The sequence below is a fragment of the Halorubrum rubrum genome, from assembly GCF_024494685.1.
Taxonomy (GTDB): Archaea; Halobacteriota; Halobacteria; order Halobacteriales; family Haloferacaceae; genus Halorubrum; species Halorubrum rubrum.
Map to the genome: position 1 here is coordinate 1 of NZ_JANHDM010000009.1, position 112,694 is coordinate 112,694.

Here is a 112,694-nt window from a genome sequence, read left to right on the forward strand (position 1 = left end):
AGCCCACCCGCGTGCCGGGAAGTACTGGAGTGAGCGATCCTCTGGGAACCGCGGTTCGCCGCCTCGCCATTCATACTGTAGTCGTATTCGGGCCCACGGTCGTCGCGGCCGTGGGCTTTTTTCATACGTGTCGACGAGCCGAACGGCCGTCGATCGGCGAGTCCGAGGTCCCGTGACGTCAGGATTTGAGGGAATTCGGTGGTGATCGACACACGCACGGCGTTTCCTTCGAGTTCCGACCGCACGGATCGGCGGCGGCGCACCGGTTCCTGGAGGGTATCGGACGGTAGAGATCTCAGTATTGATTGTTTCACCAATAAGTTTATGGTATTTCTGTTTGAAGACAACACGTTCATGACCGTCCCGACGACACGCGAGGTCGACGTCACGATCCGGGTCGATTCTATCGGATCGCCGTCCGTTCGGGACGGGGTATCGGGGGGGTCCGTCGTCTCGGTGTTGTTCGAGACGGGTCTCGAGGCGTGGCGACGGGCGTGGAACGATCGAGCGGGGGAGTCACCGCGGCGGGAGGCCGTCGTCGTGGCGAGCGATATCGCTCGTGGCGCGGCCGCGACGGCGACCACGCAGGTCCTTCCGGAGCGGCGTCTCGCGTACACGATACTCGGACCTGACGCCGACGCCGATCGTCTCGAGGACCCGATCGGCGACGCGCTCGCGGAGTTCGAGGGTTCCGAACCACGAGTGCTACTCGACGATCTCGCGCCGTTCGCTGCCGCGCGCGGTTCCGCGGAGGCCGTCGGTGTGATCGAGACGGTCGCGACGGAGCCCGCCGTCGACTCGGTCACGATCGGGTGGTCGCTCACGGCGGACTCGGCGTCCGCGCTGTCGCCGATTCTCGAACACGTTGACGAGATCGAGGGGATCGATTCGGAAGCGATGGCGGCGATCGACCGACTCCAGCGGGAGGACCCGACCACCTTCGGATACGTGCGGCGGCATTGGGCCGAGGCTCAGCGGGGTATCGAGTCCTGCTCGCGGAACTACCCGCAGTCGAAGCAGATACACGCCGCGCTCTCGGACCCCGAGACGACGCCGCGAACGCTCGGAGCGACGCTGTCCGGGCTCGTCTCGCTCGGCGTGCTCGACACGTGGGCGGAGACCGTCGGGTCGACGCGATACGACCTCACGGCGTACGACCCCGTCCGAATGGCGGCGATCGGCGTCGCGTTCGCGGCCGTCTCCGACGACGATCCGGACCGGGTCCTCGAAGAGTGACGCACGTGACGGTCATCGTTCGTCGTCGCCGGAGCGACGGGGAATCGTCAGATCGCAATCGACGACCGATCCGTCGGGATCAAGGGTGACCGTCCCCAGCGTCACCGTGTCTCCGGTGTCGTATTCGGTCGCGATCGTCTCGAGGACGGATCGTCTGTCGAGTCGCTCCCAGACGACCTCCGCGACGAGCGACTGGAACGTCTCCGGGTCGGTCCATCCCGAGTCGATGTCCGTCGGGACGTGGACGAGGAACCGAAGCTCCTCCTCGGTGAGGCGCACGCCGACTCCGAAGGTGTCCGGGCACATGTCCTCTCTTTCGACTCCGCGATTCAAACCTCCGTCGACCTCCCGAAAGCGGTAACCGGGTCCGCCGGAAAGCGACCGTGTGACCTCAAGCAGAACCGCTCCGCGCGTGTCCCCGGAGCTGGGACTCGTGACCGCGGTTCTCGCGGTCAGCACGGGGGCGATCCTCGTCAGGTGGAGCGATGCGCCGAGCTCGGTCGCCGCCTTCTATCGGGTACTTTTCACCACCCTTCCGCTCCTTCCGGTCGCCGCGTGGCGGTATCGCGAGGGGTTCGCCCGGATCGATCGACGCGATCTCGGCTTCGCGACGTTGTCGGGGGTCGCGTTGGCGGTCCACTTCGCCTCGTGGTTCGAGAGCCTCGAGTGGACGAGCGTCGCCGCGAGCGTCACCCTCGTTCAGGCACAGCCGGTGTTCGTCGCGCTCGGTGCGTGGCTGCTGCTTCGTGAGCGGGTCACTCGCCGGATCGCCGTCGGGATCGGGATCGCCGTGGGCGGGATCGTGGCCATGTCGCTCGGCGACTTCCTCGGCGGCGTCCTCGTCGGCCCGGCGCCGCTTTACGGCAACGCGTTGGCACTGATCGGAGCGGTGACGGCCGCAGGCTACGTCCTCGCCGGCCGGTCGCTACGACAGCGGCTCGCGTTGGTTCCGTACGTGGTCGTCGTCTACGGCGTCTGTACGGTCTCGCTTTTGGTGCTCGTGCTCGCACAGGGACACCCGCTCTCCGGCTATCCGCCCCGCGAGTGGGCGGTCTTCCTCGGTCTGGCGATCGGGCCGGGGCTGTTCGGACACACCGTGGTCAACTGGGCGCTCGGGTATCTCGAGTCGAGCGTCGTCTCGGTGTCGCTGCTCGGGGAGCCCGTGGGCGCGACGATCCTCGCGTTACTGCTCCTCGGCGAGGCTCCGACTCGCTTCACGGTCGTCGGCGGCGTGATCGTTCTCGCGGGGATCTATCTCACGACCACGGGAACCGACGGATGACTGGCGGGTGACCGACGGATCCGCCGGCACTGGCAGATGATCCCCGGTCAGGCCCCGCCGAACCGCGCCTTCGTTCGTCGGTGTCGGTCCCGAAACATTCCCTCGAACCCGACCTTCGCGAACGGCCCCGCGGCGTCGCCGAGCGCGCCGAGGGGGAGCCGGTACTCGACGGCGTCCACGAGCACCGTCTCGTCTCCGTCGGCGTAGAAGGCGTGGGTGTGCTCCCAGGTCCGGAACGGGCCGTCGACCATGTCGTCGACGAAGTACGCGCTTCCCTCGACCGGCGCGTCGCCGTCGGGTTCGCGTTCGACGATCCGCGAGATCCACCGCTGGCGGGGGACGACGCCGAACGGCCGGATCGACATCCGGATCTGCGAACCCGCCCTCAACACGTCGGGGTCGCGTTCGCCGTCCGGTCCCTCGACGGCCTCGATCCGCATGTTCATCCAGTCGGGCGTCAACTCGAGAAGTCCATCGACCGTCGAGTGGAACGCCCACACCTCGTCGATGGGGGTGGCGATCCGGGTTCTCCGGCGGTACGTCGGCATACCGGATCTACGGCGTCGACGGGGAAAAGCCCCCCTCCAACGCGTCCGGATGTCGCCGCCCACGACCGGACGTCGCTGTTCCGTCCGGACGTCGACTTCCGGTTCGGCGCTCGTCGACGATCCGGGGTACCGAAACCCCGATACGTTCGCGTCACCTCCCCGGATCCGATGGAACGAGGAGCGATCGACGTCGCCGACCTCTCGGGACCCTTCGACCTCCAGGCGACCGTCGAGAGCGGACAGAGCTACCTGTGGAACCGCGCTGACGGCCGAACCTACGAGGACCTTCACGCCCACGGCGGCGACGAGTGGTACGAGACCGTCGTCTCCCCGATCCCGGACCTCACGGACGAGCGAGTTCCCCTGCGGGTCCGACAGGTCGGCGGCGTCCGCGACGGAACGCTCGAGTGGGAGGCGTCGACGGACGCGGTGCCGCTTCTCACCCATCTGCTCCGACTCGACGACGACCTCGACGCGATACGTGACGCGACGCCCGACCTCCCGCTGCTTGAGCGGGCCTACGACAGGTACGAGGGAATGCGGTTGGTCCGGGACCCGGCGTTCCCCTGTCTCGTCTCGTTCATCTGCTCGGCACAGATGCGCGTCGCCCGGATCCACGGGATGCAACGCAGGCTCCGGGAGACGTACGGAGAAGCCGTCGACCTCGACGGGGAGACGTATCGCGCGTTCCCGAGGCCGGCACGGCTCGCGGCACGGAGCGAATCCGAGCTTCGTGACCTCTCGCTCGGATACCGAGCGCCCTACGTTCGGCGGACCGCGGAGATGGTCGCGTCCGGGGAGGCGGATCCGCGAGAGGCGGTCGGTCTCCCGTACGAGGAGGCGCGGGAGTCGCTGACCCGGTTCGTCGGCGTCGGCGACAAGGTGGCCGACTGTGTCGCGCTCTTCTCTCTGGGATTTCTCGAGGCGGTGCCCCTCGACACGTGGATCACCACGACCATCGAGGAGTACTACCCCGACTGCGACCGCGGATCCTACGCGGAGACGTCCCGTGCCATTCGCGAGCGATTCGGCGACGAGTACGCCGGATACGCCCAGACGTACGTGTTCTATCACCTCCGCGCCGGCGGGGAGTGACGCGCCGGCCGAAGCTTCATACTCGTTCGCACGGTACCCCTTCACGTGATGGACTGTCGAGTCGTCGTGGAGGCTGCCGTCCCCGTTTACGACGTGGAGACTGCCGACGAGGCAGTCCGGATAGCGGTCTCGAAGACGGGAGAGATGTTGAATCCCGACCTCAACTACGTCGAGATCGACATGGGGAGTCGCACCTCCCCGTCAGGAGAGGAGCTCCCTCCCGCGTTCATCGCCGCCGACGAGGCGCTCGTCGCGCTCGAACTCCGGATGGACGTGTTCAACGTCGACCGCGACGAACACGCCAGGCGGATCGCCAGAAAGGAGATCGGCCAACGGCTCCGAAACATCCCGCTCAAGGTCCTCTCCGTCGAGGCGATCGACGGGGGGGAAGCGACGGAACGCTCGTCGGCCGACGAGGACGAGTGACCCTCCGCTCGCCGACGTGGTCGTCACTCGGGACGTAACGAACGACGGTAGCTACTCGACGAGTCTCAGTCCGCGGTGGGGGCCAGCGGCTCCGATTCCGCCTCCTCCATCGGCTCCGTGATCCCTTCGGTCAGTTTGAAAACGGCCGCCTTGTGATCCGTCTTCGATTTGTGTATCGATGTCGGCTTGACGCCGAGTTCTTCGTACGCGTCGAGGTCGAGGTCGTCATTCCAGAACTCGCACTGTTTTCGTACCTCGGCCAGGAGGCCGTGAAGGTGGATGAGCTCCTGTTTCTTCATGAGTAACGGTCCTTTGCTACCGGAGGCTTATATTACTATCCTGAGTCTAGTTACCACACCACCCGTCTATATAGTTCTCGGACCTCCGAACGCCGCTGGAATCCTCGGTTATCACTGGAACTGTCGGACCGTCTCGAGGTCCCGTTCGGTCAACATGAACTCCGTGAGCCGTCGGGTCGCGTGACAACTGGAACAGCTGAAGTTCGTGCGCAATCCGGGCAGCCCGGCCGGATTTTCCTGCCACTCCTTGGCGCACTCCGGACACACGAGCCTGACGAACGCTTCGACCATGGGGGCACGTACAGCCCGTCGGATTAAAAATATATGTGACGAGATCACGTTTCACACGACTCGTTCGCCGACGGCAAGTCCCCTCCGCCGGGCTTACGCGGCCAGGTGATCGCTGGCCTCGAGCAGCTCCTTGTACCGGTTGCGGATCGTGACCTCGGAGATGTCGGCGACCTCGCTCACCTCGCTCTGGGTCACCTTCCGGTTCGACAGGAGGGCGGCGGCGTAGACGGCCGAGGCTGCGAGTCCGACCGGCGACTTCCCGCTCGTGATCCCCGCGTCCTTCGCGCTTCTCAGGAGCTCCCGTGCGAGGCGTTCGACCTCCTCGGGAAGGTCGAGCCGCGAGACGAACCGGGGCACGTAGCTCTCGGGATCGGCCGGCTGTACCTCCAGGCCGAGCTCCCGGACGACGTAGCGGTACGTCCGCGTGAGCTCCATCTTGTCGACGCGCGAGACCGCGGTGAACTCGTCGAGGCTCCGCGGGTTTCCGACCTGCCGGGCGGCGGCGTACAGCGCGGCGGTCGCGACCCCCTCGATGGAGCGGCCGGGAAGGAGGTTCTCGCTCAGCGCGCGGCGGTAGATGACCGAGGCGGTCTCACGGACGTTGTCCGGCAGCCCGAGCGCGGAGGCCATCCGGTCGATCTCGCCGAGCGCCTGCTTCAGGTTGCGCTCCTTCGAGTTTCGGGTGCGGAATCGCTCGTTCCAGGTGCGGAGCCGCTGCATCTGTCGCCGCTGGCGGCTCGAGAGCGACTTCCCGTACCCGTCCCGGTCCTGCCAGCCGATGTTGGTCGAGAGCCCCTTGTCGTGCATCATGTTCGTCGTGGGCGCGCCCACGCGAGACTTGCTGTCCCGCTCGGCCGAGTCGAACGCGCGCCACTCCGGCCCGCGGTCGACCGAGTCCTCCTCGACGACGAGCCCGCAGTCTTCACACACCGTCTCGCCGTGTTCGGTGTCCGTCACGAGGCGGCCCGTACACTCCGGACAGCTCGTCACTCGGCTGGTTTCTGATTTCTCGGCCTCTGTGCTCTCCTCGTTCGCTCGCTCCGAAGGGGCGGTTCCGTCGACCGCCTCGTCCCGCTCGTACCGTCGAATGCGTGTCTCTGTCATGGGTGTTCTCCGATCGAACTCCCGACGAAAATGCGGGGGCCGGGGGTGCCCGATTCGTTAACTATCAGTAATCGATATAGATATATAAACCTTTCGCTAACGAGTCCGGGTTGCTATCTCAGAAGACGCCGAAAACGCTCGATATCGGCGCTTAAAGTCTTTGATCGTCGATCGTCGAAACAGCATGTCACTCGGTAACTCACAGACAGGGATATATAAATCATTACGTCGTAGATCTCGGTGAATGCGTTCCGGATCGACTTCCTCGCGGGGTCGATCGATCACTCGGTTCTTCGCCGAGCGATATTCGCGCGGGTTAATCCCAGGTGATCCAGACGAGAAACACCAATCCGACGGTCTGGAGCAGGTGAAGCGCCATCATCGCACGCCACGCCACCGAGGGGACTGCCTCCGAGGCGAACCACGCCGACAACATCGGATCGACGAGGTAGATGTAGAGCGCCAGCGCGTTCTCTCCGAGCAGAAATCCCCCGAACATCACCAGGCCGAGGGTGTGCTTCGAGCGGAACTGGAGGTAGTTCCGTCCCCACACCCACATGAGTGCGAGGAGCAGGACCACGTTCAGCCCCGCGGAGAACCGTGCCACGTCGAACCAGAGACTCATCGTACGCCAGGTATCGGTGTGGGTGTATAATCGCTTTCCCAAATGGGTCCGGATTTCCGGGTCGTTCCCCGTTGGCGTCACCGTCGACTCCGGTTCGGGGTTCGGGCTACCGGTTCCGGCTCACCGGGAACGCGACCCGATCGGGGTTGTCGTTGAACCGGCCGAGTATCCGTTCGTACAGCGCGTTCTTCACCCGCTGGCCGCGTCGCGGGTGCGTGAGGTACCGCAGACGGAGCTCCACCCACGACTCACCCTGTGTCACGTTGACGGTCGGCCCGTCGTGGACCTCCAGCTCGACGGGCGTCTCCGAGAGCGCGTCCCGGTAAGCGGCGACCCCGGCGACCATCTCCTCGCCGACCAGGTCCGTGGCCTCCTCGCGCGTGATCTCGCGTGCGAACTCGAGGTCGGTCTCGTAAGCGACCTGTACCGCGACCTCGTTCCACACGTACGGCGACCCGCCGCCGAAGTTGACCACGTCCGAGGAGAGCACGACGCTGTTCGGGACGGTCACGACCCGCCCCGACGGCTGGTTCGTGCTGACGAGCTCGCCGTTGATCTCCCACAGCGTCGTCACGAGGAACTCCACCTCGATCACGTCGCCCTTGGCGTCGCCGATACGAACCCGGTCGCCGCCGCGCTCGCGGGAACGGCGGTCGGCCCTACTCGCCCGCGCCAGTGGTCAGCGCGACCGCCCCCGCGAGGACCTCCGTCGCGGCCGCACACTCCGCCCAATCGGTCCACTCGCGCGGGTTGTGCGAGATCCCGTCGCGAGAGGGCGCGAACAGCAGCGACGCGTCGGTGACCCGCGCGATCCGCATCGCGTCGTGGGCGGCACCCGAGTGGAGATCGATCGCGGACCGGCCCGCCGCGTCGGCCGACTCGTGGGCGGCCTGCCGAAGCCGGTCACTCATCGGCTCGGGCGGGACGTCGAACGGGCGCTCGAAGTCCGTCTCCACGCCCCGCTCGCGTTCTAAGCGATCGAGCGACTCGCGGGCCGCCTCGGCGATCGCGTCCATCGACTCCGCCTCCACGTCGCGGACGTCCACGCCGGCCTCGACGCGGCCCGGAACCACGTTCGTCGCGTTCGGCGAGACCGACAGCGATCCAACCGTGCCGACGGCGGTCTCGGAGGAGTCCGCGACCACGTCGTTGGCGGCGGCCTCGACGTCCAGCACGAACTCGCTCGCGGCCGCGAGCGCGTCGGTCCGCTCGTCCATCGCGGTCGCGCCCGCGTGGTTCGCCTCGCCGAGGATCGTCGCCTCGCAGTGGCTGATACCCGTGATCGTCGTGACGATCCCGGCGTCGACGGCCGCCTCCTCGAGGGTGGTGTCCTGCTCGATGTGGAGCTCGTAGAACGCGTCCCACCCCGCCGGATCGAGCGTTTCCGTCCCCTCTCCGCGGTAGCCGATCCCCTCGAGCGCCTCGCCGAGCGTCTCGCCGTCGTCGTTCTCGTAGCCGAGCGCCTCCTCGAGGTCGGTCACGCCGGTCGCGACGCTCGATCCCAGCAGCCCGTTCCCGTAGGTCGCGCCCTCCTCCTCGGTGAAGCTGACGACGACGACCGGTCGCTCGGGTTCGACTCCGGCGTCGCGCATCGCGCGTACTGATTCGAGTGCGGCGTACACCCCGAGCGGGCCGTCGAAGATCCCGCCCTCGGGGACGCTGTCGAGGTGGCTCCCGCACGCGACGGGCGCGGCGTCGGGGTCCGCGGAGTCCGGCACCCACTCGCCGGCGACGTTGCCGATCGCGTCGACGGTCACGTCCATCCCGGCGTCCTCGAGCCGCTCGACGAGCCGGTCGCGCGCCCGGCGGTTCGCCTCGCTACCGGTGCGGTTCGTCCGGCCGTGTGACTCGGGGTCCTCGAGGTCGAGCCGGCCGAACGCCGCGTTCCCCTCGATGTCCGCTCTGAGCCGGTCCTCGTCGACTGGGAGTTCCATACGCCTAGGGTTCACCCACGGGATAAAAACGGTTCGTCGTCGTCGAGTCGCCGGGTCGTGGCGTCGCCACCGGCGGGTCGTCGCGGCGCTCGAGGGAAAAGCACTTGCCGTCGCGAGTCGACCGCGCTCGTATGGTACTAGCCGTCCCGCTGCAGGGTGGAGCCGTCGCGGCGTTCTCCCTGCTTTTCACCCTCCTGTTGTTCGCGGTGCACATCGCGATGATCGTCTGGACGTACAACGACGCGCAAAAGCGGAGCGGTCACCCGCCGGTCCTGTGGGCGATCGTGGTCTTCCTCGCGCCGCTGCTCGGGATCGTGTTGTACTTCATCATCGGTCGCGACGGCGGCTACTGAGGATCGCGGACGACGCGCTCCGAGCGCTCACCGCGTCTCTCGCGCGCGAAACGAGACGTAGCGAGTCGCGCGCGCCGACGGTGGAGTGATCCGGTCGCGGGTCACCGTCACCGCACGTGGAACTCGCCGAGTTCGCGGAGCCGCCCGGCGAGGTCGTCGCTCAGCGCGTCGCGCTCGACGCGCCACTCCCAGTTGCCGTCGACGGTTCCGGGCTCGTTGAACCGCGCGTCGCTGCCGAGCCCGAGCAGGTCCTGGACGGTCGTCATCGCGATGATCGCCTCCGACCCCCACACCTCCTCGAGTATCGCCCACTCGATCGGCCGGTCGCCGCCGTAGCCGAGGTTGTAGTGGAGCGCGTCGCGCTGTTCGGGACCCAAGTCCTCGTAGTAGCCGACCCAGGTGTCGGTGTCGTGCGTGGAGGTGTAGCCGACGACGGACTCCGGGAAGTGCATCGGCTGGTACGGGTTGCCCGACTCGGTCCAGTTCGCGTACTGGGGCACCCGCATGCCGGGGAAGCCGAACTCGGCCATCAGGTCGTCCATCCGCGCGTCCTCGAACCCGAGGTCCTCCGCGATGAAGGGGGCCTCGCCGAACTCCCGTTCGACCGCCTCGAAGAGCGCCCGTCCCGGCCCGTCGTGCCACTCGCCCGCGGCCGGGTCGTCGGCGTCGGCGGGGATCGCCCAGTAGCGCACGAACCCGAGGAAGTGGTCGAGCCGGGCGACGTCCGCCAGCTCGAACAGCCTGCGGAACCGGTCCATCCACCAGCCGTAGTCGTCCTCGGCGAGCCGCTCCCAGTCGTAGACGGGGTTCCCCCAGCGCTGCCCGTCGTCGCCGGCGTTCGGCGGCACTCCCGCCACCGCGGCCGGGCGGTTCCCCTCGTCGAGCCGGAAGGCCTCGGGGTTCGCCCACACGTCCGCGGAGTCGAGTGCGACGTAGATCGGCACGTCGCCGACGACCTCGACGCCCGCCTCGGCCGCGTGCTCGCGCAGGGCCGCCCACTGCCGGTCGAACGTCCACTGGCAGAACTCGTGGTACCGGATCTCCTCCGCGTGTTCCTCCCGCGCCGCCGCGAGCGCGTCCGGGTCGCGCGTGCGGAGCGGCTCCGGCCACTCGACCCAGGTGTCCTCCGGTCTGGCCGCCGAGAGCGCGCGGAACAGCGCGTACTCGCTAACCCACGGCTCCCGCTCGCGGAAGGCGTCGAACGCCTCCGTCGACGTCGGATCCGCCGCCGACTCGAACCGGTCGAACGCGGCCCGCAACAGCGGGAGCTTGTACTCGCGGACCGCCTCGTAGTCGACCCGGTCGGTCGGGAACGCCGGAACCGGATCCAGGTCGTCCGTCTTGAGCCAGCCGTCGTCGACGAGGCTCTCCAGGTCGATCAACAGCGGGTTTCCGGCGAACGCCGAGGGCGACTGGTACGGCGACTCCCCGGCGGCCCCGATGGTCGGTCCGAGCGGGCACACCTGCCAGTAGTCGACGCCGGCCTCGTCGAGAAACGAGAGGAACGCCGCCGCGCCGTCGCCGAGGTCGCCGATCCCGTGAGGCCCCGGCAGCGACGTGACGTGACAGAACACTCCGTCGGAGCGATCGAATCGCATGGCTACGCCTGCGACGGCCACCGACTCAAGCGTTGCGTCCGCGCGTGTCGGGTCCCCGGCTCGAACCGATCTCCCCCGCCGGCGCGACGATCGTTGCCTCCCCACGCTACGTCCCCGTGGCGCGACGCTACGTCCCCACCGACACGACCGCCACGTCGTCGACGCGGATCCGTTCTTCTCCCCCGGCGTCGGCCTCCACGCAGGGGTCGCCCGTGACGACGTCCAACCGCCCGTGGTCGGCGTCGACGGCGACGAGCGCCTCGCCCGGCGCGAAGTTGAGGACGACCACGAGCGCCTCCGACCCGTGCTCGCGGCGGAACGCCACCACGTCGTCGGGGTGGACCGCCGCGTCGTCGCCGGCGATCTGCCGCTCCCCCGACCCGCCGCCGGCGACGCGGTAGTCGACCCGCTCGAAATCCCCGGCCGGGCCGAGCGCCGGATGCGCGTCGTGAGCGGCCGACAGCCGCGCGTAGCGCTCGCGGACCTCCGGGCGAGCGTGCTCCCACGCGATCGCGTCGCGCCGGCCGCGCTGGCCGATCTCCTGGCCGGCGTACACCATCGGCACGCCCGGCAGGGTGAACGTCGCCGCGGCCGCCGCGGCCGCCGCGTCGTCGCCGCACTCCACGCGGTAGCGGGTCTCGTCGTGGTTCTCGACGTACTGAAGGAAGCCGGCGCGGTCCGGGAACCCCACGGCGGCGCGCTTCTCGACCGCGTCGATCACGGCGTCGGCCGGTTCGTGACCCCGACCGACCTGGCGGAGGGTGAAATACAGCGTCGCGTCGAAGTGGACGTCGAACATCCCCTCGTGGAACCGGGGGACGTACGGGATCGTCTCGTCCATCAACAGGAACTCCGGGTCGGCCGCCTTCACGCGGTCGCGGATCTCCCGCCAGAGCGAGTCGGGAACCGCCCACGCCATGTCACAGCGGAAGCCGTCGACGAGCGGGGCCCACTCGTCGACCACGTCGAGGAGGTACCGCCTGACCGTCAGGTTCGCGTGGTTCAGGTTCGCGATCAGCTCCCAGTCGAAGTAGGTGCCCGGCTCGCCCGACTCCTGCCACTCGTAGCGGTCGCGGTACGGCGAGTCGGGGTTTCCGTATGCGTCCCGGAACCACTCGTGATCGCGGGCGGTGTGGTTCAACACGAGGTCGAAGAGCACGCGCATCCCGCTGTCGTGGGCCGTCTCGACGAGCCGTTCGTAGTCCTCGCGGTCGCCGAGGTCGTCGGCGATGGAGAAGAAGTCCGTGATGTTGTAGCCGTGCGGCTTCCCGTCGTTCTCGAGCACCGGCGTGAGCCACAGCGTGTCGACGCCCAACTCGGCGATCTCGGGGACCCGCGCTTCGATCGCGGCGAGCGTCTCCCCGTGCTCGGCGTCGGCGAAGGTCCGGACGTACACCTCGTAGACGCTCGCGTCCGCGGTCCACGCGGGCGGCCGGTTCTGCGGCGTCACCGCGAAGGACTCCCCCGCCGTCGGGTCGCCGAGAGCGTCGCCCCCGGCGAACGGGTCGGATCCGCCGGCGTCGACGCGGTCGACCGAGACGGCGTCGGCGACGCTGACGCGGGCGTCCTCGTCGGGTTCGCGGGCGACCGCGACCGCGTGGACTCGGAGCCGGTCGGGGACCGATCCGGTCGGCAGCCGGAGGGTCGCTCCCCCCTCCGTTTCGGTCTCGGTCACCGCGTCGCGCGGGTTCGTCCGCCCGGCCGCGATCGCCGCGGCGACGTCGCGGTCGTCGATCACGAACTGTACGGCGAGCTCGTCGACCGCGAGCGACGAGGCCGGGTTCGGCGTCGCGGTCGCGCGCACGACGACCTCCGCGTCTTCGACCTCGGCGTCGAGCCGGATCCGCGGCGGGCCGCCGTCGTCGGCGAGCCGGCCGGCCGCGTAGTCGATCCCGTCGCGGTCGGCCTCGCGGTCGCGGATCGCCTCGCCGCTGCCGCCGGCGACGTCGATCCCCTCGTAGGCCGCGGAGAACGCCAGCACGGTCAACAGGTGGTCGCCGTCCGGGGCCTCGAGTCCGAGCTGGTATCGACCCGGCACGTCCGGGGTGAACTCGGTCACGGGATCGGACCCGACGGTCGAGTCGCTCGTCGGCGGCGCGTCCGCGACCCGCCAGGCGTAGCGTCCGGTCGGGTCCGGGTCCCGCGGCGCGAGCTGTACCGTCTCGCCGGTCGAGACGAACCGTGGAGGTCCGGGATGGTGCATGCCGGCCCATCGACGCCGAGGGTCTTCGGTGTTGCTCTCGACGCCAAACTGGCGCGTCGCCCCCGGCGGCCCGTGGCCCTCGCGCGAGCGCCCCTCGATCGGCGTCGGGAATTCCCGCGTTCGGCGTCGAGACGCTCCGAGGCAGCCGCCGCGACGTCAGCCGCGGACCGGCGAGCAGCTTCGCCCGGTCCGTCAAGGCTTTTGCTCCCGCGGCCGGCAGGACTCGCATGCGACTGCGAACCGCGATCTCGGAACACAAACGTCGCCGCGGCGAACGCTACTCGACGGAGCGGCCCACCACCGTCGGGGCGTTCACCGGCGACGGCGGTCGGCTGGTCCACGTCGGACCGGACGGCGACGCTCACGACTGCTCGTACGCGCTCTCGGGCGTGGGCGGGACCGACCGGATCCGGATCGGGATCGCCGGCAGCGGCGGGGTCCGGTGGCTCGCCGACCTCGAGACCACCCGCCAGCACTACGACGGCGACACCCCGCTCGTCGAGACGGAGTACGACGCCGGCCGGTACACGGTCCACCAGTTCGACCTCGTCGTCGGCGACGCCCACCTCACGCACGTCGTCCTCCGCGGGTCGCCGCCGGCGAACGCCGACCTCGTCGCGAGCTGCGCGTTCGCGCCCGACATGGTCGAGGGCCGCGTCGGCAACCTCGTCCACGAGGGGGCCGGACCCGAGGGCGGAGACGTGATCGAGGTGTTCCACCGTCGCGAACACGACTTCCTCACCGCCTCCACCGGCCTCACGGCGGCGCACGGCCAGCGCCAGGAGACGATCCCGCAACTGCTCGGCGAGGACGACGGCCGGACGCCACATCGCGGGGAGATCGACGAGCGCGAGGACACGAGTCTCACGCCCGACGTCGTCGTCCGTGCCCCCTTCGAGCGCGACGGCCGGATCGAGCGCGTCACCCTCGTCAGCCGCCCCGTCCTCGACGGGAACGGGACGTCCCCGGACGCGCCTCGGGACGGAACGCGGCTCGCCGAGGACGTCGACCGCGCCGACCGGCTCGAGGCGGTCTCGCGGGTCGCGACCGCCCACGCCGACACCGACAGCGTCCGCGAGGCGGCCGAGGCGCGCGCGCCGACGGTTCCCGACTCGGTGCCGCGGGGTCCGACGGTCGCGAGCGACCTCCGCGCGCTCGACCTCCTCGAGTCGCCCTCCGGCGGCCGGATCGCCGGGCCGGAGTTCGACCACTTCTACGCGACCTCCGGCGGGTACGGCTACACCTGGTTCCGCGACGAGGCGGAGGCCTCGAGCGCCCTGCTCGCCGCGAGCGAGGAGCTCGGACTGGACGCGCGAGAGGGGCTCCTCGCGTCGGCGGCGTTCCTCTGTCGCACTCAGGACGCCGACGGGAGCTGGCCCCACCGCGTCTGGGCCGACTCCGGCAAGGTCGCGCCGGGGTGGGCGAACGCCCGGATCGAGTCGAGCGACGGGGCGACGCCCAACGACCAGCTCGACCAGCCGGCGTCGGCCGTCGCGTTCCTCGCGGAGCTCCGGCGGACGACGGAGGTCCCGGAGCCCCTCCGCGGCCGGATCGACGAGGCGATCGCCGACGCGGTCGCGTTCCTCCGGGAGACGACGCTCGTCGACGGGCTCCCCCGCCGCTGTCAGAACTGCTGGGAGAACGCCATCGGGCGGTTCACGCACACGGGCGCGGTCTACCTCCGCGCCTTCGCGTCGGTGGCGCGCGCGCCGCTCGGGGCGGACCTGCGGGCCGCGGCCGCGACCGCCGCCGACGACGCGGCCGCCGGACTCCAGGACCGCTGGATCCCCGAACTCGAGCGGTTCCCGCAGCGCGCCAGCAACGGGGACGGCGACGAGCGCGCCGACGCCAGCACCTTCGCGCTCGCGGACGCGCTCGCCGAGTACGACGCGCTCGCTGCGGAGCGGCCGACCGTCGCCGGCGGCGACGGAGCCGCCGCCGACTCCCCGCTCGGTCCCGTCCCGGACGCGGTCGACCTCGACGCGCTCGTCTCGCAGGTGTCGACGCACGTCCGAACGTCGATCGACGCGCTCGGTCGCGAGACGGAGCACGTCGAGGGGCTGGTCCGGTTCGTCGGCGACGACTGGCGGACTGCGGAGCAGGGCGGCGCGAAGGTGTGGTCGATCGCGACGCTGTGGGGCGCGGTCGCCGCCGGCACCGTCGGCGGGATCCTCCTGTCGCGCGACGAGCGGGCGGAGCCGCTCTTCTCCGCGGCCCGCCGGCTGTACGCGCTGTGTGAGCCCGACGGCCCCTTCGCGAACGAGTCCGGGCTGCTCGCGGAGCAGGTCTTCGACGACGGCGACCTCGACAGCGCGACGCCCATCGCCTGGGCGCACGCCCTCCGGCTCGACGCGACGGCGACGCTCGCGCGACACGGGTCGCTGCCGGTGCCGCACGACCGTCCGAGCGGCCCGGAGGTCCCGCGGTGGACCACCGGCCGGAAGTTCGGCGTCGGGACGCCCGCCGATCACGCCGCGGACGACCCGGTCCCGGTCTGGTTCACGCTGACCGAGGGGGCGTTGACGGAGGCGCGGTTCCCCCGGATCGACGTGATGAACCTCCGGACGTTCGACTTCCTGATCGCCGACCCCGAGACGGGACACACGGTCCGGACGTTCGACGAGACGGGGCACGTGACGACGACCGAGACGATCACCCGGACCACGGAGCCGAGCGCCGAGGACGCGCTCGCGTACAGACAGACGATCCGCGAGTCCGGAGACGGTCACGGCCACAGCTGGACGCTCACCGTGGAGTACGCGGTCGACACCGCGGGCGACGCGATCCTCGCGGACGTCGAGTTCGAGGGGGTCCGCGCGTACGACGTGTACGCGGTCGCCGACACCGCGCTCGCGAACGTCGGCACGGACGACCGGGGGGCCCGCGTCGGCGACGGTCCGTACCACCTGCTCGCCCACGACGAGAACGGGAACCGCCCGCCGGGGAAGCTGGTCGACGACGAGGGCGAGCCGTTCGAGGTCGCCGCCGCGCTCACGAGTACCGACGGCTTCGACTGGGCGGGCGCATTCGCCGCGGGCGACGACGGGCTCGAGTCGCTGTTCGGCGACGGCGAGCGGGCGTCGGCCGACGAGGCCGGCGAGGCCGCGAACGGTAACGTCGTGCTCGCCGGCCTCGTCGGCGGCGGGACGACCGTCTCCGAGACGGTCGCGATCGGGTTCGCCGAGCGGGGCGACACCGCGGCGGCGCTCGGCGAGGCGGAGGGAGCGCTCTCGCGCGGCTTCGAGGCCGTCGAGTCGGCGTACGTCGACACCTGGCGGGAGTGGCTCGCCGGGCGAGAGTACCCGGACGCCGTGACGGCCGACCCCGACCTCGAGGCGCAGTACCGGTTCGCGCTCATGACGCTCGCGGGCGTCGAGGACAAGCGTCACGACGGGGCCGGGATCGCCAGTCCCTCGGTCCCGTGGGGCGAGACGGAGTACGCCGAGGAGAACCGCGGGTACGGCTACAACTTCGTCTGGTCGCGCGACCTCTATCAGGTGTTCACCGCGCTGATCGAGGTGGGCGAGATCGAGCGCGGCGCGGACGCGCTCGCGTACCTGTACAACACCCAACAGGACGAGTCCGGGTTCCTCCCACAGAACACCTACATCGACGGGCGCACCCGCTGGGGCGGCGAGCAGATGGACAACATCGCGTTCCCCTCCGTGATGGCGTGGCAGCTGTACGAACGCGGGGTGACGCTTTCCGACGCCGACTACGACTACGAGCAGGTCCGCCGCTCGGTCGCGTACGTGGCTCGAAACGGCCCGCAGACCGCCCAGGAGCGCTGGGAGGAGGAGGCGGGCTACTCGCCGTCGAGCATCGCGGCCGAGATCGCGGGGCTGACGTGTGCGGCCGCGCTCGCGCTCGCCGAGGCCGACCGGATCGAGTCGGCCGGCGACGGCGCCGGCGAGAGTGACGCCGCGTCCGGCGCGGACGACGCGAACACCCCCGAATCCCTCCGCGCGGACGCGCTCGCGTGGCTCGCGCTCGCCGACGACTGGGCCGACCGCGTCGAGGAGTGGTGTGCGACCGACACCGGAACGGACCGCCACGACGAGACGCCCTACTACCTCCGGATCACCGCCGACGGCGACCCGAACGCCGGCCGCCCGCGGACGATCGCCAACGACGGCCCGACCTACGACGAGCGCGAGATCGTCGACGGTGGCTTCCTCGAGCTCGTCCGACTCGGCGTGAAGCCCGCCGACGACCCGGTCGTTCGCAACTCCGTCGCCGTCGTCGACGACTCGATCCGGGTCGACACCCCGCACGGCCCCGCCTGGTACCGTTACGTCGGCGACGCCTACGGCGAGCTCGGCTACGGCGACCCCGGCGGTCCGTGGGCCGGCACCGGCGACGGGCGGGGGCGGCTCTGGCCCATCTTCACCGGCGAGCGCGGCGAGTACGAGCTTCGCGCCCGCGCCGACGGCCCCGACGACTTCGGCGGCACCGACGAGGCGGCGCTCGAGCCGGCCGCGCTGCTCGAGACGATGGCCGGCTTCGGCAACGACGGCCGGATGCTCCCCGAGCAGGTGTGGGACCGCGACCATCCGACCGACTACGGCTGGGAGTTCGGCGAGGGGACCGGGGGGGCGACACCGCTCGCCTGGTCGATGGCGGGGTTCATCCGGCTCGCCCACGGCGTCGACGCCGGCGAGCCCGTCGAGACGCCGACGGTCGTCCGCGACCGCTTCGTCGAGCGCGACCGGCCCGCGGGTCCGGAGCTGACCGCCGACGCCGAACTCGAAGACGACGCGGTCGTCGTCGCGGGCGAGACGACCGGCGAGCGGGTCGCGGTCGTCACCGCCGACGAGTCGGCGCTCGCGACGACGACGGACGGCGCGTTCGAGGTTCGGCTCGCGGAGGACACCCGGACCGTCGTGGTCGCTGCCGCCACGGACGAGGAGTTCGAGGCCGCGGGCACCGCGGTCGAGCGGATCTGGCTGTAGGCCGTTCGGCCCGGAGCGTGTCCGGCCGCGGACGCCCCGGTCGAGCGGATCTGGCTGTAGGCCGTTCGGCCCGGAGCGTGTCCGGCCGCGGACGCCCCGGTCGCCGTCGGCTCCGGCCGCGTTCGCTCACACCCAACGGTTATCATCGGCTCCCGTCTATACCGGCCACCCATGGAGATCCCCCCCTTCGAACTCGAACGCTGGCTCGACGAGTACGAACCGGACGCCGACCTGATGCTCGCCGAGAGCGGCGTTCGGAGCCTCCCGGTCGACCGGTTCGACCTCGACGTGGGCGAGCTCGGCTACGTCATTCCCACCGACGGGGAGCCCGCGTTCCGCGCGGAGATCGCCGATCGCTACGGCCGCGACGCGGAGGAGGTCGTCCTCACCTGCGGGACACAGGAGGCGGACTACCTCACGTTCATGTCGCTCTTGGACGAGGGGGACCACAGCGTCGTCGTCTCGCCGACCTACCAGTCGCTCGCGAGCGTGCCCGACTCGATCGGCGAGGTGACGGAGGTCCGGACGGAGCCGCCCGAGTGGGACCTCTCCGTCGACGCCGTCGCGGAAGCGATGCGACCCGACACCCGACTCGTCGTCCTCACGAACCCGAGCAACCCGACGGGGAAGTACCTCGACCCGGAGACGATGCGGGCGCTGTACGACCTCGTCGCGGACGAGGACGCGTACCTCCTCGTCGACGAGGTGTACCGGATGCTGGCCGACGACCCGCACGCGCCGGCCGCAGCGCTCGGGCCGCGGGCGATCTCGGCCGCCGGCGTCTCGAAGTCGTACGGGCTGGCGGGAGCACGCGTGGGGTGGGTCGTCGCTGACGCGGAGATCGCGGACGCGGTACGGAAGTGGAAGGACTACACGACGATCTCGCCGCCGCTCGTCGGGAGCCACGTCGCGAGACAGGCGCTCGGCGAGCAGGAGGCCGACATCCTCGAGGCGAACCGCGCGCACGCGAGGGCGAACCGGGAACGCGTCGCCGCGTTCCTCGATCGCCACGGTCTCGAGTGGTTCGAGCCGACCGGCGTGAACGGGTTCCCGACCGTCCCAGACGGGTTCGAGAACGGCAAGGAGTTCTGTCGGTCGGTGTTCGACGCCGAGAGCGTCGTTCTCGCGCCCGGCGAGGTCTTCGGGCATCCCGACCGCTTCCGGATCGGCTTCGGTCTCCACACCGAGGAACTCGAGGACGGGCTCGACCGGATCGGCCGCCACATCGAGGCCGAGCGCTGACGCGCCTCCGGTGGCGTCGTAGCGCGTGAACGGCGGTCGTCGGGCCGTCGATCGCCGGCCGCGGTCACCCGAGCGCGACCACGTCGACCTCGTGCGTTCGGCTCCCGTCCGTCCGCTCCGCCCCCGCCGCCCCTTCCGGCCCTTCCTCCGCCGCCGTCCCCGCGTCGACCGGGATCTCGACGGTCCCGCCGACCGCCTCTCTGACCGCCTCTCGCCAGTCGGCCACGGCCTCGGCGTGCCGTTCGCGGTGGGTTTCCACGTCCGCGTCGGGGTACTCCGCGGCCGTCTCGTCGACCTCGGGGTACGGCGGCGGGTCCGCGACGAGGTCGGCCGGGTCGACGTGGACCGGTCCGCCCGGACCGTCGACGTCGGCCTCGGGAACCCCCTCCACGCGGTGGAGCCGCGCGCGCATCCGCCCGGAGTACGGCGGCGTCACCCGGAGGACGACCCGGCGGTCGGTCCGGAGGTCGGCCTCGAGGGCGTTCGCCACGTCCTCGCGGTGAACCGCGATCGACCGCATCCGGGTCGGGTCCGCCCCTTCGCCGGAGCGTTCGGGATCACTCATCCGCCGATCGGCCGCCCTCCGGCGTCCAGCGCGCGTCCGAGAGGGTTCGTTGGACGGCCTCCTCGCCGACCGCGCTCGCGAGGTGTTCGAACCCCCCGCGGACCGCCCGGTCGGTCGCGTTCGCGACGAGCCGCGAGACGATGAACTCCGGGGTCGACTTACCGACCGTACCGAACCGCGGCTGGTAGTCGACGCGCAGCTCGAGGTCGTTCGTGAGCCCCTCGGCGAATATCCCGTCGATCCGCGCGGGCTCGGGCAGCGGGCTGAGATCGTCGGCGAGGTGGGTGACGTACACGCCGAGCGCGCCGCGGTCGACCGTGAGATCGACGAGGCCGTTGAGGAGGTCGGCGGCCCGCCCCGGCTCCGTGATCGCCTCGAACTCGTCGACGAGCATCAGGGTCCGTCCCTCCTCCACGAGCGGCGGGACGACGGACCGCAACGTCGACTCCAGCACGCCGGCGTTGAAGGAGGCGTGCCGGCGGTGGAAGACGATCCGGTCGAACGTCCCGACCTCCGCCTCCTCGGCGGGCACCGGGAGCCCCATCGACGCGAGCAGCGCCACCGCACACAGCGTCTCCAGGAGCGTCGTCTTCCCGCCGGAGTTCGCGCCCGTGAGGACGCTCACCCGGTCGCCCGTCGGCGGGGAGTCGGCGACCGAGACGCCCGCGCCGCCGGCGAGCGAGTGGTCCCCCACCGCGTACGAAACCGGCTGGACGTCGCCGTCGACGAAGGGACTCCGAGCGTTTCGGACCGCGAGGCCGTCCTCGACGAGGCGCGGCCGGACCAGGTCGTACTCGGCCGCGAACCGGCCGAGCGAGAGGTCGACGGCGACGTCGGAGACGACCTCCACGGCCCGAGCGACGTCGCCGCCGGCGTCGCCGATCCGATCGCGGAGGTCGGCCGCGACGGTCGCCTCGCGCTCGTCGGCCGCGTCGGACAGCTCCTCGACGAGTCCGCGGAGCGTGGCCGAGACGAAGTCGGCGGCGTCGAGCGCGTCGTCGGGGGCGGCCGCCCGGACCGTCGCGGGGTCGACGCCCGTCTCCGTCGCGACGTGGTCGACGGTCGCCGACTCCAACGCCTCGAAGTCGCGGAGCGACCCGTCCCGAACCACCTCGAGCACGTCGAACGCCGAGTCCGCGAGGTCCTCGGCCGCCGTGCGCCGCTCGCGGAGCCGGTCGAGTTCGTCGTCCGCGCCGGGGGCCACCGCGACGTCGTCGTCGTCGAGCGAGCCGCGCACGTCGCCGAGCGCCTCCGCGGCCTCCCGGAGCGCGTCGTCGTCGAGGTCGGCGAGCGCGTCGAAGGCCTCGCCCGTCAGCCCGACCTCACGGAGGGCGAGCGCGGTCTCGACGGCCGCGCGGTCGGTGCCGTCCGCCTCGTCGTAGGCCGCGAACGCGTCGATCACGCGGGCACGTTCCCCGTCGTCGAGGGCGCGCCAGGCGTCGCGGGCGGCGACCACCTCCGCGAGCCTCGTCTCGATCGCGTCGCGGTCCAGCGAGGGCGTGAGGACGCGGATCCGGTCGGCGGCGTGCTCGGTGAGGGCGTACCCCGCCGCGAGCGCCAGGAGGTCGTCGTACACCTCGCGCGTGTCGCCGGTCGCGAGGACGCCCATCCCGGCCTCCCCGTTCGCCCGACGGAGGATCCGCGTGGCGCGCCCGCGGTGGAGCCCGGCGTCGACGAGCGCGCGAACGTCGGCCGACTCGATCGCCTCGACGGCCCGCTCGACGCCGAGTTCGGCGGTCAGAAGCTCGCTCGTCTTCGGGCCGATCCCCCAGTAGTCCTCGAGTCGCATGGGTGGACGTCTCGGCGCGGCCGCTTGGTGTTTTCGTCCGGTCGCGTCGGGTCGCGCCTCCTCGACCGAGCCGCGACCCCCATCGGTCCGGTGCGCTCCTCGTCGCCTCGGCACGCGTCGCTCCGCCCGACTCGAGCTATCACGCGTGATACTCCGACGCTCGATTTTATCCGTGGAACGGCCCTTCGTATCCGCTATCGATGGGATTCGAACCGCTGTCTCGACTCCGAGCCAGTTACGGCGTGAAGCTCGCGTCGTCGCTGGTCGGGGTGATGGGCGTCTCGGTCGCGTACGGGGTCGTCGTTTACGGCCGTACGGGGGATATCGGTCCCGCGGGGGAGGAGATCCGCTCCGGGTTGGTCGGCATGACGTTGCTCACCGTGATAGGGCTCGCGCTGATCGGGGTGACCGTGGGGTCGAACACGGTCGTCTCGCTGCGACAGCTCACCCGGAAGGCCGAGCGGATGGCCGACGGCGACCTCGACGTCGCCCTCGAGACCGGACGGACGGACGAGATCGGTCGACTCTTCGCTGCCTTCGACGGGATGCGCGGCTCGCTCAAACGCGAGATCCGCGAGGCCGAGGAGGCGAGGGCGGACGCCGAAGCGGCGCGACGTGAGGCGGACGAACGGGCCGCGACGATAGAGCGCAAGGCGACCGCCTACGAGGAGGCGATGCGGGCGCTCGCCGACGGCGACCTCACCCGACGGGTCGACCCCGACTGCGAGAGCGACCCGATCCGTCGGGTCGGAACCGCGTTCAACGAGATGGCGGCGGAGCTCGAGGGGACGGTCGCGTCCGTCGCGTCGGTCGCCGAGGACACCGCGACCGTCGCCGGGACGGTCGACGACCGGACCGAGAACCTGCGGTCGACGACGGGGACGGTCTCCGGAGCCGTCTCCGAGATCGCGGACGGGGCGCGAACCCAGCGCGACGACCTGCGAGCGACGACCGACGAGGCCGAGTCGCTCGCCTCCTCTGCGGAGGAGGTCGCGGCGACGGTGAGCGAGGTCGCCGAGACGGCCGAACACGCCGCGGCGGTCGGCGAGGAGGGCCAGGAGGCGGCCGAGGCGGCGCTCGACCAGATGGACGCCGTCGAGGCGGTCACCTCCGAGACGACCGAGGACGTCGAGGCGCTCGCCGAGGAGATCGAGGAGATCGGCGAGGTCGTCGACACGATCGCCGAGATCGCGGAACAGACCAACATGCTCGCGCTCAACGCCTCGATCGAGGCGGCGCGCTCGGACGCCGACGGCGCGGGATTCGCGGTCGTCGCCGAGGAGGTCAAGAGCCTCGCGGAGCGGACCCAGGAGTCCGCCGCCGAGATCGAAGACCGGATCGGCGCGGTCCAGGCGCGCGCCGAGGCGAGCGTGGAGTCGATCGCGGAGACCGAAGATCGGATCGAGACCGGCGTCGAGACGGTCGAGACCTCGATCGACGCGCTCGAGCGGCTCGCGGACGCCTCCGAGCGGACCGACGAGAGCATGACCGAGATCACCCGTGCGACGGAGTCGCAGGCGGACACGGTCGACACCGTCGTCGGCCACGTCGAGGACGTCGCGGCAATCAGCGCGCAGACCGCGAGCGCCGCCGGCGACGTCACCGGCGCGGTCGACGAACAGGAGCGGACTCTCGCCGCCGTCGAGAACGCGGCAGAGGCCCTCTCGAGCCGCGCCGGCCGCCTCCGGCGCACCGTCGAGCGCTTCGAGTACGACGCCGACGAGGCGGACGAAGCCGGCGGCGTCGACGTCGACCTGGAGGGGACGCCCTCCGAGGGGGTGGCGACCTCCGACGGCGGCCGGGACCTCGCTCTCGGCGACGACTCCGGGGGCGACGGGGGACGCTCCGGCTTCGACTTCGCCGGCGACGGTCCGGGGGAGGTGAACTGAGATGCTCGCGAACGTGACCGTCTGGGCGTGGATCGGCGCGGTGGGGATGCTCGCCGGGACGGTTCCCTCGCTGTGGCTGTGGTACCGGCGGCCCTCGGAGGCGAGGTACTACGCGACGCTCGCCGGCGTCACGGGGATCGCGGCGGTCGCGTACGCCGCGATGGGACTCGGCGTCGGGACCGTCACAACGCTCGGCGGGACGTTGCCGGCCGCGCGGTACGCCGACTGGCTGCTCACGACGCCGCTTCTGATCGCCTACCTCGCGCTGCTCGTCCGGGCCGACCGGCGGACGATCGCGACGCTGATCGCCGTCGACGTGGTCGTCATCGCGGGCGGCGTCGTCGCGACGGCGACGACCGGTTCGGTCTCGTGGGCGGCGTTCGCCCTCGCCTCCGTCGCGTATCTCGGGCTCGTCTACGGGCTGCTCGTGAAGCTCCCGCGGTCGGCCGCGGCGCGGGCGGACCGCGTGCGCGCCGTCTTCTACACGCTCCGGAACATCACGGTCGTCCTCTGGACGCTGTACCCCGTCGTCTGGCTGCTCGCGCCGACCGGCTTCGACCTGCTCACGCCCGCGACGGAGATGCTCGTGTTCGTCTACCTCGATTTCGTCTCGAAGGTCGGGTTCGCGCTCGTGGCCGTCGGGGGCGCGGACGCGCTCGCGTACGTCGGAACCGACGCGAGTCGCGAGGTCGAGGACGGAGCCGAGCCGTCTCCGACGGGCGCGGAGTCGGCGGACTGAGGGGAGGAGCGACCGGGAGAGGGACGCCGGCAGAGGGTCGTTTTCGCCGTCCGCTTCACCGCGACTGCCGGTAGATGAGGTTGCGCTGGATGTCGTTCGCGCCCTCGTATATCACCGGTATCCGGGCGTCGCGGTGGACGCGGGCGATCCGTCGGTCCGCGAGGACCGAGCGCCCGCCGTGGAGCTTCATCCCCTTCTCGGCGCAGTCGACCGCGACCTCCGTGGACTTCGTCTTCGTCAGCGCCGCCCAGTAGCCGGCGTCCTCGCCGTTCGCGACCTTCTCGCAGGCGCGCCAGTTGAGCGCGCGGGCGGCCTCGAAGCCGATGCGCATGTCGGCGAGGGTGTGTTGGACCGCCTGGAACTCGTTGACGGTTCGGCCGAACGCGTTACGGTCGTGGACGAACGCCTCCGCCTCCTCGATGGCGGCGGCGGCGAGCCCGAGCCCGTGGCCACCGACGATCACCCGGCCGTGGTTGAAGAAGTCGGCGAGGACGTAGAAGCCGCCGCCCTCGCTGCCGATGACGTTCCGCTCGGGGACGAAACAGTCGTCGAGGACGATGTGGCCCTGCTTCGACGCGCGCATCCCCATCTTCTCGGGGATGTGCTCGGCCTCGTACCCCTCCGAATCGGTCTCGACGACGAAGAGCGTGTAGTTGGAGTAGCGGTCCTCGCCGTCGCCGGTCTTCGCGTAGACGGTGAGCCAGTCGGCCTCCACCGCGTTACCGACCCAGTACTTCTCGCCGGTGATCTCGTAGCCCCCTTCGACCTTCTCCGCCTCGGTGGTCATCCCCGCGAGATCGGAGCCGGTCTCCGGTTCCGAGACCGCGAGCCCCGAGATCTGGTCGTTCTCGGCGACCGGACGGAGGTACTCCTCCTTTTGTTCGTCGGTGCCGTACCGCTCGAGCATCTCACAGCCGAAGCTGGCGAGCTGGAGGGTGAGCGCGATGCCGGCGTCGGCGCGGTAGAACTCCTCCGCGATCGCGAGCACCTGCGCGAGGTCGAGCCCCCTCCCGCCGTACGCCTCGCCGATGTCCTGCGCGACGAGCCCCGCGTCCATCCCCGCCTCGAGGACGTCCCAGGGATACTCGCCCGACTCGTAGTACGCCTCCGCGTTCGGCGCGACGTGCTCGTCGGCGAACTCGCGGGCCTCGTGTTTGATCTCCCGTGCGCGTTCCGGCACGACGCTCTCGTCGAGTAGGTCCATGCCCGCAGTCCGACCCACCGTGATAAAACGTTCGTGGAACAACGAAAAACGTTGGGTTCGTTTATCCGTTCGAGCGAATCCGCTTACGCGTCGGACGCCGAGAACGGGTTCGAAAGCTCGATCGTCTCCTCGCGGTCCGGCCCGACGCCGATCGCGTACACCGCGGCGTCCATCTCGTCGGCGACGAACTCCGTGTAGGTCCGCGTCGCCTCGGGGAGCGCCCCGTACCCCTCCGCCGCGACCGCGGTCCAGTCGACTTCCGACCAGGTGTCGAACTCGCGGTACACCGGCTCACACCGCTCCCACTGTAGCGTCGTCGTGGGAACGGTGTCGAGCCGTTCGCCGTCGAGGTCGTAGCCGACGCAGACGTGAAGCTCCTCGAGGTCGGCGAGCACGTCGACGTGGTTGATCGCGACGCCCGTGAACCCCGAGACGCGCGAGGCGTGGCGCAACATCGGGAGGTCGAGCCAGCCGATCCGTCGCGGTCGGCCGGTGACCGTCCCGAACTCTCCGCCCTTCTCGCGGATGTCCTCGGCGAGGGACTCCTCGCGGTCGTCGCCGTCGAGCTCCGTGGGCATCGGTCCCGAGCCGACCCGCGAGAGGTACGCCTTCACGATGCCGACGACCTCGCCCGACCCGACGGTCGTGACGCCGAGCCCGGAGCCGACGGTCGCGCCGCCGGCGGTCGGGTTCGAGGAGGTGACGAAGGGGTAGTTGCCGTGGTCGACGTCGATGGAGGTCCCCTGTGCGCCCTCGAAGAGGATCCGGTCGCCCGCCTCTCGGCGACGGTGGAGGAAGTCGCTGCAGTTGACGGTCATCCCGTCGTCGGCGAGTCGGTCGCCGAACTCGACGAACTCCTCGAAGAGCGCGTCCACGTCGAAGGCGTCCGCGTGTTCGGAGGCGTCCACGTCGAGGCCGTACACGCCCTCGGCGACGGCGCGGTTGTGCGAGACGGCGTACTCGAGCCGCTCGCGGAGCACGTCCGGATCGAGCAGGTCGCCGATCCGGATCCCGCGTCGACCCGCCTTGTCCTCGTAGGTGGGGCCGATCCCGCGACCCGTGGTGCCCACCTCGTCTCCGGCGTCGTCGTCGGCTTTGACCGCCTCCTCGATGCCGTCGAGGACCCGGTGGTACGGGAGGATGACGTGCGCCCGGCGCGCGACCCGTACGTCGGGGTCGAGCCCGCGCTCGCGGAGCCCGTCGATCTCCGAGAAGAGCGTCCGCGGGTTGACCACGCAGCCGTTGCCCAACACGCCGATCGTGCCCCGAACGGCCCCGCTCGGCACCAGCGATAACTTGTACTCCTCGCCGCCTTCGACGACGGTGTGGCCGGCGTTGTCGCCGCCCTGATAACGGACTACGACGTCCGCGTCCCCTCCCCACCGGTCGACGAGCGCGCCCTTGCCCTCGTCTCCCAGTTGGGAGCCGACGATGGTGACTGTCATACCGCTACCCCCTTCCGACCGGGGGGTAAAACAGATTACGGTCCGTCGTCGCGATCATGGCACGAACGTGTATGAATCCCGCACACACTGTCGGAAGATATCGTCGTTCGTGCCATCCCACTGGTGGAGCGGTCTTCCGTCCGATCAACAAAACGGGTATCGAAGCGCGGAAGCTACTCGAAACGTGCCGTACCCGTCCGTATCGATCTCGTTTCTCAGTCTCCCGTGTTCCCTGAATATCCGTTGTCCCCGAAATCCAATTCATCTGATACATTCCGCGTTTCGAACTAGTATCGTGTCGGTTATCATAACGTTTAACATGGACCGGTAGCACCCACGGGTTATGTCGACGAACACGATCCCGCTGGAAGAGATCCGCGCTCAGGCGGCCGATCTCCCCGTCGATCTCTACGAGGGTGACGCCACTGCGTATGCCAGGTTCGATCAGGCGTTCTCGCTCGAATCCGTCGCGATCGCGTTGGGTGAGTCTGACTGTCTGTACGATGAGGCGACGTTTCCCGGTGTCGTGTATCAGCCGGACAATCTTCCGACGACGGTTGTCGTCTCCGGAGATGGGACCGTCCTTTCCATCGATGCGACGGAGGAAGCACACGCGAGGTCGGCAGTCTCGAACGTGATCGATACGTTAGACGACCTCGGGTTGATCGTGGACGCTCGCACCCCGGAGATCTCCACGAACGTACGAACCGTCCCGTTCTCGTTGACTCCTCCGTCCGTAGAGACGCTGGGCTACGACGATGACTCGTGACGTCTGCCACGCCCGGGTCTCGCCGATCCAGCATCGGCGGACGTGGTCGGAAACCAACTCACCTCGCCGCTGGATTCAGGTGATCGGAACATGAAACGAGAGCAAGCTGAGGGGGATGCTGGGGAACTGCTGTGGACCTTCGAAATCGGAAGCCCGATCGCTTCCTCGCCGACGGTGGTCGACGAGACCGTCTACGTTGGAAGTGACGACGGATTCCTGTACGCGATAGACACGAACACCGGCGCCCCACTGTGGCGTTTCGAAACTGACGCTCCAGTGGTGAGTTCGCCAACCGTGCGAGACGGGACGGTCTACGTCGGGAGCGTCGACGCGAGACTGTATGCTGTAGACGCAAGCACTGGCACCGAGCGGTGGCACTTCGAGGCTGAGTACCGAATCGACTCCTCGCCGGCGGTGGTCGATGGGACGGTCTATATCGGAAGCTGGGACGAACGTTTGTACGCAGTGGATGCGGCTACCGGGATCGAGACGTGGACGTTCGAGACCGGGGGAGAGATCTCAGCTTCGCCGGTGGTCGCCGACGGGACTGTCTACGTCGGGAGCTGGGACGAAAACTTGTACGCGGTACACGCTACTACTGGTGACGAGCAGTGGGCCTTCGAAACTGATGGCTACGTTACTTCGCCGACGGTGGCCGACGGGACTGTCTACGTCGGGACCAACTCTCCTACCGGGGTGTCGTATCTATATGCGGTGTACGCAACCATCGGGACCGAGCAGTGGCGCTTCGAAACCGGGGATGCGGTCGGTTCATCGCCAGCCGTAGGAACGGGCATCGTATACGTCGGGGACGATGGCGGTCACCTGTCTGCGGTGGCTACCGACGACGGTACCGTACACTGGACCTTCAAAACCGGGAGTTGGATCCATTCGTCGCCTGCGGTGGTCAGCGATACCGTTTACGTCGGAAGTGCCGACGAGAACCTGTATGCGGTGGATGCGGCCACTGGTACCGAACGGTGGACTGTCCACACCGACGGCGAGATCTCGTCCTCACCGACGGTGGTAGACGGGACGGTCTACGTCGGGAGCGAAGACGGATCCCTGTACGCGGTGAGGGCGTCACGGAACTGAGCCGCCGTCGGCGATCCCCTCTGCTGGCGACGATCTGATCTCGAACGCCCGGTATACCACGTACGTGAGTACGGCGGCCGGCCGGATCCGTGATCCGAACCGTTAACTACTCGCATGTCAAACCGTGAGCCGGAATTCGTTCGCCGTCCCTCGACAGCAACTTTTAAAAAGGGGCATGACGAGTTAACATATGGCATGATAGATCGACTCGAGAAAGAGGTAGATATGCTGGAGCGGCACCTCCAGGTGCTGCGGATGGTCATCGAGAACGAACCGATCGGGATCGTCAAGATGTCCAACGAGACGGGCTATCCCCACCACAAGGTCCGTTACTCGCTTCGGGTCCTCGAGGAGGAGAACCTCATCGAACCCTCCAGTCAGGGCGCGATCACGACCGAGCGCACTCACGAGTTCGTCGACGAACTCGACGAGAAGCTCGACGACACGGTCGAGAAGCTCGGCTCGATGCGGATCGACGACGCCGCCGAAGTCGAGAACTGATCGACTGACCCGTTTCGACACGCCGTCCGAACGACACGCCGGCCGAGTTTTCCCGACGACGGGAGTCGCGACTCCGTACGGTTCCGCTCTACAGGTCCGGGACTGTCAGGTGGAACCCGCCCTCGCGCGACTCCACCAGACACAGGTGGTAGCCGCGTTTCCGCGAGAGCTTCACGAAACTCTTCCGTTTCGACCGGTTGAACAGTCCGCCGCCGACCGCGTCGCTCGCGGCCTCCAGCGCGTCCGGTTCGAAGAAGCTCGCCGTCACCGCGAACGCCCCGGCGAACGCCTCGTTCGACTCCGCGATGACTCCGCCGTTCGCGACGAGCGACTCCAGGGTCGCGCCCGCCGTCGGCGCGCGCGAGTCGTTGAGCTCGGCGACGAAGAGCGGGTTGCCCATGCGGTCGCGCAACACCAGGTCGAACGATCGCTGCTCGCGAACCTCCTCGCCGTTCTCCTGGATGACGACGGAGACGGATCCCCCGATCTCGGCGCGGTCGATCTCGGGGAGCGCGTCGTAGAGGTCACGCAGCGCGCTCCCGTTGCCCGTCTCGCCGACCTCGAAGGGGAGCTCCTCGACGAGCCACCGGGTGAAGCCGTACTCCATCGTGCCCCGTAGGAACGACTCGAACGGATCGCCGTCGACGAGCAGCCCTTCGGTCTCGAAGCTCGTGTGGTGTTCGATCCGGAGGTTCTGTCGAAGCTCGTCGCGGCTCACGGTCCCGTCGTGAGCGTCCTCGAGCGTCGCGCCGCCCTTCGACTCGTACCTGATGAACAGGTTGGTTCCCTCGCGCGCCTCGGCGGTCGACAGACTTCGTTCGCCCTCGGGGAGCCGCGACTCGGCCCGATCGAGCTGGTCGCGGAGGCGCTCCGCCTCCGTGCGGAGCCGTTCGATCTCGCTCTCGAGCCGGTCACGCTCCGCCTCGAGTTCGTCCCGCTCCGCCGTCACCTCCTCCAGTGCCTCGCGGACATCGTCACGCTCCGCCTCGAGCTCGTCGCGCTCGGCTTCCATCCGCTCGCGGGCGGATTCGGCGGTCGAAAGCGCGGATTCGAGCTCCTCGATCCGTTCGCGGACCTCGCTCGGAACGCGCCCCGAGACGGCGGTCCGCCCCGATCCGGACCGCTCCGTCGACCGCGGGCTCGGCGACGACCGCTCGGCGGAACCGTCTCCGGCCGTCGATCCCCCCGAGGCGGTTCCGTCCGTCCGGGACTGCTCCGGGGGTCCCGCCGATCCGCCGGATCGGCCCGAGGGACTTCCACTCCGCCGATCCCCTCGTGACGGCGACCCGGCCGACGGGTCCTCGCCGCACTCGCTGGTTTCGGACGGGTCGAGCGCGGGGATCGATTTCGTTTCGCGCCACTGTGCCTCCTCGGAGAAGACGTCGTCCGAGGGATCCGTCGGCCTGGCCGACGCCTCGGCCCGCCGTCCGGGTTGCCCTCCCGTCGCGTTCCGGTCCGTCGCCGCAGCGTTCCGGTCCGCCGTGGCGTCGTCTCGGTCTTTCCTCGAGGCGGTCTCGGATCCCGTGGTCGAACGGGATCGACCGACGCGATCGTCGGACCCGGTCGCGGTCGACGACGACGTAGCGAGGCCCTCGTCGCCGTCCTCCGCGTCGTTCCCGTCGCGGTTCCGCTTCGTCTCCGTCGACGCGGAGCCGTCCGTCTCCATCGCGGTCGAGACGTCCCTCGATTCCCCTTGCTGACTGTCGGAGTCGACACTGTTGCCGTCGGACCGTTCGACTCGCCGGCGGTCGTCCTCGTCGGACGCGTGGTCGGCGTCGTCGGTCCCGCCGGAGACGTTCGCTCGGGTCGCGGGTTCGCCCCGGTCGTCCGCGTCTCCGCCTTGCTTAGCGTCCGCGTCTCCGCCTTGCTCGGCGTCCGCGTCTCTGCCTTGCTCGGCGTCCGCGTCTCCGCCTTGCTCGGCGTCCGCGTCTCCGCCGTCGTCCGCGGCCACATCGACCCCGGCACCCCGAGCGGCCTCCGGGATCTCTCGGACGTCGAGGTCGGCCTCGTAGACGGTGTATATCCCGATCTCGTCGTTCGCGAGATCGAACGCGTCCTCGCCGGTCTCGAGCCGGCGCGCGTTCCCGACGAAGGCGGCCGCCATCGACTCGCCGGCGGTGTAGGCGACGTAGTAGTCGCCGGAGAGCACGTTCTCGGAGAGTTCGACGTAGCCGGTAAAGCCCCCCTGGGAGAGCTTCCGGTCCGCCTCCGAGAGCGGCGTGTCCTTCGTGTAGTACTGCGCTCGCTGTTCGCCGCCCTCCTCTTGCATCGCGAAAAGCACCGGAAGCGCCTGGTGGGGCGCCTCGTAGACCGTTCCGGAGGCGTCGGCGAACGCGTCGAGATCCGCGTCGACGGTCCCGACGACGCGACCGTCGAGCATGAACAGCCACCCGGTACCGTCGGTCGCCGCCCCCGAGAAGCCGCGGTCGGCGAACCGGCGGAGGTCGTCGAATCCGTCGTCGAACCCTCGCGCGTCCCACCCGGTGATGTCCTCCCTTCGCTGTGCGTCCATCTTACCGGTATTCCCCGGCACCGACCCAAATACTTTCCGGACCGTGAGACGGCCGTCAGACAGCGGATCGACCGGATCCGCTCCCGTCGGTCGTGGCGGATCGTCCGCGGATCGCTTCGCCTCGTCCGCCGGTCGCTCCGCGTCGATGATCGATCACTCGTCGGGGGTCGATCGCTCCGCGTCGGCCACGGTCGCTATCGCCTCACAGCCGAGGGCTACCACGTCGGCGTCGAACTCGCCCGCCCGCAGCTCCGCGGGAGTGTACCACGACCACGCCTCGGCGTCCGCCTCGTCGTCGCCGCGGGGATCGATCTGACGGGTCGGAACCCGCGCGTAATAGAGGTGATCGATGTGCTGGTGGCTCACCGATCCATCGGGATGGACGTCGATGTCGTGAAGCATCTGGTGGGCCGGCTCCGGAAGCGGCCGCCCGTTCGGCGTCTCGACGTCCGCGCGGTCGGCGACGAGTTCCGCCTCGAGTCCGGTCTCCTCACGCACCTCACGGATCGCCGTCTCGTGTGGCAGCTCGTCGCGCTCGATGTGCCCGCCCGGAGGGAGGCGGATCCCCAGCCGCTCGTGTTCGTGAAGGGCCGTCGCGCCGTCGTTGACGACGTAGGTGGTCGCCGTGAAGTGGCGTGTCGTCTCCATACGGACCCCTCGACTCGCCGCGGCTTGTGCGTTCGGGACCCGGTCGACACGTCACCGCCCCGTCGACGCGTCTCGTCAGCTCAGGGATACGTCTCGTCGCTTCGTGGACGCGTTACACCGGGTTCTTTCACCGCCGTGGCCGATCGGCGGACCATGACGGATCTGGACGTCGTCGAAGCGGTCGCTCACGCGGCGGTCCTGGCCGGCGGCGCGGAGCTCCGCGATCGGTATCGGAACGGTGACGCCGCCGGCGAGTACGGCGCGACCGACGTGAAGGCGGCGGCCGACGCGGCGGCGGAGGCGCGGATGCTCCCGGTGGTCCGCCGGGCGTTCCCCGATCACCCGGTGTTCGCCGAGGAGGCCGGCCGCCTCGACGGAACCGGCCCCTATCGCTGGGTGATCGACCCGCTCGACGGCACCAACGACTTCGCGGCGGGGCTGCCGACCTTCGCCGCGTCGGTCGCGGTCCTCGAGGACGAGGAACCGGCGATCGCGGCCGTCAGGATCCCGGCGACCGAGGAGACGTACCTCGCGCGCCGGGACGCCGGCGTCACCTACGAGGGCGAGCGGGCGACGGCCGACAGCGACGTCGCCCTCGAGGCGAGCACGGTCGCGACGATCGTCGGACGCGACGTCCCGCGTGACCCCGACCTCTCCCGGCGGGCCGACGCGATCCGGGCGGCGCTGTCCGACGCGGTGAAGCGGGCCATCGACAGCTGGGCTCCGACGGTCCACTCCGGGCTCTTCGCCCGCGGGCGGATCCAGGGCCTCGTCCAGTTCCATCCCGACGAGGAGGAGCGCGCCGTCACCGAGCTGTTCGCGTCGGAGTCCGGCGCGGCGGTCCGCCGCGAGGGGTCGCTGTACGTCGCGGCGTGTGACGAAGCGCGGCTGGACGCGCTCTGGACGGCGATCGGCGACGTGCGGTGAGGCGGCGGTCGGGTTTCAGTCCATCGTGATGCCGTCCTCGGCCTCGAGCAGCTCGTGGTAGCGGTTCCGGATCGTGACCTCGGAGATGTTCGCCACCTCGCTCACCTCGCTCTGGGTCACCTTCTCGTTGGTGAGGAGGGCGGCGGCGTAGACGGCGGCGGCCGCGAGGCCGACCGGCGACTTCCCGGAGTGGATCCCCTGTGCCTTCGCGGTGTCGAGGAGCTGCCGTGCGCGACGCTCCGACTCGTCCGAGAGCCCGAGGTCGGAGGCGAACCGCGGCACGTAGCTCTCGGGGTCCGCGGGCTGGATCTCCAGTTTGAGCTCGCGGACGACGTAGCGGTACGTCCGGGCGATCTCGTCCTTCTCGACGCGGGAGACGCCGGCGATCTCGTCGAGGCTCCGGGGCGTCCCGGCCTGTCTGGCGGCGGCGTACAGCGACGCCGTGGAGACGCCCTCGATGGAGCGGCCGGGGAGGAGGTCCTCGTCGAGCGCGCGGCGGTAGATGACCGAGGCGGTCTCACGGACGTTGTCCGGCAGCCCGAGCGCGGAGGCCATCCGGTCGATCTCGCCGAGCGCCTGCTTCAGGTTGCGCTCCTTCGAGTCGCGCGTCCGGAACCGCTCGTTCCAGGTGCGGAGCCGCTGCATCTTCTCGCGCTGGCGGCTCGAGAGCGACTTCCCGTAGGCGTCCTTGTCCTGCCAGCCGATGTTGGTCGAGAGCCCCTTGTCGTGCATCATGTTCGTCGTGGGCGCGCCCACGCGGGACTTCTCGTCCTTCTCGCGGGAGTCGAACGCGCGCCACTCCGGCCCGCGGTCTATCTCGTCCTCCTCGACGACGAGCCCGCAGTCCGCACACACCGTCTCGCCGTGTTCGGTGTCCGTCGCGAGCTGGCCGCCGCACTCGGGGCAGCGCAGCTCCTCGTCCGCGGATGACTCGGTTTCCTGTTCCTCGTCGGCGTGTTCCGCCGTGTAGGTTCGAACGTTGTCGCTCATTGTGTTTGGATCGGAGGGACCGCGGAACCGAAAGATGGGTCTACGTTCGGTTTTCCTCACCTCTCGGTAAGGACGCGACTTATTTAAATCTTCGCTTCGATATCGAAGGTGAAAAGACGTCGAGAACTCGTTCCTGAGGCGCTCAAAATCCGATTTCACGATCGGACTTCCGTCACGATTCTTCGTGACCGACCGACGTGATCTGACGTCCGGATCCGATATATATCGGTTTCGTCCGCGTTCCGTCCTCGATCCTCCTCCGCTCGTGTCTCCTCCCCCGTTCTCGCCGTTTCCGTGAAGCCAATCGATTTACCGTTCGCCCCGCCAGAACCGCCATGAACCGGACGCGACTCGACCGCCTCCTCGGCGACCTCGACACCGACGGCTACCTGCTCGACGCCTCACAGAACGACGCGAACCAGCTGTACCTCTCGGGCTTTTCGGGCCCCGACCCCTTCCTCACCCTCTACGCCGACGGCGCGGTCCACCTGCTCGTCTCCGGGCTCGAGTACGGCCGCGCGCGGACGGAGGCGGCCGCCGACACGGTCGAACGCCACGCCGACTACGACTACGAGTACGGCGGGCGCGAGGAGCGCTACGACATGTACGCCCGGTTCGTGACGGACAAGGGCGTGAGGTCGGTCTCCGTGCCGCCGCGCGGTCCGGTCGGGACGGCCGACGCGCTCAGGGAGCGCGGGATCGACGTCGTCGTGGACGGCGACGACGCGCTCGGCGTGGTCCGGGCGGTCAAGACCGCCGAGGAGGTCGACGCGATACGGGAGGCCCAGCGCGCGAACGAGGCGGCGATGCGCGCCGCGGAATCGCTGCTCGCCGAGGCCGACGTCGCCGGCGACGGGAACGGAGGGGTACCCGGCGGGGAGGCGGGCGGCGACGCCGAGAACGCCGTCGAGCCGGGAACGCTCCTCCGCGACGGGGAGCCGCTCACCAGCGAGCGGGTCGCGGAGGAGATCGAGGTCACGCTGTTGCGGCACGGCTGCGCGCTCGACGAGACCATCGTCGCCGGCGGCGCGCAGGCCGCGGACCCCCACGACCGCGGGTCGGGACCCCTCCGGGCGAACGAGCCGATCATCGTCGACGTCTTCCCGCGGTCGAAGGCGACGAGGTACCACGCCGACATGACGCGGACGTTCTGCGTCGGCGAGCCCGACCCCGCGGCCCGCGAGTGGTACGACCTCACCGAGCGGGCGCTTGAGGCCGCCCTCGACGCCGTGGAGCCGGGCGCGACCGGCGAGGCGGTCCACGCCGCCGCCTGCGAGGTGTACGAGGCCGCGGGCGAGCCGACCTTCCGGACCGATCCCGAGACCGAGACGGGCTTCATCCACTCGACGGGCCACGGGATCGGCCTCGACGTCCACGAGTCGCCCCGGCTCGCGAGCGGTGCCGGCGAGCTGGAGCCGGGCCACGTCGTCACGGTCGAGCCCGGCCTCTACGACCCCGCGGTGGGCGGCGTCCGGCTCGAGGACCTCGTCGTCGTCACCGAGGACGGCCACGAGAACCTCACCGAGTACCCGATCGAGTTCGTGGTCTGAGCGGCTCCATCGGTCGGCCACGACCTCGGAACCGACGGGACGCCTCCTCGGAACCCACAAGACGTATGACGCCTCCCGCGAGAGGATCCGGGCGTGAACGCTGACGACACCCTCCTCAACGCGGTCATCGGCGCGGTCGCGACGATCGCCCTCTCGTTTACCGGGATCTCGCCCGTCCTCGGCGGCGCGCTCGCCGGCTACCTCGACGGCGGCGACTCCGGCGACGGGCTCCGGATCGGCGCGATCTCCGGCGCGATAGCGTCGATCCCGGTCGTCGGGTTCCTGCTTCTCGTGCTCCTCGTGCTCCCGTTTCTGGGAGTCTTCGGGTTCCCGCTCGAGGTCGGCATCGCCGCCGGAGGCGTCGTCGTCTTCGGGGTGATCGTCGTGGTCGGCGGGATCGCCTACACCGTGGCGCTGAGCGCGCTCGGCGGTCTCCTCGGCGTGTACCTGAAAGAGGAGCTGTGAAGCGGGCGGCGGCGTTCGGAGACTCCGGGCGATCTGTCCGGCATGAGAACCTCGAAGGTGGTTATATTCTCATTGAGGGGTTGATCTTACGGTCAAATCGATAACATTTCCGGTATAATCTGCGTGCTAGTGGTACGGGTGTTTCGGGGGAGCGTTGGATGGATAGAAGGGGATCGTTGCTGGGGCGGTGATGACCACCAAAGCCCCAGTCGCGAGGACTCGTGCGACTCGCTGTGCGCTTCGGTCGCTCGCGGTGCTCGCTCCCTCAGTGCGTGCTTCGTCGGACTTCGCCCTCGCGACTGCCCCTCTGAGTCCCGCCCGCACCTCACACCTCCCCAGCCTCGTCGCTCACTGCTCGCGGTTTCACCGCTCGCTGCCGAGGTGCTCACTTCGTTCGCACCTCGCACCGTTCGCGACGTCCCTCGCGGGCTCCTCGTGCCCCTCCGGGGCACTCGGAGGCGCGCCACTGCTCAGGCGATCGCTCGCACCTTCGCCTGTATCCAACGAACGCCCCTCACGACGCCGGCGAGCCGGCGTCGGCCGAAGCGAGCACGAGTCTCGGCCTCGCGTTTTATCCCGTCGCTGGCCGTCGTCCCGGTATGTCGAAACCGCAGCCGAGCTATCGGGTTCTGCGGCTCCTGTGTGCGAACCTGGCCGGGATGGTCGCGTTCCTCGCGGCGTACGTCGTCGCCCGCGACCCCGGCGTGGCAGTCGCCGCCGCCGCCGTGATCGCCGCCATCGGCTACGTCGCCTCGAGCGCCGTCGTCGACTACGCGGTCGGCGAGGGAGACGGCTGATCGGGTCGGGGTCGAAAAACGGGGTGTGATCGGGTGTCGACGATCGGCCGTCGGCGATCGGGCCTCGAAGGGTGGTCGTCGGGCCGTCTCAGAACGCGCCCGAGTGGACGGCGACGTCGGCCTGAAGCTCCTCGCGAACCGCCGAGTGGACGTGACAGATGTCCTCCGCGCGCTCGACGATCTCCGCGGCGGCCTCGTCGTCGAGGTCGGCCTCGACGTGGAGGTCGAAGGCGATCGATTCGAGGTCGTCGTCGTCGTCGAGCTCGGCACTCGCGTCGATCTGAACCTTGCCGAGGTCGTCCTCGCCGCGCTGGCCGCCGCCGACGCGGAACGCGGGGATGAAACAGGAGGCGTACGTCGCGACGAGCGCGGCGTTCGGGTTCGGGCCGGTCTCGTCGGTCGCGTCGATCTGAAGGTCGAAGTCGCCGACCTGGCTCGTACACGCGTACCCCTCCTCACAGACGGTCGTGGTCTCGATGTCGGACATGTCGTCTGCGAGATGGGCTCGCGCGCGCCTAAAACTTCCTATCGATTCCGATAGCGTCCGATACCCCGTTCAGGATTCGAGCACGTAGGTCTCGTCTCCCTCCAGGATCACGGGTTCCGCGGCCGCGCCGGCCGCCTTCACCTCGTTGACGAACTCCCGGGTGTCGATCTCGATCGGCGGGAACGTGTCGTAGTGCATCGGGAACACCACGTCCGCGCCCACCCAGTCGGCCGCGATGCCGGCCCCGGCCGGGCCCATCGTGAAGTGGTCGCCGACGGGCAGCGCCGCGGCGTCCGGCTCGAGGTACGGCGCGATCACGTCGACCATCTCGGACATGAGTCCCGTGTCGCCGGCGTGGTAGAACGTCGTACAGTCGGGGTCCGCCTCCTGGGTCGGCTTCTTGTCGCCGATCACGAAGCCGGCGGGCATCCCCGCGGAGGTACCGTATCCCGTGTCGATCCCGTTCGAGTGGTCCGCGCGCACCATCGTCACCCACGCGTCGCCGCACTCGACGGTGCCGCCGATGTTCATCCCCATGCCGCCGACGGCGTCCTCGTGGCCGAAGGTGTCCTGGACGTACCCCGTCAGCTCGGGGGTGGCGACCACCGTCGCGTCCTCGTACCGGTCGACGTCGCCGATGTGGTCGGCGTGTCCGTGCGTCAAGAGGAGGTAGTCCGGGTCGAGCTCTTCGGGGTCGACGTCAGTCTGCGGGTTGTCGAAGAAGGGGTCGATCAGTAGTTCGGTCTCGTCGACGACGACGTGCCACGTCGAGTGGCCGTGCCAAGTGAGCTCCATGGTCCGGTCGGTACGTCTCGGCGGAGACTAATAAACCTCGACGCCCCGGAAGACGGATCCGCGGGTCGGGCGGGTCACGAGTCCGACGGATCCGACGACCCGCGTTCGATCCGACGAAAGCGCTAACGGACGGGAGCGCGAACGTCGACCGGATGCCCTCCGAGCCCAGCACCTGCGGCGCGCCGTCCGCGTGTCCGGCGTGCGGCGAGTCGGTGCCCGCCGGGGCGAGCTTCTGTCCGGCTGCGGCGCCGACCTCGACGACGCTTCCCTCCCCGCCCGCTGTCCCGACTGCGACGAGCGATTCGCGGCCGACGACCGGTTCTGTTCGAACTGCGGCGCGGCGCGGTCGGGACGGCGGGCGGCGAACTCGACCGCGTCGGCGCCCCGCCGAGGGGCCGGCTCGGACCCGTCCGCCTCCCGTTCGGGTCGATCCACGTCTCCGGGCTCGCCCTCGGACGAGAGCCAGCGCGCCTTCCGTCGGCGGGTTCAAGAGCACCTCGACGCCGGCTGGGAGATCGAACGGGACGACGGCGACCGCGCCGTCCTCGTCGACAGGGGGATCGGCTCCACCGGCGTCCACGTCCTCCTGTTTCTGACCACCGGCGGCGTCGGAAATCTCCTGTACGGCTGGTGGCACTACTCCGAACTGGCCGAGCGGCTCCGGATCGTCCGGGGAGACTCGACGCCGCCTCGCCCCCCGTCGAACGCCGGCGGGGGTACGGTCGAGACCGTCTCCACGTATCTGCTCAGCGGGCTGCTGTTGCTGATCGGCGGCTGGATCGCGGCGGTCGCGGCCGTCGGCGGATCGCAGGGATTCGCGCTGATAGGGGTCGGATTCGCCCTGCTCGGTGCCGGGACGGCCCCGCCGGTCCGTCGGCGGCTGGGCCGCCGGCACGGCCTCACGGAGTTCGGCCGGCTCCGCACCGTCGACCACCGGGTGCTCCGGTCGACGGAGCGAGTCGAGGAGCCCTGCGTCGTCTGCGGGGAGGCGTTCGACCGCGGGCTCGTTCGCCGGCGGCGCGACGAGACGGTGGTGGCGGGCGTTCCCCTCGTGACTCACGACGAGCGATGCAACCACTACTGCGTCCGATGCGCTCGCGAGGAGCTGTTCGGGCTCGACGAGGACGCGGTCGACGACGCGACGGACGCCGACCGGGAGACCGCGGGATCGAAGCGAGCGGGGCCAGGACCGGCGCGGTCGAGGTCGGGATCGGAGGCAGGGCCGAGGTCGTCGGAAGCGGCGGAAGCGGAGGCCTCGGAAGCGGCGGAAGCGGAGGCCTCGGAAGCGGCGGAGGCATCGCCGGAGGCGGATACGGATCCGGCGCGGGAGCGGTGACGGCGGTCGGATCCGCGGACGCGGTCGGCCCCGCCGGCAACAACGGACCCATCCCGGAAGACTATAACCGTCACGGTCGATTCGGTGGTATGCACTACGCACGGTTCCGCGACCCGGCCGGATCGATTCGAAAGGGCCGCTACGATCCCGAGACCGAGACGGTCGCGTTCGGCGACGACGTGTACGACTTCGACGACCCCGACATCGACGTACTGCCGCCCGTCGACCCCTCGAAGATCGTCTGTATCGGCCGCAACTACGCGGAACACGCCGCCGAACTCGGCAACGAGGTGCCCGACCGACCGCTGCTCTTCTTGAAGGGACCGAACGCGCTCGCGGGCCACGGCGACACCGTCACCGCCCCCGAGGGGAAAGACCGGATCGACTGGGAGGCGGAGTTCGTCGTCGTGATCGGCGAGTCGTGTAAGGACGTCGCGGCCGAGGACGCGATGGACGTCGTCGAGGGGTTCACCTGTATGAACGACGTCTCGAACCGGGACGACCAGAACCGCGAGCAGAACTGGGTGCGCGGGAAGGCGTTCGACAACTCGGCCCCGCTCGGCCCCGTCGTCGCGACGCCCGACGAGGTGCCCGACGAGGCGAGCGTCGAGCTCCACGTGAACGGCGAGCAGAAACAGGACGGCCACCTCGGCCAGCTGATCTTCGACGTGCCGACGCTGATCGAGGAGATCACGACGTACCTGACCCTGGAGGAGGGCGACGTGATCGCCACGGGTACTCCCGACGGCGTCGGCCCGCTCTCCGACGGCGACACGGTCGAGGTGACCGTCGAGGGCGTCGGCACGCTCGAACACGACGTTCGGATCCCCTGAGATCGGAGTCGAACTGCTTCCGTCATCGCGGTTCTCGCCGACCGTACCTCGTCGCACGCCACGATACGGACCGGTCGCACACCACGTTTCCGGTGAATTGGTGGGGACGGTCGATCGGACACCACGACGGTCCTCGGCCCGCCACGTTCGATCACGCTTAAGGTCGGCCGTCGCCGACCAACGGGCATGCAACCACGGGATCTCTCGGATCACTCCCCGTACGTCCCCGGCAGGGGCGTCGAGGAGGTCGCCCGCGAGCTCGGGATCGACCGGTCGGAGCTGATCACGCTCTCCTCGAACGAGAACCCCCACGGCCCGAGTCCGGCGGCCGTCGAGGCGATCCGCGAGCACGCCGACCGGGTGAACACCTACCCGAAGTCCTCGCACGCGGACCTCACCGACCGGATCGCCGAGGAGTGGGACGTGGCCGCGGAGCAGGTGTGGGTCTCGCCGGGCGCGGACGGCTCGATCGACTACCTCTCGCGGGCGGCCCTGGAGCCCGACGACCGGGTGTTGGTGCCCGATCCCGGCTTCGCCTACTACGCGATGTCCGCCCGGTACCACCACGCGGGCGTCGAGACGTACCCGCTCTCGATCGACGACGGGTTCACGCAGACCGCAGAGCGCGTCCTGAGCGCCTACGGCGGCGAGCGGATCGTCTACCTCACCTCGCCGCACAACCCGTCGGGATCCGTGATCCCCCTGGCGGCGATCGAGACGATCGCGGACGCGACCGCCGAGGAGACCCTCGTCGTCGTCGACGAGGCGTACGGCGAGTTCGCGGACGTCGACAGCGCGATCCCGCTCGTGAACGACCGGGACGACGTCGCCGTCCTCCGGACGTTCTCGAAGGCGTACGGGCTCGCCGGCCTCCGGATCGGCTACAGCGTGGTGCCAGAAGCGTGGGGGGAGGCGTACGCCCGCGTCAACACCCCGTTCGCGGCGAGCGAGCTGGCGTGTCGGGCCGCGCTGGCCGCGCTCGACGATCCGGATCACGTCGCGGAGTCCGTCGAGACCGCGCGGTGGGCCCGCGAGCACGTCTCGAACGAGCTCGATGCCGAGACGTTCGAATCGGCCGGGAACTTCGTGCTCGCGCGGGTCGGCGACGGGAGCGCCGTCGCCGAGGCCGCCAGGGAGCGCGGCGTCATCGTCAGGGACTGTACCTCCTTCGGCCTCCCCGACTGCGTGCGGATCTCCACCGGCACCCGCGAGGACACGCGGGAGGCGGTCGAGCGCCTCAACGACGTGCTCGCGGACCTCGAACCCGAGGCGGAAGCGTGACTAGAAACGCGGGAGACACGCCGGATGCCGACCGCACCGGCGACCCTGATCGCGACGACGACCGCCCCGACCGCGTCGCCGTCACCGGCACGCCGGGGACCGGGAAGTCGACCGCGACGGACCTCCTCGCCGACGAGTACGACGTGATCCACCTCAACGAGCGGATCAAGGGGAACGACGACCTCTGGACCGAGCGCGACGCCGAGCGCGACACCCTCGTCGCCGACCTCGACGCGGTTGCCGAGCACCTCGGCGACTGGACCGGCGTGCTCGACTCGCATCTGGCCCATCACTTCGAAGTCGACCGGGTCGTCGTCCTGCGCTGTCGTCCCGAAACCGTCGAGGAACGGCTCCGCGGCCGCGGCGAACCGGCGGCGACCGCGGCGGAGAACGCCGAGTCGGAGGCGCTCGACGTGATCCTCTCGGAGGCCGTCGCGGCACACGGCGCGGAGAACGTCTACGAGGTGGACACGACCGACCGGAAACCCGAGGCGGTCGCCGACGCGGTCCGCGCCGCGATCGAGGGCCGGATCGAACCGAGCGCCGGAGCCGTCGACTTCACCGACTACTTATGAGCCGGCCGGGCGTTGCGGACGGTCGAACCATGTGTTCGTCGACGGGGGAGATCCGAGCGTGACGCTGGATCGGTTTCGGTCGGTCGCGGACCGTCTGCTCGGTCCGTGGGTACGAGCCGCCGACCGGCTTGGGCTCTCGCCCGATCAGGTGAGCGTGCTCGCGTTCGGCGCGGCCCTCCTCGCGGCCGGCGCGTTCGCGGTCGCGGACCCCGCGTTCTACGTTCTCGGATCGCTTCTCGTGTTGCTCAACGGCTGGTTGGACCTCGTCGACGGCGCGCTCGCCCGCGAGCAGGCGGTCGCCTCGGACGGCGGCGACCTGTTGGATCACGTGCTCGACCGCTACGCCGACATCGCCGTCATCGCGGGGTTCACCGCCGGGATCGACGCGTACGCGGTGGGCTTTCTCGCGGTGACCGGCGTGTTGATGACGTCGTACATGGGGACTCAGATCCAGGCGGTCGGGATCGGTCGCGAGTACGGCGGACTGCTCGGACGCGCCGACCGCCTGGCGCTGATGGGGATCGTGGGCGTCGTCGCCGCCGTCTACTCCGCCCCGATCGTCGCCGGGTTGAACGCGGTCGGCCTGTTGCTCGCCCTCTTCGCCGCCGTCGGCCACCTGACCGCACTCCAGCGCTTTCTCGGCGCGTGGAGCGATTTATAAAGAGGAGACCGGCGTACGCGGGGCGTGCTTAGCAGACGAGGTTATTCGCGAACAGATTTTCGTCGCCGTCGTCGACCAGCTGCTCGCCGTCGTTCCCGCAGATGCGGTTTCTCGAGAGCCCGCTGTCGTCGGCGTTGATAACGAGACCGTCGCCCCCGTTGCCATTGATGTTGTTCTTCCGGAACGGAAAGCTGCTTCCGGCGAGGACGACGCCGTCGCCGTCGTTGCCCGTCGCGCGATTGAACTTGACCTTGGCGCCTGTGGATGCGACGCGGAACCCGCCGCCGCCGTTCGAGACGGCGACGTTGCGGAGGCAGTCGCGATCGACTCCGACGTCGAATCCGACGCCGTCGTTCGACACCGCTGCGTTCTTCGTGAACGTTCCGACCGACGCGTTGACGCCGTCACCTCCGTTTCCGACGAACGTGTTTCCGCTCACGCTCGCGACGTCTCCGCTAGAAGAGAGCCCGTGACTTCCGTTCCCGACGATTACGTTGCCGCTGAGTGTCGGCGTCGGCGCGTCCTCCAAGTCGATTCCCGCGCCGTCGGCGTTCGCGACGTAGTTGTCCACGAACCGCACCCGGCCGTCGAACACGTTCGTCACTCCCACCGAAATCCCCGCCCCCCTCGCGGGACCCGTGACGAAGTTGTTCGATATTCTGTGAGAGCCCATCAGATCGTCATAGAACTGCATCGTCGCCGCAACGTTCCGGGCGAACACGTTGTCGGCTTGGTTCTCGAATATCTGCAGACCTCCCGCTATGGTGTTGTCCACCGCGCGCAGGCCGCCGACGGACTCGCTATTGAAACCCTGTATGACGTTGTTCCTGACAACTGAACCGGCCAAGTCGTCAATGCCAATACTCCCGTCCGGAAGGTGCAGATTCTGCAGCGTGAGATTCACGATACTCGGTCCGTCGTAGCTCCCTCCTCCGACGCCGCCGCCCGTGGTGGTGTAGCCGTTCCCGTCGATCGTCACGTCTTCGACGCCGGGTCTGATCCGGACTCGTCCGTCGAAGTCGGCGGTCTGGACGAACGTCGTCCCCGAATCATCCGGCGTGACGGTGATCGGCTCGCCGAACTCGACCGCACCGTCGGCGGCGCTCGCCGTCCCGACCAGTCCCATCGACGCGCCGACGCCCGCCGCGCTCGCTTTTAGTACGTCTCGCCTCGACGCGTCGTCCCTGAAGGATTCAAACACAATTCTATATGTCTTCTATACTATATTTTGTTAGTTTGTCCTTAGTGGATCGCTCAACGGACAGCACGGAGGCGAATCAACGTCGTTCAACCGTGCGAAAAGGGCGCACACGCATCCGATAATCAAATATTTACCTGAATTGAGGCGCTAAGGCCCCTTCCTCAACGAACGAGCGAAGCGAGTGAGTAGGGAGGGGATACAGCGTTCACAAGAGCAGAGCTCTTGTGCGCGGACGAGACGCTGCGCGTCTCGTCAACGCCGCACGGTTCTCAAACACGTTCGACGCTCGGCCTACAGGCCCACGCAATCGAAACAACTATGCGCACAGATACGCATAATGCGTATGTAGTGAGGCGGAAGAACATCACCATCCGCGAAGACCAAGCCGAGTGGGTCGAGGAAAACCACCTCAACCTCTCGTCGTTCGTTCGCGGACAACTTGACGAACTCATCGAAGAACGCTCGTGAACTACAACTACAGGTATCGACTTCGACCGTCCGACGCTCTCGAAGAACAGTTAGCGTGGACTGTCGATGTTCCACTCGCGGACGGTGACGGATCGTAGCGAACGGTCGAGCACGGTCACCCGCGAAGGAACTTTAAAAGCGTCCGGGCGGAGCTTCCCGGAGAGGAACTCCAAGAGCTTCCTGGCCCACGTCTCCGAGGAGACCACGAGGTGGTCGCCTGCGTACGTTCCCCGGTCGGTCCGCACGCGCACGCCGTCGCCGACGGGCTCCCAGTCGAGTACGCGTTCCCGAGCACGGACCGTTCCGCCGTGAGCCTGCGCGCGCCTGACGTGCGCCGTGCTCGCCCGCTCGATCGCGCACAGGATGTCGCCTCGGACGGGGGCGATCTGCTGGATCACGTGCTCGACCGCTACGCCGACATCGCCGTCATCGCGGGGTTCTCCGCCGGGATCGACGCGTACGCGGTGGGCTTTCTCGCGGTGACCGGCAGCTTCGCCGACGCGCGCTCGACTCACTCCGGGCCGGGCGTGAGCCGGTCGACCGTCGCCCCGCAGGCCGTACACGAGAGCACGTAGTCGTCGCCGTCGACCTCGTAGGTTCGGTCGACCTTCGCGCCGCAGGCGGGACACGGCTCCTCGATGACCGCGCCGTCGTCGTCTTTCGGCGCACCGACGGCGATGACGTGGGCGGGCGTCTCCCCGACCGCGCGCGCCAGGTTCGTCGTCTCCGGCGGAACGAAGACCGCCTCGCCGGCCGTCACCGAGACGACGCCGTCTGCCAGTTCGACCGCGAGTTCCCCCTCGAGGACGTAGAACAGCTCCTCGTGGTTCGGGTGTCGGTGAGTGCCCCACGGGAGCCGTTGGCCGGGGTCGGCGACGTAGTAGTTGAACCCGAACTCGGTCACGCCGAGGGCCTCGTCGACCTCCTTCTTGTGGCTGGTGGGGTTTGGCGCGTCCGGCAGCCCCTCGACGGCGACCTTCGTGACCTCGCCGTCGGTCGCGTCCGGGTCGCCGTCGATCGCGTCCGGATCATCGTCGGGTTCGTCGGAGTCCGTCATGATCGGGGATCGACGCTCGCCGGCTTAAGACTCCCGCGCCGTCGATCCGACCACGGAGTCGATCTCGGTCGCCGAGACCGAGTCCGCCCCGGCCATCGAGTTTAAAAGTATCCGCCCGAAAGGGTGAGCCATGCCGACCTTCGAACTGAACCTCTCGGACGACGTGTACGCCGATTTCCAGCAGCTCGCCGACTCCGAGTTCGTTACCGAAGAACAGGCCGCAGAGGAGCTGATCGCCTCCGGTATCGAGGCGTACAACGTCAGCGTCGTCGACGACGACCCCCGCGACGAGATGCTCGACGGCGCGGAGAACAACATGTTCGACACCGCGGAGGATCCGGGCAGCCTCGAGGACGACCGGCTGTAGGCCGGATCCCTGGAGCCCGCTCCCTTCTCTCAGTACCCCAGCTCGAGCAGCCGGTTCGCCAGCAGCGTGACGAGCGCGAGCGTCATCACCGCCGCGAGCAGGCCGAACGCGACGGCCCACCCCGCGACGTCGGAGACCGCCCCGACGACGACGCTGCCCGACGCGCCGAACACCATGTAGACGGTGCGCACGAGCCCGAACCCGGCCCCGCGCTCGGCGTCCGAGAGCAGGTCCATGAACCGCGACTGGAGCGGGGCTCCCCACGACATCGCCAGCCCGACGAGGAGGACGCCGGGAACGATGGGTGCGAGCCCGGACCCCTCGCGGGCCGCGACGACGAGGAGCGCGTACCCGACCACGCCGGACGCCATCGTGAGAATCACGGTCTCGTCCCGGCCGATCCGGTCGGAGAGCGACCCGGTCAGCGGCTGGCTGCCGCCGTGGACGAGGAAGTACAGCGAGAACAGAAGCGCCGACAGCGCACCGGAGAGTCCGCCGCCGACCTCGAGGAACGTCGGCAGGAAGGAGGCGGTGGCCTGCCAGGTGAACGCGCCGAGCGTCGCCAGCCCGGTCGTGTAGAGGATCGACGGCCGCGAGAGCAGTTCGACGAGCGGGCCGACCGCGAACCGCTCGCGCATGGGCTGGTCGGGCCGGCGCGGTTCCGTCGGCCGGATCCGCCACGCGAACAGCGCGAACACGGGGACCGCGACGGCGACGCCGAGCAGGACGCCCGCGCGCCAGCCGTGACGCGCCCCGACGAGCGCGGCCGCGGGCGGGGCGGCGAGCCCGGCGATCGGGCCGCCGGCGACGTGGACGCCGATCGCACGCCCGATGTCGTCGAACTGTCGGGTCAGGAAGGTGGTCGCGACCGAGTAGTGGAGGCCGGCACCCGCACCGAGGACGACGGTGAACAGCACGAACGCGAGGATGGACGGCGAGGCGGCGATGAGCAGCGAGGCGACCGCGGTCGAGCCGACGGCGACGAGGATCACCGTTCGCTCGCCGTAGCGGTCGCCGAGGATTCCCGAGGGGAACTGCGAGAGCGCGTACGCGAGCCACATTCCCGAGAGCGCGAGCCCGACGGTCGCGTTCGTGACCTCGAAGGCGGCGGTGATCTCCGGGACGAGCGGGCTGATGGCCAGCCGAGCGACCATCGTCGCGGTGAACGCGAGGGTACAGAGCCCGAGCGCCGTGTGTGCGTACCGCCAGTTCACGGCCGCCCTACCGGACCCGTATCAAAGCGGGTTCCGATCTCGGCGGCGGTCGCCGGGATCGGCCTCCCCCGGTGGGGACTTCCCTGTTGGGGGCGCGATCCCGCGAGCACCCGTCAGGGCGCGAGACGGAACGCGAGGCAGTTACGAGCGGCACGAGGGACGAACGGAGTGAGTCCCTCGATACGCGAGCGGCGAAGCCGCGAGCGCGAGCAACGAGGCCGGGGAGGCGTGAGCTGCGGGGCGGTCCCGTGAGCGGAGCGGGCTCGGGAACCTGCTACTCGTCGAACGTGGATCTACCCGTCATCGAATCCGTGGATACCCGCCGTCGTCACCTCGACCCCGTCCTCGGTGACGAGGATGGTGTGTTCCGCCTGGCTCACGAGCGCGTCGTCGGCCTCCTTGAGGACGGGGTAGCCCTTGACCACGTTCGCCTGTTTGAGCCGGCGTAGCGCCATCCCGGCGCGGTCGTCGGAGAGCCAGCGGGCGGCGAAGGGGAGCCCGTCGAACTCCCGGATCTCCTCGAGTACCTGTCGCGCCCTGCGGTCGCGGACGCTCCGCTCGCGTTCGAGTTCGAAGATCTCCTCGTCGGTTCCCTCGCCGACCTTGCCGCGGCCGTCGGTCGCGAACGGCTCGATGGCGACCGCCTGGCCGGGCTCCAGCTCGACGGAGCGGTCGACGCCGCGGTTGGGGACGTTCGGCCCCGTGTGGGCGTCGTACCGCTCGACGCCGTGTCCGGAGAGGTTCAACACCGGGGTGTAGCCGTACCCCCGGATCACGTCCTCGATCGCCCTCCCGACGACGCCCACCTCGACGCCGGGGCCCGCCTCGTCGATCGCGGCCTCCAGGGCCATCTCCGCGGCCTCAACGAGCTCGACGGTGCCGGTGTGGTCGACGGTGACTGCGGCGTCGGCGATGTAGCCGTCGACGTGGACGCCGACGTCGAGACACACCATCTCCTCGCCGAACTCCGTCTCGTCGTCGCGGGACGGGGTCGCGTGCGAGGCCTCGGGACCGACGCTGAGGTTGACGGGGAACGCCAGCCCCGCCCCCTCCTCGCGAACGAAGTCCTCCACCCACTCGGCGACCTCGAGCTGCGTTCGGCCCGGCTCGACCATCGACCTGGCCTCGTTCATCGCCTCGACCAGCACCGCGCCGGCCTCCCGGTAGCTCTCGACCGCGTCGTCGTCGAGGGGTCCGTGACTCATGGGTTCGGGTTCGTCGAGGGGCCGCAAAGAGGTTGCGGGAGCGGAACGGTCGGCGGGCGACGCTCGCCTCTCCGCTCACTCGTCGCGGTTCGCCTCCCGCGGGCTCCGTCGAACTCCCGTTCTTGGGGCGTCTCTCAGTCCGAAACGACCGGTCGCCGGAACCTGCTTGTGGTACGGGTGTTTCAGTAGTGATCGGGGTGAGTAGAACGGGACCCTTGCTGTCGCGGTGACGATCCCCAAAGCCCCAGTCGCGAGGACTCGCGCGGCTCGCTGTGGTCCTCGTCACTCGCTCCGCTCGTTCCTGCGGTCCTTGCTTCGCCGGGCTTCGTCCTCGCGACTGCCCCTTTGAGTCCCACCCACCCCGCACCGCACCGCACCTCACGCCTCCCCAACCTCGCTGCTCACTGCGTTCGCAGCGTCCCTCGCGGGCTCCTCGTGCCCTGTCGGGCACTCGGAGGCGCGCCACCGCGATCAGTCGGTGTTTTGTCTGTACTGAACGATCGGGAGAGAGACTCATCGGGGGGGAACCGACTCGCTCCGACGAACGAGTCCCTACCCGTCCAGCGACCGGACGGCCGAGACCGCCTCGTCGACGGGGGGTGCGTCGAACCAGTCGGTCCCGGTGTAGGCGTTCGCGCCGGCGGCGTACATCGCCGAGACCGTCTCGAGAACGTCGTCCGGTAGGTCGATCGGTCGCTCCTCGCAGAGTTCGCGCCAGTCGGCGAGGTCGCGGTCGGCGACCGCGGCCTTCGCCTCGCCGACCGCCGTGACCCACTCGGGGTCGACGCGTTTGTACCACTGGCGGACGACCTCCTTCGAGACCTGCTGGCCGTCGTAGGAGAACCGGTTCTCGTCGAAGGTGCCGACCACGTCGGCGACGCGGAGCTCCCCGTCGACGTAGAGACACTCGATCTTGCCGTCCTCGTGGACGAACCCGGCCGCCTCGGCGCGGTCGGTGACGACGCGGTTCACGTCGCGCGCGAGGTCGGCGAGCCGGTCGACGTCGGCCCGGCCGGCGATCCGGTCGGCCTCCTCGCGCGAGAGGTAGCGGTCCTGCTCCTCGTACTTCGTCGAGAACTCCACCACCGGCTCGGGGAGGTCCACGGACCCGTCCGGCCACTCCTCGAAGGGGAGGTCGAAGTCGGCGGGATCGCGTCGGCTCCGGAGGCTCGACCCCACGGGGACCGTGTTCCGGAAGACGACCTCCAGGGGGACGAGGTAGTTCTCCCCGCCCGCGGCGTGGAACGCGTCGTAGTCGTATCCCGCGTCGGGACCCGCGTACGGGAGGTCCGGCACCTGCGTCAACGCGATCGCCATCTCCGTCGGCGGCGCGTCGGCCTCGGCGAGCGGGACGACCGCGTCCTCGGGGTCGGTTCCCGACTCGACCGCGACGGGGTCGACGACGCCGCGGTAGTGAGTCGGGACGCCGGCGTCGGCCAGCCGCTCGAAGTTGAACGCGCCCATCGCGCAGAGGCTCGCGCCCTTGCGCGGGATCGCGTCGGGCATCCGTCCCCAGTCGAACACGGAATAGGCGTCGGTGAACGCGAACCGGCCGCGGCCGAGGCCGTCGGCGGTCGCGGGCTCGACGACGCGGAACTCCTTGACGCTCGTCATACCGGATCCGCGACCGCCTCCCAAATGAAGCTTTCAGTTACGTGGTCACCTCGACGGCCCGCCGAGCCTATCGATCCGCATTCGTGGATCGCCTCGACGGATGAGCCGCCGTCGGGCCGGCCGTCGGCATCGAAAGGCCCTCACGCCTCCCCGTCGCAGGTGGGCGTATGAACGAGACGCGCGAGACGGGCGCGGTCGTCGTCCTCCGGTACGGCCACCGACCTGGGCGGGACGACCGTATGACGACGCACGTGGGCCTGACCGCGCGGGCGCTCGGCGCGGACCGGGTGATCCTCCCGGACAACGCCGGCCAGTCCGCGGAGACGGTGCGGGGGGTCACGGACCGGTTCGGCGGCCCGTTCGCGGTCGAGTTGCGCGACGACCAGAAGGCGATCGTCCGGAACTGGGAGGGCGTCGTCGTCCACCTCACGATGTACGGCGAGCGGATCCAGGACGTCGAGGCGGCGATCCGCCGGGCGGTCCGCGGCGGCGACGAGGTCGTCGACGGCGACGGCGGCGACGGCCGCGACGAGGGAGGCCGGGACCTCCTCGTCGTCGTCGGCGGCGAGAAGGTGCCGTGGGCGCTCTACGAGCGGGCCGACTTCAACGTAGGCGTGACGAACCAGCCGCACTCGGAGGTCGCCGGCCTCGCCGTCTTCCTCGACAGGCTCTTCGAGGGCGAGGAACTCGACCGCGAGTGGGTCGACGCCGACCGCCGCGTGGTGCCCGAGGCGACCGGTAAGACGGTGGTCGACGCGGACGACGACGGGTAGTTCGGGCGGGCCGTCGGATCTCGACCGCCCGGCCCTTCGGGCGCGGATCTACCGGCCCTCACAGCCGTACTCGGTGCGTTCCCGGTCGATCAGCTCGGGCGTTCCCCGCAGGATGCCGCGCATGTTCGACATCGGCTCGCCGACCTTGATCCCGTGTTCCGTGATCTCGAACTCGCGGATCGTCCGCTCGAAGTCACTGGTCCGCTTCTTCAACACGCCGATCGCCTTGCGCATCTCCCCGTGTATCTCCAGGTGCCGTAAGAAGACGATGTTGTCGGCGAGGTAGCTGATGTTCTCCATCGTCGCCCGGAACTCCCCCGTGACGTTGCGCGTCTCGTCGACGAAGACGGCGGTCACGCCCATGTTCTTGAGGTAGCGGCCGAGCGCGTGCATATGCTGGAGCATCGTTGTCTCCTCGCCACGGAGGGTGAGCCGGTACCCCGAGATCCCGTCGATCATCACGATGTCGGCGTCGCGCTCCTCGACCTCCTCGCGAACCATTCGCGCGAACTCCTGGGGCGACCGTTCCAGCGCCTCCACTTCGGTCACGTCGAGGGTCCCCTTCTCGATCATCCGGTCGACGGGGATGTTGACCGCCCGCGACCGGTGAGGAACGTCTCCTTCGTCTCCTCGAAGAGGTAGATGGCCGACCGCTCCCCGCGGCCGGCGGCCTCCTTCATGAACTGCGTGGCGAGCGTCGTCTTGCCGACGCCGGTCGGACCGCTGACGATGCTCACGGTCCCGCGCTCGAGCCCGCCGGCGAGCAGCTCGTCCACCTCGGGGATGCCCGAGGAAATGGTCTCGAGTTCGTACTCACCGACGTGCTCGCCCGGCTGGAGCGCCGGATAGGCCGCGATCCCCCGGTCGGTGATCCGGTAGGCGTGGTCGCTGCCCTGCGTCGAGGAGCCGCGGAACTTCGGCACGCGGATCGACTTCCCGTGCGCCTCGGTACCCAACACGATCGTCCCGTCCGTGATGAACTCGAGGTCGTCGCTCGGCAGCGACGGCGTGTCCTGGACGGTGAACAGCACGGTCGCGTTCCGCCCCTTGAGAAAGCGCATGAATCGGACGACCTGCTTGCGGAACTGGTAGTCGTCGTCGGTCAGGAACCGCAGCTGTGTCAGGGAATCGACGACGACCCGGTCCGGATCGACCTCGGAGATCCCCTCGACGATCCGTTCGGTGAGCGCCTCCCGTTCGACCTCCGAGGGGGCGAACACTTCGTACGACTGGTCCTCGGTGAAGACGTCCGCGTTCGGGCTCAGATCGAGAAAGTCGATCGCCTCGGTGTCGAACCCCAGGGCCGCGGCGTTCGCCTTCAGGTCGCCGAGGTCCTCCTCGAGGTTGATGAAGAGCGCCGCCTCGCCTCGTTCGACGCCCTCGTCGAGGAAGCGGAGGCCGAGGATCGTCTTCCCGCTTCCCGCCCGTCGATCATGTAGCTCCGCTCCCGGATCAGCCCGCCGGACAGGATCTCGTCGAGCCCGGCGACGCCGGTCGAGGCCCGCTCGGGGAGTGATGGTGACATCCCGTCGGCGTTCGGCGAGTAGAGTTATAAAGGACGACGCCGCGGCGAGCGGCAATGTAGAGGGACAACCATTAGTGGACGTGTCCGGTTTTATTATGGGATATGGGCTCGGGTTCCGAGGAGGTCGACGGGGACGCCGTCCGCGACTCCGGCGACCGCGGGGAGAGACCCGGCCTGCTGCTTTTCATGCGACCGGGACGCGACCGCGACCTGCTCGTCGAGGCACTGAGCGGGCGGTATCGGGTCGAGACGGCGACGGACGCGGCCGCGCTCGAGTCGACCTTCGACTGCTGTCTCCTCGACGCGGCCGGGTTCGAGCGGGCGGCCGGAGCCATCGAGCCGCGGCGGGAGCGGGCGGCCCCCGCGTTCCTCCCGTTCGTCCTTCTGGTTCCCGAGGACGCGAGCGGCCCGGCCGCGGAGCGCGCGTGGGAGCGCGTCGACGACGTCGTCGACCTCCCGGTGAAACGCGCCGAGCTGGCCGCCCGAGTCGCGAACCTAGTCGAGCGCCGGGAGACCTCCTTGCGGCTCGCGGAGACGGTCGAGGAGCTGCGGCTGAAAGAGCGGGCGATGGACGAGGCTCCGGTCGGTATCACCCTCGCGGAGCCGGGGACGGAGGACAACCCGCTGACCTACGCGAACGCGGAGTTCGAGCGGCTGACCGGGTACGGCTCCGAGATGCTCGGCGAGGACTGTCGGTTCCTCCAGGGCGAGGAGACCGACGAGGAGACGACGGCGCGGGTCCGGGAGGCGATAGACGCCGAGGAGCCGGTCTCCGTGGACGTCCTGAACTACCGGGCGAACGGTCGGACGTTCTGGAACCGGCTCACGGTCGCGCCGATACGCGACGCGGAGGGGACCGTCACGGACTACGTCGGGTTCCAGACGGACATCACCGACCGGAAGATCCGCGAGCGCAGGCTGGAGGTGATGAACCGCGTGCTCGACCACAACCTCCGGAACAAGATGAACCCCATCGACGGCTACGCGGAGCTCCTCCGCGAGGAGGTCGACGACGAGCACGAGCGATCGATCGAGGTGATAGCGGAGACGACGGACGACCTCATGCGGATCGCGGAGGCGGTCCGGAAGATCGAACACACGCTGTCGTCGTCCGACGCCGCGGCGCCCGCGACCGCGTTGCGCGACCGGCTCTCGGAGCTCGTGAACACGTTCGAGGGGCGGTACCCGAACGCGACCTTCGAGCTGTCCGTCCCCGAGGACGACCCGCTCGAGGTCACCGTTCTCGGGTTGCTGACCGCGATCGAGGAGGGCGTCGAGAACGCGGTGAAACACAACGGTGCCCCGAACCCGTCCGTCGAGATCCGGGTCGACCGCCCGGAGCCGGGGTGGATCGCGGTCGAGATCGAGGACGACGGTCCGGGGATCCCGGACCACGAGACGCACGTGCTCAGACTCGGCGAGACGTCGCTGAAACACGCCGACCGGCTGGGCCTCTGGCTGATGTACTGGGTCGTGAGCAAGGCGGGCGGAGACTTCTCCGTGAGCACCGGCGGGGGGGCGGGCACGACCCTTCGACTGTCCGTCCCGACGGACCCGACCGAGTCGTGAGGGCCACCCGGAGCCGGTAGCGGGGGCGACGAGCGCCTACAGCGCCCGCTTCGACCGGAGCCGAGCGAGCCGAACTCGCGCCTCCTGTCGGCTCGTCCCGCGCACCCGACCGGTCTCGTCGTCCGCCATCGAGACGAACGAGAGTCGGTCGAAGAGCGGCGGCCAGTCGGCCGCGCCGGCGGCCTCGCCCGCGAACGCGACCGCGTTCGCGAGGCCGTCGCGTTCCGTCTCGCCGGCGCGGGCCACCGCGGCGTCGGCGGCGCGCCGGCGGTCGGCGACGAACAGCCGGTCGCCGACGACCGCCGGGATCCACGCCGGGAGCGCGACGATCCAGACGAGGAGGCCGGCGGCGGCGTACGCCGGTGCCGGGATCCGCTCGCGGTCGGGCTCGTACCCGTGGATCCGGTTGACGCGGCGGTCCGCCGGGCTGCGGTCGGACCGGCGACCGACGAGAAGCGTCGCGAGCAGCGTCACCCACTCCACGACGACGAGTCCGGGTAACAGCGCGGTCGTAAAGGCCGCCTCGCGGGTGCGAAGTCTGACCACCGCGTGGCGCAACGCGGCGTCGCGGTCCGCCGCCGGCAACGAGAGGAGCCGCGTGGAGACGACGAGCCGCGACCCCCGGTAGCCGTCGGCGACGGCGACGTTGGCCGCCTCGGCCCGGACGGCCGTCACCGGCGGCGGGTCGACGCCGACCGACTCCGCGACCGCGTCGACGCGCGACTCGATGAACGCGGCGGGACGGTCGTCGAGGTCGGCCGCGGGGAGCCGGGCGATCCGCCGGTCGACGAGGACCGGACCGAGCGCGGCCGAGGTCGCGAGCCCGACGAGGGCGGTCGCGAGCCCGACGACCCCGCCGCCGACATCGAGGCCGACGGCGACGCCGAGGAGCCACGCGAGGGGGACGACCGGGATCGTCGCGAGGACGACCGGAACGGTCGCGAGCGCGAGCGCGCCGACTGCCGTGGACGCCCGATCGATCGCACCGGAGTTCATACGAGGGAGGCGTGGCGCGGGCGGCGTATAGCTCTGCCGGAGGCCGTCGATCCCGTCGGAGGGCGACCGGCCGGAGGCGTCGGATCCGCCTTCCGGAGCTTTTAACCTCGCTCCGCCGCCAGATCACGGTAATGGCTTTTGAGGACCTGTTGAACGACCCCGTCATCCAGAAGTACCTCCACGAACTCGTGGGGCCGACGGGGATGCCGGTCGCGGCCGCACCCCCGGACGGCGAGGTGACCGACGAGGAGTTGGCCGAGGAGCTCGGCTTGGAGCTCAACGACGTCCGCCGCGCGCTCTTCATCCTCTACGAGAACGACCTCGCCACCTACCGGCGGGTCCGCGACGAGGACTCCGGCTGGCTCACGTACCTCTGGACGTTCCACTACGACAACATCCCGGAGAACCTCCAGGAGGAGATGTACCGGCTGCTCGACGCCCTGGAGGACCGCGAGGAGTACGAGCGCACCCACGAGTTCTACCTCTGTGAGGTGTGTTCGCTCCGGTTCGAGTTCGGCGAGGCGATGGACTTCGGTTTCGAGTGTCCCGAGTGCGGCTCGCCGCTCGACGCGATGGAGAACGATCGGCTCCAGGAGGCGCTGTCGGCGCGCCTCGACGAGCTTCGAGACGAGCTCAACGCGGACGTGACCGGCTGATGGTCGTTCTCGCGACCAAGTGCTACGTCGAGGGCGACGCCCGCGACCGCGCGCTCGACGGGATGTACTCGCTCGTCGACAACGACGTCGGCGAGCTCGCCGTCGAGTGGACGGTCGGCGTCCGCGAGGACGGGTTCGTCCAGGTCGACGTGACCGGCGAGGACGCCACGGTCGCCCGAAACGTCCTCGCGGAGACGTGGGGCGAGGTCGTCGCCCACGACGAGGGGTTCGTCCCCGGCGAGACGTACGTCGGCACCCTCGAGTCGTGGGACGCGGACGGCTTCGTCCTCGACGCGGGCGAGGAGGTTCACCTTCCGGCCGACGAGCTGGGGCTGGGCGTCGGTTCGCCCGAACAGGTCGTCGAGCGGTTCGGGCTCGTCCAGCACCTTCCCATGAAGTTCGTCCACGGCGGGGAGAGCGGCGGTCCGGACGCGGGGACGGACGCCGACGACGCGGGCGCACACCGGCTCGCCGACGCCGAGCGCGACCGCCTCTACGACTGGCAGCGAGGTCCGGGACGGCTGAACGTCAACTCCGCGACGCGCGGGGAGGTGCGCGCGACCGTGAACCGCGCGGGCCACGCGCGTGACATCGTCACCGTCGAGCGGCTCGGCCTCCTCGAGCAGAGCATCGTCTGTACCGAGAACACGGACCCGCCGGGACTGCTGGCCGCGATCGGCTCGTATCTCCCGGCGGAGATGCGCTGTGTCGTCTGAGGTGAGTTGAACACGTGAATCGACGCTTCGCGCTCGCGGTGGCGCTCGTCGCGCTGCTCGCCGCCAGTGCCGGCTGCCTCGACTACGCGACCGGCGGCGGCGAGGTCACCAACGAAACCCTCGACGCGGAACCGCCGCGCGGGTACGACTTCGACACCGACCGAGACGCCGCCTTCGAGCTCTCGACGGACGCGCGCTACACGGTCGTCTACGACCTCTCCGGCCGCGACGAGATCCGACTGTACCGACAGACCCCGTACGCCGGCGACCAGCCGCTGGAGTTCGAGGCGTTCCGGTACCGCTACCCCGACGGCGAGGTGGTGGCGGGAAGCGAGTTCCGCGCCCGCGGGGGCGAGGTCGAGCGGACCCCCGACGAGACGTGGATCCGCCTCGGCGACGACATGGAGGGCGGAAAGGTCGCCTTCTCGGGCGCCGGGTCGCCCCGGCGGTTCACGTCGCTAGCGTACGTCGAGGGCTCGTACGCCGTGACGCTCCCGGCCGGGTTCAGCACGGACTTCCCGCTCGTCGGGCACGTCTCGCCGCGAAGCTACGAGGTGGAGACGGTCGGCGACCGCGACCGGATCGTCTGGGAGGAGGTGACGGGGTCGATCGTCGTCCAGGCGTACCGCGAGACGGACCTCGTGATCTTCGGCGGGATCCTCGCCGTCGCGGTCCTCGTCGCGATCGTGGGAACGCTCCGGTTCAAACGCCAGCTCGAGGAGCTCCGCGAGCGCCGCCGCGAGATGGGCCTCGACGTGTACGACGACGAGGACGACGGGTTCCTCTAGGCGGGCGACGTCGACGCCGCCCCGCCCCGTCCCGCCACCGATGCGATCCGACCGCCGGCGGCCTTTTTTACTCGCCGCGCGTGGGTTCGCGCATGAACGCCGCGATCGTCACCGTCGGGGACGAGCTCCTCGTCGGAGACACCGAGAACACGAACGCGACGTGGCTCTGCGGCCGACTCGACGACCGGGGCGTCGCGGTCCGGCGGGTGACCGTCGTCCCGGACGAGGTCGGGGAGATAGCCCGCGTCGTCAACGAGTACCACGCGGAGTACGACGCCGTGATCGTCACCGGCGGACTCGGGCCGACTCACGACGACGTGACGATGGAGGCGGTCGCCGCCGCCTTCGGCCGGGAGGTCGTCGAGAACGAGGAGGCGGCCGCGTGGCTCGAAAAGCGGGGATACAGCGCCGACGACCTCGTCGCGGAGACGACGCACCTGCCCGCCGGCTGCCGGCCGCTCCCCAACGAGGCGGGGGTCGCGCCGGGCGCGGTCGTCGAGTCGGCCTACGTGCTTCCGGGCGTCCCGACCGAGATGAAGGCGATGTTCGAGCGCGTCGAGTCGGCGTTCGACGGCGTCCCGACCCACGCGGTCGTCGTCGCCGTCGACGAGCCGGAGAGCACGCTCATCGACCGATTCTCCGAACTCAGAGAGCGGTTCGACGTGCGCGTGGGGTCGTATCCCGGCGAGAGCGTCAGGGTGAAGATAACCGCGGACGACGCGGCGGAGGCCGAACGGGCCGCCGCGTGGCTGCGGGACCGGGCGGAACTGGTGGAGTGAGGAAGGGGACGAGCCGGGAGCGCCGGCGTCGGTCGTCGGGTTCAGCGCGCGAGATAGGCGACCCACACGGCGGTGACGATCAGGCTGACGGCGAGCACGGCGAGCGCGGTCGCCTCGATCGGGAGCGGCTCGGGCTGGACGGCGGACAGGATCATGTCCGGAGGTTGTCCGGGTTCCGGCTTAAAGGTTGATCTTCGGCCGTCGGACACCGGCCGGCGCGTTCAACCTGATCGCCCGCCGGAGCGGTCCGCGATCGGGTGATCTCACCGGAGATCCGTTAAGTGGTCGCCCCCGCAACGTCGGGTATGCACGTCGGCGTCGTGATGAACCCGATCGCCGGGATGGGCGGTCGCGTGGGACTGAAGGGGACCGACGGGAAGGTCGAGGAGGCCCGCGCGAGGGGCGCGGAGCCGCGCGCGCCGGACCGAGCGCGGCGGGCGATGGAGCGGCTCGCCGTGGTCGCGCCGGAGACGACCGTCTCGACGGTCGCCGACCCGATGGGCGAGCGGATCGTCCGCGAGGCGGGGTTCGACCCGGTTCGGGTCGTCGACCCGTTCGAGGACGACCAGGGGCGGAACGGGGCCGAGAGGGAAACCACCGCCGACCACACCCGCCGTGCGGTGGGGGCCTTTCTGGCGGAGGGCGTCGACCTCGTGTTGTTCGTCGGCGGCGACGGAACCGCGACGGACGTGTCGGCGGCACTGGAGGGCACGGATACGCCGATGCTCGGCGTCCCCGCGGGGGTGAAGGTGTACTCGTCGGTGTTCGCGGTCTCGCCGGAGGACGCCGCGGAGGTCGCGGCGACGTTCTCGCGGACCGAGCGCCGCGAGGTGATGGACATCGACGAGGACGCCTACCGCGAGGGCGAGGTCCACCCCGAGCTTCGCGGGGTCGCACACGTCCCGGTCGCCGAGGACCTCCAGTCGTCGAAACAGACCGCGAGCGGCACCGTCGAGTCGCTGGCGGAGGGGGTCGCCGAGGACGTCCGGGCGCGGGAGGGAGAGGGAGTCACCTACGTCCTCGGGCCCGGATCGACGGTGGGCGCGATCAAGGCCGAACTCGGCTTTTCTCCCTCCCCGATCGGCGTCGACGTCTGGCGCGACGGCGAGGTGGTCGCGCTCGACGCGACCGAGTCGGAGATCCTCGCGGAGCTCGGTGAGGAGAACGTCATCGTCGTCTCGCCGATCGGCGGGCAGGGGTTCGTCTTCGGCCGGGGGAATCCGCAGCTCTCGCCGGCGGTGATCCGCGAGTGCGACGTGACGATCGTCGCGTCCCGCGCGAAACTCGACGACGTCCGGGCGCTTCGCGTCGACACGGACGACCCGGAACTCGACGACGAACTCGCGGGGTGGGTTCGCGTCCGCGTCGGAAAGTTCGAGACGCGGATGATGAAGATCGTGTGAGACGGTCCGTCGTTCCCCTCGCCCACGCGATGCGGACCGGGCGGTAGCGGCACGCTCCGGCGGGGAGGATCCGGGATCCGGCCCGTTCGCGCCCTCCGTTCGATTTTTACCGTCAACACGCATCCCTCCGGTATCGATGGCCTGGCAGACGACGCCGTACACGGTGCCTCTGCTCGTGGCGGGGCTGGCGTCGTTCGCCATCGCGACGTACGTCTTCGCGCGTCGGTTCCAGGGACCGAAGCGGCTCGTGTGGCCCTTCCTCGGCGTCACCCTCGGTGGGGGCGTGTGGTCCACGGCGTACGCGGCACAGCTGTCTGCGACCACGCTCGAGGCGACGCTGTTTTGGAACCGGTTCGTCTGGCTCGGCGTCGGTACGCTGAGCGTCGCGTGGCCGACGTTCGTGCTGGCGTACACCGAGCGTTCGGCTTGGTTCCGCCCCGAGCGGCTGGCGGCGATCTGTCTGGTCCCGGCGACCGTCGTCGTCGCGGTGTGGTCCCTCGGCGCCGACCCCCTGTTCTATCGGTCCCCCTCGCTCGAGACCGTCGACGGCGGATATCTCGTGGTCCGGTTCGCCCCGACGGTCGCGTTCCTGGCGTTCCTCGCGTACAGTTACGTCGTGAACCTGATCACGTTTCTCGTGCTCGGGTACGCCGCGGCCGACCGGGACGGCGTCTACCGGCGGCAGGCGACGCTGTTGCTCGCGGCCGGCGTGATCCCGATGGCCGTCAGCGTTCTCAACGCGTGGTCGTCGCTGGGGCCCGCGTTCGTGGACCTCACGCCCATCGCCTTCGCCGTGACCGCGGGGATCGTCGCCTGGGTGGTGTTCCGATACCGGCTGCTCGATCTCTCGCCGGTCGCCCGGCGAGCCGTGTTCGAGGACCTCGATGACGGCGTGGTGGTCCTCGACGGTGACGACCGGGTCGTCGACGCGAACGGTCGGGCCCGCGGGCTGTTCGAGTCCCTCGAGTTCGGTCGGCCGGTCGAGACGGCGTTCGAGGACGGGGAGTCGGTCGTCGACGCCGTCGGCCGCGCCGAAACCGGCGGGGACGGCCGAGTGACCGTCGACACCGGGAACGGTCCCCGGTTTCTCACCGTCACGGAACACGCGCTCTCCACGACCGACCCCGGCGTCGGAAGCGGGGGGAGCGTCCTCCTGTTCCGCGACGTCACCGAACACGAGACGCTCCAGCGCCGGTATCGGGCGCTCATCGAGAAGTCTCCGAACGTCATCGCCGTCTGCGGAACCGACGGCCTGTTCCGGTACGTGAGCCCGTCGGTCGACCGTCTTCTCGGCCGCGAGGCGGCGACGATCGAGGGGCGACCGGTCCTCGATCTCGTCCACCCGGAGGACCGGCGCGAGAGCCAGCGCCGGTTCGAATCCGCGCTCGAAACGGGCGAATCGCAGGTGTTCGAACTTCGGATCGCCCACGCGAACGGCGACTGGCGTACCTTCGAGACGACCGTCGAGCCGCTCTTCGAGAACGCCGCGGACGAGGTGGTGATAACCGCGATGGACGTGACCGAGGGGCGGAGACACGAACAGCGGCTTCAGGTCCTCAACCGCGTTCTCAGACACGATCTGAAGAACGACGCGAACGTGATCGGCGGGTACGCCGACCTCCTCCGGGACCACGTCGACGCGGAGGGAGAAGAACACCTCGACGTGATCGACCGAAAGGTGGAGACGCTGACACACCTCAGCGACCAGGCTCGCGAGATCGACGTGGCGCTCCACGACGAGTTCGACCGGACGGAGATCGACCTCGCGTCGCTGCTTCCGCGGTTGTGCGACTCGCTCGAGACCGCGTTTCCCGAGACGTCGGTGTCGCTGTCGACGCCCGAGCGGGCCGTGGTGTCGGCCGACGAACTTCTCGGGTCCGCGGTGCGGAACGTGTTGGAGAACGCGGTGGTTCACCACGACGAACCCGTGGCGAACATCGAGGTGCGCGTCGAGCCGGACGACGACGGGTACCGCGTCGAGATCGGAGACGACGGTCCGGGAATCCCGCCGATCGAGCGGACGGTGTTCTCGGAGGGACGCGAGACGGCTCTCGAGCACGCGAGCGGGCTCGGCCTCTGGCTCGTCCACTGGATCGTCACGGGGTCGGGTGGCCGGTTGACCATCGAGACTCGCGATCCCACCGGAACGCTCGTCTCCATGTGGTTCCCGGCGGCCGATGGGAAGACCGGAGAGGTAGGCGGCAACACGTGACCAGGCGTTGGTGAACTCCACAGTTGGTGACACTCATACACCGTTCCGGTCCCACGAGAGACTGTGGGATCGTACAGTACAGGCGAAGGAATGAGCGATTCTGCCGTGCGGTGGCGCGCCCGGGAGCGGGCCGGAGGCCCGCGACCGGAACGCGAGGGACGCGGCGAACGAAGTGAGCCGCGAGGTTGGGGAGGCGTGAGGTGCGGTGCTGTGCGGGGCGGGGTGGGACTCAAAGGGGCAGCTACGAGGACGAAGCCCGGCGACGTAAGCAGCGTGGCGCTACGCGCCACGGGCAGCCGGCGGCGGAGCCGCCGGCGACACCGCAGCGAAGGAGCAAAGCGACTGAGCGAGGAGCGCAGCGAGCCGCGCGAGTCCTCGCGGCTGGGGCTTTGGACGTCGTCACCGCGCCAGCAACGATCCCGTTCTCATCACCCCGATCTCTACTGAAACACCCGTACTACAAGCAGACTGTATAGATCGGACGTTTCGGACGACGCTATGCGTAAGAAGGGACGGGAATCGACACGGCCGACCCGCCGAGATCACTCGCCCGGTCGTTCGAAGACGTCGTCGAGACGGTCCGCCGCGAGCCCGACGATCGTCCGGATCCGCGTCTTCTGGAGGTTCAGGTCGCTGTAGTAGCACCCGAGATCCTGAAGCGTCCGCTCGCTTCCGCGGAAGCCGTAGGTGTCCCGCGCGAGTCGACCCTCAGGACACCGCGTGGTCGCGACGATCGGGACGCCGTTTTCGGCGACGGACTCCAACTCGGGGATGATCGTCGGGGGGATGTGCCCGGCACCCGTCGCCGCGAGACAGAGCGCGTCGCTCTCGCGGGCGGGGGCGAGCTGTGCCGGCGGCACGTCCGCGGTCACGAAGGCGGCGTGTACGTCGTTCGTGAGATCGTCGTACTCGACGGCGAGGTCCGGATCGGGCGACGCGGGCGTCCGCCGCCACGTGACGCGCGACTCGTCGATGACTCCGAGCGGGCCGAACTCCGGCGACCGAAACGTGTCGAGGTTCATCGAGTTCGTCTTCGTCACTTCTCGAGCCGCGTGGATCCGGTCGTTGAACGCGACGAGCACGCGTCCGGACGCGCGGTCGCTCGTCGCCGTCCTCACGCTCGCGAGGAGGTTGGCGGGGCCGTCCGGGCTCGGTAGCGATGGGTTTCGCATCGCCCCCGTGAAGACGACCGGCGTCTCGCCGTCGTAACAGAGGTCGACGAAGTACGCCGACTCCTCGAGCACGTCCGTCCCCTGCGTGACGACGATCCCCTCGACGTCTCCGTCCCCGTCGAGTTCCGCGAGGAACCGCGCGAGGTCTCCCATCTGCTCGACCGTGAAGTGCGCGCTCGGAACGTTGGAGAACTCCCGCGTGTCGACGTCCGCGACGTCGGCCAGTTCGGGAACGGCGGAGACGAGGTCCTCGCCGGTGAGCTCCGGGCTCGCGTCCCCGCCGGAGTCCGGCGTCGAGGCGATCGTGCCGCCGGTAGAGACGACGGTTACCGTCATGCCCCCTCCTGTCCGGCGAACTCGCATAAGCGTTCTCCCCTCTACGGGGGCGTCCGTCGCAGATCGGTAAACGGTTTCCGTAGTTCTCGTACACGAAATATTTTACCTCCGCGCGAGAGAGGGGACCGGTAGAGCCCGGACCATGCCACACGATGTCTTTCCCCGATCGGAGTACGAATCGCGGGTCGACCGCACCAAGGAGCGCCTCCGCGAGCGCGATCTCGACGCCATCGTCGTCTCGGATCCGGCGAACATGAACTACCTCGCGGGCTACGACGGCTGGTCCTTCTACGTCCACCAGGCCGTCGTCGTCACGCGCGAGTATCCCGAGCCGGTGTGGGTCGGCCGCGACATGGACCGGAACGGCGCGCGCGCCACGACGTGGCTCGCCGAGGAGAACATGCGCGCGTACAGCGACGACCACGTCCACTCCCCGTACGACCTCCACCCGATGGACTACCTCGCGGACGTGCTCGAGGACCTGGGGGTCGACGCCGGCCGCATCGGCGTGGAGATGGACGCCTCCTACTTCACGGCGAAGTCGTACACTCGGCTCCAGTCGCAGCTGCCGAACGCGGAGTTCGTCGACGCCGACCTCCTCGTCAACTGGCTCCGGATACGCAAGTCCGACCGCGAGATCGCGTACATGGAGGAGGCCGCCCGCATCTCCGAGGAGGCGATGCTCGCGGGGCTCGACGCCATCGAGGCGGGCGTCCCGGAGTACGAGGCCGCCGCCGCGATCTACGACCGGCTGGTCCGCGGCACCGACGAGTACGGCGGCGACTACCCCGCGATCGTCCCGCTCATGCCCTCGGGCGACCACACGGGGACGCCCCACCTCACCTGGACCGACCGAGAGTTCGAGGAGGGCGACCCCGTCCTCATCGAGCTGTCGGGGTGTCGCCACCGCTACCACTCGCCGCTCGCGCGGACGACGTTCGTCGGCGACCCGCCGGACGCCATTCGGGAGACCGCCGACGTCGTCGTCGAGGGGATCGAGGCCGCGCTCGACGTCGTCGAGCCCGGCGTCACCTGCGAACGCGTCGAGCGCGAGTGGCGCGAGACGATAGCGCGGTACGGCGTCGAAAAGGAGGACCGGATCGGCTACTCGATGGGGCTCGGCTACCCGCCGGACTGGGGCGAACACACCGCCAGCATCCGCCCCGGCGACGAGACCGTCATGGAGGAGGGGATGACCTTCCACATGATCCCCGGACTGTGGGAGGACGAGTTCGGCGTCGAACTCAGCGAGACGTTCCGGGTCACCGCGACGGGCGCGGAGACGCTCGCGGACTTCCCTCGCCGGCTGTTCACGGCGTGAGACCGGCAGGGATCGACCGCGTCGCGCAGCTCACTCCTTGACGGTCGCGTAGGTTCGAGCGTACGAGCCCACGAGCGGCACCGAGTACTCCTCGCCGCTGTACGCCTTGTACAGCAGGAACGCCCACGCGAGGAACGCGACCGGCGTGAGGAGCAGACTCCCGAGTCCCAGCGCCGCGGCCGCGATCCAGCCGACGCCGGGTACGAACGATATCACGGTGAGGACGACCGAGAGCACGATCGAGGCGACGAACAGGCCGCCGAAGACCAGCGTGCTCTGAACGGCGTGGAACCGGACGAAGGCGTCCTCGGGCTCCAAGACGTAGAACAGCACGCCCGTGATCGGCCCCAGCAGGTAGCTGAGCGCGCCCGCGACGTTGGGTTCGAGCCCGGTACCCGTCGCCGTGTCGGCGGTCGGCGCGGTCGTCCCCGACTCGGTCGCCTCCGTCATCCCCGGCTCGGTCGCCTCCGAGTCCATCGATTTCTCTCTCGTGAGCGCGTCGTCAGTCGACTCCTCGACGACGGCGTCGACGGCGTCTCCGGCGGTTGACCGATCCGTTACCATTGATGATACACCACGTACACCCACGCTCGCTGAGGTATTAAAGACGGACGACGGTCGGCGGATCGCCCTCGGGGACCGAAACCGCTCAGTTGCCGTCGTCGGGCGCGGCGACGAGGTTCCGGAGGTCGGCGGGGTCGCCGCCGGCGTCGATCGCGGCGACGTTGTCCGCGACGATGTCGGCGAGCCGGTCCCAGTGTTTCGGGGTATGGCCGCCAGTGTGGGGCGTGATCAGGCAGTTCTCGAGGTCCCACAGCGGGTGGTCCGCGGGCAGCGGCTCGGGGTCGGTCACGTCGAGGGCGGCCCCGCGGAGCCCGCTGGAGCGGAGCGCGGAGACGAGGGCGTCGGTGTCGACGATCCCCCCGCGGGCGGCGTTGACGACGACCGCGTGCGGCGGCAGCGTCGCCAGCTCCGGCTCGCCGATCAGCCCGCGCGTGAGGTCGTTGAGCGGGCACGCGACGACGACGTAGTCGCTGCGTGCGAGCGCGTCGTGGATCGCGTCCGCCTCGAAGCCGACCACCTCGTCGGTCGGTCCGCCCTTCGAGGGGGTGTAGCGGACCCCGATCGTCTCCACGTCGAACCCCTCGAGGCGCTCGACGACGTGCCGGCCGATGGAGCCGAGCCCGATCACGGTGACGGTGCTGCCCGTGAACTCGAACGACTGGAAGTGTCGCCACTCCGCGTTCGACTTGCGTCGCCACCCCTCGTGGAGCCGACGAGCGAACACGAGCATGTTGGCGATCGACTGCTCCGCGATCCCCGGCGCGTGGATCCCGCCGGCGTTGGTGACGGCCACGCCGCGCTCCGTGAGCGCCTCGACGGGGACGTGGTCGGTGCCGGCGAAGGTACACGCGAACAGCTCCAGGCGGTCCGCGTCGGCGATCTGCGCCTCGTCGACCGTGATCCCGGTGACGACCCGCGCCCGCGGGACGAGTTCCCGCTCCTCCGCGGGCGTCCGCGCCAGCGCGACCTCGCGGTCGGGCAGGCGCTCGCGGAGCGTCTCGGCGTACGATCCCATCGACAGTCCCTCGGTCCCCTCGCGGAGGACGACGACGTCTGGCTGGTCGCTCATTGGTGGATTCGCCGCGCGATGGCGGTGACGTCCGGGAGTTCGCCGGACCGGTACTTACCTTTTTTGTAGTCTTCATACACGATCATCGTGTACGTTTAAGTACATCCGAGCGTCACGGACTCACATGACACGACCCGTGGCGGAGCGGCTCGTCGAGACGCGCCGAGGACTTCACGAACACCCCGAGCCCGGCTGGCGCGAGTTCTACACCACGAGCCGACTGGTCGAGGAGATAGAGCGGATCGGCGTCGACGAGCTCGCGGTCGGGCGGGAGGCGTACGACCCCGCCGACCGGATGGGCGTCCTCGAGGACGACGCCTACGAGGAGTGGGTCGACCGCGCCCGCGACCTCGGCGCGCGCGAGGACGTGCTCGAACGGACCGAGGGGGGCGTCACCGGCTGCGTGGCCGTCCTCGAGCGCGGCGAGGGGCCGACCGTCGGGTTGCGAGTCGACATCGACGGCCTGTTCATCGAGGAGTCGGCGGACGACGAGCACGCCCCCGCCCGCGAGGGGTTCCGGTCGGACACGGACGGCGTGATGCACGCTTGCGGCCACGACGCGCACATGACCATGGGGCTCGCGACGCTCGAGGCGGTGAAAGAGAGCGACTTCTCCGGGCGGCTCGTGGTCTTCTTCCAGCCCGCCGAGGAGCTCGGCGGCGGCGGCCACCCGATGGCGGAGAGCCGGTTCATCGAGGGGATCGACTACCTGTTCGCGGTCCACGTCGGCCTCGGCCACCCCACCGGCCGGGTCGTCGCCGGCATCGAGCGGGCGCTCGCGATCGCACACGTCGAGGCCGTCTTCCACGGGACCTCGGCGCACGCGGGCAAGTCCCCCGAGGAGGGCGACAACGCGATGCAGGCGCTCGGCACCGCCATCTCGAACGCGTACGGGATCCCCAGACACAGCGAGGGGATGACCCGCGTGAACGTGGGGTACGCGGAGGCCGGGAGCGCGAGCAACGTGATCGCCGACCGCGCGCGCGTCGAGGCGGAGGCCCGCGGCGAGACGACGGCGCTCAAAGAGTACGGGAAGTCGCGGCTGAAGCGGGCGTTCCGCGGCGCCGCCGAGTCGCACGGCTGCGAGCTCGAGTTCGAGGTTACGACCGAGTGTCCGCGGGCGGACAGCGACCCGGAGCTCGCGGACCACGTCGCGTCCGTCGCCGAGGGCGTCGAGGGCGTGACCGAGGTGCTGCCGATCGCGGACTTCGGCGCGAGCGAGGACGCGACGTACCTGATGGACCGCGTCCAGGGGAACGGCGGGCTCGCGACGTACATGATCGTCGGGACCGACCACCCCACCGGCCACCACTCCCCGACGTTCGACGTCGACGAGGAGAGCCTGCCGATCGGCGTCGGGGTGCTGACGGAGGCGATCCTCGGCGTCGGCGACGGCGACGTCGCGGCCGACAGTGACGTCACGGCGACCGACGGCGACGTCGCGGCCGACAGTGACGTCACGGCGACCGACGGCGACGTCGCGGCCGACAGTGACGTCACGGCGACCGACGGCGACGTTTCGGCCGGCGGCGGCGACGCCCCGGCGACGGACGGCGGTTCGACGGGTTCCGGCGCCGATCGATGACGGCCTCGGCGAGGTCGGCGTCGCTCGACGGGTAGTCGCCTCCCCGACGGGTTCGAACGGTGTCCGGCGACTCAGGCAGTCGTCGGCGTCGGTCCCGCGGCCGCGACCGCCTCGAGGAAGATCGAGACACCCAAGTCGATCTCGCGTTCCGTCGAGTCGAGCGGGGGGAGAAGCCGGATCGTCTTCTTGCCGCAGCCGAGCGTGAGCAGGCCGCGCTCCAACGCCTCCGCGACCACGTCGTCGCGGCGCTCCGGCGTGTCGAACTCGACGGCGAGCATGAGTCCCTTCCCGCGCACGTCGACGACGTGGTCGCCCGCGTCGTCCGCGAGCAGCTCCTTCGCCTGCCGGCCGCGCGTCCGCGCGTTCGCGAGCAGGTCGTGCTCCTCGATCGCCTCGATCGTGAGCGCGCCCATCATCGACCCGAGGAGGTCGCCGCCGCCGAACGTGGAGCCGAGCCGGTTCTTCTCGTCGGGGAACAGCTCGGAGCGGCCGACCGTCGCGCCGACGCGGAGCGCCTTCGCCGCGCCGATCACGTCGGGCTCGACGTCGTAGTGCTCCGACGCCCAGAACCTCCCGGTGCGGCCGACGCCCGACTGGATCTCGTCGACGATCAGGGGGATGTCGTACTCGTCGGTCACCGCGCCGACCTCCGCCATGAACGACTCGCTCGGGAAGCGGTAGCCGCCGACGCCCTGGATCGGTTCGAGGACCACGAACGCGACCTCCGCGGGGTCGATGTGGCCACCCTCCGGCGCGAGCGCGTTCCGCAGCTGGGAGCCGCCGCCGGCGAAGAAGCCGCAGTCGCACGTCTCGGGGGAACACTCCCGGTCCGCACAGAACGGCACCGTCTCGATCCCGGCGACCTCCGGGTAGTGGCGGGTGTAGACGTCCTTGGTGTTGGTGAGAGAGAGCGTCCCGAGAGTGCGGCCGTGGAAGCTCCCGCCGAACGCGACGCCGTACTTCGCGGCCGGCTTGTGGTCGTGGGCGACCTTCATCGCGTTCTCGATCGCCTCCGCCCCGGAGTTCGAGAGGAAGACGGTGTCGAGCCCGAACGTCGCGGAGACCTCCGTGAGCCCCTCCATCAGCCGTGCCGATCCGGGGAACGGCGCGGCGTCCGGGTCGGGTCCGGAGCCGAAGTACATGTCCTGGCCCGCGATCTTCATCGGCTCGACGAGGTCGAACTCCCGGAGCGTGCCGAGCACCTTCTCGTTGTTGTAGCCGAACGGCGCAGCCCCGATGTGACACGTGAAATCCATGAGGACGTTGCCGTCCACGTCGGTGACGAAGGGACCGTCCGCTTCGCGGGTGACGTCCCAGACGAACTCGTGAGAGTACTCGCTCGGCGCGGCGTTTTCGCCGTAGCGTTCGACCCACTTCTCGGCGTTCGGCCCCGGCAGCCCGCCGGTGTCCGGCTCCGCAGTGTCCCTGTCCATACACAGTAAGTGTGTACAACGTCCATTAAAACCTTCTCCCGACACGCGAGCGGGCGGGAACGGGGGCGCGAGCGGACCGAGCGGAGAACGTGAGCCGGAACCGGATCCGGCAGGCCGGGCCGGCGTCGATCGATTCGGTCGTCAGTCGCGTCAGTCGTCGTCGGACTCGACGGCGGATCCGGCCCGCGATTCGGCCTGTGACCCGGAGCCGCCCTCGGATCCGTACAGCACGGTCTCGTTCTGGAAGAGCACCTGGTCGTAGTTCTCGCCGAAGTCCTTGATCAGCGCCAGCATCGCGAGGAGGCAGACGAAGGCGAACGGCGTGCCGGTGATGATCGCCGCCTGCTGGAGCGTCTCCGCGCTGTCGCTGCCGCCGAGGATCATCAATATCGCCGCGGTCATCCCAAGGACGACGCCCCAGAAGATCCGGTTGATGTTCGACGGCTCCGCCTTTCCCCCGGTCGTCATCATCGAGACGGCGAGCGTCGAGGAGTCCGCCGACGTGACGAAGAAGGTCGTCACGAGGACCATGAACGCGTAGATCAGCACGGATCCGATCGGGATCGTCATCGACGCCCCGCCGAGGTTCAACGTGAAGTTCAGCGCCTCGAAGAGGATGAATCCGGACACCTCGGGGCCGGCCTCGCCGGCTATCACCGCGCCGAAGTCGGCGATGCCGTTGTGCTGTGCCCAGACCGCGGTGCCGCCGACGAACGTGAACCACGGGATGGTCGCACCGGAGGTCGCGACGATCCCCGTGAACGCGACCTCGCGGACGGTCCGTCCCTTGGAGATCCGCGCGATGAACAGCCCCGCGAAGGGCGACCACGAGAGCGCCCACGCCCAGTAGAACACCGTCCACGCGTTGATCCATCCGGTCGCACCGGTATCGCCCGCACCCAGTGGCCCCGCACCGGTGAAGAGGCTCATCGAGACGAAATCGGAGATCATCCCGCCGAACGCCTGGGTGCCGAGAAGCAGGAGGAACAGCGTCGGGCCCACGACGAACGTCACGAACATGAGCACGACGAAGAGGATCATGTTGAAATTCGAAAGTCGGCGGATCCCCTTGTCGACCCCGAGCACCATCGAGGTCGTGAAAAGCAGAGTCATCGTGGTGACGACGAGCAGGATGCCGAGATCGCCCATGTTGATCCCCCACTGGTAGTCGAGGCCGGTGACGAACTGGCTCCCGATGAAGCCGAGCGACGTGGCGACGCCGCCGATCGTCGCGAAGACGGCGAGGACGTCGACGACCTTCGCGAGCGGGCCGTCGAGGTTGTCGGCACCGAGGATCGGCGTGAGCGCGGAGGAGACGCGCAGCGGGACGTTCTCGTAGTTGTACGCGAAGTAACCGATCGCGATGCCCATGATGGTGAACACCGCGAGCTGCGGCAGCGCCCAGTGGAACAGCGTCTGCTGGACGGCGATCGTCATCGCCTCGGCCGTTCCGCCCTCGACGTTACTGAAGAGCGGCGAGGGGTTGCTGTAGTAGAACAGCGCCTCGGTCGGCCCCCAGAACACGACACCGGCCGCGAAGCCCGCCGAGTACAGCATCGCGAAAAACGAGAGGAAACTGTACTCCGGGGGTTCGTCGCCGAGCTTGATACCGCCCCACGGCCCCACGATCAGGAAGAGGAGGAACAAGACGATCAGGAACACGATCAACATCAGCGCCCAGTTGAACGCGCCGAGAAGCTGGTCGTTCAGCGACGAGATGCCGTTCTCGACGGTCGACGGACTGATGAAGAACGCGACGATCACGCCCAGAGTTATCAGCGCGCCGAACGCGAAGACGACCGGGTCGATCTCCTCGAGGAACGCCGTGACCGGGCTCTCTGACTCCTCCGCGTCGCTCACACGGGATCACCCCCATCGGGCCGTCTCGAACTCGGGCGCTCGCGACGGTCGTCGTCCGATCCCCCCCGCCGGCCGACTGTCGTGATACGTGATAGCACAGTCCGCTTGTCGAATCGTCCTCACATAAATGTTGTCTTTTTTCGTATTCGTAGTACACGGTTGTTGTGTACACTTCGTGCCAACGGGGAGGAACCGACGCTCGATGGCGGGAACTCCCGATCACCGCTCGGACGCCGTGATCTTTTCACAGCTCCCACGAAAGCGAACCCGTGCGACACACGACACACGCGTCGTCCGAAGGGACGACCGCCGGAACGAGGCCGAACCGAACGGGGGCGAGCGCGCCCGAACCGAACCCGTCCGACCGCTCGCGTGAGGGGACGGGACGATGACTGTCGAACGAACGACGAACGGCGGAGGCGACGCCGAGATGGCCGTCTTCTGGCACGAGCGCATGCTGGACCACGAGCAGCCGGCGGGGGCGTTCAAACACCCGTCGACGCCGATCGTTGCCGCCGACGAGACGCACCCGGACCGTCGCGAGCGCGTCGAGAACATCGTGGCGACGGTGGAACACGGCTTCCCCGAGGAGAGTCGCTTCGTCGAGCCCGAACGGGCGAGCAGGGAGGCGATCGAGCGCGTCCACGACGCCGAGTACGTGGACTGGCTCGAGGCGTTCTGCGCCGACGGCGGCGGCCGGATCGGTCGGACGACCACCGGGGCGAACGAGGCGACGTACGACGCGGCGCGGGTCGCCGCGGGGGCCGCGGTCGCCGCCGCCGACCACGCGCTGTCGGACCGACCGGGAGTCCCGTACGCGCTCTGCCGCCCGAGCGGTCACCACGCCCAGCCGACCCAGGCGGACGGGTTCTGCTTCCTCAACAACGCGGCCGTCGCCGCCGCCGACGCGCTCGCGACCGACGGGGTCGACCGGGTCGCGATCGTCGACTGGGACGTCCACCACGGCAACGGGACCCAGGAGGTCTTCTACGACCGCGACGACGTCCTCCTCGTGAGCGCTCACCACGACCACGGCTCGTGGTCCGAGTACCACCCGCAGGAGGGGTCGCTTTCGGAGGACGGCGAGGGCGACGGAAGGGGGTACACGGTGAACGTTCCGCTCCCGCCCGGCACGGGCGACCGCGGGTACGAGCGCCTGTTCGAGGACGTCGTCGAGCCGATCGTCCGGTCGTACGACCCCGACCTCGTCCTCGTGAGCGCCGGGCAGGACGCGGGCACGGTCGACCCCAACGGCCGAAACCTCGTCACCCGCGGCGGGTTCCGGACGCTTGGCTCGCGGGTCCGCGCGCTCGCCGACGACGTCGCTGACGGCCGCCTGGCGCTGATCCAGGAGGGCGGCTACCAGCCGTCGCACCTCTCGTTCGCCACCCTCGGCGTCCTCGAGGGCGTCCTCGATCGGCTCGTCGACCTGGAGGGGTACGGTCACGACGACCCGATGGCGTGGCTCGACGAGCCGACGGCACTCGTCGACGAGTGGCTCGACGAGGCGATCGACCACCACCGAACGCACTGGCCGGTCCTGGCGGAACCCGTCGAGCGGTAACGCCACGCCGACGGCTCCCGTTAGCTGCCGTTACCGACCGCCCGAGCCCTCCCGTCGCGCCGTGAACCGGTCGAACGCCGCGTCGCCGACCGCCGCGACCGCGTCGCCCGCGTCGCCGCCGTTCCCCGCGCGCGTCGCGAACGCCGCGAACACGAGCGGCGGCGTCTCGGCGTCGTCGGCCCGAACGACGCCCGCGTCCAGCGCCGCCGTCGGGAGGCCGCCGGTCTTGTGTGCGATCGGCGTCCCGTACGGGAGGTAGCGGGCGAAGAGCGAGGCGTCCTTCTGCTCGTCGAGCGGTACGCGGAGCCGCTCGTACGCCGCCGGCGAGAGCGTCGCCTCGTGAACCAGGTCGGCGAAGAAACGGGCGCAGTCGGCCGGCGTGGTGACGTTCGCCGGTCCGTTCTCCGGGATCTCGCCGAGCGGCTCGAAGTCGTGTCCCTCGAGCGTCGCCATCATCTTCCGGCGGAGCCGCGTGTCGGCCATGTCGAGCCGAGCCGCGGCCGCCTCGATCCGCTCCGCGCCGAGCTCGTCGATCAGCTGGTTGGTCGCGGCGTTGTCACTGATCGCGATCATCGCCCGCGCGAGGTCCTCGAGCGACGGGGTCGGGCCCTCGAGCAGGTGGAGGATGCCGCTGCCGCCGACGCGGTTCTCCGTCGCGATCGATCGGGGCGCCGAGAGGCCGTCGAGCCGCCCGTCGTACTCCTCGTAGAGGGCGTAGAGTATCGGGAGCTTGATCACGCTCGCGGCGACGAACGTCTCGTCCGCGTTCCGCCGGTGGAGCACGTCGAACGCGTCCGGCCCCCGCGGCACGCCGAGGAACACGCCGAGCCGGCCGTCGAACCCGTCGGCGATCGCGTCGATCGCGCGAGCGAGGTCGGCGTCGGTCTCGACGGCCGGTCGGTCGGACCTCATCCGTGTCGGACCTCGTCCCGTCCGGGAAACGGCGTCCGGATCGCCTCGGCGAGCGCGCGCGTCGCGTCGTTGGCGTCCGCGAGCGAGAGCGTCTCGACCGGCGAGTGCGTGTACCGACAGGGGACCGCGACCGCCCCGGCGTGACGGCCGCCGCGGACGCTCTGAAACTCCGTCGCGTCCGTCGTTCCGCGGAGCATCACTGCCTCCTGGACCGACACGCCGGCCGCGTCCGCGGCTTCCGTGAGCCAGGAGCGCGTCCGCCGGTCGACGAGGAGCCCGCCGAACAGGTACTCGGAGGTGCCGTCGCCGAACTCGACGACCGGGCCGCCACCGACGGCGACCTCCGGTCGGCCGTCGACCCCCGTGGGGTAGTCGTTCGCGGGGAAGACCTCGAGCGCGACCGCCACGTCCGGGTCCACGCCGTGACCCGCAGCGCGCGCCCCGCGGAGCCCGACCTCCTCTTGAACCGTGGCGACGTAGTGAACCGTCGCGTCGGCGTCCTCCTCGCGGGCGATCGCGAGCAGCATCGCGAGCGCGACGCGGTCGTCGAGCGCCCGCCCCGCGATCCGGTCGTTCGCCAGCCGCATCACCGTCCGATCCCACGTCGCGTGGTCACCCGGCTCCACGTCGAGGGCCGCGACCTCCGACCGGTTCGTCGCCCCCACGTCGACGACGAGGTCCTCCGCGAGCGACTCCCGCTCCTCGTCGGTCATGCGGTGGCGCGACTTCGGACCGATCACGCCGGGAACGGCCTCCGGTCCGACGCGAACCCCCTGACCGGGGAGGTTTCCCTTGTAGTGTCCGCCCAGCATCACGAACTCCAGAAAGCCCTCCTCGGTGATCGAGTCGACGAGCAGCGCGAGCTCGTCGGTGTGGGCCGCGAACATCAGTTCGGGGGCGTCGGGATCGCCCTCGCTCGTCGCGACGAGGTTACCCATCGGGTCACGCGAGACGGCGTCGACGTGCGGTTCGACGAGTTCCTCGAAGACCGCGGCGACGGGGTACTCGTCGCCGGGAGGTCCGCGCGTGGAAACCAGCCGTTCGACGTCCGCGAACTCGACCGTCGGTTCGGACATGTCGCGACGCTCCCGGCGGAGCGGCATAACGCCTCGGGAAGGGGTCACGCGGTGCCGGGTCCCGGCCGTAGGTTCGAGTTCGACTCCCGCGGGCTCCCGGTTCGCCAGCCTCAGCGGTCCAGCCGATGGTGTGTCACGGCCGCGACGCCCGACTTCGTCGTGTCGAGCGTCGCCACGTGAAAGGCGTCGTCCGCGCCGTCGACCGGGATCGGGAGCCCGCCGGGGTTCACCCGCACGGTGCCGTCCCGTTCCTCGGCCCCGTGTGCGTGGGTGTGACCGTGGAGGACGTAGTCGTAGTCGCCGCAGTCGACGAGCGCGTCGACGACGACCTCGCTCGTCCCATGGGTGACGGCGACGTCGACGGCGTCGAACGGGAGCGTCCCGGCCTCGCCGAGGTAGGTCCCGAACGAGTTCACCGTGGACTCCACCGCCCACTCGCCGTCGTTGTTGCCGCGGACGGCGTGGAAGTCGACCCCGGCGTCGAAGGGGGTCACGGAGAAGGGGGCGACGAAGTCGCCACAGTGGACGATCGCGTCGACGCCTTTCGATTCGAACAGGTCGACCGCCGCCTCGACGGCGGCGAGGTCGTCGTGGGTGTCGGAGACGATGCCGACGAGCATGCTCGCCGGTACGCGCGCGGCGATGAAAAGCCACCGGGGTGGCGCGAGCGGGGGTCGCGAGCGCCCCCGCCGATCACGCCGCGGACCCGACCGATCACGCGTCGACGGTCTCTACCGAGCCGTCGCCGCTTCCGTCGTCCCCGCTCCGACGCCGGCGACGCCTCCGGAACTCGCGGAGGGCCACGAGGGCGTACGTCGCTCCGACGGCCCTGAACACCGGCGTCGAGCGGTCCGCCCACCGGACGTCGTCCGGCTCCTCGTACAGGAGCCGGGCGGCGAACGCGCGGTACGCCCTCGGGACCGCGAACACGACGAGGCCGAAGACGCCGGTGACGTTCACCAGCCACGCGTAGGCGCGACCGCCGAGCAGGCCGGCGGCGACCGCGAGGACGCCCTCGGCGCGGACCGCCGATCCGACCCACGGCTTCGCCTCCGATCCGGCCTCCTCGAGCACGACAGTCTCGAAGGCGTCGACCGCTCGGTCCGGGAACAGCGCGGCGAGGGCTCCGACGAGTCCGAGGATCGCTCGTATCATACGCGTTCCTCCGGCCCGGCGCGGCAAAGCGACTCCGATCGTTCTCACTCCCCGAGAGCGGTGGTTCGCTCGGCGGGACGGATCGGCCGACGGTTCGCGCCGACTACTCCTCGTCGAGCGCCTGCCAGGAGAGCCGCGGGTTCCGCGCGGCCCCGACCTGGTCGATCCGGGCGGCGGCGGTGCGGTTCGGCGCGGTCTCCAGCGCCTCGTCGGCGTCGGCGTACGCGAGGTCGAACGCCTCCGCGAGGTCGTCGAGCGAGGACCGGTTCTCGATCTCCGTCGGCTCCGTCAACATCGCCTCGGGCACCATCTCGGGCCACTTCGTCGTCGGCGGGTGGACGCCGAAATCGAGCATCCGCTTTGCCACGTCGGCGGCGTCGCGGTCGCCCGCGGTCGCCGCGAACTCGTGGTGGAACGGCCCGTGGGGGACCGCGAGGTCGATCCGCTCGGCGAGGTAGTTCGCGTTGAGCACGGCCTTCGCCGCGGCGTCACGGAGCCCGCCGTCGCCGAGGCGCGCGATGTACGCGTACGCCTTGACCAACACGAGCCAGTTGCCCTCGAAGCCGTGGACCTTCCCGATCGACTCGGCGGGCTCGAAGCGCTCGTACCCCTTCTCACCGTTCGTCTCGCGGACCCGCGGGCTCGGGAGGAACTCGGCCAACTCCTCGGTGACGCCGACGGGTCCCGCGCCCGGTCCGCCGCCGCCGTGGGGCGTCGCGAACGTCTTGTGGACGTTGTAGTGCATCACGTCGAACCCCATGTCGCCGGGGCGGCCGCGCCCGAGCAGCGCGTTGAGGTTCGCCCCGTCGTAGTAGAGCAGTCCGCCCGCGTCGTGGACGACGTCGGCGATCGCCGCGATGTCGCGCTCGAAGAGTCCGACCGTGTTCGGGTTCGTGAGCATCAAGGCGGCGGTCTCGTCGCCGACGGCGGCCTCCAGCGCCTCCAGATCGACGCGGCCGTCCTCGCCGGAGGGGAGTTCGACCACGTCGTAGCCGGCGGTCGCGGCGGTCGCGAAGTTGGTCCCATGTGCGGACGCCGGGATAACCACCTCCGAGCGGTCGTTGCCGTGATGGTCGTGATACGCCTTCGCGATCAGGATCCCCGTGAACTCGCCGGCCGCGCCCGCGGGCGGCTGGAGCGTGACCGCGTCCATGCCGCCGATGTCGGCGAGGAACTCCTGGAGCCGGTACTGTAACTCCAGGTTCCCCTGGACCGACCGGTCCGGCCGGTCGGGATGGACCGCCGCGTTCGGGTCCGCGGCGACGTCCTCGGTGAACTTCGGGTTGTACTTCATCGTACAGCTCCCGAGCGGGTACGGTCCCGAGTCGATCGCCCAGTTCATCTGCGAGAGCCGGGTGTAGTGTCGGGCGATCTCCGGCTCCGACGGGGCGGGAAGCGTGAGCTCCTCGCGGGTCAGCTCGTCGGGTAACGGCGACTCCTCCCGTACGTCGACCGTCTCCTCGCCCTTCTCGGAGAGCAGCGGTTCGTGAACCGCCTCACCCTCGCGCGTGTAGTCGGCCTGGTCGTGGATCACTCAGATCACCTCCTCGAACGCCGCGACGAGGTCGTCCGTCCGCCCGGCGGTGAGGTCGGTCACGCACACCTGGAGCAGGTGTTCGCCGACGACGTGGACCAGGAATCCCGAATCGGCGAGGTCGTCGGCGATCGGGGCCGCCGGCTGGTCGGTCCGCATCGCGAACTCCCGGACGTGGTGGCGGTCGTGAACCGGTGCGGTCGCACCCGAGACGGCGTCGAGGCGGTCGGCGAGGTCGGCGGCCTCGCGCACGCAGTCGTTCGCGAGGTCGACGAGCCCGTCCGGACCCAGCCACGCGGCGTGGATCGCCGCGCGCAGCGCGACCCACGCCTGGTTCGTACAGATGTTCGAGGTCGCCCGTTCCTTGCGGATGTGCTGTTCGCGCGTCTGGAGCGTGAGCGTGAACGCCCGGTCGCCCGCGGCGTCCTCGCTCGCGCCGACGAGCCGGCCGGGGACCTGCCGGAGGTGTTCCTCGCGGCAGGCGAAGATCCCCAGTCCCATCCCGTAGGACGTCGGGAGTCCGAGCGCGCCGGCCTCGCCGACGACTACGTCCGCCCCGACGCTCGCCGGCTCCTCGAGCACCGACAGCGCGACGACGTCCGACCCGAGCGTGAACAGTGCGTCGGCGTCGGCGGCGATCGCGCCGATCGCGTCGAGGTTCTCCTCGATACAGCCGCGGAGGGTGGGGTTCTCCGCGTACACCATGACGACGTCGTCGCCGACGCGGTCGCCGAGGGCGTCGACGTCGGCGGTCCCGTCGTCCATCGGGTACGACTCGACGGTCAGGTCCGCGCCCGCACAGTAGTTCTCGAGGACCGCACGCTTCCCCTCCCGGAGGTGGTCGGGGACGAGGACGACGTCGCCGGACGTCGATCGGGTCCGGTCCGCGAGCGTCGCGGCCTCCGCCAGGGCGGTGGCGGCGTCGTACATCGAGCAGTTCGCTATCGGGAGGCCGGTGAGTTCGACGAGCATCGACTGGTACTCGAAGAGCGCCTGGAGGAATCCCTGTGAGATCTCCGGCTGGTACTGCGTGTAGCTCGTGAGGAACTCCGCGCGGTCCGAGAGGTGGCCGACCACGCTCGGCACGTAGTGGGCGTAGTGGCCGCGGCCGAGGAACTCGGTCGCGTCGTCGTTTCGTCCGAAGATCCGGGCGCACTCCTCGCGGATTCCGCGTTCGGTTCGGGCGTCGATCCCGAAGTCGCCGTCGAAGGCGACCTCGTCCGGGATGTCGAAGAGCGCCTCCTCGTCGTCGACGCCGATCGTCTCCAGCATCGCCGCAGTCTCGGCGTCGGTGTGGGGCGCGTACGGGCTCCCGCTCATCTGCTCCCCGCGCCGAGAGCGGCCGTGGCAGTCGTGGCGGCCGGTCCGGTTCGTCCGACCGGTCCGGTTCGTCGGTTCGTTTCTGCGGTATGGTGGCTCGTCATGTGGTGTTCGGTGTGTCGGAACGCTCCGCGTTCAGGCGATCTGCGCGTCGTACTCGTCGGCGTCGAGCAGGTCGTCGTATCCGACGCCGTCGCTCGGGGCGATCTCGATCAGCCAGCCGTCGCCGTACGGGTCCTCGTTGAGGAGCTCGGGGCGGTCGAAGAGGTCCTCGTTGACCGCGAGGACCTCTCCGGACACCGGCGCGTACACGTCCGAGACCGCCTTGATCGACTCCACCACGCCGAACGCCTCGCCGGCGACGACCTCGTCGCCGACGGCGGGAAGCTCGACGAAGACCACGTCGCCGAGCTCGTCCTGCGCGAAGTCGGAGATGCCGACGCGGACGGTCTCGTCGTCGACGGTGGTCCACTCGTGCGATTCCAGGTATCGTAACTCGTCGGGAACTTCGAAGCTCATTGTGGGATCGATCGCGGCGCACGTCGACCGACGCCTCGGTCCGAACGCCCCCGCGATTCGCGTGTGTGTCCCTACCGAGGACGGGGAAATAAAAGGTGCGTTCCCGGCGGTCGATCGGCCGCGTTCCGGGGGGATTCCCGCCGGCAGCGAGCGCTCTCCGTCCGGCTCACGCCACCGCCCGCGAACCGTTTTCCACGGCCGGATCCCGACGGTTTATTCTCCCGGCGGGTCGGAGCGCGACCATGCTGATCACGCTGGAGGGGCTGGACGGGAGCGGGAAGACGACCGTGTGGGAGGCGCTGAAGGACGTCCACCCGGAGGCCGTCTTCACTCGCGAGCCGACCGACAGCTGGTACGGCGACGCGGTGTACCGCTCGATGAGCGACGCCGGCGCCGACCCGCTCGCGGAGCTCTTCTTGTACACCGCCGACCACGCCGACCACCTCTCGGGGACGATCCGGCCCGCGCTCGACGAGGGGACCCTCGTCGTCTCGGACCGGTACTCCGACTCCCGGTTCGCCTATCAGGCCGCGACGCTCGCCGAAAGTGACGTCGAGATCGCCCGGCCGATGGAGTACGTCCGCGGGATCCACGCCGCCTTTTCGCGCCCGCCGGACGCGACGATCTACCTGGATCTGGACGCGTCGACCGCCGCCGAGCGCGCCGGTCGAACGGACAAGTTCGAGCGGGACGGCTACCTCGCCGCGGTCAGGGAGAACTACGAACGGCTGATCGACGCCGAGCCAGAACGGTTCGTCCGCGTCGACGCCACGCGAGCCCCCGAGGACGTGATCGCTCGCGTCGAGGACGTCGTCGCCGACCTCCTCGCGGACCCCGAGTGAGAAGCCGACGCTCCGTCGGTCTCGCGGGGGCGTCGCCCTCACCGTATGACGATCTCGCCCTCTCCGTGTGATTTCCCCGCCCTCATCGCGTGTCGGGTAGCTCGTACTCCTCCGGCGGCGGCACGTAGAGGTAGTCGATCGCGACGCCGAGCACGATCGGCAGTCCGACGAGCGCCGAGACGACGATCGTCGGGCTGACGAGGTCGACGCCCGCACCGACCCCGATGCCGGTGAAAAACAGCGTCGAGACGAAAAGCAGCATCGGCGTCAGGACGACCGTGTACACCACCCATCCCCACGACGTGGCCAGCCGGAGCCTGAAAAAGCGGGTCGTCACGCCGGCGATCAGCGTGTGGAGGGCGACGAGTCCGACGAGGCTCGCGAACCCGAAGAGCGCGATCATACCCACGCTACGGGCCCCCCGCTTTTGCCCCTATCGCCCCGTCCGGTCGGGGGACGGCGTCGCGGGACGCTCCGATCGATCGTCCGCGCACGGCTCAGAACCCCTCGGATCCCCCGCCCTGTCGCCTGGCCGACGAGATGAGGCCCTCGACGGGCCCCGTGTACTCGTAGCCGGGGATCACGCCCTGGACGTAGGTCCCCTCGACGAAGTCGACCAGCGCGCCCGCGTCGTCGACGCCGCGACGCTCGTTGACGTCGGTGAGCGCGAACGCCACGACGACCGTCTCCCCGTCCCGCTCGACCCGCGGGTCGAACTCGTGGTCTCCGCGGGTGAGCCCGCCGACGTCGGCGACGCGCCGCTCGAACGTCTCGTACCAGCCCGTCTCGACCACGTCGGCCACGTCGTCGACGGTCACCGCCGACAGCGTCGGGACGCGGACGGTGACGGAAAAGCGGATCCGGCCGTCGTCCTCGGGGGCCGGCTCGGCGGCGACCGCTGCGTCGAATGCGGTCGTCGTCGCGGTCCAGCCGTCCTCTCCGGCGGGCTCGAACGAGCCGTGGTCGCGGAAGGCCCGGCGGACGCGTCCCGGAACCTCGGCGGTGTCGTCCTCGCGTTCGCTCTCGCTCATACCTCGAGAAGGGCCCGCGTCCTCAAAAGGACCGCGTCGTCGGAGCGATCACGTCGTCGGAGCGATCACGTCGTCGGTGGGACCCACCGGCGGCGAGGCCGCGTCGTCGGGGGGAAGCGTCGCCGGGGCGACGACTGCCGGTCGTCACCGATGGGGGCACGTCGAACCGCTACTGGTGTACCTTTGTATCCGGACGCGCGAGGAGCCGTATGGCAGACCGATTCCGCTCGACTCAGGGCTTGATCGACGCGCTCGCGGACGCGTCGTTCGACCGGCCGCCCGCGCTCGTCAGCAACGCCCACGTCACCGGCCTCGGGGTCGCCCGCGCGCTCGACGCCCACGACGTGCCCGTGATCGCGCTCGACCGCGCGGCCGGCGACGGAACGGAACCCGTCACCCACGACGGGCTCGCGCCCCCGTCCGAGGCCGTCGACTTCGCCGGCGCGGTCACCTACCCGCTCGATGACCTCGACGGCTTCCGCGAGGACGTGGAGGCGATCGTCGACGCCGCCGGCACCGAGGCGGTCGCGTTCGGCTGTATGGACGAGTGGGCGCTCGCGTACGCCGAGGCCGACCCCGCCGGGGTCCGGCTCCCCTACTCGGGGATCGACACGATCGACGACGTGTTGAACAAGTCGCGGCTGTACGCTACCTGCGAGGAACTGGGGATCCCGTACCCGGAGACCCACCGGCTCGGGGGCGGTTCCGACGGAGACGCCGGCGATACGGGCGGGATCGACGAGGACGCACTCGAGGAGGCGGCCGACGCGCTCGGCTTCCCGCTCGTGGTGAAGCCCGCCCGAAAACGCGAGTTCGAGGAGGCGTTCGGCACGAACGTGCTCACGGTCGCGGACCGCGAGGAGTTCGAGGAGGTCGTCGCGAGCGCGGCCGCCGAGGGCGTCGAGGTGATGGCCCAGAAGCGCGTCGACGTCGCGACCGGGCGGGACCACTCGCTGGCGTCGTACGTCCCGCCCTCCGGCGTCGACGACGCGCTCGCGGTCGTGGGCAACGCCGCGGTCCGGTACCCGCTCCAGTTCGGCACCTCCTGTCTCGTCGAGACGGCCGACGAGCCGGTGATCGAGGAGCGCGCGCTCGCCGTGCTCGACGACGCCGGCTACCACGGGATCAGCGAGGCGGAGTTCGTCTACGACGCCGACCGCGAGGAGTTCCTGCTGCTCGACGTCAACACCCGCCCGTGGAAGTGGATCTCGCTGCCGGTCGCCGCGGGCGCGAACCTCCCGATGGCGGCGTACGCCGCCGTCACCGACGCGGCGTACGAGCCGGCGGTCACGGAATCGAGCGAGCCGAACCGCTGGGTGTACCTGCGCGACTACCTCTCGCTCCTCGCCGGCGACGACGCCTTCTGGGACCAGCTGTCGGGCGACGACTGGCGGCGGCTCGTCGCCGGCTCCTTCGAGCGCGAGGGCGACCTGACCACCGGGGTCTACCGCCCCACCGATCCGGGCCCGGCCGCGAAGCTGTTCGAGACGGCGTTCCTCGACCGCGAGTACTACTGCTCCTGTTGAGGGGTGAGCCCGCGGAGTCGGCCGATCCGGCTCACTCCGTGAGCGATCCGAGGTGGTCGACCGTCTCGCGCATGAGGTCCGCGTCCGCACGCCGCGGGAAGTACAGCGAGAGTCCGTCGACGCCGAGGTCCTCGTAGGCCGCCAGACGCTCGGCCGCCCGTTCGGGCGTACCGGCGACGGCCGCCGCGTCGACGATCGCGTCGGGGACTCGCTCGGTCGCGGCCTCCGAGCCCTCGTCTCGCCAGGCGTCTCGGATCGCATCGGCCTCGTCGCCGTACCCGGCTTCCGAGAGCATCCGGTGGTAGAACGACCCCATCGTGCCGACGTAGAACGCGATGTGGTGTCGGACCATGTCGCGGGCGGCTCGCCCGTCCTCCGCCACCGCCGCGACGGTGTTCGGGACGACGGCCAGCTCGTCCGGATCGCGTCCCCGTCCCTCGGCGCTGTCGCGGAACTCCTCGTAGAGCTCCTCGAATCGTCCCTCGGGCATGAACACGGGCATCCAACCGTCGGCCTCGGCGCCCGCCATCCGAACGTTCGTCTTCCCGAGCGCGCCGACGTAGACGGGGACGTCGCCCGGCGGGTCCACCCTGAGCCGGAAGCCCGAGAGGTCGAAGTCCGTTCCGTCGTGGTCCACGACCTCGCCGCAGAGGACCCGCTTTACGATCTGAACGGTCTCCGCCGTCCGGCCGACGGGACGGTCGAACTCGGCGCCGTGCCAGTTCTCGATGACGGCGGGACCGCTGGCGCCGATCCCGAGGAGGAACCGACCGTCCGTGGCGCGGGCGGCCGTCGCGGCTGCCTGCCCCAGCAACGCGGGCGATCGCGAGTAGACCGGGACGATGCCCGTTCCGAGCGTGACGGTCTCGGTTATCTGTGCGAGTTCCCCGAGCAACGTGAACGCCTCCCACCCCCAGGTCTCGCCGAGCAGGACGCTCTCGAGTTCGGCCCGTTCGGCGCGACGGGCGAGGTCGATCGTCAGGTCGTGGTCGATGTCGCTGACGTTGATTCCCACGTTCATCGTCATAGCGCCCCCTCCGCGATCACCTCTCGCAGTATCTCGTTGGTTCCCTCGTATATCTGTGGGATCTTCGAGAAGCGGAAGAACGTCTCGACGCGGTACTCGTCGAAGACGCCGTACCCGCCGTGTAGTTGGACGGCCTCGCTCGCGACGTCCTCCAGAAGCGTGGTCGCCAGCAGCTTCGCCTTCGCCGACCGGTCGGAGTCGACCTCCCCTTCGCGCTCGAGGTCACGCCCGACCTCGTAGACGAGCGCCCGACCGGCGTCCAGTCGCGTCTCCAGGTCCGCCACCCGGTGGCGAACGGCCTGTTTCTCCGCGACGGCGTCTCCGAACGCCTCCCGCTCCGTGGTGTACTCGCGGAGCAGGTCCATCGCGCCGCGGGCGGCGCCGATCGACGCCGCCGCCACCTCCAGGCGGGCCTCGTCGAGGAAGGCCATCGCCTGATAGAAGCCGTCGCCTTCCGCACCGAGGCGATCCTCGACGGGCACGCGGACGTCGTTCAGGAAGACTTGAGCGACGTCGGTCGGGGCCGGTCCGAGATACCCGTCCATCGACGTCCGGTCGACGCCCTCCCGGTCCGTCGGGACGACGAAGGCCGAGATACCGCGATGGGGCTCCTCCGGCTCGCTCGTGCGCGCGTACACGACGAGCGCGTCGGCGACGCTGCCGTTGCTGATGAACACTTTGTCGCCGTTCAGCAGGTACTCGTTGCCGTCGCGCTCGGCCATCGTCCGGATGGTGGCGAAGTCGGAACCGGCTTCGGGTTCGGTCATCGCGACCCCCGTGACCGCCTCGCCTCGGGTGGCGGGTCGGACCCACTCCTCGACGTGTTCGTCGCGACCGTATTCGACGAGCGGTTCACACCCGAACGTCGTCGACGTAACCGACTCGGCGATACCCGGGTCAGCCCGGTGGAGTTCCTCGTTGACTAGTAGCGAGGCCACGACGTCGAGCCCCGCACCGCCGACCGATTCGTCGAGTCGGGGGGCGAGCAGGTCCGCCCCGGCGGCGGTCTCGATCACGTCCCAGGGGTAGCGCCCCTCGCGCTCGTGCTCGACCGCGACCGGTTCGATCTCCTCGCGGCCGAACTCGCGCACCTGTCGTCTGATGAAGCGCTCCTCGTCGGTCAGTTCCATGCGAACTAGTATCAACGTTTTCTGGATATAACTACCGGCGGCGCCGATGCGGCGATCCGCGTCCGTCCGCGGCCGAGTCCTCGATCGACCACCGTAACCGTTTTGTATCGATGCGACACCGGTCCGCCTGTCATCGGATCCCGTGGACGACGTCGCCAATGAACTACCTCGACTATCTTGCATCGAACGAACGCGTGTTTCCCGACCGAGTCGCCGTCCGCGAGGGTGACGTAACGTGGACCTACGCGGAACTGCTCGAGGACGCCCGCTCGGCGGCCACCGTTCTCGGCGACGCCGGGGTCGACGCCGGGGATGCCGTCGTGGTGATGCTCCCGAACACCTACCACTTCGTCACGTCCACGCTCGGGTCGCTCGCCCGGCGGGCGGTCGTCGTCCCCGTGAACACCCGTTTCCAGCGACGGGAGGTCGCGTCGCTGATAGATCAGGTCGAGCCGAGTGCCGCGATCGCGAGCGGGGGAACGCTACCGGCGGTCAACGACGCGCTCGACGAGAGCGACGCCACCGACGTCACCGTCTTCGGCGTTCGAATCGACGACGCCCCGGACGACGTCGGACGGTGGGACGCCGCGGTTCGCACGACACGCCCCGCCGTCGCCGTCCCCGAGACGATGGGCGAGCGTGAGGCGTTCGTCCTCCATACGAGCGGAACGACCGGTCGTCCGAAGGGCGTGGTCCACACGCATGCCAACCTGATCGCCGTCAGCGACGCCTCCGTGATCTCCTACGAGATGGGGCCGGGAAGCGTCTTTCTCGCGGTCATGCCGCTGTATCACTGTACGGGTATCGGAACGATCCTGGGGCCGACGCTGAAGGCGGGCGGCGAGCTGCTCCTGCGCGAGGAGTGGGACCCGGTGGCGGCGCTCGACGACGTCGAGACCCACGGCGTGAACGTCTTCTCCGGCGTCCCGGCCATGTTCAAAGACTGGCTGGCCGTGGCGTCGGACCGCTCGGTCGACACCGACTCGGTGCGCACTGGCGTCATCGGCGGGGCTGGCGTGTCCGCCGACCTGATACGGCGTTCGGAGGCGTTCCTCGACGCCCCGGTCCTCAACGGCTGGGGCATGACCGAGACCTTCGCCGCCGGCCTCTGGGAGGACAGACGCGGGTCGCGACGGCTCCCGAGCGTCGGCCGGACCTCCGGGCGGCTCATCGAGGCGACGGTCGTCGACAGATCGACCGGCGCGGAGGTCCCGACGAACGAACCCGGCGAACTGCTGGTTCGCGGCGACGCGTTGTTCACGGGCTATCTCGACCACGAGGCGGAGTGGACCGACGAGTGGTTCCACACCGGCGACTACGCCCGCGTTGACGAGGACGGCTACGTCTACGTGCTCGACAGGGTCGACTACACGATCATCACCGGCGGCGAGAACGTCTACCCCCAGGAGGTCGAGGGCGTCATCGAGGAACTCGACGACGTCCGCGAGGCCGCCGTCGTCGGGAAACCCGACGAGTGGAAGGGAAGAAAGCCGGTGGCGTTCGTCGACCGTCTCCCTCGAGCCGATCTCACCGCCGAGGAGGTGAAAGACCACGTTCTCGCGGAGCTCGCGGCGTTCAAACATCCGCGGGAAGTGACCTTCGTCGACGCGCTCCCGCGGAACGCCACCGGAAAGCTCGACCGGAAGACGTTGGAGGAACGGCTTTGACATCCTCCCCGCGCTGAAGCGCGAGGATTCCCACGGCACCGTACCGCTGGGTTGGGATATTGTGGGTTACCTTCGTCCACCGTGGTCGGGTGGACCTTTTGTGCCGGAACACCCTCCTCAGATTCGTCCTGTCGTATCCAAGTATCTAGGATTGATGTAGTGCTAACCTCCTTTTTGAATGCCTTTCGAATAGCTTCTCTTCTATCTTCTATCCGTTCTGTATAGACCCAATAGCTACCGAAAACACCAATAAGAGCAGCTAATACTAGTAACAGATTTCCTGCCACTGGACTTGAGAGAACCTGAACCCGATTCACATATTGGAAGATCTAATTTATGGGACAAAAGTTCACGGCTTCTTACACACTCCGCCAGAACACTTTTCACCGGTTCCACGCCTCGTTACTGGTGATGGCGACCACTTCGGAGAACGACCGCGCCGACGGGGTGGAGTTCACCTACGAGGGCGACCTCGTGACGGCGCGCGACGTCGAGTCGGGCGTCGCTGCGTCCGGCGAGTCGAAGCCGGTCGCGCTCTCCCGGCTCGCGGACGCGTTGACCCTTCACGCCGGCGGCGGCGAGCCGATCGACGACGAGGAGGCGTTCCTCCAGGAGATCGGCGTCGACTCCGACGAGATCGAGGACGCCGGCGAGCCGCCGTGGGAGTAGGTCCCGAATGGCCTACGCGAGCTTTGACGGTCGAGAGATCCTGAAGGCGCTCCGGTCGATGCGGTACCGACCGGTCGGCCGCGAGGGGAGTCACGTGAAGCTCCGGTACGAGCACCCGGAGACCGACGAGGTCCGAGTGGTGAGCGTTCCGCTCACCGACGGCGACCAGATCTCACAGGACACGTACCGCTCGATCGCCGACCAATGCGGTGCCGACGACTTCGAGGTGTGGTGTGAGTGGATCGACGATCTTCTGTGACGGCCAGGAGTGGCTGCCGACTCGTTACCGAACGGCCGCCTCTCGATACCCGGCGCTCACCACGATCGTCCCGAACACGAACGTCCCGCCCTCCACCCTGTCCATCCGCGCTTCCAACCCGCGACGGGCGGCCGCAGTCCGTCGATCCAGTTGGCCCAGCGGGTCCTCGTCGGTCGCGTCGAACAGCGACGTGCTCAGCCGCGTGAACGCCCACAGCGCCGCGTTCGCGGCGCGGTTCCCGCGCGGTGCGAAGCCGGCGACGACGACGCCGTCGGCCAACTCGCACCACTCGCCCACCACCGCCGCCGGATCGGGGAACAGCGAGGTGACGAACGTCGACAGCACCGCGTCCGCGTCGACGACGGGCGGGGTGGCCGCATCTCCCTGTACGAGCGAGACGTTCCGCCAGCCGCGGCGGGCGATCAGCGCCCGCGCGCGGTCGAGCATCCGCCCGGTGAGGTCGACGCCGACGACGTGCCCCGACGGGCCGACCGCTTCCCGGAGCGCGGGGAGGTTCGGGCCGGGGCCGCAGCCGAACTCGACCACCGTGTCACCCTCGTTCACGTCCAGTGCCTCGACGCAGGCGTCCCGGACGCCGCCGAGGTCGGCGGTCGCTCGCGCGAACCAGTCGTAGACCCGCGCCCAGCGGCCGTAGCTCTCCCGCACGCGGTCGACGTGCTCGGGACCCGTCACGACTCGCGCACCGCCGCGGGCGGCGTCTTCGGCCACCAGCGCTCGGGGCTCTCCCGCGCGACCGTGGAGTAGCACTGCTCGGATCCGACACAGCCTCGCGGCCGCCGGTAGTCGATCCCGCGCTCCGCGAGGTAGGTGACGTAGCCGTCGTCGACGCGGTCGAGCTTCTCGTGGCAGAGCCAGCGCGTTCCGCACCGACCGGCGCCGAGGTTCCGGTACGGGCAGGTGAACGTCGTCCGCTCGACGCCGTCGGACGCGGCGTCGTCGATCCGGACGCCGACGAGTCGGTAGGCGAGTCTGAGCCGGCGAACCACGGTTTCGGGCGCGTTGGCGCCGAGGAACAGCCCGTGTGCCACGGCGTAGCCGAAGTCGTGGAGCGCGCGTTCGACCAGCGTGAGATCGTCGGGGTCGTCCTCGAGCAGGCTTCGGAGGTCGGCGTACCACGCGGCCGCCTCGGCGATCTCCGGGAGTTCGTCGGCGGCTTCCGTCAGCCGTCTTCGGCGCTCGGGCAGCGGCGCGGCGCCGTCGCTCAGGCGGAACGCGGGGACGCCCTCGGCGTGGACGAGCAGTTCCTCGCGGAGCGCGTCGCCGTCGGCGTAGGCGTCCGCGAGGCTGCGGAGGCGGTCGTACCACTCGCCGGCCATTCGGCCGTAGGCGCCGTCGAGCAGGTCGTCGGCGCGGTCGTCGTCCGGTGGCCGGGGGAAGCGGTCGATCAGGTGGCGTAGCTGCGTGGGGTCGGGCCCCGCCATACGCGAGAATGGATGTCGGGCTACTTGAACGTGGGTGCGCGGACGACCGCGAGTGACTACGTCGCACGGAGTTCGCGGACCGCCGCGGCCGAGATCGTGACCTGCGGTTGCTGACGGTCACCGATCGTCCGGTCACGTCCGCCAGCAACTCGCGAGCCCCTCAGGTAATCGGCCGAGCGTTCCTCGTGTACCGCCATCGTTCGCTTCCCGGCGTAGTCGGTCCCGCGGTGGTCGACGTAGATCCGCGCGAACGACTCGCGGACCGCCCTCGGGACCTCCCACACGACCGCGGGGAAACCGTCGAGATCGACCTCCTCGCCCGCCGGGGCACCCGTCGTGACGGGACATCGCCCGAGGACCGAGCCGTCGGCGGTGGGGATCACCTCGGTCGCGCGGTTCTCGTCGTCGGCACGCCGAACGACGGTCTCGACGCCGACGCGCTCGAAGGCGTCCCGCACTGCCTCGAGCCCGACGCGCCGGCCGGTCGTCACCGCGGGGACGAACGTCCGGCTCGTGACGCTCCCGCCCGCGAGGACGTGCGCGAGCAGCTCGACGAGCGCGGCCGCCACGCCCCCGTCCGGGTCGGGCATCCCGCCGTCGAGCCAGCCGCGGACGCGGCTCGGCGGGAGGTCGAGGGCGTTTCCGACGCCAGCTCGGCCGTGGTTGGGGTGGTCGGCGGCGTACTCCCGAACGCGTCGGTAGTCGAGCACCTTCTCCCACGGGTCGGGGTACTCCCGATCGCTATAGGTCCGGGCGAGAGCTTGTGCCGTGGGGGACAGACACGTGATTCCGCACGAACCGAATTTGAGGAGGCTGCCCCAATTTTCAGTCCTGATACGTACGCCATTAAGTACATATACCGGATCCGCTTCCGTTCAGATAGCCAGCAACCGACGAACGCGGATCGGGGGGTTCTCGTAACCGCGCTCTCGGCCCCAGCTGGGTTCAATCATGAAACCACGCAACCTGTTCGAAGCGGACGACCGTGCGGTGAGTCCCGTTATCGGGGTCATTCTGATGGTCGCAATCACCGTCATTCTGGCCGCCGTCATCGGGACGTTCGTGCTCGGTCTGGGTGACTCGCTCGGGGACAACCAGCCGACGGCACAGTTGAACCTTGACGTGAACGATAGCGCAGTCATAATCACTCATGACGGTGGTGACCCGATTTCGAGTGGCGATCTTGAAATTGTCGCGTACAGCGGGGATTCGGCAACTGATCAGAGGGCGACTATTAACCAGGATCTGAGTGTAGGTAGTTCTGCTTCGATCGCTTACAACACTACTGAATCTGGTGGTGCATCGAATGTGGATCGGTTCCGGGTCATCCACACGCCTTCGGATTCGATTATTCTCGACTCCGATGTGGATGAATTCTCGGATTTCCAGTGGGATAGCTCGTAAATTCACCTCCACCGACTTTTTGTTCGCGTCCGGTACTGACGCCCGAGAATTGACGTGTTACAGAGCTGCTGAACCGTCACCGGGTCGTACTCGTTACACCCCTCTCGAATGTTCTCCTCGCTGAGATGCGCGAGTGCCGCGTCGATAACGACGCTCATCGGGCGGATCGTCGTCCGGACCCCTCGCGACGACCTCGATCGTCGTTTCAAGTTGTCGCTCGCGTCCGTCGGAGCGTTTCAGACTGGTTCGACGGTTCGAGCAGCGAGAACGTCATCACCGCGTCGAGAACCCCGTGGGACGTGACGATCGCGGCCGCTTCCCCCGTGCGATTTTCGTACCCAACCGGGACGACGCTTTGTCTCGAGAGTTCGTTCCCCTTACTGCCGGAGCATCCGATCCGTGTCGTCAGAGGCACACGCTCGCGCTCCGTTTTCTCGCTCCGGTCGTTCACGCGGACCGCCCCCGTTCGGCGTCACGCTTCCATCGAAGCCGAGCGGCGTCGCGGACGTGTGGGATCGGACCACGATCCTCGTCGTCGCCGTGGACTCGCCGGAAGTCACTCGGGACGTGCGCGTCGAGTGAAGGCAGTCGCTCCGGCTACCGTGCGATCGGAGCAACATCACGCCGAGACCACCTTGGCTAACGTCGATCGGGGGACGGGAGCGACTATCGGTTTGATTCAGCCCGGACGAGATACGATAGCGGTATATCCAGGGGAGCAGGATACGGAAATTGGGTGGCTGGGGAGTCCCAGCCCACCAATCCCGGACGGCCAAAGACCGTCCGTTTCGTAGGTGGGCCAACACGGATTTGAACCGTGGACCTCCCGGTTATCAGCCGAGCGCTCAACCTGACTGAGCTATTGGCCCAGGTGAGCGCATCAGATGATTTCGTGGGTAGGATTTTAAGGGTTTCCTTTCAATAGTGCGCCGCCGTCACGCGGTTTGTGACGGGATCGCGAGACCGAACGGGGTCCGCGCTCACCCGGAGCGATCCTCGCGTTCCGGGTCGTCGTCCTCGACCGTGTACTCCACGTCGACGACGTCCTCGGCGTCGTCGTCGGCCCCGCGTCCCCTCGATCCGGAGGCTCCGGTCCCGCCGGCTCCATCGGCCCCGCCGACGCCGCCGGTGGGGCCGTCGTCGTCCCCGCCGTCTCCGGACGGACCGGGAAAGTCGCCGGAAAACCCCCCAGCGTCGCCCTGGCCACCGAACCCCTCCTCGCCGGGGAAGCCGCCGATGTACACGTTCCCGGTGGCGAAGCCGCCGGTCTCGCTGTCGATGTAGGGCACGACGACGTACCGCTTGACCGCCATCCGGATCGGGACCCGCGTGATCGGCAACGCGAGGAGGAAGCCGAGCGCGTCGGTGACCAGCCCCGGCGTGAGCAGGAACGCGCCGGCGGCGATGAGGAGCCCGCCGTCGAGCAGCTCGTCCGTCGGCGGCTCGCCGCGGGCGAGCTTCCGTTGGACCCGCGCGAGCGTCGCGCGTCCCTCCGCGCGCAACAACAGCATCCCGAGGATCGCCGTCAACACGACGAGTCCGACCGTCATCACCCACCCGAGCCGCGTCGCGACGAAGACGAGGAACAACGCGTCGGCCAGGGGGACGACGAGGAGCAACGCGAGCAGCGTTCGCGGGCGCATGCCCCTGGGTTCCGCCCCGGTCCCCATAGCCCTTTTCGTCGCGGTCGGGGGGTCCCCGCCCGACGCGATCGGTCGTCTCCCACCCGCGACCGCCACGGCTTTGAACCGGCGGGCCGAGCCACGGTCATGGACATCGTCGGCGCGCTCGGCCGCGACCCGCCCGAGCGCGGATCCGCGGAGGACGGCCGACTTCCCCGGTGGGTCGCGCCGCTGCCGGCGGCGCTGGAGGACGTCGCCTACCGGTTCGTCTGGGTCGTCGTCGCGATCAACCTCCTCGGGACCGCCTTCGGCTTCTGGTACTACCGCTTCCAGTTCGCGCGGGTACCCGTCGAGATGTGGGCGTTCGTCCCCGACAGTCCGGGTGCGACGCTCCTCATCGCCCTCGCGCTCGCGTCGTGGGCGGTCGGGCGGGAAAGCGACACCCTCGCGGCGCTCGCGTTCTTCGGCAATATAAAGCTCGGACTGTGGACCCCGTACGTGCTCGTCGTCTTCTACCCCGAGTTCCTCGCGACCTCGGGTCCCGCGCTGTACGCGTTCCTCCTCGTGAGCCACCTCGGCATGGTGCTTCAGGCGTTCGTGCTCCACCGGATGACCGACTTCCCGGTGCGGGCGGTCGCGATCGCGACCGCGTGGTACACCCTCGATCTGCTGATGGACTACTTCGTTCCGGTGATCGGCGGGGTCACCCACACGTCGCTGCCGTATCCGGACCCCCAACCCTGGTTCACGACCACAGTCCTCCAGGTCGCCGCCGCCGGCGCGGTCGTGCTCACCGTCGTGCCGCTGTTCCTCGCGCTCGCGACCCGCGTCGAGACGCTGCGAGGGTGAGTTCTGCGACGCCGCGAGCCCCTCGCCGACGACACCCGTTTAAGTTCTCGGCCGGCGTCGGACGACTCATGAGCACGTACGACCGGATCGCGGACCTCACCGTCACGATCGAGTCGATCGATCGGCGACGGTACACCGCGGACACGACGAGCGGGTTCGAACGGACGACCACGGAGTTCCGGCTCGCCGGCGACGGCCTCGTCGGCCGCGGCGAGGACGTGACCTACGAGACCGCCGACCACGACGCGCTCGCCGGGACGGACCCGATCGATCTCGAGGGGGAGTGGACGATCGACGAGCTGTCGGCCGCGCTCGACGACGTCGACCTCTTCGACGCGAAACCCCCGGAACGGGAGTCCTTCCGGAACTACCGCCGGTGGGCCGTCGAGAGCGCGGCGCTCGACCTCGGCCTGCGGCAGGCCGACGCGAGTCTCGGGGAGTTCCTCGGGATCGAGCCCGATCCGGTCGAGTTCGTCGTCTCGACGCGGCTCGGCGACCCGCCCTCCGCCGACCCTGTGACGGAACTGCTCGCGGTCGACGACGACCTGGAGTTCAAGCTCGACCCGACCCCCGACTGGCCCGACTCGGTCTTCGAGCGCCTGCGCGAGACCGGCGCGGTCCGCATCGCCGACCTGAAGGGATGGTACGAGGGGACCGACGTCGACGTCCCCGCCGACCCAGAGCTGTACCGAGACGTCCTCGCCGCCTTCCCGTCGGCCGTGATCGAGGACCCGGCGTTCACGTCCGAGACCCGGCCGCTTCTCGAACCGCAGACCGACCGCCTCGCCTTCGACTACCCGATCGACGGGGTCGAGGCGATCGAGTCGCTCCCCATCGAGCCGGGGTGGTGTAACGTCAAACCCTCGCGGTTCGGAACGCTCGAATCGCTGTTCGAGACGATCGCGTACTGCCGCGAGGAGGGGATCGAGATGTACGGCGGCGGGCAGTTCGAACTGGCGAGCGGGCGGACCGCGATCCAGACGCTCGCGGCGCTCTTCTACCCGGACGGCCCCAACGACGTCGCGCCCGGCGCGTTCAACGATCCCGACGCCTCGCCGCCGTACCCGAGGAGCCCGCTGAGACCCGACAGCGACGCGGTCGGCTTCGAGTTCTAGGCTACCGGTGCGGCGGCGCGCCTCCGAGCGAGCCGTCGGCTCGCGAGGAGCCCGCGAGGGAGTTGGCCGCCCGGAGCGACGCGGAGGGCGGCTGACAGAGCGAGAGCTTCGCTCTCGCTTGCAACCGGCGCTACGCGCCGGTGACGAGGCTGGGGAGGGGTGAGGCTGCGGGTGCGGTCGGGTGGGACTCAACGGGGCAGCCGTCTCCGGGAAGACGGCCGACGTAAGCACCGCAGGGAGGGAACGAACGAAGTGAGTGACCGACCAAGGAGCGCAGCGAGGCCCTCAACCGGAGCCGGCTGGGGCTTTGGAGGTGTCCTCCGCGATCGTGATTCCCGCTTCGTATTGTCGATAGGCTGGGCCGTTGATGCCGGCCCGTTTTCGATCTACGAGACGAACTTCAACAGGTCGTCGCGGTTGTGGTCGTGAAAGCGCTCGCGCAGACACGCCTCGAGCGCGTCGATGTCGCCGCGCTTCGCGCAGATCGGCGCGACCGTGTCGGACCACTGCTGCCACGGCGGGTACAGCCCGAGGCGGTCGCAGATCTCGTCGAGCCGCTCGTCGAGGTCGTCGATCTTGTCGGTCTTGTTCACCGCCACGATCGGGTCGACGCCGACGTCCTCGAGGAACGCGAACATCTCCACGTCGTGCGGGACGTTCCCGCGCTCCCGGTGGCGGTCGATGATGTCGACGGCGCTCTTGCCGTCGAGGACGACCACGCCCGCGAGGATCCGATCGGCGTTCTCCTCGACGTAGCGCACCACGTCCGTCTTGATCTGCTCGCGGCGGTCCTCCTCGACGCCGGACATGAAGCCGAAGCCGGGGAGGTCCGTGAACATGAACGACTCGCTCGCCCAGTCGAAGTGGTTCGGCTGTCGGGTCACGCCGGGTTTCCCCCCGACGGAGACGTCGTGGCCCGTCAGCTCGCGCATGATGGTGGATTTCCCGACGTTCGACCGTCCGACGAGGACGACCTCCGCGTCGCGGTCCGGCCGGTCTTCGAACATACCCGCACTCGACCGCCGAGCGGGTTAAAAGGCGCGTCGCGGAGGCGACCCCTCTGGCCGCGATCCGGGTTCAGTTCGCCGCCGGCTCGGCCGAGTCCGCGGATCCGACGTCGTCGTCCGACCCCGCGGAGCCGGCGTCCAGTTCGTCGCTCTGACTCGAGAACGCGGAGCCGAACATCCGGAACACCGCCACCTGACCGTAGAACTGGAGGAAGGGGACGAGGAGCAGACCGACGACCGTGACCGCGAGGATCCCGGTCGCGATCCAGAGGACGAACGTCACGACGAGCGGCATGAGGATCGCCACGAGGTAGTCGGTGCTCAACAGCGTGGGCTTCAACAGGTCGACGTCGAAGGCCGCGCCGATCTCGCCGCGAGCCGCGTAGGCTGTCAGCGCCGCGGGCACCGCGTAGTAGACCAAGAGCAACACCGGGAGGAACGCGAGCGCGAGCAGGACCCCGAGCACTCCCACGAGCGCCCCCGCGTCGCCGCCGATCGCGCCCCCGGTGCCGATGACCACGAAGACCAGGACCGTGTAGGCGAGCACCGGGACGAACGTGTACGCGACGGTGATGACGGTCCCGATGATTCCCTTCACGAGGAGGTCGCCCCAGTCTTCGAACTCCGGCGGGTCCTCCGCGCCCTCCACGGTGGTCTCGAGCACACGAACGAGGTAGCCGAGGATGACGAACGCCGGGAGCAGAAGCACCGAGAGGAACCCCAACACGCCGCCGATGAGAACGCGCCCTATCCAATCGCCGCGAACCGGGTACGAGAGTCCGTCTTCGAGCATGGTCTGGAGATCTCACAGGAAGTATATAAAAGTAGGTCGACAATCGGAGCCGATCGCGCTTCGGGAGTCTTCATCGCGATCTCGAAATCGGCCGTTGACATCCTCCCCGCGCTGAAGCGCGAGGATTCCCACGGCACCGTACCGCTGGGTTGGGATATTGTGGGTTACGACGTAACCCGTTCTTGAGGCGCGAATGCGCCAGTTCCCTTGTCAAACAGGAACGTCGATGGCTGTGCCAACCAGCCGTTACTCCTATTCACCGACAGATTCGGTGAACTCGGAGATACTTTCTGCCGAATGTTCTCAGCGCCGTTCACATCTGCATTCGCCACTGTACCGCACTCATCACAGACATACAGTCCGCGTTCAACACGGTTCGCGTCACGCTTCCGGCCACAGCACGAACACGCCTTCGAGGTATCCCGCTCAGACACCTTTTCAACCGTGATACCTTCCATCTCCGCCTTGTATTCAAGAAGGTCTGTGAACCGGTCGAACGCCCACGAGTGGAGGTCAAGATTGCCATGCTTGCCCCAGTTCTTTGACTTATCCTTCTCCGCATCCTCACGGATGCCAGAGAGATCGCCCACCACGATCGTTCCAATTTCCTCGTCAACACACCGCTGGACGATATGCTTCGAGAGGGTGTGGAAGTAGTGGGTCCGGCGGGCCGACTTCTTTTCGTTCAGCCGGGTGGCCTGCTCTGAGTCCGAATCGTCACACCGAGCGATTTGCTTGCTGAAGTAGTAGTCGTCCTGTTTCAAGCAATTGAGCGGGTACAATTCGCTGTGACCGTCTTCATAGGCGAGCGCGGCGAAGTTGTTGATCCCGAGATCAACACCCACAGTCTTCTCACCGGGGGCTTCAGCCACGTCGATTTCGACCTTACAGACGAAGTGTAGTTCCCATTCGTCGCCCGTCCATACAATCTTGACTTGTTGGACGTTCTCTACGGTGGAGAGGTCAACGTCCGGGCGAGTTTGGTACTTACACAGGACGAAATCCGACCAGTACTCTTTCAGGTTCGATCCTTTTGAGAGTCGAACTCGGTCGTACTGCGTGTCGAGTTTGAACCCGGCAGTTTTGAACGTGACTGTGGAACGCGGGTGTTCGTCGCCGTGTTTGCGGTAGCCGGGCGGGTTCGCTTTCGTATCCCCGGTTTGTCGTTTGCCGTACCAGCTGTTGAACGCCTCAGCGAGTTCTTGAAGGACTCGCTGACTTGACTGAGAGTGCAAGTCATCGTAGCGTTCGTGCGACTTCAGGTACGTGGTGAGTTCGTTGTGGTTCGGGATGTGATCGATTTCATCCCAAATCCGACTACACGTCCACCGTCCAACGTTCCAGAGTTTCGAGGCGGCGAACCCGAGCGAATCAAGGTCGTCTTGCACCCGAGACTGGTTCCGTATGGAAGCAGTGTAGGTGCGAGTAACGACTTGATACGCCATACGTAACCTATGTAGATAAAATTACTTGAAGGCTTGGATTGGAGGCAGAGTGGAATATCCAGCTGTGCCATCGACCGGTGGAGTGTGAAAGGAAGTGTCGGGTTCATCCCCGCGCTGAAGCGCGAGGCTTTCTCCTCGATTCTCCGTAACGTGAGCGGGGAGACTCACGAACGAGAACAACTACCCGCGAGAACCCGTGAAAACGACGATTCCAAAAAATCTGGAATCGACGTGGCCTTTTGTATTCTCACCGTCAAATATTGCCACGCACATGCCCTCCAGTAATCGACGAACGTTCCTCGGTGCGAGCACGGTCGTGGGCCTCGGGGCCCTGGTCGGCGTCGACGCCGTCCGGAACACGAACGCGGCGACGGACAGCACGGAAGACCACGACGACGGCGACACGAACGGCGAGTCACTCGACGACTGGCTCGCGACGGCCAACGACCCGCGGACGCCGAAGGTCCGCGACTTCCGGTTCGACGACCCGCCGACGGTGTTCCTCGACGTCTCCGACTCGACGTCGTTCTCGCCGCCCGCCCTCAAGGTGGAGCCCGGAACGACGGTGACGTGGGAGTGGACCGACGGCGACGAGGCGCACAACGTCGTCGCCGTCGACGGCGCGTTCGACAGCGGCTCCGCCGAGTCCGGGGCGGAAACGACGTTCGGGCACGCCTTCGAGGAGACCGGCACCTACCGCTACGTGAGCGAGCCGCAGGCCGACGCGGGGATGAAGGGCGTCGTAGTCGTCGAGTCCGCGCCCTCCAGCGAGTACCCGGCGGTCGACGAGTGGTTGGTCGACACGAACGGGTACGACGGGGACATCGCCGACCGGAGGGACGAGGACCTCGTCGAGATCGCGACCGGGGCGGACGGTAACGGTGGACACTTGGCCTTCGAGCCCCACGCGGCGAAGGTCTCGACCGGCACGACCGTCCGCTGGGCGTGGACCGGCGAGGGCGGCGGTCACGACGTCGTCTTCGAGGACGCAGATATCCGGACCGAATCGATCGCCGTCGACCCCGGCGTTCACTTCGAGCACACCTTCAACGAGACCGGCGTGTTCCGATACGCCTGCCGACCTCACCGCGACCTCGGCCATCGCGGCGCGATCGTCGTCGAGTGAGGTCGGCGGTCGCGATCCGCGACGCGGGCTCCCAGCGCCGGCCCGGATCCCTTAATCGGCCGCCGAACTCACGGTCGACATGGAGAACCTGAACAAACAGGCGGTCCGGCATGCGGTGTGGGACGCCCTCGAGGAGCGCGGGATCGCCCGGTTTCCCTTCCCGCCGCACGAGCGGATCCCGAACTTCGCGGGCGCGGACGAGGCTCGCGACCGACTCGTCGAAACCCCCGAATGGACGGCCGCGGAGACGGTGAAGGCCAACCCCGACGCCCCACAGCTGCCCGTCCGCCGGGCCGCGCTCCGCGCGGGCAAGACCGTCTACGTGGCCCAGCCGCGGCTCCGGGATCCGGACCCGTTCCTCCGGCTGGACCCCGCCGCGATCGACGACGTCGACGCCGCCACGACGGTCTCGGGGATCGCCGAACACGGCGTCCCCACCGCCCCCGAAGACGTCGCCGAGATCGACCTCGTCGTCTCCGGGTCTGTCGCGGTGCGGACGAACGGAACCCGGATCGGGAAGGGCGAGGGGTACAGCGACCTCGAGTGGGCCGTCCTCCGCGAACTCGACGCCGTCGACGACGACACGGCGGTGGCGACGACGGTCCACGAACTCCAGGTCGTCGACGAGGCTCCGTCGCCGGTCGAAAACGCCGACCGCCTTCCCGAGCCCGACCGCCACGACGTACCCCTCGATCTGGTCGTGACGCCCGAGCGCACGATCCGAAGGGGAAGCGACGCCGAGCGTCCCGCGGGCGTCGACTGGGACACGCTCGACGAGGAGCGACTGGACGAGATTCCGGTGCTGGCCGAGCGCGCGCCCGGAATCGATCGGTAGATCCGACCGGATCGGATCGATCGGATCGGCTCGATCGAACTGGACCGGACCGGACCGATCCGGATCAGGTGGCCCCATCCGTCACGGATTTGTCGATGCGGAGACGAGTTCCACACGGATGGCCCTTTTCGAGAACCTCGCGTTCGTCTTCGTCGCCGGGCTCCTCACGGCGCTCGCGACCGGGCTCGGCGCGCTCCCGTTCTTCTTTTTCGAGTCCATCAGCGACCGCGGGAACGTGGTCCTCTGGGGACTCTCCTCCGGGATCATGGTGACCGCGTCGCTGTTCGGGCTGATCGACGAGGGACTGGCCGAGGGGACGGTCGGAGAGGTCGCGGTCGGGATGGCCGTCGGCGTCGTCCTCGTCGTCGTGGCCCACGAGGTCCTCCTCGACGCCGACGTGGATCCCCACCAGTACGAGGAGGCGGACTTCCGCAAGCTCGTGTTGATCCTCGGCGTCCTCACGGTCCACAGCTTCCCCGAGGGCGTCGCCGTCGGCGTCTCCTTCGCCGACCTCGGGCTGGGGGGTGGGGTTTCAGTCCTGGGGTTCACGGTGCCCGCGCTCGCGGTCTTCATGACCCTCGCGATCTCGGTCCACAACGTCCCCGAGGGGACCGCCATCTCGATCCCGCTGCGGGCGATGGACGTCCCCGAGTGGAAGATGGTGTGGTGGGCGGTGTTCTCGAGCCTCCCGCAGCCGATCGGGGCGGTGATCGCGTTCGCGTTCGTCCGGATCGCCAGAGAATTTCTCCCGTACGGGTTCGGGTTCGCGGCCGGCGCGATGATCTACCTCGTGCTCACGGAGTTCCTCCCCGAGGCGCTCGACGCCGGCGAGGGGCTCCCCTACGGCGGCAAGCGCGAACTCGTCGGCGGGATCCTCCTCGGCGCGGCGGTGATGGTCCCGCTGGCGTACGTCTAGGTGCCCGGTTTTGATCACTCCACAAGCTCGTGGACCCGAACGCGGACCGGCCCCGCCGGCCGCGTGTTCGCGCTGGCGCGGAGCGCCAGCTCCCCGTCAACTGCCTCCAGCCGGGCCCGCCGGAGCAGCGTCGCGGTCGCGAGCCGCAGCTCCTGGCGAGCGAACCGCATCCCGATACAGTGGCGCGGCCCGCCGCCGAACGGGAAGTAGGCGTACTCCGGCCGCTCGCCGACGGCCGGGCCGGGCGTGTCGTCGCCGAGCGAGACCTCGCCCGACGACGATCCGTGAAGCCAGCGCTCCGGCCGGTACGTCTCCGGGTCCGCCCACCACCGCCCGTCGCGGTGGACGACCCACGGCGAGAGCGTCACCGCGACGCCGGCCGGGAGCCGGTAGCCGCCGAGCGTCACCGGTTCGGTCGGCTCCCGGAAGAAGGAGTGGACCGGCGGATACAGCCTGAGCGCCTCGTTGACCGCGGCGGTCAGCGCCGGACAGTCGCGGACCGCGGCCGGAGAAGGGTCGTCGTCGAACGCCGTGACCTCCCGGCGGACCCGTTCCTGGAAATCGGGGCGCGTCGCGAGCGCGTGGAGGGTGTAACTCAGCCCGAGCGCGCTCGTCTCGTGGCCGGCGAAGAGGAACGTCACGGCGTTGTCGACGAGCTCGTCGTCGTCGAGCGCGCCCAGCTCCGCGGCCGCGACGAGCGTCCCGAGCAGGTCGTCCGCGGCCCCCGGATCGGCGGCCGGTCCCGCCGCGCGTCGCTCGGCGACGAGGTCCTCGATCGCCTCGCGTAGCGCGTCGAGCCGCCGGCGATACCGTCGGTTCGCCGGCGTCGGGATCCACTCGGGTAGAAAGGAGGCCAACCGCCGCATGTCGAACCGCTCGGTGATGCTCTCCGCCGCCGCGCGCACCGTCTCGCGTTCGCGCTCGACGTCGTCGCCGAGGAGGCTCTCCGCGAGGACCGAGAACGCGTACTCCGTGGCCGTCTCGTGGACGTCGACGACCTCGCCGTCGTCCCAGTCGGCCGCCGCGCCCCTGGCGTGTTCGACCATGGCGTCGCCGTACGCGTCCACGCGCTCGCGGAAGAACGCCGACCGCATCGCGGTTCGCTGCTCGCGCCACCGCTCTCCCTCCGCGAGAAAGAGCCCGTCGCCGAGGAGGGTGCCGAGCTGCTCGCGGGGCATCTCGCCTTTCACGTACCGGTCGTGCTCGTCGACGAGGACCCGCCGGATCGCGTCGGGGTCGGTGAGGAGGTAGCTCTCCGTGCCGAACACGTCGTACCGGGCGACGCCGCCGCGCTCGGCCGCCCGCCGCTCGTAGAACTCGAGCGCGTCGGCGGCGATCGAGTGGACGTTGCCGAGGAGCGGGAGCCCGTCCGGATCGGGCGGGGAGACGGGCGTCTCACTATCGTCGGCGTCGTGAGCCGTCGTCTCGACCGCGGATCGCTCGCTCTCGCCGTCGTCGGACCGTCGAACCGTTTCGCTCATGTCTCCCGATAGACGCGGCCGCGTGCTGAGGATTCGGCCGGACACGTCCGTGCGTTCTTGTACCCGTCCGCGCCGAACTGGATCCCATCCGAACCGGCTCGCATCTTCAAGTCGCCGGCGACCGACGATCCTCGCATGCGGTACGTCCACGTGAGGTTCCGGTTCCCGCGGTCGATCCGCCACCCGATGCACGACTTCCTCGACGGCGGTGAGGAGTGGCGCTCGGAGCTTCTGACCTGGCGTCGGCTCGATGACGGGACGCTCGCGACGCTGTTCCGGGTCACCGCCGCGCGGGAGCCGTACCTCGAACGGCTGCGGGCCGTCGACTCGATCGAGCGATTCGAGGTCAGTCCGGCGACCGAGTCGCCTCCCGGCGACGGGGGTGACGGAAGCGACGGGGGCGACGAAAGCGACGACCCCGAGACGTTCTACCTCAAGGCACACGAGACGCTCGACGGCCCGCTCGACGCGTTCCTCGGCGCGTTCCTCGAGACAGAGTTCCTCTCGGTCCCGCCCGTCGTGTACCGCCCGGACGGGCGGCTCTCCGTCGGCGTCGTCGGCCCGCCGGACCAGCTGCGGGGGGCGCTCTCGGCGCTCCCGGACGCGATCGACGTCGACGTCGACCGGATCGGATCGTACGACGGCGGACGCCGGATCGCGGGGGTCGACGTGACTGACCGGCAGGCTGAGGCGCTCCGCGCGGCGCGACGGGTCGGCTACTACGACGTGCCGCGGACCGGATCGGTCGACGACGTAGCCGACGCGATCGACTGCTCGTCGTCGACGGCGGGGACACACCTCCGGAAGGCGGAGGCCGCGCTCGTCGACGCGTACCTCGACGAGTGAACGCGACCTCGTTGACTACGTCTTGAACGTCTTTTCGTCCGAAACGGCCGTTACGTTTCGAGTGCGTATTGGACGGGTGTTTCGATCGGAAACGAGTTGATAAAAATGAGACTGTTGCTGGCGCGGTGAACTCTTCCAAAGCCCCAGCCGCGAGGGCTCACGGCTTCACCGTTCGCCGGCCGAGGGCTCCCTTCGGTCGCCCTCGCACGACTCGCGCGGCTTGCTACGCGCCTCACTCAGTCGCTTTGCTCCTTCGCTGCGGTGTCGCCGGCGGCTCCGCCGCCGGCTGCCAGCGGCGCGTAGCGCCACGCTGCTTACTGCGCCGTGCTTCGTCCTCGCGACTGCCCCTTTGAATCCCACCCCGCACAGTACCGCAACCGCACCTCACGCCTCCCCAGCCTCGCGGCTCGCTCCGCTCGCCGCGTCCCTCGCGGGCTCCTCGTGCCCTGTCGGGCACTCGGAGGCGCGCCACCGCTCGGGCGGCCGTTCACTCCTTCTCTGTATTGATCGAACTGGGCCGGGACGGGTCTCGATCGAATGGTGTATACGGAGCAGTGAGCGGAGGGGAAGCCCGAACCGAGTCGGGAGTCCTACGACCGCCTCGCGATCTCCTCGCGGAGCGCGTCGGAGACGACCTCGCCGTCGGCCTTCCCGCGGAGCGCGCCCATCGCCTCGCCCATCAGCCCGGAGAACGCGCCCATTCCTTCGGCCTCCACTTGGTCGGCGTTGCGCTCGACGACCTCGCGGACCGCCTCGCGGACCGCCTCGTCGCTCACGCCCGAGAGTCCCGCCGCCTCGACGGCCTCGGCCGCGGTCAGGTCGGGATCCTCGGCGAGCGTCGCGAGCACCTCGGGGACGCCCTCCTTCGCGAGGTCGCCGTCCTCGACCAACTCGAAGACCGCGAGGAAGTGGTCGTCGGTCAGGTTCTCGACCGGCGCGCCGTCCCGGCGGATCGCCGTCGTCGTCGACTCCAGCGTCGAGGCCGCGAAGGTGGCGTCGACGCCGCGATCGACGGCGGTCTCGAAGAGCGGGAACCGGCGGCCGAACGCCACCTGCTCGGCGAGCCCGCGGTCGAGCCCGAACTCCTCGGCGTATCGGTCGGTCTTCTCGTCGAGCAGCTCCGGTCGCTCGACGTCCGAGGGGTCCGGCTCGACCGGCGGCACGTCGGTCTCGGGGTACATCCGCGCCGCGCCGGGAAGCGGCCGGAGGTAGCGCGTGGTGCCGTCGTCGTTCGCGCCGCGGGTCTCCTCGGGGACGCCCTCGATCGCGGCGGCCGCGCGCTCCGCGGCGGCCTCGATCGCGAGATCCGCGGTCTCCGGGTCGGCCGCGACGATGGCGACGGCGTCGTTCTCGCCCGCGTCAACCGCCTCGCGAAGCCGCCCGACCTCGGCCTCGGTCACGCCGTAGGCGGGCAGCTCGTCGGTGTGGAAGATCCCGCCCGCACCGTGGCGCTTCGCGTGGTCCGAAAGCTCCGTGCCGAGCCGGCGGTCCGGCTGTATCTCCCGGCCGACGAGCCCGTCGAAGCCGTACAGCGGGACGGCCGTCACCTTCCCGCCCGCGTCGAGCGCGCCCCGGATCACGCCGGAGTCGGTGTCGGCGAGGACGTCGGTGACGTCCGAAACGGTTCCGACGCCCGCGTCGCGCTCGCGGAGCTCGTCGCGGATCGCGAGCAGTTCGGCCTGTCTCCCCACCTCGCCGCGGACGATGTCCTCGATCCCCGCCAGGTCCTGGACGCCCTTCACCTCGACGCGCGCACCCTCGGCGATGGAGACGTTCACGTCCTGACGGATCGTGCCGAGCCCGCGTTTCACCGCGCCGGTCGACCGGAGCAGCATGCCGATCCGCTCGGCCGCCTCCTTCGCCTGCTCGGGGCTCCGGACGTCCGGACCGGTCCCGATCTCGACGAGCGGGACGCCGAGGCGGTCGAGCGAGTAGACGACGCCGTCGTCCGTCTCCTCGACGCGCTTCGCCGACTCCTCCTCCAGCATGAGGTCCTCGATGGAGACGCTCCCCTCGCTGGTCTCGATCGCGCCGTCCTGTCCGAGCAGGATCGACCGCTGGAAGCCGGAGGTGTTCGACCCGTCGATCACGAGCTTCCGCATGACGTGCGCCTGGTCGACGACGCTCACGTCGAGGAGGTCGGCGATCTGGAGCGCCACCGACAGCGCCTCGTCGTCGACCCAACGGGGGGGTTCGTCGTCCTCCTCGACCAGACAGGTCGTGTCGTACGCGAGGTAGGTGAACTCGCGGTCGACCCGGCTCTCCTCCAAGGCGGCCTGGTCGAGCTCGCCAAGTTCGCTCTTGGTCGGGTGGAGCCGGCGGGTGATCTCCCGGTCGGCCTCGGCGGGGTCGCGCTCGACGGTCGGGGAGTCACAGAACAACTTCGTCGCCGTGTCGAGCTGCTGGTGGATCTCCAGCCCGGCGACGAGGCCCAACTCCTCGTGGTCGTACTCGCTCATTACGGCTCACTCCGGCACGCCGGGACTAAAAGGGTGGCAGTTCGCGGGTGCCGGCGAGCGACGGCGGATGCGAGGGTCATGGACCCCAGCCGGCGACGTGGTATATAGCCCAGGGGCGGTGGCGCGCCGGTGAGTGCCGCGAAGCGGCACGAACCGTCCGCGAGGGAGTCGACCGGCCGGAGCGACGCGGAGGCCGGTCGACGAGGCTGGGGAGGCGTGAGGTGCGGGTGCGTTCCCGCGAGTGGAACGAGCGGGAGCATGGAAGTCGCAGCCCGCGCAGCGAACGAAGTGAGCGCAGGACCGTCTTCCGGTGGTGCGGTCGGGTGGGACTCAACGGGGAGTCGCGAGTCGTGTGAGGGCGACCGAAGGGAGCCCTCGGCCGGCGAACGGTGAAGCCGTGAGCCCTCGCTGCTGGGGCTTTGGAGGTCAAGACTGACTTCCGCGTTAGCAACGAAAAGCCGGTCGCCAGCGACGCCGCTCGTTTCTTTATATATACCCGGAGAAACTGACGGCGTCGACACTACTCGCGTGGCGTCCGTAGGAATTGTGCGTGGGTGCTGTCGTAGAGACAACACCGTGCATCGGTGTGGCGGGTGTGCCGCCGTGCCTCGCAAATCGAAGATTTGCTGGCACACAGATGCAATCTGTGTACGATGCGTGGGACCGGATTTGAACCGGCGGACCTCTACAGGACAGCGCCCTCAACGCTGCGCCGTTGGCCTGGCTTGGCTACCCACGCTCGCTGCGTTCTGTCGCGTCTCGTCGTACCCCGTCCCAGATTAAAAGCCCTTCCATTCGATACCGGGGTGCCGACCGATGACACCGACCGACGCGGGCCGAGTCGACGGCGGGTTTCCCCGCCGGGACCGGCACCGGTTTGCCCCTTCGGATCGATACCCGATCCATGCGAGAGTGGGCACGCGAGAACGTTCCGATACTGACCGCCGCCGCCTCAGTCGCCTCGCTGGCGCTCGTCTTCGGGGCCGTCGGCGGCGTGGTCCCGAGCAGCCTCCTTCCGCGCGCGAGCGACGCGACCCTCGCCGCGATCCCGCACCTGAACGCCGCGATCTCCGCGACCGCGATCGCCACGATCCTCCTCGGTTGGCGGGCGATCTCCCGCGGAAACGTCCGGCGACACCGGGCGTTCATGCTGGCGTCGTTCGCGCTCTTCTCGACGTTCCTCGCCGGCTATCTCTACCGGCTGATCCTCGTCGGGACCGCGGAGTTCCCCGGCCCGGAGGCCGCCTATACCTACCTCTACCTCCCGTTTCTCGCGATTCACATCCTGTTCGCGATCGTCTGTATCCCCTTCGTCTTCCACGCGCTGTTCCTGGCGGCCACCCGCCCGTACGCCGAGCTGTATCACACCCGCCACGCGCAGGTCGGCTTCGTCGCCGCGCTCCTCTGGCTCGTCTCCTTCGCGATGGGCATCGGCGTCTACGTCATGCTGTATCACGCGTTCTGACGGCGCGACAGTCGAGGGAAGGAGGCGCGTTCGATCGCGCGACCGTCGAAGATCCGCGATATCCTCGAATCCGCCGCGCTACCGGTTCTTCTCCGCCTTGCGGTGGGCCGCGTAGAACAGCGGCACGAGGAGTGACCCGGCGACGCCGAGGCCGAGCGCGAGCGCGCCGATGTCGCTCGCGGAGAGGTCACGACCACCCCCGCCGCCCGTCGACTCGTTACCGTCGCCGTCCCCCTCGCCGTCGTCGTCGCTTCCGCCGTCGTCGCCGTCCCCGTCGTCCGGGCTCACGATGTCGTCGTCGACGTCGCCGATCGCGACCGACCCTTTCATGCCGGCCGACTCGTGGGGGACACAGAGGTAGTTGAAGACGTCGCCCTCGCTCGCGTCCTCGAAGGTGTACTCGAAGGTGGTACCCTCCTCTTCGACCGTCTCGCCGCTGTCGAACGTCTCGTCCTCGGCGACCACGTTGTGGAGCCCGCCCTCGCCGGTCCACTCCCAGACCACCGTCGCACCGGGGTCGATCAGGATCGCGGCCGGGGCGAAGAGCAGCCCGGTATCGCCAGCGCCGACCTCGACCGTGACCTCGTCCCGGCCGCGGTAGTCGTGGGTGCCGTCGTAGTTCTCGACGTCGTCCAGCCACCCGTCGTACTGGGCGGATCCGGTTCCGGTCCCAACGGCGAGTCCCGCCGCCGCGACGGCGCTCGCACCGCTCGCTCGGATGAGTCGGCGGCGACTCATCGACGTCTCGCCGGCGTTCCCTGTCATACGCGCATGTCGAACGGTCGCCGTATTTAAGCTCCCGATACGCTCCGCAGGCTGAGAGCGCGACGCCTTCGGACCGGCCGCCGGTTCAGTCGTCGGCCGCCGGCGCGTCCGTCGAGGGAGTATCGACCGGACGGTCGGTCGCCTCGCCCTCGACGTCGAAGGGGTACTCGCCCGTCACGCAGCCGAGACAGAGGTCCGCCCGGCTCGCGTCGAGCGCCTCCGCGACCGCGTCGATCGAGAGGTACGACAGCGAGTCGGCCTCGATCCGCTCGCGGATCTCCTCCGTCGACTTGTCGGCGGCGATGAGTTCCTCGCGGGTCGCCATGTCGATCCCGAAGTAACACGGCGCGACGATGGGCGGCGCGCCGATCCGGAGGTGGACCTCCTCGGCACCCGCCTCGCGAACCAGCTCGACGAGCTGAGTCGAGGTCGTCCCGCGGACGATGGAGTCGTCGATGATGGTGACCGACTTCCCCTCGACCGTCGAGCGGATCGGGTTGAGCTTCAGTCGCACCGCGCGCTCGCGCTCGTCCTGCGTCGGCATGATGAACGTCCGGCCGACGTACCGGTTTTTCATCAGCCCCTCGGCGAACTCGATGCCGTCGTCGTCCTCGGGTCGAGGATCGCCGTCGGCCGTCGTCTCCGCGCCGGCGTCGGCGTAGCCGGAGGCGAACGCCCGTCCGGAGTCGGGGACGGGCATCACCACGTCCGACTCGACGCCGGACTCCTCCCACAGCTTCCGGCCGAGCTCGCGGCGGACCTCGTAGACGAGGTCGCCGTCGATCACGGAGTCGGGCCGCGCGAAGTAGACGTGCTCGAAGAAACAGTGGGCGGTCGAGTCGCGCTCGACGAGCTGGTAGGTGTCGTAGCCGGAGCCGTCGGGTTCGAGGACGACGAGCTCGCCGGGGCGGACGTCGCGGATCAGCTCCCCGTCGAGGGTGTCGATGGCGGCGGACTCGCTGGCGAGCACGTACCCGTCCTCGAGCTTGCCGAGACACAGCGGCCGGTTCCCCATCGGGTCGCGCACGCCGAGGACGGTGTCGTCGTGGGTGATCGCGAGCGAGTAGGAGCCGTGGATCCGGTTCATCGTGTGTTTGACCGCGCGGACGAGGTCCTCCTCCAGGAGGTTGCGCGCGAGGTCGTGGGCGATCACCTCGGTGTCGCCGTCGGAAGTGAACGCGTGGCCGGCCGCGGCCAGCTCCTCGCGCACCTCGTCGGCGTTCACGAGGTTCCCGTTGTGCGAGAGTCCCAGCGATCCCGACTTGAACGACACCGAGAAGGGCTGCGCACAGCTCTTGTCGAGGCTGCCGGCCGTCGGATAGCGGACGTGGCCGATCCCGGTCGAGCCGGCTAGCGACTCCAAATCGCCCGCCTCGAAGGCGTCGCCGACGAGCCCGCGTTCGACGTGGCTGTGCTGCTGGAAGCCGTCGTGCGTGACGATCCCCGCGGACTCCTGGCCGCGGTGCTGGAGCGCGTACAGCGCGTAGTACAACGGCCGCGCGGCGTCCCTCCCCGCGAGCGAGACGCCGACGACGCCGCACTTCTCTCGCGGCTCGTCGTCGGCGTGGTCCCCACCGGCGTTCATGTACGCGACCGTGGGACGGGAATCGATAAAAACCCTCGTGTTCGTGGCTTTCGAGCCTTCACATACAGCCCGTATTATCCATATATGTGGATCGTCACGCGTGAAACGGGAGACCGCGGGAACCCCCGATCGCGGTCGGATCACGCCCCCCCGACGAGTTCGTCGAGCCGTTCGAAGTACGCCTCCCGAGGGACCTGATAGGCCGCCCGGTAGTCCACGTCGCCGGCGGCGAACCGCGCCGCGACGTCGACGGCGGCGTCCGCGCCCGCCTCACGCGATCCGTACGTCTCCGCGACCGCCTCGATCTCGGGCTCTAAAAAGAGCACGACGTGCCACTCGTCGGTCGCGTACTGGCCCGACCCCGGACGGGCGTTCCGCGCGCCGTTAGTCAGGTAGATCGTCGGCAGGCACTCGGCGGGGACGTCGTCGCCGTCGAAGACGTCCGGCCGGTAGACGAGGATGGCCCGCCCGCTCGGCTCCTCGTTCCACACTCGCCAGCCGTCGGGCAGCGATTCGAAGCTCATGGGTCGACTCCGGCCGTCGAAGAGTTAAAACGTCGCGCTCGCTCCGGCGGAGAGAGCCTGGCGCCTCAGTCGACGATGTCGGAGCCGCCCGGCGGCAGGAACTCCTGGAGCCGGTCCGCGCTCGCGACCTTCCGCACGAACGACTGGTCGGCGAACCGTTCCTTGAGGGTCCGGTACGCCATCATCGCGGCGTCGTTCTGTGCGTACATCCCCGGTTCCAGCGTGACGCTCGTCGCCGCCCGTCCCTCGATCGCCGAGGGCGGCCCGCCGATCGCGCGCGTCACCGGCTCGCACTGGACGCCGACCGCGACCCGGCAGGGCACGTCCTCGAAGTAGGTGCGGTCGCCGCGGATGACGAAGCTCCCCTTCTCGATGTACTCGCCGCTCTCGGGCGTCTTCGACACCTGATCGGGCTCGACCATGTACGCGTCGCCCGCGCCGCGGCCGTCCTTCCAGTCCGAGGAGTACGACACCGCGAACTGCGCGGCCTCCCGCAGCGTCTCCTCCGAGAAGTCCACCGGGTCCGCCGACTCCGAGGGGCCCGCCGCCTTCAACAGCGTGACCGGGCCGCCGTGCGCCTGCGTGTGGAAGAAGCGGTCGTGTTTTCCCATGTACTTTTTCACCAGCTCCTCGTTCTGGTCGGCGTTGCGCCCGCCGATGACGAGGTAGCCCGTCGAGGTGTGGAACCACCGGAACCGCTCGTACCAGTCGTCGGGACTCCGGATCGGGATCGACGACCGGGAGAGCCAGTCGACCTCGTACTCCTCGTCGTCGCCGTCCCCGTCGCTTCCCCCGTCCTCACCCGCCGGTCCACCGTCGTCGTCCTCGTCCGCGGCTGCCCACTCGGCTTTGCGCTCCTTTACCGCCTCCAGCTCCCTCCGGGTCGACTCGATCGCCTCCTCGGCTCCCGCCTTCTTCCCCTCGATCCGCTTCGCCTCCCGGTAGAGCCGGTCGGCGTTCACCTCGACCCCGTCGTCGGCCTCGAGCTCGACCGCGAGGTCGTCCTCGCCCAGTTCGACCGTCACGGTCCCCGCGCTCCCGTCGACGTCGACGACCGCCTCCGCGGCCGCGATCCCGCGTTCCGCGCCCGCCTCCAGCGTCTCCTCGATCTCGTCCCAGGACACGTCGTTCTCGCGGGCCTCCCGAACCGTCGAGAGCACCTCGTCGACGAGGTCGTAGTGAGCGTAGACGAGCTCCGCGCGCTTGCGTTCCGTTTCGGCTTGCTCCTCGAACCCCTCGATCGCGCCCCGCTGTTGTTCGATGATCCGCTCCTGTTTGGCGATCTCTTCCTCGAAGTCCGGCCGGGACGCCGAGGCGTCCGCGGGTGCGTCGGCCTCCGCCGCGTCGTCGCGTGCGAGCCGATGGAAGTACTCGTCGACGGCGGCGTTGAAGGAGTCGAAGCCGACGCTCGGGAGCCCCTCGTGCTCCGACAGCGGGAACGGCGTGACGTCGACGACGGGCCGGTCCGCGTCGGGATCGTCGAGCTCCGCGTCCTCGAGCGGCTCCTCGTACACGCGCGGGTCGATGTCGCCGGAGCGGAGCCGCTCGGCGATGCGATCGAGCGCTCCGTGGAGCGCCCGGTAGATCTCCTCGTCCGCCTCGTCGATCGGGGTCTCCTTCTCGACGCCCGCGCGGGAACACACTTCCTCGGCGTAGAGGCCGCCGAGGTTGAGCTGGGTGGCGAGCGTCCGGACCACGTCGGTGTCGGACTCGTCCATGTGCCGGGCGAACGCGTCGAGGCTCACGTCGAGGGGGTTGAGCCGGGAGGCCGGGTACTCGTACTGCGCGCCGGGCGCGACCGTGCGGGACTTGAGCCGGACGGTCGACAGCGAGCCGACGACCTCGCCCGTCTCGTCGAGCGCGGCCACGTTCCCCTGGCCGAACAGCTCCGCGACGAGCGTCGTGTTCTCGTCCTCGCGCTCGAACTCGAAGGTGAGGATCCGGTCGAACTCGTACTGGCTGACGCCCGCGAAGTCCGCGCCCGACAGGCGGTTCCGGAGCATCTTCGCGAAGTTCGGCGGGCGTCCCGGCGCGTCCGCGACGTGGGCCGGGTCCGCGACGTGGGCGCGCTTCACGTCGCCGACCTCGATCATGAGTTCGACGCGGCCGCGGTCGAAGTCGCGCAGCTTCAGCCGGAGCAGGTCGTCGTCGTAGAGGTACGCCTTGTCGACCTTCGCGCCCTCGTACCGGCCGAGCTCGGTGACGAGCGCGCTGAGGTCGATGCTCGATAGCTCCCGCTTCGGGTCCATACGGGCCCCACACGTGGGCCGGGAAAAGGCGTGTCGTTGTCGGGTGGACGCCCGTTACCGCCCGAGGGGATCGGTCGCCGCCCGCGTACCCTCGATCACTCCCCGGCGACGACCTCCCGCCGTTCCGAAACGAGGTCGAACGACTCGTCGATGCCCCCGAGAACGAGCAGCGCGTAATACCGGAGGTACGTCACGACCGGAACCTGCGCGAGCGCCGAGATCACGAGCATCGTCGCCCCGAACACGAGTACGAGGCCGACGAGGACGACGAGTCCGACCGTCGACGAGAGCGAGACGGTGACGTGGGCGATCAGGGCGACGACGACGAACGGGACGGCGAGTAGGACCGCGACGATCCCCACCGCGATCGACGCGACCAGTCCGACGGCGACCGTCAACAGGAACGCGACGACCGCGTACGCCAGGTACTGTGTCCACGCCGCCCTGATCGATTCCCAGAGCCGCCGCCACGCCGCGAGAACGCCCGAATCGAACCGGATCATGAGGGGAACGACGAGCGTGGTCGTGAACCCCGAAACCAGCCCGTAGACGACGCCGCCGACCAACAACACTGGGATGCCCGCGAGGAACGCCACGAACGGAACGCCGAGGTCGCGTCCGGTGAGAAGCGGGACGAAGACCAGCGCGAGCCAGCCGAGGACCAGCGCGAGCATCGGGAGCCCGACCGCGACCCGGAAGCCGAACAGCCGGAGCCCCTGTCGCCAGCGACGACGCCAGTGGCGTCGGATCGACACCTCGCCGGTCCGGAGCGACTCGATCAGGACGAACTCCATGACCGCGGCGACGAACGCGAACACCGCCCCGAGGAGGACGCCCGCACCGACGAGTGCGACGACTATCAGCAGGGGATCGGCCGGGAGGGCGTCCGCGAGGCCGTTCGGGAGCGACCCGGGAACGTCGCCCGCGGGGATCTCCTCGGACGGGGCGGAGGCGTTGAACTGCGCCGACGGGAAGCTCACGCCGCCGCCGACGAAGAAGACGACGAACGCGAGTTTCAGCCAGCGACGAACGTCGATCGGGGTCAGGAACTCGCGGGTGACGCCGAAGGCTCGCTCGATCTCGTCGACCGCGTGGAGGGACATACCGGACCGATCGCCAAGCGTCGAGTTAGCCGTTTCGGTGGCTCAAACGCCCGATTCACAGTCGCTTCGACACGTACGGCCCGTCCTGATGGTACCCCAGCTTGTTCCGGTAGTACTCGCGCGCGCCGATCCCCGAGATGATCGCCGCCTTCCGGTACCCCGCCTCGCGGGCGAGCTCCTCCGCGCGCTCGATGAGTCGTCGGCCGTACCCCTGGTGTTGCCAGTCGCCGTCGCCGCCGAGCGCGACCTCGCTGCCGTACACGTGAAGCTCGCGGACCAGGGCCGCGTCCTCGAGCTCGCGGCGGATCGCGTCGCCCTCGGTGCCGGGCGCGCCGGGCTGGTCGGGCGCAAAGGAGGGGAACCGCAGCCGACAGAACCCGACGAGCAGGTCGCGGACGGGGTCCTCGAAGGAGACGAAATGCTCCGTCCCGCCGCCCGCCTCGTAGGTGAGCACGTCGAGTTCGACGTCGTCCGGGTCGGGGTCGGCGTCGTTGTGGCCCACCTCGCG

General features: G+C 69.3%; 103 protein-coding genes, 2 tRNA genes and 5 pseudogenes (1 of these 110 running past the window's edge). 47 read left to right on the plus strand and 63 right to left on the minus strand.

Translation table 11 applies throughout. The features are described from left to right. A partial coding sequence (locus tag NO889_RS10600) for a hypothetical protein (RefSeq protein ID WP_256412224.1) occupies positions 1-212 on the minus strand: 212 nt, incomplete at its 3' end. Positions 213-354: 142 nt separating this feature from the next. Here NO889_RS10600 and NO889_RS10605 point away from each other — a divergent pair. Further along, complete coding sequence (locus tag NO889_RS10605; RefSeq protein ID WP_256412225.1) at positions 355-1,236, plus strand: hypothetical protein; 882 nt, start codon at positions 355-357, stop codon at positions 1,234-1,236. 12 nt (positions 1,237-1,248) lie between these two features. On the opposite strand, the gene NO889_RS10610 is transcribed toward NO889_RS10605, so the two are convergent. Then, the gene (locus NO889_RS10610; RefSeq protein WP_256412226.1) at positions 1,249-1,542 is read right to left on the minus strand and encodes a DUF8124 family protein; all 294 of its coding nucleotides are present in this window, start codon (positions 1,540-1,542) and stop codon (positions 1,249-1,251) included. A gap of 106 nt (positions 1,543-1,648) precedes the next feature. On the opposite strand from NO889_RS10610, the gene NO889_RS10615 reads away from it, so the two are divergent. After that, entirely contained in the window at positions 1,649-2,518 is an 870-nt protein-coding gene (locus NO889_RS10615; RefSeq protein WP_256412227.1) for a DMT family transporter, read from the plus strand. 47 nt (positions 2,519-2,565) lie between these two features. Here NO889_RS10615 and NO889_RS10620 read toward each other — a convergent pair whose 3' ends face one another. Next, positions 2,566-3,066 (minus strand): SRPBCC family protein, encoded by a 501-nt coding sequence (locus tag NO889_RS10620; protein ID WP_256412228.1) that lies wholly within the window; start codon positions 3,064-3,066, stop codon positions 2,566-2,568. Positions 3,067-3,234: 168 nt separating this feature from the next. Between NO889_RS10620 and NO889_RS10625 the strand changes: the two genes are divergently transcribed. Then, positions 3,235-4,161, plus strand: coding sequence for a DNA-3-methyladenine glycosylase family protein (locus tag NO889_RS10625; RefSeq protein WP_256412229.1), 927 nt, complete (start codon positions 3,235-3,237; stop codon positions 4,159-4,161). A 48-nt stretch (positions 4,162-4,209) separates the two neighbouring features. Further along, on the plus strand, positions 4,210-4,587 hold the full coding sequence (locus tag NO889_RS10630) for a DUF555 domain-containing protein (RefSeq protein WP_256412230.1): 378 nt from the start codon (positions 4,210-4,212) through the stop codon (positions 4,585-4,587). A 65-nt stretch (positions 4,588-4,652) separates the two neighbouring features. On the opposite strand, the gene NO889_RS10635 is transcribed toward NO889_RS10630, so the two are convergent. From NO889_RS10635 to NO889_RS10660, 6 genes and pseudogenes are all read right to left on the minus strand, one after another. Further along, positions 4,653-4,886 carry a UPF0058 family protein gene (locus tag NO889_RS10635; protein ID WP_142987748.1) on the minus strand — a complete coding sequence of 78 codons (234 nt, stop codon included), beginning with the start codon at positions 4,884-4,886 and terminating at the stop codon, positions 4,653-4,655. 111 nt (positions 4,887-4,997) lie between these two features. Further along, positions 4,998-5,177 (minus strand): DUF7836 family putative zinc-binding protein, encoded by a 180-nt coding sequence (locus NO889_RS10640; RefSeq protein WP_256412231.1) that lies wholly within the window; start codon positions 5,175-5,177, stop codon positions 4,998-5,000. 93 nt (positions 5,178-5,270) lie between these two features. Further along, entirely contained in the window at positions 5,271-6,281 is a 1,011-nt protein-coding gene (locus NO889_RS10645; RefSeq protein ID WP_256412232.1) for a transcription initiation factor IIB, read from the minus strand. 316 nt (positions 6,282-6,597) lie between these two features. Then, the gene (locus NO889_RS10650; protein ID WP_256412233.1) at positions 6,598-6,906 is read right to left on the minus strand and encodes a DUF8036 family membrane protein; all 309 of its coding nucleotides are present in this window, start codon (positions 6,904-6,906) and stop codon (positions 6,598-6,600) included. Between the two features lie 106 nt (positions 6,907-7,012). Beyond that, positions 7,013-7,537 (minus strand): annotated as a pseudogene (locus tag NO889_RS10655) (mechanosensitive ion channel family protein); the annotation flags it as partial. A 28-nt stretch (positions 7,538-7,565) separates the two neighbouring features. Next, complete coding sequence (locus tag NO889_RS10660; RefSeq protein ID WP_256412234.1) at positions 7,566-8,840, minus strand: Zn-dependent hydrolase; 1,275 nt, start codon at positions 8,838-8,840, stop codon at positions 7,566-7,568. Between the two features lie 131 nt (positions 8,841-8,971). Here NO889_RS10660 and NO889_RS10665 point away from each other — a divergent pair, with 131 nt between their 5' ends. Next, the gene (locus tag NO889_RS10665; RefSeq protein WP_256412235.1) at positions 8,972-9,193 is read left to right on the plus strand and encodes a PLDc N-terminal domain-containing protein; all 222 of its coding nucleotides are present in this window, start codon (positions 8,972-8,974) and stop codon (positions 9,191-9,193) included. Between the two features lie 107 nt (positions 9,194-9,300). Here NO889_RS10665 and malQ read toward each other — a convergent pair whose 3' ends face one another. Together malQ and malA are read right to left on the minus strand one after the other, a co-directional pair. After that, positions 9,301-10,791 carry a 4-alpha-glucanotransferase gene (gene malQ / locus NO889_RS10670; protein WP_256412236.1) on the minus strand — a complete coding sequence of 497 codons (1,491 nt, stop codon included), beginning with the start codon at positions 10,789-10,791 and terminating at the stop codon, positions 9,301-9,303. Positions 10,792-10,918: 127 nt separating this feature from the next. Continuing rightward, positions 10,919-12,994, minus strand: coding sequence for an alpha-amylase MalA (gene malA, locus NO889_RS10675; protein ID WP_256412237.1), 2,076 nt, complete (start codon positions 12,992-12,994; stop codon positions 10,919-10,921). A 227-nt stretch (positions 12,995-13,221) separates the two neighbouring features. Between malA and NO889_RS10680 the strand changes: the two genes are divergently transcribed. Together NO889_RS10680 and NO889_RS10685 are read left to right on the plus strand one after the other, a co-directional pair. After that, entirely contained in the window at positions 13,222-17,946 is a 4,725-nt protein-coding gene (locus NO889_RS10680; RefSeq protein ID WP_256412238.1) for a DUF7997 domain-containing protein, read from the plus strand. 171 nt (positions 17,947-18,117) lie between these two features. Then, positions 18,118-19,188: a pyridoxal phosphate-dependent aminotransferase gene (locus NO889_RS10685; protein WP_256412239.1), complete on the plus strand. Its 1,071-nt coding sequence runs from the start codon at positions 18,118-18,120 to the stop codon at positions 19,186-19,188. Between the two features lie 64 nt (positions 19,189-19,252). On the opposite strand, the gene NO889_RS10690 is transcribed toward NO889_RS10685, so the two are convergent. Both NO889_RS10690 and NO889_RS10695 read right to left on the minus strand, forming a co-directional pair. Beyond that, positions 19,253-19,753 carry a DUF8009 family protein gene (locus NO889_RS10690; RefSeq protein WP_256412240.1) on the minus strand — a complete coding sequence of 167 codons (501 nt, stop codon included), beginning with the start codon at positions 19,751-19,753 and terminating at the stop codon, positions 19,253-19,255. Beyond that, positions 19,746-21,542: a MutS-related protein gene (locus NO889_RS10695; RefSeq protein WP_256412241.1), complete on the minus strand. Its 1,797-nt coding sequence runs from the start codon at positions 21,540-21,542 to the stop codon at positions 19,746-19,748. Before NO889_RS10695 ends, NO889_RS10690 begins: the two co-directional genes overlap by 8 nt. Positions 21,543-21,742: 200 nt before the next feature. On the opposite strand from NO889_RS10695, the gene NO889_RS10700 reads away from it, so the two are divergent. Then, complete coding sequence (locus NO889_RS10700; protein WP_256412242.1) at positions 21,743-23,431, plus strand: methyl-accepting chemotaxis protein; 1,689 nt, start codon at positions 21,743-21,745, stop codon at positions 23,429-23,431. A gap of 1 nt (position 23,432) precedes the next feature. Beyond that, a complete protein-coding gene (locus NO889_RS10705; RefSeq protein WP_256412243.1) occupies positions 23,433-24,170 on the plus strand; it encodes a bacteriorhodopsin in 738 nt (245 codons plus the stop codon). Between the two features lie 55 nt (positions 24,171-24,225). Here the strand turns inward: NO889_RS10705 and NO889_RS10710 are convergent, their stop codons facing one another. Then, complete coding sequence (locus tag NO889_RS10710) at positions 24,226-25,374, minus strand: acyl-CoA dehydrogenase family protein (RefSeq protein WP_256412244.1); 1,149 nt, start codon at positions 25,372-25,374, stop codon at positions 24,226-24,228. Between the two features lie 83 nt (positions 25,375-25,457). Then, positions 25,458-26,819, minus strand: a complete 1,362-nt coding sequence (locus tag NO889_RS10715) for an adenylosuccinate synthase (RefSeq protein ID WP_256412245.1) — start codon at positions 26,817-26,819, stop codon at positions 25,458-25,460. A 343-nt stretch (positions 26,820-27,162) separates the two neighbouring features. On the opposite strand from NO889_RS10715, the gene NO889_RS10720 reads away from it, so the two are divergent. The 3 genes from NO889_RS10720 (at position 27,163) to NO889_RS10730 (ending at position 29,184) form a co-directional block, all read left to right on the plus strand. Continuing rightward, the gene (locus NO889_RS10720; RefSeq protein ID WP_256412246.1) at positions 27,163-27,588 is read left to right on the plus strand and encodes a hypothetical protein; all 426 of its coding nucleotides are present in this window, start codon (positions 27,163-27,165) and stop codon (positions 27,586-27,588) included. 90 nt (positions 27,589-27,678) lie between these two features. Then, complete coding sequence (locus NO889_RS10725; RefSeq protein WP_256412247.1) at positions 27,679-28,683, plus strand: outer membrane protein assembly factor BamB family protein; 1,005 nt, start codon at positions 27,679-27,681, stop codon at positions 28,681-28,683. A 195-nt stretch (positions 28,684-28,878) separates the two neighbouring features. Then, a complete protein-coding gene (locus tag NO889_RS10730) occupies positions 28,879-29,184 on the plus strand; it encodes a hypothetical protein (protein WP_066416926.1) in 306 nt (101 codons plus the stop codon). Between the two features lie 88 nt (positions 29,185-29,272). On the opposite strand, the gene NO889_RS10735 is transcribed toward NO889_RS10730, so the two are convergent. Both NO889_RS10735 and NO889_RS10740 read right to left on the minus strand, forming a co-directional pair. Continuing rightward, positions 29,273-31,696: a DUF7527 domain-containing protein gene (locus NO889_RS10735; RefSeq protein ID WP_256412248.1), complete on the minus strand. Its 2,424-nt coding sequence runs from the start codon at positions 31,694-31,696 to the stop codon at positions 29,273-29,275. 153 nt (positions 31,697-31,849) lie between these two features. Beyond that, a complete protein-coding gene (locus NO889_RS10740; RefSeq protein ID WP_256412249.1) occupies positions 31,850-32,344 on the minus strand; it encodes an NUDIX hydrolase in 495 nt (164 codons plus the stop codon). Positions 32,345-32,497: 153 nt separating this feature from the next. Between NO889_RS10740 and NO889_RS10745 the strand changes: the two genes are divergently transcribed. Next, a complete protein-coding gene (locus NO889_RS10745) occupies positions 32,498-33,271 on the plus strand; it encodes an inositol monophosphatase family protein (protein WP_256412250.1) in 774 nt (257 codons plus the stop codon). A gap of 15 nt (positions 33,272-33,286) precedes the next feature. On the opposite strand, the gene NO889_RS10750 is transcribed toward NO889_RS10745, so the two are convergent. After that, complete coding sequence (locus NO889_RS10750) at positions 33,287-34,261, minus strand: transcription initiation factor IIB (RefSeq protein ID WP_256412251.1); 975 nt, start codon at positions 34,259-34,261, stop codon at positions 33,287-33,289. Positions 34,262-34,596: 335 nt separating this feature from the next. On the opposite strand from NO889_RS10750, the gene NO889_RS10755 reads away from it, so the two are divergent. The 3 genes from NO889_RS10755 to NO889_RS10765 all read left to right on the plus strand — a co-directional run bounded on the left by NO889_RS10755 (position 34,597) and on the right by NO889_RS10765 (position 37,073). After that, complete coding sequence (locus NO889_RS10755) at positions 34,597-35,811, plus strand: M24 family metallopeptidase (RefSeq protein WP_256412252.1); 1,215 nt, start codon at positions 34,597-34,599, stop codon at positions 35,809-35,811. 93 nt (positions 35,812-35,904) lie between these two features. Continuing rightward, positions 35,905-36,276 carry a DUF5518 domain-containing protein gene (locus tag NO889_RS10760; RefSeq protein ID WP_256412253.1) on the plus strand — a complete coding sequence of 124 codons (372 nt, stop codon included), beginning with the start codon at positions 35,905-35,907 and terminating at the stop codon, positions 36,274-36,276. Positions 36,277-36,875: 599 nt separating this feature from the next. Then, positions 36,876-37,073 (plus strand): hypothetical protein, encoded by a 198-nt coding sequence (locus NO889_RS10765; protein WP_256412254.1) that lies wholly within the window; start codon positions 36,876-36,878, stop codon positions 37,071-37,073. Positions 37,074-37,161: 88 nt separating this feature from the next. On the opposite strand, the gene NO889_RS10770 is transcribed toward NO889_RS10765, so the two are convergent. Both NO889_RS10770 and NO889_RS10775 read right to left on the minus strand, forming a co-directional pair. Continuing rightward, the gene (locus tag NO889_RS10770; RefSeq protein WP_256412255.1) at positions 37,162-37,560 is read right to left on the minus strand and encodes an OsmC family protein; all 399 of its coding nucleotides are present in this window, start codon (positions 37,558-37,560) and stop codon (positions 37,162-37,164) included. A gap of 69 nt (positions 37,561-37,629) precedes the next feature. Beyond that, on the minus strand, positions 37,630-38,355 hold the full coding sequence (locus NO889_RS10775) for a metal-dependent hydrolase (RefSeq protein WP_256412256.1): 726 nt from the start codon (positions 38,353-38,355) through the stop codon (positions 37,630-37,632). A 152-nt stretch (positions 38,356-38,507) separates the two neighbouring features. Between NO889_RS10775 and NO889_RS10780 the strand changes: the two are divergent. The 5 genes and pseudogenes from NO889_RS10780 to NO889_RS10800 all read left to right on the plus strand — a co-directional run bounded on the left by NO889_RS10780 (position 38,508) and on the right by NO889_RS10800 (position 43,041). Further along, a pseudogene (locus NO889_RS10780) lies at positions 38,508-39,691 on the plus strand (zinc ribbon domain-containing protein). A gap of 89 nt (positions 39,692-39,780) precedes the next feature. Next, positions 39,781-40,524: a fumarylacetoacetate hydrolase family protein gene (locus tag NO889_RS10785; RefSeq protein WP_256412257.1), complete on the plus strand. Its 744-nt coding sequence runs from the start codon at positions 39,781-39,783 to the stop codon at positions 40,522-40,524. Positions 40,525-40,710: 186 nt separating this feature from the next. Next, complete coding sequence (hisC, locus tag NO889_RS10790; protein ID WP_256412258.1) at positions 40,711-41,805, plus strand: histidinol-phosphate transaminase; 1,095 nt, start codon at positions 40,711-40,713, stop codon at positions 41,803-41,805. Then, positions 41,802-42,380, plus strand: coding sequence for an adenylate kinase family protein (locus tag NO889_RS10795; RefSeq protein ID WP_256412259.1), 579 nt, complete (start codon positions 41,802-41,804; stop codon positions 42,378-42,380). The genes hisC and NO889_RS10795 overlap by 4 nt, the downstream gene beginning before the upstream one ends. A 58-nt stretch (positions 42,381-42,438) precedes the next feature. Further along, the gene (locus tag NO889_RS10800; RefSeq protein WP_256412260.1) at positions 42,439-43,041 is read left to right on the plus strand and encodes a CDP-alcohol phosphatidyltransferase family protein; all 603 of its coding nucleotides are present in this window, start codon (positions 42,439-42,441) and stop codon (positions 43,039-43,041) included. Between the two features lie 28 nt (positions 43,042-43,069). On the opposite strand, the gene NO889_RS10805 is transcribed toward NO889_RS10800, so the two are convergent. After that, positions 43,070-44,167: a right-handed parallel beta-helix repeat-containing protein gene (locus tag NO889_RS10805; protein ID WP_256412261.1), complete on the minus strand. Its 1,098-nt coding sequence runs from the start codon at positions 44,165-44,167 to the stop codon at positions 43,070-43,072. Positions 44,168-44,760: 593 nt separating this feature from the next. Then, positions 44,761-45,108 (minus strand): hypothetical protein, encoded by a 348-nt coding sequence (locus tag NO889_RS10810; protein WP_256412378.1) that lies wholly within the window; start codon positions 45,106-45,108, stop codon positions 44,761-44,763. On the opposite strand from NO889_RS10810, the pseudogene NO889_RS10815 reads away from it, so the two are divergent. Continuing rightward, positions 45,058-45,198 (plus strand): annotated as a pseudogene (locus NO889_RS10815) (CDP-alcohol phosphatidyltransferase family protein); the annotation flags it as partial. The gene NO889_RS10810 and the pseudogene NO889_RS10815 sit on opposite strands and share 51 nt — an antisense overlap. Positions 45,199-45,221: 23 nt before the next feature. Here the strand turns inward: NO889_RS10815 and NO889_RS10820 are convergent. After that, positions 45,222-45,767, minus strand: a complete 546-nt coding sequence (locus NO889_RS10820) for a cupin domain-containing protein (protein ID WP_256412262.1) — start codon at positions 45,765-45,767, stop codon at positions 45,222-45,224. Positions 45,768-45,897: 130 nt separating this feature from the next. Here NO889_RS10820 and NO889_RS10825 point away from each other — a divergent pair, with 130 nt between their 5' ends. Beyond that, entirely contained in the window at positions 45,898-46,134 is a 237-nt protein-coding gene (locus tag NO889_RS10825) for a DUF7120 family protein (RefSeq protein ID WP_256412263.1), read from the plus strand. A 29-nt stretch (positions 46,135-46,163) separates the two neighbouring features. On the opposite strand, the gene NO889_RS10830 is transcribed toward NO889_RS10825, so the two are convergent. From NO889_RS10830 to NO889_RS10840, 3 genes are all read right to left on the minus strand, one after another. After that, entirely contained in the window at positions 46,164-47,348 is a 1,185-nt protein-coding gene (locus NO889_RS10830) for an MFS transporter (protein ID WP_256412264.1), read from the minus strand. 293 nt (positions 47,349-47,641) lie between these two features. Next, on the minus strand, positions 47,642-48,553 hold the full coding sequence (gene map / locus NO889_RS10835; protein ID WP_256412265.1) for a type II methionyl aminopeptidase: 912 nt from the start codon (positions 48,551-48,553) through the stop codon (positions 47,642-47,644). A gap of 552 nt (positions 48,554-49,105) precedes the next feature. Next, positions 49,106-50,167, minus strand: a complete 1,062-nt coding sequence (locus NO889_RS10840) for a phosphoribosylaminoimidazolesuccinocarboxamide synthase (RefSeq protein WP_256412266.1) — start codon at positions 50,165-50,167, stop codon at positions 49,106-49,108. Positions 50,168-50,334: 167 nt separating this feature from the next. Here NO889_RS10840 and NO889_RS10845 point away from each other — a divergent pair, with 167 nt between their 5' ends. Beyond that, on the plus strand, positions 50,335-50,940 hold the full coding sequence (locus NO889_RS10845; RefSeq protein ID WP_256412267.1) for a tRNA (cytidine(56)-2'-O)-methyltransferase: 606 nt from the start codon (positions 50,335-50,337) through the stop codon (positions 50,938-50,940). Between the two features lie 48 nt (positions 50,941-50,988). On the opposite strand, the pseudogene NO889_RS10850 reads toward NO889_RS10845, so the two are convergent. After that, a pseudogene (locus tag NO889_RS10850) lies at positions 50,989-52,465 on the minus strand (ATPase domain-containing protein). Between the two features lie 102 nt (positions 52,466-52,567). Between NO889_RS10850 and NO889_RS10855 the strand changes: the two are divergent. Then, positions 52,568-54,034 carry a PAS domain-containing protein gene (locus NO889_RS10855; protein ID WP_256412268.1) on the plus strand — a complete coding sequence of 489 codons (1,467 nt, stop codon included), beginning with the start codon at positions 52,568-52,570 and terminating at the stop codon, positions 54,032-54,034. Positions 54,035-54,070: 36 nt separating this feature from the next. On the opposite strand, the gene NO889_RS10860 is transcribed toward NO889_RS10855, so the two are convergent. Then, positions 54,071-55,030, minus strand: a complete 960-nt coding sequence (locus NO889_RS10860; protein ID WP_256412269.1) for a hypothetical protein — start codon at positions 55,028-55,030, stop codon at positions 54,071-54,073. Positions 55,031-55,161: 131 nt separating this feature from the next. Here NO889_RS10860 and NO889_RS10865 point away from each other — a divergent pair, with 131 nt between their 5' ends. The 6 genes from NO889_RS10865 to NO889_RS10890 all read left to right on the plus strand — a co-directional run bounded on the left by NO889_RS10865 (position 55,162) and on the right by NO889_RS10890 (position 61,584). Then, the gene (locus NO889_RS10865) at positions 55,162-55,686 is read left to right on the plus strand and encodes a transcription factor (protein ID WP_066416873.1); all 525 of its coding nucleotides are present in this window, start codon (positions 55,162-55,164) and stop codon (positions 55,684-55,686) included. Then, the gene (locus NO889_RS10870) at positions 55,686-56,402 is read left to right on the plus strand and encodes a DUF2110 family protein (protein WP_256412270.1); all 717 of its coding nucleotides are present in this window, start codon (positions 55,686-55,688) and stop codon (positions 56,400-56,402) included. The genes NO889_RS10865 and NO889_RS10870 overlap by 1 nt, the downstream gene beginning before the upstream one ends. A gap of 14 nt (positions 56,403-56,416) precedes the next feature. Beyond that, the gene (locus NO889_RS10875) at positions 56,417-57,190 is read left to right on the plus strand and encodes a DUF5803 family protein (protein ID WP_256412271.1); all 774 of its coding nucleotides are present in this window, start codon (positions 56,417-56,419) and stop codon (positions 57,188-57,190) included. A gap of 92 nt (positions 57,191-57,282) precedes the next feature. Next, positions 57,283-57,969 carry a competence/damage-inducible protein A gene (locus NO889_RS10880; protein ID WP_256412272.1) on the plus strand — a complete coding sequence of 229 codons (687 nt, stop codon included), beginning with the start codon at positions 57,283-57,285 and terminating at the stop codon, positions 57,967-57,969. A gap of 305 nt (positions 57,970-58,274) precedes the next feature. Beyond that, positions 58,275-59,372, plus strand: coding sequence for an ATP-NAD kinase family protein (locus NO889_RS10885; protein ID WP_256412273.1), 1,098 nt, complete (start codon positions 58,275-58,277; stop codon positions 59,370-59,372). 136 nt (positions 59,373-59,508) lie between these two features. Continuing rightward, a complete protein-coding gene (locus NO889_RS10890) occupies positions 59,509-61,584 on the plus strand; it encodes a histidine kinase N-terminal 7TM domain-containing protein (RefSeq protein ID WP_256412274.1) in 2,076 nt (691 codons plus the stop codon). A gap of 542 nt (positions 61,585-62,126) precedes the next feature. On the opposite strand, the gene NO889_RS10895 is transcribed toward NO889_RS10890, so the two are convergent. Next, on the minus strand, positions 62,127-63,092 hold the full coding sequence (locus NO889_RS10895) for an asparaginase (protein ID WP_256412275.1): 966 nt from the start codon (positions 63,090-63,092) through the stop codon (positions 62,127-62,129). Positions 63,093-63,234: 142 nt separating this feature from the next. On the opposite strand from NO889_RS10895, the gene NO889_RS10900 reads away from it, so the two are divergent. Next, positions 63,235-64,413 (plus strand): M24 family metallopeptidase, encoded by a 1,179-nt coding sequence (locus tag NO889_RS10900; RefSeq protein WP_256412276.1) that lies wholly within the window; start codon positions 63,235-63,237, stop codon positions 64,411-64,413. 30 nt (positions 64,414-64,443) lie between these two features. On the opposite strand, the gene NO889_RS10905 is transcribed toward NO889_RS10900, so the two are convergent. After that, positions 64,444-64,977, minus strand: a complete 534-nt coding sequence (locus tag NO889_RS10905; protein WP_256412277.1) for a DUF4870 domain-containing protein — start codon at positions 64,975-64,977, stop codon at positions 64,444-64,446. Positions 64,978-65,062: 85 nt separating this feature from the next. Further along, positions 65,063-66,046, minus strand: coding sequence for an NAD(P)-dependent oxidoreductase (locus NO889_RS10910; RefSeq protein WP_256412278.1), 984 nt, complete (start codon positions 66,044-66,046; stop codon positions 65,063-65,065). Between the two features lie 124 nt (positions 66,047-66,170). Between NO889_RS10910 and NO889_RS10915 the strand changes: the two genes are divergently transcribed. Beyond that, positions 66,171-67,631 carry an amidohydrolase gene (locus NO889_RS10915; protein ID WP_256412279.1) on the plus strand — a complete coding sequence of 487 codons (1,461 nt, stop codon included), beginning with the start codon at positions 66,171-66,173 and terminating at the stop codon, positions 67,629-67,631. Positions 67,632-67,702: 71 nt separating this feature from the next. Here the strand turns inward: NO889_RS10915 and NO889_RS10920 are convergent, their stop codons facing one another. Together NO889_RS10920 and NO889_RS10925 are read right to left on the minus strand one after the other, a co-directional pair. Then, positions 67,703-69,064, minus strand: a complete 1,362-nt coding sequence (locus NO889_RS10920) for an aminotransferase class III-fold pyridoxal phosphate-dependent enzyme (RefSeq protein ID WP_256412280.1) — start codon at positions 69,062-69,064, stop codon at positions 67,703-67,705. 150 nt (positions 69,065-69,214) lie between these two features. Then, a complete protein-coding gene (locus NO889_RS10925) occupies positions 69,215-70,924 on the minus strand; it encodes a BCCT family transporter (RefSeq protein ID WP_256412281.1) in 1,710 nt (569 codons plus the stop codon). Between the two features lie 388 nt (positions 70,925-71,312). On the opposite strand from NO889_RS10925, the gene NO889_RS10930 reads away from it, so the two are divergent. Further along, complete coding sequence (locus tag NO889_RS10930) at positions 71,313-72,488, plus strand: arginase family protein (RefSeq protein WP_256412282.1); 1,176 nt, start codon at positions 71,313-71,315, stop codon at positions 72,486-72,488. Positions 72,489-72,518: 30 nt separating this feature from the next. Here the strand turns inward: NO889_RS10930 and NO889_RS10935 are convergent, their stop codons facing one another. The 7 genes from NO889_RS10935 to gcvH all read right to left on the minus strand — a co-directional run bounded on the left by NO889_RS10935 (position 72,519) and on the right by gcvH (position 79,004). Then, entirely contained in the window at positions 72,519-73,400 is an 882-nt protein-coding gene (locus tag NO889_RS10935; RefSeq protein ID WP_256412283.1) for a serine hydrolase, read from the minus strand. Further along, entirely contained in the window at positions 73,397-74,476 is a 1,080-nt protein-coding gene (locus tag NO889_RS10940) for a M42 family metallopeptidase (protein ID WP_256412284.1), read from the minus strand. Before NO889_RS10940 ends, NO889_RS10935 begins: the two co-directional genes overlap by 4 nt. A 110-nt stretch (positions 74,477-74,586) precedes the next feature. Further along, positions 74,587-75,096, minus strand: coding sequence for a metallophosphoesterase (locus tag NO889_RS10945; protein ID WP_256412285.1), 510 nt, complete (start codon positions 75,094-75,096; stop codon positions 74,587-74,589). 94 nt (positions 75,097-75,190) lie between these two features. After that, on the minus strand, positions 75,191-75,631 hold the full coding sequence (locus tag NO889_RS10950) for a hypothetical protein (protein WP_256412286.1): 441 nt from the start codon (positions 75,629-75,631) through the stop codon (positions 75,191-75,193). Positions 75,632-75,734: 103 nt separating this feature from the next. Next, positions 75,735-77,165 carry an aminomethyl-transferring glycine dehydrogenase subunit GcvPB gene (gene gcvPB / locus NO889_RS10955; RefSeq protein ID WP_256412287.1) on the minus strand — a complete coding sequence of 477 codons (1,431 nt, stop codon included), beginning with the start codon at positions 77,163-77,165 and terminating at the stop codon, positions 75,735-75,737. Next, complete coding sequence (gene gcvPA, locus NO889_RS10960) at positions 77,166-78,485, minus strand: aminomethyl-transferring glycine dehydrogenase subunit GcvPA (RefSeq protein WP_256412288.1); 1,320 nt, start codon at positions 78,483-78,485, stop codon at positions 77,166-77,168. A 135-nt stretch (positions 78,486-78,620) separates the two neighbouring features. Continuing rightward, positions 78,621-79,004 carry a glycine cleavage system protein GcvH gene (gcvH, locus tag NO889_RS10965; RefSeq protein ID WP_256412289.1) on the minus strand — a complete coding sequence of 128 codons (384 nt, stop codon included), beginning with the start codon at positions 79,002-79,004 and terminating at the stop codon, positions 78,621-78,623. A 242-nt stretch (positions 79,005-79,246) separates the two neighbouring features. Here gcvH and tmk point away from each other — a divergent pair, with 242 nt between their 5' ends. Then, complete coding sequence (tmk, locus tag NO889_RS10970) at positions 79,247-79,846, plus strand: dTMP kinase (protein ID WP_256412290.1); 600 nt, start codon at positions 79,247-79,249, stop codon at positions 79,844-79,846. An 82-nt stretch (positions 79,847-79,928) separates the two neighbouring features. Here tmk and NO889_RS10975 read toward each other — a convergent pair whose 3' ends face one another. Together NO889_RS10975 and NO889_RS10980 are read right to left on the minus strand one after the other, a co-directional pair. After that, on the minus strand, positions 79,929-80,249 hold the full coding sequence (locus NO889_RS10975) for a DUF7991 family protein (RefSeq protein ID WP_256412291.1): 321 nt from the start codon (positions 80,247-80,249) through the stop codon (positions 79,929-79,931). Between the two features lie 94 nt (positions 80,250-80,343). Then, positions 80,344-80,877: a DUF5813 family protein gene (locus NO889_RS10980; protein ID WP_256412292.1), complete on the minus strand. Its 534-nt coding sequence runs from the start codon at positions 80,875-80,877 to the stop codon at positions 80,344-80,346. Between the two features lie 209 nt (positions 80,878-81,086). Between NO889_RS10980 and NO889_RS10985 the strand changes: the two genes are divergently transcribed. Next, a complete protein-coding gene (locus NO889_RS10985; RefSeq protein ID WP_256412293.1) occupies positions 81,087-82,403 on the plus strand; it encodes a carboxylate--amine ligase in 1,317 nt (438 codons plus the stop codon). A 31-nt stretch (positions 82,404-82,434) separates the two neighbouring features. Here the strand turns inward: NO889_RS10985 and NO889_RS10990 are convergent, their stop codons facing one another. Both NO889_RS10990 and NO889_RS10995 read right to left on the minus strand, forming a co-directional pair. Further along, positions 82,435-83,430 (minus strand): LLM class flavin-dependent oxidoreductase, encoded by a 996-nt coding sequence (locus tag NO889_RS10990; protein ID WP_256412295.1) that lies wholly within the window; start codon positions 83,428-83,430, stop codon positions 82,435-82,437. Next, positions 83,427-84,560, minus strand: a complete 1,134-nt coding sequence (locus NO889_RS10995) for an acyl-CoA dehydrogenase family protein (protein ID WP_256412296.1) — start codon at positions 84,558-84,560, stop codon at positions 83,427-83,429. Before NO889_RS10995 ends, NO889_RS10990 begins: the two co-directional genes overlap by 4 nt. Positions 84,561-84,718: 158 nt before the next feature. Here NO889_RS10995 and NO889_RS11000 point away from each other — a divergent pair, with 158 nt between their 5' ends. The 3 genes from NO889_RS11000 to NO889_RS11010 all read left to right on the plus strand — a co-directional run bounded on the left by NO889_RS11000 (position 84,719) and on the right by NO889_RS11010 (position 87,155). Then, positions 84,719-86,227, plus strand: coding sequence for a class I adenylate-forming enzyme family protein (locus NO889_RS11000; RefSeq protein ID WP_256412297.1), 1,509 nt, complete (start codon positions 84,719-84,721; stop codon positions 86,225-86,227). Between the two features lie 411 nt (positions 86,228-86,638). Further along, positions 86,639-86,896, plus strand: coding sequence for a type II toxin-antitoxin system HicB family antitoxin (locus NO889_RS11005; RefSeq protein ID WP_256412298.1), 258 nt, complete (start codon positions 86,639-86,641; stop codon positions 86,894-86,896). Between the two features lie 7 nt (positions 86,897-86,903). Then, entirely contained in the window at positions 86,904-87,155 is a 252-nt protein-coding gene (locus tag NO889_RS11010) for a type II toxin-antitoxin system HicA family toxin (RefSeq protein ID WP_256412299.1), read from the plus strand. A 24-nt stretch (positions 87,156-87,179) separates the two neighbouring features. On the opposite strand, the gene NO889_RS11015 is transcribed toward NO889_RS11010, so the two are convergent. The 3 genes and pseudogenes from NO889_RS11015 to NO889_RS11025 all read right to left on the minus strand — a co-directional run bounded on the left by NO889_RS11015 (position 87,180) and on the right by NO889_RS11025 (position 89,376). Then, positions 87,180-87,884, minus strand: coding sequence for a class I SAM-dependent methyltransferase (locus tag NO889_RS11015; protein WP_256412300.1), 705 nt, complete (start codon positions 87,882-87,884; stop codon positions 87,180-87,182). After that, complete coding sequence (locus NO889_RS11020; protein WP_256412301.1) at positions 87,845-88,597, minus strand: hypothetical protein; 753 nt, start codon at positions 88,595-88,597, stop codon at positions 87,845-87,847. Before NO889_RS11020 ends, NO889_RS11015 begins: the two co-directional genes overlap by 40 nt. A gap of 56 nt (positions 88,598-88,653) precedes the next feature. Then, positions 88,654-89,376, minus strand: a pseudogene (locus tag NO889_RS11025) (hypothetical protein). A gap of 172 nt (positions 89,377-89,548) precedes the next feature. Between NO889_RS11025 and NO889_RS11030 the strand changes: the two are divergent. Beyond that, positions 89,549-90,001 (plus strand): type IV pilin domain-containing protein, encoded by a 453-nt coding sequence (locus tag NO889_RS11030; RefSeq protein ID WP_256412302.1) that lies wholly within the window; start codon positions 89,549-89,551, stop codon positions 89,999-90,001. 2 nt (positions 90,002-90,003) lie between these two features. On the opposite strand, the gene NO889_RS11035 is transcribed toward NO889_RS11030, so the two are convergent. The 4 genes from NO889_RS11035 to NO889_RS11045 all read right to left on the minus strand — a co-directional run bounded on the left by NO889_RS11035 (position 90,004) and on the right by NO889_RS11045 (position 91,644). Beyond that, positions 90,004-90,159, minus strand: a complete 156-nt coding sequence (locus NO889_RS11035) for a DUF7386 family protein (protein WP_256412303.1) — start codon at positions 90,157-90,159, stop codon at positions 90,004-90,006. Then, complete coding sequence (locus tag NO889_RS16550) at positions 90,095-90,241, minus strand: hypothetical protein (protein ID WP_425498820.1); 147 nt, start codon at positions 90,239-90,241, stop codon at positions 90,095-90,097. Before NO889_RS16550 ends, NO889_RS11035 begins: the two co-directional genes overlap by 65 nt. A gap of 555 nt (positions 90,242-90,796) precedes the next feature. Continuing rightward, positions 90,797-90,870, minus strand: a tRNA-Ile gene (locus NO889_RS11040). A 111-nt stretch (positions 90,871-90,981) separates the two neighbouring features. Beyond that, positions 90,982-91,644, minus strand: a complete 663-nt coding sequence (locus NO889_RS11045) for an FxsA family protein (RefSeq protein WP_256412304.1) — start codon at positions 91,642-91,644, stop codon at positions 90,982-90,984. Between the two features lie 126 nt (positions 91,645-91,770). Between NO889_RS11045 and NO889_RS11050 the strand changes: the two genes are divergently transcribed. Further along, on the plus strand, positions 91,771-92,472 hold the full coding sequence (locus NO889_RS11050; protein ID WP_256412305.1) for a DUF1405 domain-containing protein: 702 nt from the start codon (positions 91,771-91,773) through the stop codon (positions 92,470-92,472). A gap of 68 nt (positions 92,473-92,540) precedes the next feature. Continuing rightward, positions 92,541-93,587: an enolase-like domain-containing protein gene (locus tag NO889_RS11055; protein ID WP_256412306.1), complete on the plus strand. Its 1,047-nt coding sequence runs from the start codon at positions 92,541-92,543 to the stop codon at positions 93,585-93,587. A gap of 386 nt (positions 93,588-93,973) precedes the next feature. On the opposite strand, the gene engB is transcribed toward NO889_RS11055, so the two are convergent. The 3 genes from engB to NO889_RS11070 all read right to left on the minus strand — a co-directional run bounded on the left by engB (position 93,974) and on the right by NO889_RS11070 (position 96,832). Further along, positions 93,974-94,594: a GTP-binding protein EngB gene (gene engB / locus NO889_RS11060; protein ID WP_256412307.1), complete on the minus strand. Its 621-nt coding sequence runs from the start codon at positions 94,592-94,594 to the stop codon at positions 93,974-93,976. A 70-nt stretch (positions 94,595-94,664) separates the two neighbouring features. After that, on the minus strand, positions 94,665-95,387 hold the full coding sequence (locus NO889_RS11065; protein WP_256412308.1) for a DUF4013 domain-containing protein: 723 nt from the start codon (positions 95,385-95,387) through the stop codon (positions 94,665-94,667). Between the two features lie 164 nt (positions 95,388-95,551). Further along, positions 95,552-96,832 carry an RNA-guided endonuclease InsQ/TnpB family protein gene (locus NO889_RS11070; RefSeq protein ID WP_256412309.1) on the minus strand — a complete coding sequence of 427 codons (1,281 nt, stop codon included), beginning with the start codon at positions 96,830-96,832 and terminating at the stop codon, positions 95,552-95,554. Between the two features lie 271 nt (positions 96,833-97,103). On the opposite strand from NO889_RS11070, the gene NO889_RS11075 reads away from it, so the two are divergent. The 3 genes from NO889_RS11075 (at position 97,104) to NO889_RS11085 (ending at position 99,709) form a co-directional block, all read left to right on the plus strand. Beyond that, positions 97,104-97,958: a halocyanin domain-containing protein gene (locus tag NO889_RS11075; RefSeq protein WP_256412310.1), complete on the plus strand. Its 855-nt coding sequence runs from the start codon at positions 97,104-97,106 to the stop codon at positions 97,956-97,958. An 88-nt stretch (positions 97,959-98,046) separates the two neighbouring features. Next, entirely contained in the window at positions 98,047-98,793 is a 747-nt protein-coding gene (locus tag NO889_RS11080; RefSeq protein ID WP_256412373.1) for a 5-formyltetrahydrofolate cyclo-ligase, read from the plus strand. A gap of 118 nt (positions 98,794-98,911) precedes the next feature. Beyond that, positions 98,912-99,709 (plus strand): ZIP family metal transporter, encoded by a 798-nt coding sequence (locus tag NO889_RS11085; RefSeq protein ID WP_256412311.1) that lies wholly within the window; start codon positions 98,912-98,914, stop codon positions 99,707-99,709. A 14-nt stretch (positions 99,710-99,723) separates the two neighbouring features. Here NO889_RS11085 and NO889_RS11090 read toward each other — a convergent pair whose 3' ends face one another. Then, entirely contained in the window at positions 99,724-101,190 is a 1,467-nt protein-coding gene (locus NO889_RS11090) for a cytochrome P450 (RefSeq protein ID WP_256412312.1), read from the minus strand. Positions 101,191-101,325: 135 nt separating this feature from the next. Here NO889_RS11090 and NO889_RS11095 point away from each other — a divergent pair, with 135 nt between their 5' ends. Beyond that, complete coding sequence (locus tag NO889_RS11095; RefSeq protein ID WP_256412313.1) at positions 101,326-102,036, plus strand: helix-turn-helix domain-containing protein; 711 nt, start codon at positions 101,326-101,328, stop codon at positions 102,034-102,036. Between the two features lie 590 nt (positions 102,037-102,626). On the opposite strand, the gene gatE is transcribed toward NO889_RS11095, so the two are convergent. Beyond that, positions 102,627-104,495, minus strand: coding sequence for a Glu-tRNA(Gln) amidotransferase subunit GatE (gatE, locus tag NO889_RS11100; RefSeq protein ID WP_256412314.1), 1,869 nt, complete (start codon positions 104,493-104,495; stop codon positions 102,627-102,629). Positions 104,496-105,149: 654 nt separating this feature from the next. Next, positions 105,150-105,234, minus strand: a tRNA-Leu gene (locus tag NO889_RS11105). 165 nt (positions 105,235-105,399) lie between these two features. On the opposite strand from NO889_RS11105, the gene NO889_RS11110 reads away from it, so the two are divergent. Continuing rightward, the gene (locus NO889_RS11110) at positions 105,400-105,960 is read left to right on the plus strand and encodes a DUF420 domain-containing protein (RefSeq protein WP_256412315.1); all 561 of its coding nucleotides are present in this window, start codon (positions 105,400-105,402) and stop codon (positions 105,958-105,960) included. A 78-nt stretch (positions 105,961-106,038) separates the two neighbouring features. On the opposite strand, the gene NO889_RS11115 is transcribed toward NO889_RS11110, so the two are convergent. From NO889_RS11115 to NO889_RS11140, 6 genes are all read right to left on the minus strand, one after another. Beyond that, on the minus strand, positions 106,039-106,725 hold the full coding sequence (locus NO889_RS11115; protein WP_256412316.1) for a halocyanin domain-containing protein: 687 nt from the start codon (positions 106,723-106,725) through the stop codon (positions 106,039-106,041). An 85-nt stretch (positions 106,726-106,810) separates the two neighbouring features. Further along, positions 106,811-108,310, minus strand: a complete 1,500-nt coding sequence (gene purF, locus NO889_RS11120; RefSeq protein ID WP_256412317.1) for an amidophosphoribosyltransferase — start codon at positions 108,308-108,310, stop codon at positions 106,811-106,813. Between the two features lie 140 nt (positions 108,311-108,450). Beyond that, positions 108,451-108,834, minus strand: a complete 384-nt coding sequence (locus NO889_RS11125; RefSeq protein WP_256412318.1) for a DUF5820 family protein — start codon at positions 108,832-108,834, stop codon at positions 108,451-108,453. 65 nt (positions 108,835-108,899) lie between these two features. Continuing rightward, entirely contained in the window at positions 108,900-111,083 is a 2,184-nt protein-coding gene (gene rqcH, locus NO889_RS11130) for a ribosome rescue protein RqcH (RefSeq protein ID WP_256412319.1), read from the minus strand. A 95-nt stretch (positions 111,084-111,178) separates the two neighbouring features. After that, positions 111,179-112,186, minus strand: coding sequence for a DUF7544 domain-containing protein (locus NO889_RS11135; RefSeq protein WP_256412320.1), 1,008 nt, complete (start codon positions 112,184-112,186; stop codon positions 111,179-111,181). A 55-nt stretch (positions 112,187-112,241) separates the two neighbouring features. Beyond that, a protein-coding gene (locus NO889_RS11140) for a tRNA uridine(34) 5-carboxymethylaminomethyl modification radical SAM/GNAT enzyme Elp3 (RefSeq protein WP_256412321.1) crosses the window boundary here: on the minus strand, positions 112,242-112,694 show its 3' portion. The gene runs 1,293 nt beyond the window's last position; 453 of the gene's 1,746 nt are visible here — the last part of the coding sequence; its start codon lies beyond the right edge, outside the window — the gene reads right to left on this strand; the stop codon is at positions 112,242-112,244.

Coding starts and splice junctions, on each gene's coding strand:
- NO889_RS10935 (WP_256412283.1), bottom strand. CDS start 73,400: ATGAGGTCCGACCGACCGGCCGTCGAGACCGACGCCGACCTCGCTCGC.
- gatE (WP_256412314.1), bottom strand. CDS start 104,495: ATGAGCGAGTACGACCACGAGGAGTTGGGCCTCGTCGCCGGGCTGGAG.
- engB (WP_256412307.1), bottom strand. CDS start 94,594: ATGTTCGAAGACCGGCCGGACCGCGACGCGGAGGTCGTCCTCGTCGGA.
- NO889_RS10890 (WP_256412274.1), top strand. CDS start 59,509: ATGGCCTGGCAGACGACGCCGTACACGGTGCCTCTGCTCGTGGCGGGG.
- NO889_RS10725 (WP_256412247.1), top strand. CDS start 27,679: ATGAAACGAGAGCAAGCTGAGGGGGATGCTGGGGAACTGCTGTGGACC.
- NO889_RS10730 (WP_066416926.1), top strand. CDS start 28,879: ATGATAGATCGACTCGAGAAAGAGGTAGATATGCTGGAGCGGCACCTC.
- NO889_RS10645 (WP_256412232.1), bottom strand. CDS start 6,281: ATGACAGAGACACGCATTCGACGGTACGAGCGGGACGAGGCGGTCGAC.
- NO889_RS10650 (WP_256412233.1), bottom strand. CDS start 6,906: ATGAGTCTCTGGTTCGACGTGGCACGGTTCTCCGCGGGGCTGAACGTG.
- NO889_RS11000 (WP_256412297.1), top strand. CDS start 84,719: ATGAACTACCTCGACTATCTTGCATCGAACGAACGCGTGTTTCCCGAC.
- NO889_RS10660 (WP_256412234.1), bottom strand. CDS start 8,840: ATGGAACTCCCAGTCGACGAGGACCGGCTCAGAGCGGACATCGAGGGG.
- NO889_RS10920 (WP_256412280.1), bottom strand. CDS start 69,064: ATGGACAGGGACACTGCGGAGCCGGACACCGGCGGGCTGCCGGGGCCG.
- NO889_RS10785 (WP_256412257.1), top strand. CDS start 39,781: ATGCACTACGCACGGTTCCGCGACCCGGCCGGATCGATTCGAAAGGGC.
- purF (WP_256412317.1), bottom strand. CDS start 108,310: ATGAACGCCGGTGGGGACCACGCCGACGACGAGCCGCGAGAGAAGTGC.
- NO889_RS10865 (WP_066416873.1), top strand. CDS start 55,162: ATGGCTTTTGAGGACCTGTTGAACGACCCCGTCATCCAGAAGTACCTC.
- hisC (WP_256412258.1), top strand. CDS start 40,711: ATGCAACCACGGGATCTCTCGGATCACTCCCCGTACGTCCCCGGCAGG.
- NO889_RS10765 (WP_256412254.1), top strand. CDS start 36,876: ATGTCGAAACCGCAGCCGAGCTATCGGGTTCTGCGGCTCCTGTGTGCG.
- NO889_RS11035 (WP_256412303.1), bottom strand. CDS start 90,159: ATGAGCGTCGTTATCGACGCGGCACTCGCGCATCTCAGCGAGGAGAAC.
- NO889_RS11110 (WP_256412315.1), top strand. CDS start 105,400: ATGCGAGAGTGGGCACGCGAGAACGTTCCGATACTGACCGCCGCCGCC.
- NO889_RS10995 (WP_256412296.1), bottom strand. CDS start 84,560: ATGGAACTGACCGACGAGGAGCGCTTCATCAGACGACAGGTGCGCGAG.
- NO889_RS11030 (WP_256412302.1), top strand. CDS start 89,549: ATGAAACCACGCAACCTGTTCGAAGCGGACGACCGTGCGGTGAGTCCC.
- NO889_RS10695 (WP_256412241.1), bottom strand. CDS start 21,542: ATGCGACTCGAGGACTACTGGGGGATCGGCCCGAAGACGAGCGAGCTT.
- map (WP_256412265.1), bottom strand. CDS start 48,553: ATGAGTCACGGACCCCTCGACGACGACGCGGTCGAGAGCTACCGGGAG.
- NO889_RS10945 (WP_256412285.1), bottom strand. CDS start 75,096: ATGCTCGTCGGCATCGTCTCCGACACCCACGACGACCTCGCCGCCGTC.
- NO889_RS11045 (WP_256412304.1), bottom strand. CDS start 91,644: ATGCGCCCGCGAACGCTGCTCGCGTTGCTCCTCGTCGTCCCCCTGGCC.
- NO889_RS11005 (WP_256412298.1), top strand. CDS start 86,639: ATGGCGACCACTTCGGAGAACGACCGCGCCGACGGGGTGGAGTTCACC.
- NO889_RS10990 (WP_256412295.1), bottom strand. CDS start 83,430: ATGACGATGAACGTGGGAATCAACGTCAGCGACATCGACCACGACCTG.
- NO889_RS10605 (WP_256412225.1), top strand. CDS start 355: ATGACCGTCCCGACGACACGCGAGGTCGACGTCACGATCCGGGTCGAT.
- NO889_RS10845 (WP_256412267.1), top strand. CDS start 50,335: ATGAACGAGACGCGCGAGACGGGCGCGGTCGTCGTCCTCCGGTACGGC.
- NO889_RS10880 (WP_256412272.1), top strand. CDS start 57,283: ATGAACGCCGCGATCGTCACCGTCGGGGACGAGCTCCTCGTCGGAGAC.
- NO889_RS10930 (WP_256412282.1), top strand. CDS start 71,313: ATGACTGTCGAACGAACGACGAACGGCGGAGGCGACGCCGAGATGGCC.
- NO889_RS10860 (WP_256412269.1), bottom strand. CDS start 55,030: ATGAACTCCGGTGCGATCGATCGGGCGTCCACGGCAGTCGGCGCGCTC.
- NO889_RS10735 (WP_256412248.1), bottom strand. CDS start 31,696: ATGGACGCACAGCGAAGGGAGGACATCACCGGGTGGGACGCGCGAGGG.
- NO889_RS10710 (WP_256412244.1), bottom strand. CDS start 25,374: ATGGACCTACTCGACGAGAGCGTCGTGCCGGAACGCGCACGGGAGATC.
- NO889_RS10700 (WP_256412242.1), top strand. CDS start 21,743: ATGGGATTCGAACCGCTGTCTCGACTCCGAGCCAGTTACGGCGTGAAG.
- NO889_RS10985 (WP_256412293.1), top strand. CDS start 81,087: ATGGCAGACCGATTCCGCTCGACTCAGGGCTTGATCGACGCGCTCGCG.
- NO889_RS10895 (WP_256412275.1), bottom strand. CDS start 63,092: ATGACGGTAACCGTCGTCTCTACCGGCGGCACGATCGCCTCGACGCCG.
- NO889_RS10975 (WP_256412291.1), bottom strand. CDS start 80,249: ATGATCGCGCTCTTCGGGTTCGCGAGCCTCGTCGGACTCGTCGCCCTC.
- NO889_RS10750 (WP_256412251.1), bottom strand. CDS start 34,261: ATGAGCGACAACGTTCGAACCTACACGGCGGAACACGCCGACGAGGAA.
- NO889_RS10745 (WP_256412250.1), top strand. CDS start 32,498: ATGACGGATCTGGACGTCGTCGAAGCGGTCGCTCACGCGGCGGTCCTG.
- tmk (WP_256412290.1), top strand. CDS start 79,247: ATGCTGATCACGCTGGAGGGGCTGGACGGGAGCGGGAAGACGACCGTG.
- NO889_RS10635 (WP_142987748.1), bottom strand. CDS start 4,886: ATGAAGAAACAGGAGCTCATCCACCTTCACGGCCTCCTGGCCGAGGTA.
- NO889_RS10620 (WP_256412228.1), bottom strand. CDS start 3,066: ATGCCGACGTACCGCCGGAGAACCCGGATCGCCACCCCCATCGACGAG.
- malQ (WP_256412236.1), bottom strand. CDS start 10,791: ATGCGATTCGATCGCTCCGACGGAGTGTTCTGTCACGTCACGTCGCTG.
- NO889_RS11070 (WP_256412309.1), bottom strand. CDS start 96,832: ATGGCGTATCAAGTCGTTACTCGCACCTACACTGCTTCCATACGGAAC.
- NO889_RS11125 (WP_256412318.1), bottom strand. CDS start 108,834: ATGAGCTTCGAATCGCTGCCCGACGGCTGGCGAGTGTGGAACGAGGAG.
- NO889_RS11115 (WP_256412316.1), bottom strand. CDS start 106,725: ATGACAGGGAACGCCGGCGAGACGTCGATGAGTCGCCGCCGACTCATC.
- malA (WP_256412237.1), bottom strand. CDS start 12,994: ATGCACCATCCCGGACCTCCACGGTTCGTCTCGACCGGCGAGACGGTA.
- rqcH (WP_256412319.1), bottom strand. CDS start 111,083: ATGGACCCGAAGCGGGAGCTATCGAGCATCGACCTCAGCGCGCTCGTC.
- NO889_RS10905 (WP_256412277.1), bottom strand. CDS start 64,977: ATGGTAACGGATCGGTCAACCGCCGGAGACGCCGTCGACGCCGTCGTC.
- NO889_RS10870 (WP_256412270.1), top strand. CDS start 55,686: ATGGTCGTTCTCGCGACCAAGTGCTACGTCGAGGGCGACGCCCGCGAC.
- NO889_RS10705 (WP_256412243.1), top strand. CDS start 23,433: ATGCTCGCGAACGTGACCGTCTGGGCGTGGATCGGCGCGGTGGGGATG.
- NO889_RS10720 (WP_256412246.1), top strand. CDS start 27,163: ATGTCGACGAACACGATCCCGCTGGAAGAGATCCGCGCTCAGGCGGCC.
- NO889_RS10855 (WP_256412268.1), top strand. CDS start 52,568: ATGGGCTCGGGTTCCGAGGAGGTCGACGGGGACGCCGTCCGCGACTCC.
- NO889_RS11090 (WP_256412312.1), bottom strand. CDS start 101,190: ATGAGCGAAACGGTTCGACGGTCCGACGACGGCGAGAGCGAGCGATCC.
- NO889_RS10610 (WP_256412226.1), bottom strand. CDS start 1,542: ATGTGCCCGGACACCTTCGGAGTCGGCGTGCGCCTCACCGAGGAGGAG.
- NO889_RS10755 (WP_256412252.1), top strand. CDS start 34,597: ATGAACCGGACGCGACTCGACCGCCTCCTCGGCGACCTCGACACCGAC.
- NO889_RS10900 (WP_256412276.1), top strand. CDS start 63,235: ATGCCACACGATGTCTTTCCCCGATCGGAGTACGAATCGCGGGTCGAC.
- NO889_RS11055 (WP_256412306.1), top strand. CDS start 92,541: ATGAGCACGTACGACCGGATCGCGGACCTCACCGTCACGATCGAGTCG.
- NO889_RS11020 (WP_256412301.1), bottom strand. CDS start 88,597: ATGGCGGGGCCCGACCCCACGCAGCTACGCCACCTGATCGACCGCTTC.
- NO889_RS10715 (WP_256412245.1), bottom strand. CDS start 26,819: ATGACAGTCACCATCGTCGGCTCCCAACTGGGAGACGAGGGCAAGGGC.
- NO889_RS10685 (WP_256412239.1), top strand. CDS start 18,118: ATGGAGATCCCCCCCTTCGAACTCGAACGCTGGCTCGACGAGTACGAA.
- NO889_RS10665 (WP_256412235.1), top strand. CDS start 8,972: ATGGTACTAGCCGTCCCGCTGCAGGGTGGAGCCGTCGCGGCGTTCTCC.
- NO889_RS11010 (WP_256412299.1), top strand. CDS start 86,904: ATGGCCTACGCGAGCTTTGACGGTCGAGAGATCCTGAAGGCGCTCCGG.
- NO889_RS10640 (WP_256412231.1), bottom strand. CDS start 5,177: ATGGTCGAAGCGTTCGTCAGGCTCGTGTGTCCGGAGTGCGCCAAGGAG.
- NO889_RS10910 (WP_256412278.1), bottom strand. CDS start 66,046: ATGAGCGACCAGCCAGACGTCGTCGTCCTCCGCGAGGGGACCGAGGGA.
- NO889_RS10805 (WP_256412261.1), bottom strand. CDS start 44,167: ATGGGACTGGTCGGGACGGCGAGCGCCGCCGACGGTGCGGTCGAGTTC.
- NO889_RS10915 (WP_256412279.1), top strand. CDS start 66,171: ATGACACGACCCGTGGCGGAGCGGCTCGTCGAGACGCGCCGAGGACTT.
- gcvH (WP_256412289.1), bottom strand. CDS start 79,004: ATGAGCTTCGAAGTTCCCGACGAGTTACGATACCTGGAATCGCACGAG.
- NO889_RS10940 (WP_256412284.1), bottom strand. CDS start 74,476: ATGTCCGAACCGACGGTCGAGTTCGCGGACGTCGAACGGCTGGTTTCC.
- NO889_RS10775 (WP_256412256.1), bottom strand. CDS start 38,355: ATGGAGCTCACTTGGCACGGCCACTCGACGTGGCACGTCGTCGTCGAC.
- NO889_RS10625 (WP_256412229.1), top strand. CDS start 3,235: ATGGAACGAGGAGCGATCGACGTCGCCGACCTCTCGGGACCCTTCGAC.
- NO889_RS10680 (WP_256412238.1), top strand. CDS start 13,222: ATGCGACTGCGAACCGCGATCTCGGAACACAAACGTCGCCGCGGCGAA.
- NO889_RS10980 (WP_256412292.1), bottom strand. CDS start 80,877: ATGAGCGAGAGCGAACGCGAGGACGACACCGCCGAGGTTCCGGGACGC.
- NO889_RS10825 (WP_256412263.1), top strand. CDS start 45,898: ATGCCGACCTTCGAACTGAACCTCTCGGACGACGTGTACGCCGATTTC.
- NO889_RS10690 (WP_256412240.1), bottom strand. CDS start 19,753: ATGAGTGATCCCGAACGCTCCGGCGAAGGGGCGGACCCGACCCGGATG.
- NO889_RS10950 (WP_256412286.1), bottom strand. CDS start 75,631: ATGATACGAGCGATCCTCGGACTCGTCGGAGCCCTCGCCGCGCTGTTC.
- NO889_RS11135 (WP_256412320.1), bottom strand. CDS start 112,186: ATGTCCCTCCACGCGGTCGACGAGATCGAGCGAGCCTTCGGCGTCACC.
- NO889_RS10740 (WP_256412249.1), bottom strand. CDS start 32,344: ATGGAGACGACACGCCACTTCACGGCGACCACCTACGTCGTCAACGAC.
- gcvPA (WP_256412288.1), bottom strand. CDS start 78,485: ATGAGCGGGAGCCCGTACGCGCCCCACACCGACGCCGAGACTGCGGCG.
- NO889_RS10630 (WP_256412230.1), top strand. CDS start 4,210: ATGGACTGTCGAGTCGTCGTGGAGGCTGCCGTCCCCGTTTACGACGTG.
- NO889_RS10820 (WP_256412262.1), bottom strand. CDS start 45,767: ATGACGGACTCCGACGAACCCGACGATGATCCGGACGCGATCGACGGC.
- NO889_RS10770 (WP_256412255.1), bottom strand. CDS start 37,560: ATGTCCGACATCGAGACCACGACCGTCTGTGAGGAGGGGTACGCGTGT.
- NO889_RS11075 (WP_256412310.1), top strand. CDS start 97,104: ATGCCCTCCAGTAATCGACGAACGTTCCTCGGTGCGAGCACGGTCGTG.
- NO889_RS11050 (WP_256412305.1), top strand. CDS start 91,771: ATGGACATCGTCGGCGCGCTCGGCCGCGACCCGCCCGAGCGCGGATCC.
- NO889_RS11085 (WP_256412311.1), top strand. CDS start 98,912: ATGGCCCTTTTCGAGAACCTCGCGTTCGTCTTCGTCGCCGGGCTCCTC.
- NO889_RS10840 (WP_256412266.1), bottom strand. CDS start 50,167: ATGACGAGCGTCAAGGAGTTCCGCGTCGTCGAGCCCGCGACCGCCGAC.
- NO889_RS11095 (WP_256412313.1), top strand. CDS start 101,326: ATGCGGTACGTCCACGTGAGGTTCCGGTTCCCGCGGTCGATCCGCCAC.
- NO889_RS11065 (WP_256412308.1), bottom strand. CDS start 95,387: ATGCTCGAAGACGGACTCTCGTACCCGGTTCGCGGCGATTGGATAGGG.
- NO889_RS10885 (WP_256412273.1), top strand. CDS start 58,275: ATGCACGTCGGCGTCGTGATGAACCCGATCGCCGGGATGGGCGGTCGC.